102 protein-coding genes (1 of these 102 running past the window's edge) are annotated in these 113,487 nt (G+C 67.7%); 60 read left to right on the top strand and 42 right to left on the bottom strand.

Annotated elements, in window-relative coordinates:
- The 5 genes from J0J10_RS08400 to J0J10_RS08420 all read left to right on the top strand — a co-directional run.
- A protein-coding gene (locus tag J0J10_RS08400) for an anhydro-N-acetylmuramic acid kinase (protein ID WP_291646076.1) crosses the window boundary here: on the top strand, positions 1-612 show its 3' portion. It extends 510 nt beyond the left edge of the window; only the last 612 of its 1,122 coding nucleotides appear in the window; the start codon falls outside the window, past its left edge; the stop codon is at positions 610-612.
- Positions 613-643: 31 nt separating this feature from the next.
- Positions 644-1,222, top strand: a complete 579-nt coding sequence (gene rfbC, locus J0J10_RS08405) for a dTDP-4-dehydrorhamnose 3,5-epimerase (RefSeq protein WP_291646077.1) — start codon at positions 644-646, stop codon at positions 1,220-1,222.
- The gene (rfbB, locus tag J0J10_RS08410) at positions 1,219-2,274 is read left to right on the top strand and encodes a dTDP-glucose 4,6-dehydratase (protein ID WP_291646078.1); all 1,056 of its coding nucleotides are present in this window, start codon (positions 1,219-1,221) and stop codon (positions 2,272-2,274) included. Before rfbC ends, rfbB begins: the two co-directional genes overlap by 4 nt.
- Before the next feature lie 93 nt (positions 2,275-2,367).
- Positions 2,368-4,530, top strand: a complete 2,163-nt coding sequence (locus tag J0J10_RS08415; RefSeq protein WP_291646079.1) for a protein-disulfide reductase DsbD family protein — start codon at positions 2,368-2,370, stop codon at positions 4,528-4,530.
- A 50-nt stretch (positions 4,531-4,580) separates the two neighbouring features.
- On the top strand, positions 4,581-5,219 hold the full coding sequence (locus J0J10_RS08420; protein ID WP_291646080.1) for a redoxin domain-containing protein: 639 nt from the start codon (positions 4,581-4,583) through the stop codon (positions 5,217-5,219).
- Positions 5,220-5,260: 41 nt separating this feature from the next.
- Here J0J10_RS08420 and ubiB read toward each other — a convergent pair whose 3' ends face one another.
- On the bottom strand, positions 5,261-6,817 hold the full coding sequence (gene ubiB / locus J0J10_RS08425) for a 2-polyprenylphenol 6-hydroxylase (RefSeq protein WP_291635712.1): 1,557 nt from the start codon (positions 6,815-6,817) through the stop codon (positions 5,261-5,263).
- Between the two features lie 151 nt (positions 6,818-6,968).
- Complete coding sequence (ubiE, locus tag J0J10_RS08430) at positions 6,969-7,730, bottom strand: bifunctional demethylmenaquinone methyltransferase/2-methoxy-6-polyprenyl-1,4-benzoquinol methylase UbiE (protein ID WP_291646081.1); 762 nt, start codon at positions 7,728-7,730, stop codon at positions 6,969-6,971.
- A 96-nt stretch (positions 7,731-7,826) separates the two neighbouring features.
- Here ubiE and mutM point away from each other — a divergent pair, with 96 nt between their 5' ends.
- A complete protein-coding gene (mutM, locus tag J0J10_RS08435; RefSeq protein WP_291646082.1) occupies positions 7,827-8,717 on the top strand; it encodes a bifunctional DNA-formamidopyrimidine glycosylase/DNA-(apurinic or apyrimidinic site) lyase in 891 nt (296 codons plus the stop codon).
- Between the two features lie 28 nt (positions 8,718-8,745).
- Here mutM and J0J10_RS08440 read toward each other — a convergent pair whose 3' ends face one another.
- A complete protein-coding gene (locus J0J10_RS08440; protein ID WP_291635718.1) occupies positions 8,746-9,219 on the bottom strand; it encodes an SRPBCC domain-containing protein in 474 nt (157 codons plus the stop codon).
- A gap of 172 nt (positions 9,220-9,391) precedes the next feature.
- On the opposite strand from J0J10_RS08440, the gene J0J10_RS08445 reads away from it, so the two are divergent.
- The 8 genes from J0J10_RS08445 (at position 9,392) to J0J10_RS08480 (ending at position 17,673) form a co-directional block, all read left to right on the top strand.
- Complete coding sequence (locus J0J10_RS08445; protein WP_291635720.1) at positions 9,392-10,165, top strand: enoyl-CoA hydratase; 774 nt, start codon at positions 9,392-9,394, stop codon at positions 10,163-10,165.
- Between the two features lie 194 nt (positions 10,166-10,359).
- Positions 10,360-11,358, top strand: a complete 999-nt coding sequence (locus tag J0J10_RS08450; RefSeq protein WP_291635722.1) for a threo-3-hydroxy-L-aspartate ammonia-lyase — start codon at positions 10,360-10,362, stop codon at positions 11,356-11,358.
- Entirely contained in the window at positions 11,355-11,750 is a 396-nt protein-coding gene (locus tag J0J10_RS08455) for a RidA family protein (protein WP_291646083.1), read from the top strand. The genes J0J10_RS08450 and J0J10_RS08455 overlap by 4 nt, the downstream gene beginning before the upstream one ends.
- A gap of 175 nt (positions 11,751-11,925) precedes the next feature.
- On the top strand, positions 11,926-12,192 hold the full coding sequence (rpsT, locus tag J0J10_RS08460; RefSeq protein ID WP_066476640.1) for a 30S ribosomal protein S20: 267 nt from the start codon (positions 11,926-11,928) through the stop codon (positions 12,190-12,192).
- 782 nt (positions 12,193-12,974) lie between these two features.
- Positions 12,975-14,492, top strand: a complete 1,518-nt coding sequence (gene dnaA, locus J0J10_RS08465; protein ID WP_465247172.1) for a chromosomal replication initiator protein DnaA — start codon at positions 12,975-12,977, stop codon at positions 14,490-14,492.
- Between the two features lie 172 nt (positions 14,493-14,664).
- On the top strand, positions 14,665-15,783 hold the full coding sequence (gene dnaN, locus J0J10_RS08470; protein ID WP_291635731.1) for a DNA polymerase III subunit beta: 1,119 nt from the start codon (positions 14,665-14,667) through the stop codon (positions 15,781-15,783).
- Positions 15,784-15,794: 11 nt separating this feature from the next.
- Positions 15,795-16,922 carry a DNA replication/repair protein RecF gene (gene recF, locus J0J10_RS08475; RefSeq protein WP_291646085.1) on the top strand — a complete coding sequence of 376 codons (1,128 nt, stop codon included), beginning with the start codon at positions 15,795-15,797 and terminating at the stop codon, positions 16,920-16,922.
- A gap of 136 nt (positions 16,923-17,058) precedes the next feature.
- Entirely contained in the window at positions 17,059-17,673 is a 615-nt protein-coding gene (locus tag J0J10_RS08480; protein WP_291646086.1) for a LysE family translocator, read from the top strand.
- A gap of 20 nt (positions 17,674-17,693) precedes the next feature.
- Here J0J10_RS08480 and J0J10_RS08485 read toward each other — a convergent pair whose 3' ends face one another.
- Both J0J10_RS08485 and hrcA read right to left on the bottom strand, forming a co-directional pair.
- On the bottom strand, positions 17,694-18,302 hold the full coding sequence (locus tag J0J10_RS08485) for an ankyrin repeat domain-containing protein (protein ID WP_291646087.1): 609 nt from the start codon (positions 18,300-18,302) through the stop codon (positions 17,694-17,696).
- A gap of 47 nt (positions 18,303-18,349) precedes the next feature.
- On the bottom strand, positions 18,350-19,432 hold the full coding sequence (hrcA, locus tag J0J10_RS08490) for a heat-inducible transcriptional repressor HrcA (protein ID WP_291646230.1): 1,083 nt from the start codon (positions 19,430-19,432) through the stop codon (positions 18,350-18,352).
- A 141-nt stretch (positions 19,433-19,573) separates the two neighbouring features.
- Here hrcA and rph point away from each other — a divergent pair, with 141 nt between their 5' ends.
- From rph to J0J10_RS08510, 4 genes are all read left to right on the top strand, one after another.
- Positions 19,574-20,290 carry a ribonuclease PH gene (rph, locus tag J0J10_RS08495; RefSeq protein WP_291635741.1) on the top strand — a complete coding sequence of 239 codons (717 nt, stop codon included), beginning with the start codon at positions 19,574-19,576 and terminating at the stop codon, positions 20,288-20,290.
- 151 nt (positions 20,291-20,441) lie between these two features.
- The gene (gene rdgB / locus J0J10_RS08500) at positions 20,442-21,089 is read left to right on the top strand and encodes an RdgB/HAM1 family non-canonical purine NTP pyrophosphatase (RefSeq protein ID WP_291635743.1); all 648 of its coding nucleotides are present in this window, start codon (positions 20,442-20,444) and stop codon (positions 21,087-21,089) included.
- Positions 21,086-22,288 carry a radical SAM family heme chaperone HemW gene (gene hemW / locus J0J10_RS08505; RefSeq protein ID WP_465247173.1) on the top strand — a complete coding sequence of 401 codons (1,203 nt, stop codon included), beginning with the start codon at positions 21,086-21,088 and terminating at the stop codon, positions 22,286-22,288. The genes rdgB and hemW overlap by 4 nt, the downstream gene beginning before the upstream one ends.
- Before the next feature lie 170 nt (positions 22,289-22,458).
- Positions 22,459-23,685, top strand: coding sequence for an SMP-30/gluconolactonase/LRE family protein (locus J0J10_RS08510; protein ID WP_465247174.1), 1,227 nt, complete (start codon positions 22,459-22,461; stop codon positions 23,683-23,685).
- A 145-nt stretch (positions 23,686-23,830) separates the two neighbouring features.
- On the opposite strand, the gene J0J10_RS08515 is transcribed toward J0J10_RS08510, so the two are convergent.
- Positions 23,831-24,496, bottom strand: a complete 666-nt coding sequence (locus tag J0J10_RS08515) for a nitroreductase family protein (RefSeq protein ID WP_291646089.1) — start codon at positions 24,494-24,496, stop codon at positions 23,831-23,833.
- 81 nt (positions 24,497-24,577) lie between these two features.
- Here J0J10_RS08515 and polA point away from each other — a divergent pair, with 81 nt between their 5' ends.
- Entirely contained in the window at positions 24,578-27,610 is a 3,033-nt protein-coding gene (polA, locus tag J0J10_RS08520; RefSeq protein WP_291646090.1) for a DNA polymerase I, read from the top strand.
- A 61-nt stretch (positions 27,611-27,671) separates the two neighbouring features.
- Here the strand turns inward: polA and J0J10_RS08525 are convergent, their stop codons facing one another.
- Positions 27,672-29,723, bottom strand: coding sequence for an oxidoreductase (locus J0J10_RS08525; protein ID WP_291646091.1), 2,052 nt, complete (start codon positions 29,721-29,723; stop codon positions 27,672-27,674).
- A 127-nt stretch (positions 29,724-29,850) separates the two neighbouring features.
- Between J0J10_RS08525 and J0J10_RS08530 the strand changes: the two genes are divergently transcribed.
- The 4 genes from J0J10_RS08530 to J0J10_RS08545 all read left to right on the top strand — a co-directional run bounded on the left by J0J10_RS08530 (position 29,851) and on the right by J0J10_RS08545 (position 33,024).
- Complete coding sequence (locus tag J0J10_RS08530) at positions 29,851-30,483, top strand: TetR/AcrR family transcriptional regulator (protein ID WP_291646092.1); 633 nt, start codon at positions 29,851-29,853, stop codon at positions 30,481-30,483.
- A gap of 225 nt (positions 30,484-30,708) precedes the next feature.
- Complete coding sequence (locus tag J0J10_RS08535; RefSeq protein ID WP_291646093.1) at positions 30,709-31,071, top strand: glycine zipper domain-containing protein; 363 nt, start codon at positions 30,709-30,711, stop codon at positions 31,069-31,071.
- Between the two features lie 4 nt (positions 31,072-31,075).
- Positions 31,076-31,504 carry a hypothetical protein gene (locus J0J10_RS08540; RefSeq protein WP_291646094.1) on the top strand — a complete coding sequence of 143 codons (429 nt, stop codon included), beginning with the start codon at positions 31,076-31,078 and terminating at the stop codon, positions 31,502-31,504.
- A 137-nt stretch (positions 31,505-31,641) separates the two neighbouring features.
- The gene (locus tag J0J10_RS08545; RefSeq protein WP_291646095.1) at positions 31,642-33,024 is read left to right on the top strand and encodes a sensor histidine kinase; all 1,383 of its coding nucleotides are present in this window, start codon (positions 31,642-31,644) and stop codon (positions 33,022-33,024) included.
- Positions 33,025-33,054: 30 nt separating this feature from the next.
- Here the strand turns inward: J0J10_RS08545 and J0J10_RS08550 are convergent, their stop codons facing one another.
- From J0J10_RS08550 to J0J10_RS08565, 4 genes are all read right to left on the bottom strand, one after another.
- On the bottom strand, positions 33,055-33,414 hold the full coding sequence (locus J0J10_RS08550; protein ID WP_291635762.1) for a response regulator: 360 nt from the start codon (positions 33,412-33,414) through the stop codon (positions 33,055-33,057).
- Positions 33,415-33,593: 179 nt separating this feature from the next.
- Entirely contained in the window at positions 33,594-34,067 is a 474-nt protein-coding gene (locus tag J0J10_RS08555) for a DUF992 domain-containing protein (RefSeq protein ID WP_291635764.1), read from the bottom strand.
- Between the two features lie 363 nt (positions 34,068-34,430).
- The gene (locus J0J10_RS08560) at positions 34,431-35,258 is read right to left on the bottom strand and encodes an extensin-like domain-containing protein (protein WP_366825130.1); all 828 of its coding nucleotides are present in this window, start codon (positions 35,256-35,258) and stop codon (positions 34,431-34,433) included.
- A gap of 154 nt (positions 35,259-35,412) precedes the next feature.
- Positions 35,413-36,207: a response regulator gene (locus J0J10_RS08565; protein WP_291646096.1), complete on the bottom strand. Its 795-nt coding sequence runs from the start codon at positions 36,205-36,207 to the stop codon at positions 35,413-35,415.
- 211 nt (positions 36,208-36,418) lie between these two features.
- Between J0J10_RS08565 and J0J10_RS08570 the strand changes: the two genes are divergently transcribed.
- Genes J0J10_RS08570 through J0J10_RS08580 form a run of 3 tightly spaced genes read left to right on the top strand, consistent with a single transcriptional unit; the run spans position 36,419 to position 38,844 of the window.
- Positions 36,419-36,643, top strand: a complete 225-nt coding sequence (locus J0J10_RS08570; RefSeq protein ID WP_291646097.1) for a NepR family anti-sigma factor — start codon at positions 36,419-36,421, stop codon at positions 36,641-36,643.
- Positions 36,630-37,190, top strand: a complete 561-nt coding sequence (locus J0J10_RS08575; protein WP_291635773.1) for a sigma-70 family RNA polymerase sigma factor — start codon at positions 36,630-36,632, stop codon at positions 37,188-37,190. The genes J0J10_RS08570 and J0J10_RS08575 overlap by 14 nt, the downstream gene beginning before the upstream one ends.
- A 1-nt stretch (position 37,191) precedes the next feature.
- Positions 37,192-38,844: a histidine kinase dimerization/phosphoacceptor domain -containing protein gene (locus J0J10_RS08580; protein ID WP_291646098.1), complete on the top strand. Its 1,653-nt coding sequence runs from the start codon at positions 37,192-37,194 to the stop codon at positions 38,842-38,844.
- A 326-nt stretch (positions 38,845-39,170) separates the two neighbouring features.
- Here J0J10_RS08580 and J0J10_RS08585 read toward each other — a convergent pair whose 3' ends face one another.
- On the bottom strand, positions 39,171-39,446 hold the full coding sequence (locus tag J0J10_RS08585; protein ID WP_291646099.1) for a hypothetical protein: 276 nt from the start codon (positions 39,444-39,446) through the stop codon (positions 39,171-39,173).
- 108 nt (positions 39,447-39,554) lie between these two features.
- A complete protein-coding gene (locus J0J10_RS08590; protein WP_291646100.1) occupies positions 39,555-41,363 on the bottom strand; it encodes an ABC transporter ATP-binding protein/permease in 1,809 nt (602 codons plus the stop codon).
- 184 nt (positions 41,364-41,547) lie between these two features.
- Here J0J10_RS08590 and J0J10_RS08595 point away from each other — a divergent pair, with 184 nt between their 5' ends.
- The 3 genes from J0J10_RS08595 to J0J10_RS08605 all read left to right on the top strand — a co-directional run bounded on the left by J0J10_RS08595 (position 41,548) and on the right by J0J10_RS08605 (position 43,908).
- Positions 41,548-42,309: a Crp/Fnr family transcriptional regulator gene (locus J0J10_RS08595; protein ID WP_248310059.1), complete on the top strand. Its 762-nt coding sequence runs from the start codon at positions 41,548-41,550 to the stop codon at positions 42,307-42,309.
- 121 nt (positions 42,310-42,430) lie between these two features.
- The gene (locus tag J0J10_RS08600; protein WP_291635783.1) at positions 42,431-43,243 is read left to right on the top strand and encodes a class I SAM-dependent methyltransferase; all 813 of its coding nucleotides are present in this window, start codon (positions 42,431-42,433) and stop codon (positions 43,241-43,243) included.
- Between the two features lie 104 nt (positions 43,244-43,347).
- Entirely contained in the window at positions 43,348-43,908 is a 561-nt protein-coding gene (locus J0J10_RS08605) for an NADPH-dependent FMN reductase (protein WP_291646101.1), read from the top strand.
- 19 nt (positions 43,909-43,927) lie between these two features.
- Here J0J10_RS08605 and J0J10_RS08610 read toward each other — a convergent pair whose 3' ends face one another.
- Positions 43,928-44,443: a hypothetical protein gene (locus J0J10_RS08610; RefSeq protein ID WP_291646102.1), complete on the bottom strand. Its 516-nt coding sequence runs from the start codon at positions 44,441-44,443 to the stop codon at positions 43,928-43,930.
- Positions 44,444-44,582: 139 nt separating this feature from the next.
- Here J0J10_RS08610 and recQ point away from each other — a divergent pair, with 139 nt between their 5' ends.
- Both recQ and gyrB read left to right on the top strand, forming a co-directional pair.
- Complete coding sequence (gene recQ / locus J0J10_RS08615) at positions 44,583-46,421, top strand: DNA helicase RecQ (protein WP_291646233.1); 1,839 nt, start codon at positions 44,583-44,585, stop codon at positions 46,419-46,421.
- A gap of 118 nt (positions 46,422-46,539) precedes the next feature.
- Positions 46,540-48,963, top strand: a complete 2,424-nt coding sequence (gene gyrB, locus J0J10_RS08620; RefSeq protein ID WP_291646103.1) for a DNA topoisomerase (ATP-hydrolyzing) subunit B — start codon at positions 46,540-46,542, stop codon at positions 48,961-48,963.
- A gap of 144 nt (positions 48,964-49,107) precedes the next feature.
- Here the strand turns inward: gyrB and J0J10_RS08625 are convergent, their stop codons facing one another.
- Positions 49,108-49,605 carry an Lrp/AsnC family transcriptional regulator gene (locus J0J10_RS08625; RefSeq protein ID WP_291646104.1) on the bottom strand — a complete coding sequence of 166 codons (498 nt, stop codon included), beginning with the start codon at positions 49,603-49,605 and terminating at the stop codon, positions 49,108-49,110.
- A 104-nt stretch (positions 49,606-49,709) separates the two neighbouring features.
- On the opposite strand from J0J10_RS08625, the gene J0J10_RS08630 reads away from it, so the two are divergent.
- From J0J10_RS08630 to J0J10_RS08645, 4 genes are all read left to right on the top strand, one after another.
- A complete protein-coding gene (locus J0J10_RS08630) occupies positions 49,710-50,930 on the top strand; it encodes a diaminopropionate ammonia-lyase (protein WP_291646105.1) in 1,221 nt (406 codons plus the stop codon).
- Positions 50,930-52,093, top strand: a complete 1,164-nt coding sequence (locus J0J10_RS08635) for a M20 aminoacylase family protein (RefSeq protein ID WP_291646106.1) — start codon at positions 50,930-50,932, stop codon at positions 52,091-52,093. Before J0J10_RS08630 ends, J0J10_RS08635 begins: the two co-directional genes overlap by 1 nt.
- Before the next feature lie 136 nt (positions 52,094-52,229).
- Positions 52,230-53,237 carry an amino acid ABC transporter substrate-binding protein gene (locus J0J10_RS08640; RefSeq protein ID WP_291635797.1) on the top strand — a complete coding sequence of 336 codons (1,008 nt, stop codon included), beginning with the start codon at positions 52,230-52,232 and terminating at the stop codon, positions 53,235-53,237.
- A gap of 254 nt (positions 53,238-53,491) precedes the next feature.
- Positions 53,492-53,734 carry a DUF3297 family protein gene (locus J0J10_RS08645; protein ID WP_291635799.1) on the top strand — a complete coding sequence of 81 codons (243 nt, stop codon included), beginning with the start codon at positions 53,492-53,494 and terminating at the stop codon, positions 53,732-53,734.
- A gap of 19 nt (positions 53,735-53,753) precedes the next feature.
- Here J0J10_RS08645 and J0J10_RS08650 read toward each other — a convergent pair whose 3' ends face one another.
- On the bottom strand, positions 53,754-54,296 hold the full coding sequence (locus J0J10_RS08650; protein ID WP_291646107.1) for a GNAT family N-acetyltransferase: 543 nt from the start codon (positions 54,294-54,296) through the stop codon (positions 53,754-53,756).
- 250 nt (positions 54,297-54,546) lie between these two features.
- On the opposite strand from J0J10_RS08650, the gene J0J10_RS08655 reads away from it, so the two are divergent.
- From J0J10_RS08655 to J0J10_RS08665, 3 genes are all read left to right on the top strand, one after another.
- Positions 54,547-55,314, top strand: a complete 768-nt coding sequence (locus tag J0J10_RS08655) for a C40 family peptidase (RefSeq protein WP_291646108.1) — start codon at positions 54,547-54,549, stop codon at positions 55,312-55,314.
- Positions 55,315-55,410: 96 nt separating this feature from the next.
- Positions 55,411-57,216, top strand: coding sequence for a translation elongation factor 4 (lepA, locus tag J0J10_RS08660; RefSeq protein WP_291635806.1), 1,806 nt, complete (start codon positions 55,411-55,413; stop codon positions 57,214-57,216).
- 89 nt (positions 57,217-57,305) lie between these two features.
- A complete protein-coding gene (locus J0J10_RS08665; protein ID WP_291646109.1) occupies positions 57,306-57,641 on the top strand; it encodes a hypothetical protein in 336 nt (111 codons plus the stop codon).
- A 54-nt stretch (positions 57,642-57,695) separates the two neighbouring features.
- On the opposite strand, the gene J0J10_RS08670 is transcribed toward J0J10_RS08665, so the two are convergent.
- Positions 57,696-58,307 carry an HAD family hydrolase gene (locus J0J10_RS08670; RefSeq protein WP_291646110.1) on the bottom strand — a complete coding sequence of 204 codons (612 nt, stop codon included), beginning with the start codon at positions 58,305-58,307 and terminating at the stop codon, positions 57,696-57,698.
- Positions 58,308-58,513: 206 nt separating this feature from the next.
- On the opposite strand from J0J10_RS08670, the gene J0J10_RS08675 reads away from it, so the two are divergent.
- Positions 58,514-59,398, top strand: coding sequence for a protein-methionine-sulfoxide reductase heme-binding subunit MsrQ (locus tag J0J10_RS08675; protein ID WP_291646111.1), 885 nt, complete (start codon positions 58,514-58,516; stop codon positions 59,396-59,398).
- Positions 59,399-59,462: 64 nt separating this feature from the next.
- Here J0J10_RS08675 and J0J10_RS08680 read toward each other — a convergent pair whose 3' ends face one another.
- The 3 genes from J0J10_RS08680 to J0J10_RS08690 form a co-directional block, all read right to left on the bottom strand.
- Positions 59,463-60,722, bottom strand: coding sequence for an allantoate amidohydrolase (locus J0J10_RS08680; protein ID WP_291646112.1), 1,260 nt, complete (start codon positions 60,720-60,722; stop codon positions 59,463-59,465).
- Between the two features lie 78 nt (positions 60,723-60,800).
- Positions 60,801-61,547, bottom strand: a complete 747-nt coding sequence (locus J0J10_RS08685; RefSeq protein WP_291635815.1) for an SDR family NAD(P)-dependent oxidoreductase — start codon at positions 61,545-61,547, stop codon at positions 60,801-60,803.
- Between the two features lie 107 nt (positions 61,548-61,654).
- On the bottom strand, positions 61,655-63,109 hold the full coding sequence (locus tag J0J10_RS08690) for an undecaprenyl-phosphate glucose phosphotransferase (RefSeq protein WP_291646113.1): 1,455 nt from the start codon (positions 63,107-63,109) through the stop codon (positions 61,655-61,657).
- Between the two features lie 343 nt (positions 63,110-63,452).
- Between J0J10_RS08690 and J0J10_RS08695 the strand changes: the two genes are divergently transcribed.
- Positions 63,453-64,256 carry a WecB/TagA/CpsF family glycosyltransferase gene (locus J0J10_RS08695; protein WP_291646114.1) on the top strand — a complete coding sequence of 268 codons (804 nt, stop codon included), beginning with the start codon at positions 63,453-63,455 and terminating at the stop codon, positions 64,254-64,256.
- A complete protein-coding gene (locus J0J10_RS08700) occupies positions 64,253-65,158 on the top strand; it encodes a DUF6492 family protein (RefSeq protein WP_291646115.1) in 906 nt (301 codons plus the stop codon). The genes J0J10_RS08695 and J0J10_RS08700 overlap by 4 nt, the downstream gene beginning before the upstream one ends.
- Positions 65,159-65,171: 13 nt before the next feature.
- On the opposite strand, the gene J0J10_RS08705 is transcribed toward J0J10_RS08700, so the two are convergent.
- Positions 65,172-66,401: a lipopolysaccharide biosynthesis protein gene (locus tag J0J10_RS08705; RefSeq protein WP_291646116.1), complete on the bottom strand. Its 1,230-nt coding sequence runs from the start codon at positions 66,399-66,401 to the stop codon at positions 65,172-65,174.
- Positions 66,402-66,523: 122 nt separating this feature from the next.
- Here J0J10_RS08705 and J0J10_RS08710 point away from each other — a divergent pair, with 122 nt between their 5' ends.
- Positions 66,524-67,591, top strand: coding sequence for an endo-1,4-beta-xylanase (locus J0J10_RS08710; protein WP_291646117.1), 1,068 nt, complete (start codon positions 66,524-66,526; stop codon positions 67,589-67,591).
- A 56-nt stretch (positions 67,592-67,647) separates the two neighbouring features.
- Positions 67,648-70,035 carry an exopolysaccharide transport family protein gene (locus J0J10_RS08715; RefSeq protein WP_291646118.1) on the top strand — a complete coding sequence of 796 codons (2,388 nt, stop codon included), beginning with the start codon at positions 67,648-67,650 and terminating at the stop codon, positions 70,033-70,035.
- A gap of 21 nt (positions 70,036-70,056) precedes the next feature.
- Here J0J10_RS08715 and J0J10_RS08720 read toward each other — a convergent pair whose 3' ends face one another.
- Entirely contained in the window at positions 70,057-71,076 is a 1,020-nt protein-coding gene (locus J0J10_RS08720; RefSeq protein WP_291646119.1) for a glycosyltransferase family 2 protein, read from the bottom strand.
- Positions 71,077-71,280: 204 nt separating this feature from the next.
- Between J0J10_RS08720 and J0J10_RS08725 the strand changes: the two genes are divergently transcribed.
- Positions 71,281-72,465, top strand: a complete 1,185-nt coding sequence (locus tag J0J10_RS08725) for a glycosyltransferase (RefSeq protein ID WP_291646120.1) — start codon at positions 71,281-71,283, stop codon at positions 72,463-72,465.
- On the opposite strand, the gene J0J10_RS08730 is transcribed toward J0J10_RS08725, so the two are convergent.
- Positions 72,466-73,578: an AbrB family transcriptional regulator gene (locus tag J0J10_RS08730; protein ID WP_291646121.1), complete on the bottom strand. Its 1,113-nt coding sequence runs from the start codon at positions 73,576-73,578 to the stop codon at positions 72,466-72,468.
- Positions 73,579-73,819: 241 nt separating this feature from the next.
- Here J0J10_RS08730 and J0J10_RS08735 point away from each other — a divergent pair, with 241 nt between their 5' ends.
- Both J0J10_RS08735 and J0J10_RS08740 read left to right on the top strand, forming a co-directional pair.
- Positions 73,820-74,914, top strand: a complete 1,095-nt coding sequence (locus tag J0J10_RS08735; protein WP_291646122.1) for a DMT family transporter — start codon at positions 73,820-73,822, stop codon at positions 74,912-74,914.
- Positions 74,915-74,945: 31 nt separating this feature from the next.
- The gene (locus J0J10_RS08740; protein WP_291635840.1) at positions 74,946-75,881 is read left to right on the top strand and encodes an acetamidase/formamidase family protein; all 936 of its coding nucleotides are present in this window, start codon (positions 74,946-74,948) and stop codon (positions 75,879-75,881) included.
- 54 nt (positions 75,882-75,935) lie between these two features.
- On the opposite strand, the gene J0J10_RS08745 is transcribed toward J0J10_RS08740, so the two are convergent.
- The 11 genes from J0J10_RS08745 to J0J10_RS08795 form a co-directional block, all read right to left on the bottom strand.
- Positions 75,936-76,775 carry an aldo/keto reductase gene (locus tag J0J10_RS08745; RefSeq protein ID WP_291646123.1) on the bottom strand — a complete coding sequence of 280 codons (840 nt, stop codon included), beginning with the start codon at positions 76,773-76,775 and terminating at the stop codon, positions 75,936-75,938.
- Positions 76,776-76,895: 120 nt separating this feature from the next.
- The gene (locus tag J0J10_RS08750; protein WP_291646124.1) at positions 76,896-77,318 is read right to left on the bottom strand and encodes a hypothetical protein; all 423 of its coding nucleotides are present in this window, start codon (positions 77,316-77,318) and stop codon (positions 76,896-76,898) included.
- A 58-nt stretch (positions 77,319-77,376) separates the two neighbouring features.
- Positions 77,377-78,699 carry a bifunctional folylpolyglutamate synthase/dihydrofolate synthase gene (locus J0J10_RS08755; protein ID WP_291646125.1) on the bottom strand — a complete coding sequence of 441 codons (1,323 nt, stop codon included), beginning with the start codon at positions 78,697-78,699 and terminating at the stop codon, positions 77,377-77,379.
- A gap of 82 nt (positions 78,700-78,781) precedes the next feature.
- Entirely contained in the window at positions 78,782-79,684 is a 903-nt protein-coding gene (gene accD, locus J0J10_RS08760) for an acetyl-CoA carboxylase, carboxyltransferase subunit beta (RefSeq protein WP_291635849.1), read from the bottom strand.
- 35 nt (positions 79,685-79,719) lie between these two features.
- Positions 79,720-80,568, bottom strand: coding sequence for a tryptophan synthase subunit alpha (gene trpA / locus J0J10_RS08765; RefSeq protein ID WP_291646126.1), 849 nt, complete (start codon positions 80,566-80,568; stop codon positions 79,720-79,722).
- Positions 80,569-80,616: 48 nt separating this feature from the next.
- A complete protein-coding gene (locus J0J10_RS08770) occupies positions 80,617-81,558 on the bottom strand; it encodes a PLP-dependent cysteine synthase family protein (protein WP_291646127.1) in 942 nt (313 codons plus the stop codon).
- A gap of 159 nt (positions 81,559-81,717) precedes the next feature.
- Complete coding sequence (locus J0J10_RS08775) at positions 81,718-82,104, bottom strand: DUF488 domain-containing protein (RefSeq protein ID WP_291635855.1); 387 nt, start codon at positions 82,102-82,104, stop codon at positions 81,718-81,720.
- A complete protein-coding gene (locus tag J0J10_RS08780) occupies positions 82,101-82,784 on the bottom strand; it encodes a winged helix-turn-helix transcriptional regulator (RefSeq protein WP_291646128.1) in 684 nt (227 codons plus the stop codon). The genes J0J10_RS08775 and J0J10_RS08780 overlap by 4 nt, the downstream gene beginning before the upstream one ends.
- Positions 82,785-82,884: 100 nt before the next feature.
- Positions 82,885-83,628, bottom strand: coding sequence for an SIMPL domain-containing protein (locus J0J10_RS08785; protein WP_291646129.1), 744 nt, complete (start codon positions 83,626-83,628; stop codon positions 82,885-82,887).
- 193 nt (positions 83,629-83,821) lie between these two features.
- Positions 83,822-85,069 (bottom strand): tryptophan synthase subunit beta, encoded by a 1,248-nt coding sequence (gene trpB, locus J0J10_RS08790; RefSeq protein WP_291646130.1) that lies wholly within the window; start codon positions 85,067-85,069, stop codon positions 83,822-83,824.
- The gene (locus J0J10_RS08795; protein ID WP_465247175.1) at positions 85,066-85,767 is read right to left on the bottom strand and encodes a phosphoribosylanthranilate isomerase; all 702 of its coding nucleotides are present in this window, start codon (positions 85,765-85,767) and stop codon (positions 85,066-85,068) included. Before J0J10_RS08795 ends, trpB begins: the two co-directional genes overlap by 4 nt.
- Positions 85,768-85,952: 185 nt before the next feature.
- Here J0J10_RS08795 and J0J10_RS08800 point away from each other — a divergent pair, with 185 nt between their 5' ends.
- The 4 genes from J0J10_RS08800 (at position 85,953) to J0J10_RS08815 (ending at position 91,362) form a co-directional block, all read left to right on the top strand.
- On the top strand, positions 85,953-87,251 hold the full coding sequence (locus tag J0J10_RS08800) for an ABC transporter substrate-binding protein (protein ID WP_291646132.1): 1,299 nt from the start codon (positions 85,953-85,955) through the stop codon (positions 87,249-87,251).
- Between the two features lie 27 nt (positions 87,252-87,278).
- The gene (locus tag J0J10_RS08805) at positions 87,279-87,653 is read left to right on the top strand and encodes a hypothetical protein (protein ID WP_291646133.1); all 375 of its coding nucleotides are present in this window, start codon (positions 87,279-87,281) and stop codon (positions 87,651-87,653) included.
- 168 nt (positions 87,654-87,821) lie between these two features.
- Positions 87,822-89,645, top strand: coding sequence for a translational GTPase TypA (gene typA, locus J0J10_RS08810; RefSeq protein WP_291637957.1), 1,824 nt, complete (start codon positions 87,822-87,824; stop codon positions 89,643-89,645).
- Between the two features lie 151 nt (positions 89,646-89,796).
- The gene (locus J0J10_RS08815) at positions 89,797-91,362 is read left to right on the top strand and encodes a putative bifunctional diguanylate cyclase/phosphodiesterase (protein WP_291646134.1); all 1,566 of its coding nucleotides are present in this window, start codon (positions 89,797-89,799) and stop codon (positions 91,360-91,362) included.
- A gap of 143 nt (positions 91,363-91,505) precedes the next feature.
- Here the strand turns inward: J0J10_RS08815 and J0J10_RS08820 are convergent, their stop codons facing one another.
- Positions 91,506-92,345: a universal stress protein gene (locus J0J10_RS08820; RefSeq protein WP_291646135.1), complete on the bottom strand. Its 840-nt coding sequence runs from the start codon at positions 92,343-92,345 to the stop codon at positions 91,506-91,508.
- 199 nt (positions 92,346-92,544) lie between these two features.
- Here J0J10_RS08820 and J0J10_RS08825 point away from each other — a divergent pair, with 199 nt between their 5' ends.
- From J0J10_RS08825 to aspT, 3 genes are all read left to right on the top strand, one after another.
- A complete protein-coding gene (locus tag J0J10_RS08825; protein WP_291646136.1) occupies positions 92,545-93,483 on the top strand; it encodes an aldo/keto reductase in 939 nt (312 codons plus the stop codon).
- Positions 93,484-93,664: 181 nt separating this feature from the next.
- The gene (locus J0J10_RS08830) at positions 93,665-94,885 is read left to right on the top strand and encodes a COG3904 family protein (protein WP_291646137.1); all 1,221 of its coding nucleotides are present in this window, start codon (positions 93,665-93,667) and stop codon (positions 94,883-94,885) included.
- 139 nt (positions 94,886-95,024) lie between these two features.
- Positions 95,025-96,692 carry an aspartate-alanine antiporter gene (gene aspT, locus J0J10_RS08835; RefSeq protein ID WP_291646138.1) on the top strand — a complete coding sequence of 556 codons (1,668 nt, stop codon included), beginning with the start codon at positions 95,025-95,027 and terminating at the stop codon, positions 96,690-96,692.
- 48 nt (positions 96,693-96,740) lie between these two features.
- On the opposite strand, the gene J0J10_RS08840 is transcribed toward aspT, so the two are convergent.
- Both J0J10_RS08840 and J0J10_RS08845 read right to left on the bottom strand, forming a co-directional pair.
- Positions 96,741-98,111, bottom strand: a complete 1,371-nt coding sequence (locus J0J10_RS08840; protein WP_291646139.1) for an esterase-like activity of phytase family protein — start codon at positions 98,109-98,111, stop codon at positions 96,741-96,743.
- Positions 98,112-98,296: 185 nt separating this feature from the next.
- On the bottom strand, positions 98,297-101,737 hold the full coding sequence (locus J0J10_RS08845; RefSeq protein ID WP_291646140.1) for a class I SAM-dependent DNA methyltransferase: 3,441 nt from the start codon (positions 101,735-101,737) through the stop codon (positions 98,297-98,299).
- Between the two features lie 138 nt (positions 101,738-101,875).
- On the opposite strand from J0J10_RS08845, the gene uvrB reads away from it, so the two are divergent.
- The gene (gene uvrB / locus J0J10_RS08850; RefSeq protein ID WP_291646141.1) at positions 101,876-104,587 is read left to right on the top strand and encodes an excinuclease ABC subunit UvrB; all 2,712 of its coding nucleotides are present in this window, start codon (positions 101,876-101,878) and stop codon (positions 104,585-104,587) included.
- Positions 104,588-104,791: 204 nt separating this feature from the next.
- On the opposite strand, the gene J0J10_RS08855 is transcribed toward uvrB, so the two are convergent.
- The 5 genes from J0J10_RS08855 to J0J10_RS08875 form a co-directional block, all read right to left on the bottom strand.
- A complete protein-coding gene (locus J0J10_RS08855; RefSeq protein ID WP_291646142.1) occupies positions 104,792-105,391 on the bottom strand; it encodes a DUF7946 domain-containing protein in 600 nt (199 codons plus the stop codon).
- A gap of 737 nt (positions 105,392-106,128) precedes the next feature.
- Positions 106,129-106,422, bottom strand: coding sequence for a GIY-YIG nuclease family protein (locus J0J10_RS08860; protein ID WP_291646234.1), 294 nt, complete (start codon positions 106,420-106,422; stop codon positions 106,129-106,131).
- A 928-nt stretch (positions 106,423-107,350) separates the two neighbouring features.
- The gene (locus J0J10_RS08865; protein WP_291646143.1) at positions 107,351-107,650 is read right to left on the bottom strand and encodes a hypothetical protein; all 300 of its coding nucleotides are present in this window, start codon (positions 107,648-107,650) and stop codon (positions 107,351-107,353) included.
- Between the two features lie 130 nt (positions 107,651-107,780).
- On the bottom strand, positions 107,781-108,167 hold the full coding sequence (locus J0J10_RS08870; protein WP_291646144.1) for a SpoIIAA family protein: 387 nt from the start codon (positions 108,165-108,167) through the stop codon (positions 107,781-107,783).
- 57 nt (positions 108,168-108,224) lie between these two features.
- Entirely contained in the window at positions 108,225-108,968 is a 744-nt protein-coding gene (locus J0J10_RS08875; protein ID WP_291646145.1) for a hypothetical protein, read from the bottom strand.
- A gap of 441 nt (positions 108,969-109,409) precedes the next feature.
- Between J0J10_RS08875 and J0J10_RS08880 the strand changes: the two genes are divergently transcribed.
- From J0J10_RS08880 to J0J10_RS08905, 6 genes are read left to right on the top strand one after another with little or no spacing between them, the layout of a single operon-like run.
- Positions 109,410-109,682: a hypothetical protein gene (locus tag J0J10_RS08880; protein ID WP_365877478.1), complete on the top strand. Its 273-nt coding sequence runs from the start codon at positions 109,410-109,412 to the stop codon at positions 109,680-109,682.
- A gap of 8 nt (positions 109,683-109,690) precedes the next feature.
- Complete coding sequence (locus J0J10_RS08885) at positions 109,691-109,876, top strand: hypothetical protein (RefSeq protein ID WP_291646146.1); 186 nt, start codon at positions 109,691-109,693, stop codon at positions 109,874-109,876.
- Between the two features lie 7 nt (positions 109,877-109,883).
- Positions 109,884-110,990: a methionine ABC transporter ATP-binding protein gene (locus J0J10_RS08890; RefSeq protein ID WP_291646147.1), complete on the top strand. Its 1,107-nt coding sequence runs from the start codon at positions 109,884-109,886 to the stop codon at positions 110,988-110,990.
- Positions 110,980-111,645 (top strand): methionine ABC transporter permease, encoded by a 666-nt coding sequence (locus tag J0J10_RS08895; RefSeq protein WP_291646148.1) that lies wholly within the window; start codon positions 110,980-110,982, stop codon positions 111,643-111,645. Before J0J10_RS08890 ends, J0J10_RS08895 begins: the two co-directional genes overlap by 11 nt.
- A 37-nt stretch (positions 111,646-111,682) precedes the next feature.
- Positions 111,683-112,483, top strand: a complete 801-nt coding sequence (locus J0J10_RS08900) for a MetQ/NlpA family ABC transporter substrate-binding protein (RefSeq protein WP_291637989.1) — start codon at positions 111,683-111,685, stop codon at positions 112,481-112,483.
- Positions 112,484-112,525: 42 nt separating this feature from the next.
- Complete coding sequence (locus J0J10_RS08905) at positions 112,526-113,314, top strand: MetQ/NlpA family ABC transporter substrate-binding protein (RefSeq protein ID WP_291646149.1); 789 nt, start codon at positions 112,526-112,528, stop codon at positions 113,312-113,314.
- Positions 113,315-113,487 lie beyond the last annotated feature (173 nt).

Genomic DNA, 113,487 nt, shown 5'->3' on the forward strand with positions numbered 1-113,487 from the left:
GCGGGCAGCGAGACGGCCGTGCTCAATCTCGGCGGCGTCGGCAATCTCAGCGCCATCGACGGCTATGGACGGATCGTCGCCTTCGACACCGGGCCCGGCAATGCGCCGCTGAACGACTGGATCATCAGGCACGGCAAGGGCGAGATGGACCGCGACGGCGCCTTCGCGCTGGCCGGCGAGGTCGACGAGGCGAGGCTCGCGCGGCTGCTCGCGCACCCCTATCTGTTCGCGCCCTATCCGAAATCGCTCGACCGCCATGATTTCACCGCGGCGATGGCCGAAGGCCTCTCCTTCGCGGATGGCGCGGCGACGCTGACCGCCTTCACCGCCGGAGCCGTCGGGCGCGGGCTCGACCTGCTGCCGATCCGGCCGGAGCGACTGATCGTCTGTGGCGGCGGACGACGCAATCCGGCGATCATGGCCGCCCTGAATGTCCGTAGCGGCGCGCAGGCGATCCCCGCAGAGGCGGTGGGCTGGCGCGGCGATGCGATCGAGGCCGAGCTTTTCGCCTTTCTGGCGATGCGGGCCAAGGCCGGCCTGCCGATCAGCTTCCCGCTCACCACGGGCGTGCCGGAGCCGATGAGCGGCGGGCGGATCGCAAGCGGGCGTTGACAGCGGCGACGCGCCGGGGCTGAACGGCAGCATGAGCAAATTCGCCTTCGAGCCCCTCGCCATCCCGGCGGTCGTGCTGGTCCGCCCGAAGAAATTCGGCGATGCGCGCGGCTATTTCATGGAAACCTACAGCACTGCGGCCTTCGCGACGGCGGGTATCGACGCCGTTTTCGTGCAGGACAACCAGTCGCTCTCGGCGTTGCGCGGCGTAGTGCGCGGCCTGCATTTCCAGGCACCGCCGGTGCCGCAGGCCAAGCTGGTGCGGGTGCTGAAGGGGGCTATCTTCGACGTCGCGGTCGATCTGCGCCGGGGTTCGCCGAGCTATGGCAAATGGTGCGCGGCGACGCTGACCGCCGAGGGGGGCGAGCAGCTCTTCGTGCCGCATGGCTTCGCCCATGGCTTCTGCACGCTCGAGCCCGCGACCGAGGTCGCCTACAAGGTCGACGGCCCCTATGCGCCGGAATGCGAGGACGGCCTCGCCTGGAACGATCCGGCGCTCGCCATCGACTGGCCGGTCGCGCCCGGCGAAGCGCAGCTCTCGGGCAAGGATGCCGTGCTGCCGGGCCTTGCCGGCTTCGACAGCCCGTTCAGCTACGAGGCCGCCCGGTGAAGCGCTATCTGGTCACTGGCGGAGCCGGCTTCATCGGCTCGGCGGTCGTGCGCCATCTGATCGGGCAGACCCAGCATCAGGTGCTGGTCGTCGACAAGCTGACCTATGCCGGCAATCGCGACAATCTAAAGCCCGTCGCGGACGATCCGCGGCTCTCCTTCCTGCAGGCCGATATCGGCGACCAGGCGGCGATGCGGCGCGCCTTCGCCGAATTCGCGCCCGACATCGTCATGCATCTTGCCGCCGAGAGCCATGTCGACCGTTCGATCGACGGACCGGCCGCCTTCATCGAGACCAATATCGTCGGCTCCTTCGTGCTGCTGCAGGAGACGCTGCGGCATTATCGCTCGCTGCCGGCGGCGGCGCAGGCCGGCTTCCGCTTCCACCAGATCTCGACCGACGAGGTCTTCGGCTCGCTCGGCGCGGAGGGGTTGTTCACGGAAAGCTCGCCCTATCAGCCGAATTCGCCCTATTCGGCCTCGAAGGCGGCCTCCGACCATCTGGCGCGCGCCTGGCACCATACCTATGGGCTGCCGGTCGTGCTCTCCAACTGCTCGAACAATTACGGGCCCTATCACTTCCCCGAGAAGCTGATCCCGCTGATGATCCTCAACGCGCTCGAGGGCAAGGCGCTGCCGGTCTATGGCAGCGGTGCCAATGTCCGCGACTGGCTGCATGTCGAGGACCATGCGAGAGCGCTCGCGCTGATCGCGGAGAAGGGCAAGATCGGCGAAAGCTACAATGTCGGCGGCTCGGCCGAACGCAGCAATCTCCAGGTGGTCGAGGCGATCTGCGGGCTGATGGACGAGCTTGCGCCCGATGCCGGCATAGGACCGCGCAGGGGACTGATCGCCTTCGTCGCCGACCGGCCGGGGCATGATCAGCGCTATGCGATCGACGCCACCAAGATCGAGCGCGAGCTCGGCTGGCGCCCGCAGGAGAGTTTCGAGAGCGGGCTCAGGAAGACCGTCTCATGGTATCTTGCGAACCGCGACTGGTGGGACCGAATCCGCAGTGGCGTCTACCGAGGGGAGCGGCTGGGGGCGGGCTGAAAGGCGGGCGCAAGTCCGGGAGCCTGCGGCTTCCTGCCGCTCTCACCGGCTTGTCATTGGCAATCACGCGGGAAAGGGGGCATCAAAACCGCCATGTCTACGCTCGATATGCCTGCCCGTAACGGGTTCTCACTGCTCAAGCGCGCAGCGCTCGCCCTCGCCCTGCTGACCCCGGCCACCGCATGGGCGGCGGAGTCGACGGCGGTGACCTCGCCGCGCGTCGTCGCCACCTTGCTGTCGAGCCGCGACGCGGTCGCGCCCGGCGAGCGCTTTCACCTCGCGCTGGCGCACAAGATCACCGCCGGCTGGCACACCTATTGGCGCAATCCCGGCGATTCCGGCGAGCCGACCAAGATCGACTGGCAATTGCCGGAAGGCGCGACGGCCGGGCCGATCCAGTGGCCTGCGCCTAAGGCGATCGCCTTCGAGCCGCTGGTCAATTTCGGCTTCGACGGCACGGTGCTGCTGCCGGTCGAGATCAGCGTGCCGGCCGAGGCGAAACCGGGCGAGCGCTTCGCCATCACCGCCAAGGCGACCTGGCTGGTCTGCGAGAAGATCTGCATTCCCGAAGAGGGCGTGCTGAGCCTCGATCTGCCGATCGCGGCCGAGCCGGTCATCGACAGCGCCGCGCAGGCGCGCATCGCGCGGACGCTGGCGGGGTTGCCGCAGGAGGCGCCGTTCCGGGCGAAACTGACCGCGAACGGACCGGACAAGATGACGCTCGCCATCCCCGAGCTGCCGGCCGGAATCAGCGAGCTCCGCTATTTCCCGCTCTCCGACACGCTGATCGAGCACGCCGCTGCCCAGCAGGTCGAAGGCGGCACGCTGACCTTGGCACGCTCCAGCGCCTTCCGGATCGCCGAGCCGAGCGTCGAGGGCGTCATCACCTACAGCCAGGGCGGCACAAAGCGCGCCTTGTCGCTCAGCGCCGATGTCGCGCCCGATCTGCTGGCACAGGCCAGCGCCCCGCCTGCCCCGCCGCCTGTGGTCACGTTGCCGACCCTGCCGGCGCCGCCGGCCGAGGATCTGACGATCTGGGTCGCGCTGGCCTTCGCCTTTGCCGGCGGGCTGATCCTCAACCTGATGCCCTGCGTGCTGCCGGTGCTGTTCATCAAGGCGCTCGGCTTCGCCCAGGCCGCCCAGGCGAGCCGCAGCGAGGTGCGCGTGCACGGGCTGCTGTTCCTCGCCGGCGTGGTCGGCACCTTCATGGTGCTGGCCGGGTTGGCGATCGCGCTCGGCGCCGGCTGGGGCTTCCAGCTGCAATCGCCGCCGCTGGTCATCCTGCTCGCGGTGCTGATGAGCCTGATCGGCTTCAACCTGCTCGGCGCCTTCGAGATCGGCGGCAAGGTCCAGGGACTAGGCGACGGGCTCGCCAGCCGCGGCGGCCCGGTCGGCGCCTTCATGACCGGAGCCCTCGCGGTCGTGGTGGCGACGCCCTGCACCGCGCCCTTCATGGGCGCGGCGATGGGTTATGCCCTGACGCAGCCGCCCGCCGCGGCGCTCTCGATCTTCCTTGCACTCGCACTCGGTTTTGCCCTGCCGGTGGTGGCGCTCTCCTTCGCGCCCGGCCTGCAGCGGCTGCTGCCCAAGCCCGGGCCCTGGATGGTCGTGCTGAAGCAGGGCTTCGCCTTCCCGATGTTCGCGACCGCGATCTGGCTGGTCTGGGTCGCGACCATGCAGACCGGGGCCAACGGCGCGCTCGCCGCGCTGATCGCCATCCTGGTCGCAGGGTTCGCGGTCTGGCTGCTCGGCGTGACGCGCCGCCGCGGGGCCGCCCTGCGCGTCGTTGCGGCCGGCCTCGCAGCCCTGTTCGTCACCACCACGGCGGCCTTCGTGATCGAAAGTGCCGTGCCGCCCAAGCAGGCCCCGGCCAGCGCCGGCGCGAGCGATGTCTGGTCGCCGGAGCGCGTCGCCGAATTGCAGGCGCAAGGCAAGCCGGTCTTCGTCAACTTCACCGCGGCCTGGTGCATCACCTGCCTCGCCAATGAGCGCGTCGCGCTCTCGCGGCAGGACGTCAAGGACGCCTTCGCCGCGCTCGGCGTCACCTATCTCAAGGCCGACTGGACCAATCGCAATGCCGCGATCGCTGCCGCATTAGCCGAGCATGGCCGCGCCGGCGTGCCGCTCTATCTGGTCTATCCCGGCAGCAAGGGCGCGCAGGCCGAAGTCCTGCCGCAATTGCTCACCGTCGACATCATTGTCCGCGCAGCCGAGCGCGCCGCCGGCCGGGAGGTTCAGACCGCCAGGAATCCGTGAGGGCCATCCGGGACGACTGCCCTTCGATCGGGAAGATGGTGGAGACAGACATGAAAGCCGTGACCAGACAGACTTTCATCGCCGGCCTCGCCGTCACCGCGTTCTCGTTGGCCTCGGGCGCAGCGCTCGCGCAGGGCCCAGCCAAGCCGGGGAGCCCCGCCCCCGCCTTCTCTATCGTCGATGTCGACGGCAGGACCCAAAAACTGTCCGACTATGCCGGCAAGACGGTGATCCTCGAATGGACCAACCATGACTGTCCCTATGTCCGGAAGCACTACAACAGCGCGACCATGCAGACCCTGCAGAAGGATATGGCCAAGGAAGGCATCGTCTGGCTGTCAGTGATCTCCTCGCCCGCCGGCGAGCAGGGCCATGTCGACGCAGCCAAGGCCAAGGAGCTGACCAAGAGCCGCGACGCGGCCCCCGCCACCATCCTGCTCGATCCCAAGAGCGTCATGGCCCGCGCCTATGGCGCCCAGACCACGCCGCACATGTACATCATCGATCCGAAGGGCACTCTCGCCTATGCCGGGGCGATCGACGACAAGCCCTCGGCCAGCGCCTCCAGCCTCGCCGGCGCCAGGAGCTATGTCCGCCAGGCGGTAGCCGAGATGAAGGCCGGAAAGCCGGTCTCGGAGCCCGCCACCAAGGCCTATGGCTGCGCCGTCAAATATGCGCCGGTGAGCTGAGGCACCGGTGCTGTTATTGCTCCGTCAAGGCGCAGAAGACCCTACACCAGCACCGCATAGGCGAGCAGCGCCGCGATCAGCCAGAGCGCCCAATTGCCCCAGCGATTGCGCGCAGCCTCGGCCCGGCCGATCGCCTGGACGCTGGCCTCGTCGAGCGAGAAGCCGCTGCGCGAAGCGTCCTCGAGCTGGCCGAGCACCCGCTCCGCCCGGCCGACCGTCTCCGGCAGATTGGCGAGGCTCGAGGCCAGCGTATGCATGCCGCGCCCGACATCCTCGATCCTGCCGAGCGGGCCGAGATTGCGGGTGATCCATTCGCGCACCACCGGCTCAGCCGTGGTCCACATGTCGAGATGGGGATCGAGCGTGCGGGCAACGCCCTCGACCACCACCATGGTCTTCTGCAGCATGACGAGCTCGGTGCGCGTCGCCATGTCGAAGAGGCCGGTGATCTCGAAGAGCAGGGTCAGCACCTTCGCCATCGAGATCTCGTCGGCGCGCTTGTCGTGGATCGGCTCGCCGACGGCACGGATCGCCTGGGCGAAGTCGGCGACCGCGTGATGGCCGGGGACATAGCCGGCCTCGAAATGCACCTCGGCGACGCGCCGATAGTCGCGGGTGATGAAGCCGAGCAGGATCTCGGCGAGGAAGCGCCGCTCCTTGTGGCCGAGACGGCCCATGATGCCGCCATCGACGGCGACGAGCCGGCCCTGCGCATCGACAAACAGGTTCCCCGGATGCATGTCGGCATGGAAGAAGCCGTCGCGGATCGCGTGCCTGAGGAACGACTGGATGACGTTGCGGCCGAGCGCCGGAAGGTCGTGGCCGGCGGCGCGCAGAGCCTCGACATCGGAGAGCCGGATGCCGTCGATCCATTCGTCGACCAGCATTTCGCGCGCCGTGAGCTGCCAGTCCGGCGCCGGCACGCGGAAATCCGTGTCCTCCCTGGTGTTCTCGGCATATTCGGAGAGCGCCGCCGCCTCGAGGCGCAGGTCCATTTCCATGGTGACGGAGCGGGCCAGGGTCTCGACGATGGCGACGAAGCGCAGGCGCCGCGCCTCGGGCGAGCGCCGCTCGGCCAGTTCCGCACCGAAGCGCATGGCCGCGAGGTCGCGATGGAAGCGGTCGCGAATGCCGGGCCTGAGAATCTTGACCGCGACCTCGGAGCCGTCGCGCAGCCTTGCGCGATGGACCTGGGCGATCGAAGCTGCCGCGACCGGCTCGCCGAATTCGGCGAAGATCGCCTCGACCGGCTTGTTATGGGCCGCCTCGATCGCGGCGCGTGCCTGCGCCATCGGGAAAGGCGCCATCCGGTCCTGCAGGGCCGAGAGGTCCTCGGCGATCTTCATGCCGACGACGTCGGGGCGCGTCGCCAGGAACTGGCCGAACTTCACATAGGACGGGCCAAGCCGGGTCAGCGCGGCGGCGAGCCGCGTCGCCGAGGAGCCGGCGCCCTTGCGCTCGATCAGCCGGCCGAGACCGATCAACCCGCGCGCTGCCGGCGGCAGCACGGACGGATCGACCAGAGCGAGCGCGCCCTCGCGGGCCAGCACGAAACCGACCCGCGCCGAGCGGGCAAGATGGGCGATGGCCGAGATCATGCCGACAGCAAGGCGGGAAGCGCCTTCCTCGTCATGGTCGGGCTTGTCCCGACCATCCACGTCTTCCTGCGGGCAGCGCGGCGTTCAAGACGTGGATGCTCGCCACGAGGGCGAGCAGGACGGCGGTGGGCTGTCACGGCCGCGGTCTCGCTCACAGCTTCCAGCCGGAATGCAGCGCCACCACTCCGCCGGTCATCGGTGTGAACGAGGCGCGGCGGAAGCCGGCGGCCGCGATCATGTCGGCGAAGACCTGCGGACGCGGGAATTTGCGAATCGACTCGACGAGATACTGGTAGGGCTCGGCCTCGCCGGTCACCATCCTGCCCATCGGCGGGATGACGTTGAAGGAATAGGCCTCGTAGACCTTGTCGAGCAGCGGCACGTCGACATGGGAGAATTCGAGGCAGAGGAAGCGCCCGCCGCGCTTCAGGACGCGATAGGCCTCGCTCAGCGCCTTGTCGATGCGCGGCACGTTGCGGATGCCGAAGGCGATCGTATAGGCGTCGAAGGCATTGTCCGGCAGAGCGAGTTCCTCGGCATTGCCCTGGACGAAATGGATACGGTCGTCGCCGGGGAAGCGCTTCTGAGCGCGCTCGCGGCCGACGGCGAGCATCTCGGCATTGATGTCGAGCACCGTGACCTCGGTCCGCGGCCCGCCGGCCTCGAGCACCTTGAAGGCGACATCGCCGGTGCCGCCGGCCACGTCGAGATGGGCGAAGGCCCGGTCGCGCGGCGGTTTCAGCGCGGTCAGCAGCGCCTCCTTCCAGAGCCGGTGGAGGCCGGCCGACATCAAGTCGTTCATCAGGTCGTAGCGGCCTGCGACCTTGTGGAAGACGTCGTCGACCTTGGCCTGCTTCTCGGCAAGCGGCACGGTCTCGAAGCCGAAATGGGTTGAATCGGAAGCTGCTGTCACGGCCGGGCTGCTCTTGTGGTTCGCTGCGGCGATGAATAGCGAATGCGGCGGGGCTTGTCGCGGCCCGTCTCGACGCATGCTGAAAGGCGCAACGCCATGCCTGAACTTCCCGAGGTCGAAACCGTCAGACGCGGGCTCGAGCCGGCCATGCTCGGCGAGCGCTTCGCCCGGGTCGAGCAGAAGCGACCGGATCTGCGCTTTCCTCTGCCTGAGCGCTTCGCCGAGCGCCTGACCGCGCGGCGTGTCGAGGCGCTGTCGCGGCGCGCGAAATACCTGATCGCCGATCTCGACGACGGGCAGGCGCTGATCATGCATCTCGGCATGAGTGGGCGTTTCATCGTCGAGGCGCCCGGCACGCCCGCGACCGAGCCCGGCGCCTATTACAACGAGATCGGCCGGCATCTGAAACACGACCATGTCGTCTTCCATCTCGGCTCCGGCGCCCGGGTGACCTATAATGACGTGCGCCGCTTCGGCTTCATGGATCTTCTGCCGCGTAGCGAGCTCGCAACGTCGAAGCATTTTTCCGGCATGGGCATCGAGCCGCTCGGCAACGAACTCTCCGGCGAGCTGATCGCCAGGCTCTTTTCCGGCAAGGCGGCGCCGCTGAAGGCCGCCCTGCTCGACCAGCGCCTCATCGCCGGGCTCGGCAACATCTATGTCTGCGAGGCGCTGTTCCGCGCCGGTCTGCATCCGGAAGCGGAGGCCGGCTCGCTGGCGACCCCGACCGGCGGGCCGCGCGAGAAGGCGCATGCGCTGGCCCAGATCATCCGCGAGGTCCTGGAGGAGGCTGTCGCCGCCGGCGGCTCGACCCTGCGCGACTTCGCGCATGCCGACGGCTCGCTCGGCTATTTCCAGCACCGCTTCAAGGTCTATGACCGCGAGGGCGAGCCCTGCGTCACACCCGGCTGCGGAAAATTGGTGCAGCGACTGGTGCAGTCCGGCCGCTCGACCTTCTATTGCGAGAGCTGCCAGAAGCGGGGCTGAGGGCAGTCAAACGGCTCGCGGCCGCGGCTCAGGCCGCCTCGACGAAATGCGCGAGGTTCTCCAGCGTCGAGCGCAGGCCGGCATCGTGGTCCTCCTTGCCGATGCCGGCCGGAACGTTCTCGCAATGAATCGTCACTTCGGTGCCGCCCCTGACCTCGTCGAGCCGCCAGGCCATGGTCATCGTACCGGCGAAGGCGGGATCATCCGACGGGAAGGAAACCTCCCAGACGATACGCTCGCATGGGACGAGGTCGACGAACCGGCCCTCGGCGACATCGCTGTCCGCCGTCGCCTTGCCGGGCGCTCCGGCCGGATCGTCATAGCTCAGGACGATGCGGTAGCTCCCGCCGATGACGGGCTCGAAGTGTTCGATCCGCGCGTGCATCCCTTGCGGCGCCAGCCATCTGCCCAGAGAGGCTGCGTCGATGAAGGCGTGGTAGATCGCTCCGGGCGAGGCCCGGACAAGCCGCGAAGCCGTGTCAGTCCTGGTCCTGGCAGGCATGGGCGTGTTCCCGATGGACAATGAGGCTAGCACGCCGACAATGCGAGAATGCGGCAGGAGGTTCCCCTGCCCGCGCACGCCCCGCCCCATCCCGGCTTGCGCCGGCACGCATGGACTTGCGCCCCTCCCGCCCGCTAATGCTGGCCACAACAGCAGCACCCGGGAGGCCGCCATGGCTTATGAGACCATTCTCGTCGAGGTTAAGGGCAAGGTCGGCGTCATCACGCTGAACCGGCCGCAGGCGCTGAATGCGCTGAACGGCCAGCTGATCGGCGAGGTCAACGCGGCACTCGACGGCTTCGAGCGCGATCCCGGCATCGGCTGCACGGTCATCACCGGCTCGGAGAAGGCCTTCGCCGCCGGCGCCGACATCAAGGAGATGCAGGAGCGGACCTATCCCGGCACCTATCTCGACGACAAATTCGCCGACTGGGACCGGATCGGCCAGCGCCGCAAGCCGATCATCGCCGCGGTCGCGGGCTTTGCGCTCGGCGGCGGCTGCGAACTCGCGATGATGGCCGACTTCATCATCGCCGCCGACAATGCCCGCTTCGGCCAGCCCGAGATCAACCTCGCCGTCATCCCCGGGGCCGGCGGCACCCAGCGCCTGACCCATGCGATCGGCAAGGCCAAGGCGATGGATCTGTGCCTCACCGGCCGGATGATGGACGTGAACGAGGCCGAGCGTGCAGGGCTCGTCGCCCGCATCGTGCCGCTCGCCGATCTGATGACGGAAGCCCTGAAGGCGGCCGAGCAGATCGCCACGAAGTCGCTGCCTTCGGTGCTGACCGCCAAGGAAGCGGTGAACCGGGCCTTCGAGGTGACGCTGAACGAAGGGCTGCGCTTCGAGCGCCGCGTCTTCTCGGCGCTGTTCGCGACCCAGGACCAGAAGGAAGGCATGGCCGCCTTCGCCGAGAAGCGGAAGCCCGAGTTCAAGAACCTCTGACGGCCGCAACCACATGCCCGGGCGTGGCCCGGGCATCTCCGGCGCGTCTTTCCCGGCTCTTCGCTGCGCTCAGGCCGGGAAAGACGCACTGGACGATCCGCGCCGCGCATGACCGAGGCCAGTTTCTTTCACTTGAAAGGCCGGCCGCGCTGCTGACACCATGGCTGATCTCTCAAGCGCACGCAGGATTCGCCATGACCGCCGCAGCCAGCCCCCTCACCGACGGCATCACGCTGCCGACCTATGCCGATGTCGAGGCGGCGGCGGAACGCATCCGCGGCGCCGCGCATCGCACCCCGGCCCTGACCTCGCGCACGGCCAATGAGCGCACCGGCTCCAATCTCGTCTTCAAGGCCGAGAACCTGCAGCGCATGGGCGCCTTCAAGTTCCGCGGCGGCTACAACGCCATCGCCGCGCTCACGGCCGAGCAGCGCAAGGCCGGCGTCCTGACCTTTTCTTCCGGCAACCATGCCCAGGCCATCGCCTATGCCGGCAAGCTGCTCGGCACGCCGACGACGATCATCATGCCGCAGGACGCGCCCGCGGCGAAGGTCGCAGCGACCAGGGGCTATGGCGCCGAGGTCGTCTCCTATGACCGCTATACCCAGGACCGTCTGGCGCTGGCCGACGGCATCGCCAGAGAACGGGGCCTGACCCTGATCCCACCCTATGACGATCCCGCCGTGATCGCCGGCCAGGGCACGGCGACCAAGGAGCTGATCGAGGACGCCGGTCAGTTCGATATCATCCTGGCCTGCCTCGGCGGCGGCGGACTGCTCGCCGGCACGCTCCTGGCCGCCAAGGCGCTCAATCCCGGCTGCCGCGTCTATGGCGTCGAACCCGAAGCGGGCAATGACGGCCAGCTCTCGCTGCGCAAGGGCGAGATCGTCAGGATCGACGTGCCCAAGACCATTGCCGACGGCGCCCAGACCGCCTTCCTCGGTAACTACACCTTCCCGATCATCCGCGACCTCGTCGAAGACATCGTCACCGTGCCCGATACGGCCCTGATAGCGGCGATGCGCTTCTTCGCCGAGCGCATGAAGCTCGTGGTCGAGCCGACCGGCTGCCTCGCGGCGGCGGCCGCCTTCACCGGCGCCGTGCCCGTCGAAGGCAAGCGCGTCGGCATCATTCTCAGCGGCGGCAATGTCGATCTCGCCAGCTTCGCGCGCTTCATCGGCGAGGGCGCGTGAGCGCGATCGAGACGATCCTCTCGCCGGAGGTGCCGGCGCCGGCCGGGCATTATTCGCAAGCCGTCGCCTACAAGGACCTGGTCTTCGTCTCCGGCCAGCTCGCCCCGCACCCGGATGGCAGCCACACCGCGGGCGAGCCCTTCGCGGTGCAGGCGCGCCAGGCGCTGGCCAATCTTCTGGCGGTGCTCGCGGCGGCCGGCTCCGGCCCGGCCGATGTGCTCAAGGTCACCGCCTATCTGGTCGGCGGCGGACGCTGGCCGGAATTCAACGCGATCTATGCCGAGGTCTTCGGGGAACACCGACCGGCGCGGGCGGTGGTGCCGGTTCCGGAGCTGCATTATGGCTATCTGATCGAGGTCGAGGCGATCGCGATCCGGCGCGGCGAAAGCTGACCGGCGTCAGCCGGCATTTCCGCGTTGACGTGGCAGCCGGCAGCGCTTATAGGCTCACGGATCGCGACGGCCTGCGCCTGCAGGGCCGTCGCTCACGTTTTTCATGCAAGGGTTCGCGCTCAGCGTCACTTGGCAAGAAGCCTGGTGCCGGCCGCGACGAGGACGAGGACGAACGATGGCCAATACGACTTCGGCCAAGAAAGCCGCTCGCAAGATCGCGCGCCGCACCGAGGTGAACAAGTCTCGCCGCAGCCGTATGCGCACCTTCCTGCGCAAGGTCGAGGAGGCGATTGCCTCCGGCGACAAGGGCGCCGCCGCCGAGGCTTTCAAGGCCGCCCAGCCGGAGATCATGCGGGCCGCTCAGAAGGGCGTGGTCCACAAGAACACCGCTTCGCGCAAGGTTTCGCGTCTGGCCCATCGCATCGGCGCGCTGGCCTCCTGACCGTCCGTTCCGCAGCGCGGTTCTCGACCTGTTTCAACCCGGCCTCGCGGCCGGGTTTTTCTTTGTCCGGCAGGACCGTCGCAAGGCTGCGACAGGCGAATGAAAACATCCCCGGGCCGGCGATTCCGCAATCTTTCCATCGCTTTCCGGGCTTGACTCCACCGGTGTTTTCCGGGCGCGGAAACAGCCTGTAACGCATTTTTGACCGCACAAAATTAGGCCATATTTTTCATCACCTTAGCAGGCAAAGCAATCACCGCTCGGGATTCCCGAGGCTTCCCATGGCGGCTTTCGGGGGGCCGCGAAAAAAAGATTCGCGGCGCTCGCGAGGCCCCAGCTGTAAAGAAAAGCTTAACTTCCCCAACCTATTGCAGGCGGTCTGCCGGTGGGGCAACAGACGGGACTTCCCGGCTGAATCCCGATAGCCGGCAGAGGGGGATATTGCCCCCGTCCGAGGGCTCCCTATAAGGTCCTCTCATCGCCGGGCGGACAGAGATGTCGGACCGGGATTTCCAAAGATCGAAACTCGTTTTGGCTTGCAACCAGAGAGGTTGGAGGGATGCGGCTCTTTATCTTGTGACGTTATACTTGTTGAGATGAAGAGCGGTTTCGTCCTGCGACGAGCCCGCCACTCCTGAGCCGACGACGAACATTGGCACGATCCTAACCTTCGGCTTGTCCGGGGGACGTGGATTCTTTGCTTTCACCAAAATCAGCGCGGCCGACCGGCCTTGCCGGCCGGGTAACGCCGCGCGCAACCGACTGAACAGGGCGATAGAGACATGCTGGAGCAGATCGAGACTGGCGATTTTGTGGATGTTGCGTCGGGTCCGTCTGTTGCGAAACTGGGTTTGACCAAGGGCGGCTCCGCCGCCGCCGAGAAGGAAAGCTGGGATCGCGTCCGCCGCCGCCTGCGCGCGGAGCTCGGCGAGGACGTGTTCTCGAGCTGGTTCGCCCGCGTCGAGATCTGCGCCGTGGTCGAGGGCGTCGCCCATCTCACCGTTCCCACGCGCTTCCTGAAGAGCTGGCTCGAGGCGCATTATGCCGAACGCCTGCGGGCACATTGCATCGCCGAACTCAACGCGCCCCATGGCGTCTCGCTGAGCGTCCGCCAGGTGGCGCGCGAAGGCGCCGAGCCCCGTCCGGAAAGCCCGGCTCAGCGGAGCCGCACCAGCGCCGTGCGCGCGCCGAGCCCGGTCAATGCCGAAGCTGCGCCCGCAGCCACGGCGCTGCCGCCCTGCGAGCGCGACCTGGTGGACGCCTGCGGCACGCTGCTCGACCGCCGGATGAGCTTCCAGAACTTCGTCGTCGGCAAGTCGAACGCACTCGCCTTCGCCGCGGCCGAACGGATCGCGGCCGCGCCTGCCGGCGCAACGCCCTACAATCCGCTCTACATCCATGCCGGGGTCGGTCTCGGCAAGACGCATCTGATCCAGGCGATCGCCCAGGAGGCGCGCCAGCAGGGTAAGCGCGTCGCCTATTTCACCGCCGACCGCTTCATGTACGGCTTCGTCGCCGCGCTGAAGTCGCAGACCGCGCTCGCCTTCAAGGAGAAGCTGCGCGGCATCGACCTCTTGATCGTCGACGACGTCCAGTTCATCCAGGGCCGCTCGATTCAGCAGGAATTCGGCCACACGATCAATGCGCTGATCGATGCCGGCAAGCAGATCGTCGTCGCCGCCGACCGGCTGCCGACCGATCTGGAGAGCATGGAAGAGCGGATCCGCTCGCGCCTTGCCGGCGGTCTCGCGGTCGAGATCGGCGAGCTCGACGAAGGCCTGCGCGTCAAGATCCTGGGCAGCCGGCTCGAGGCGCTCAAGGCGGCGCATCCGAGCTTTCAGGTCAATCCCGATGTGGTGGCCTATGTCGCCCATGCGGTTGCCACCAATGGCCGCGACCTCGACGGCGCCGCCAACCGGATCCTGGCGCATGCGACGCTGACCGGAGCGACGGTGACCATGGAGACGGCGGAAGCCGCGATCCGCGACCTGGTCCGCACCCGCGAGCCGCGCCGGGTCAAGATCGAGGAGATCCAGAAGCTGGTGGCGACCCGCTACAATGTCAGCCGGGCCGACATCCTCTCGGAACGCCGCACCGCCGCCGTGGTCAAGCCGCGACAGATCGCGATGTATCTGGCGAAGGCGTTGACGCCGCGCTCGCTGCCGGAGATCGGCCGGCGCTTCGGCGGGCGCGACCACACCACGGTGCTGCATGCGGTGCGCAAGATCGAGAAGGCGATCGGCGAGGACCGGCTGCTGCATGACGAGGTCGACCTGCTGAAGCGCATGCTGCAGGAATGAGGCCGCACGCCGGCCGCGATCCGGCCCATGCAGCGCCGGCAGCGGCACTGCATGGCGCTAAGCTGTGGTTGCCGGCGCGCGCACCCTTGCGCCGGCGCAAGCGCTCCGGCAATGTCGCGGGCCATTCCGTCGCCCGCCGTCCGGCGGGCGCCAGCACATGCCAGAAGACGCCATGAAGGTTACGGTCGAACGCTCCACGCTCCTGAAGTCGCTTGGACATGTCCATCGGGTGGTGGAGCGCCGCAACACCATCCCGATCCTCTCCAACCTGCTGCTGCGCGGCAGCGAGGACGGGCTGAAGCTGAAGGCGACCGATCTCGACATCGAGGTGGTCGAGACGGTTCCCGCCGATATCGTCGAGCCCGGCGCGACGACCGTACCGGCCCACACCCTCTACGACATCGTCCGCAAGCTGCCGGACGGCGCCCAGGTCTCGCTGGAGACGACCGGCGACAGCGGCCAGATGGTGCTGCGCTCGGGTCGCTCGCGCTTCACCCTGCAGACCCTGCCCGAGAGCGATTTCCCGGACATCACCGCCGGCGAGATGGCGCATCGCTTCGTGCTGCCGGCCGGCGAGCTCAAGCGCCTGATCGACAAGACCCAGTTCGCGATCTCGACCGAGGAGACGCGCTACTATCTCAACGGCATCTATCTGCACGCAATCGATGTCGAAGGCCGCCCGGTGCTGCGCGCGGTCGCGACCGACGGGCACCGCCTCGCCCGCGTCGACACCGCCGCCCCGCAGGGCGCGCTCGGCATGCCAGGCGTTATCGTGCCGCGCAAGGCCGTGGCCGAGATCCAGAAGCTGCTCGAGGATGGCGAGAGCGAGGTCCAGGTCGAGCTCTCCGGCACCAAGATCCGGGTCGCCACCGCCGCGGTGGTGCTGACCTCGAAGCTGATTGACGGCACCTTCCCCGATTATCAGCGCGTCATCCCGAGCGGCAATGACAAGCTGCTCACCGTCGACAAGGGCGATTTCGCCGCTTCGGTGGACCGGGTCTCGACCATCTCCTCGGAGCGCGGGCGCGCCGTGAAGCTGTCGATGGCCGAGGGCCGGATGACGCTCTCGGTGACCAATCCCGATTCCGGCTCGGCGACCGAGGAGATCGAGGTCGACTATGATGCGAGCCCGCTCGATATCGGCTTCAACGCCCGCTATCTGATGGACATCGCAGCCCAGCTCGACGGCGACACCGCCCTGCTCAAGCTCGCCGATCCCGGCTCGCCGACGGTGATCCAGGACCGCGAGGGCGCCTCGGCACTCTATGTGCTGATGCCGATGCGGGTCTGACGCGACCAGCCTTGACCGCGGTCGCCCGCCTCACCCTGCAGAATTTCCGTTCCTACCCGGCCCTCGATCTTGCGATCGAGGGCCGGCTCGTTGCGCTGTGCGGCGAGAACGGCGCCGGCAAGACCAATCTGCTCGAAGCGCTCTCGCTGTTTGCGCCCGGACGCGGCCTGCGCCGGGCCGATCTCGCCGATATGGTGCGGGTGCCGGGCGATGGCGGCTTTGCGGTCTCGATCGCGCTCGCCGAGGACGGCGCAAGGCTCGGCATCGGTCTGGCGCCGCCCGATGGCGAGGGCCGGCGCGCCCGGCTTGCGCGGATCGACGGCGCCGCGGTCGGCTCGGCCACGGCCTTCAGCGAATATCTGCGCCTGGTCTGGCTGACGCCGGATCTCGACGGGCTGTTCCGCGGCTCGGCCGGCGAGCGCCGGCGCTTCCTCGACCGGCTGGTGCTCGCGGTCGACCCCTCCCATGGCACGCGCTCCAACGCGCTCGAAAAGGCGCTGCGCGCGCGCAACCGCATCCTCGAGGAGAGCCCCTCCGAACGGCGCTGGCTCGACTCGGTCGAGCGCGAGATCGCCGAGCTTGGCGTCGCTGTCGCCGCCGCCCGCGCCGAGACCGTGGCAAGGCTGTCGGCCATCATCGCGCAGAACCGCGACGAGAGCTCGCCCTTCCCGCATGCGCAGATCGCGCTGGAAGGCGAGATCGACGCATTGGTCGCAAGCCTGCCGGCGCTCGACGCCGAGGACCGCTATCGCGAATTGCTGGCGCAGATGCGCCCGCGCGACAAGGCGGCGGGCCGGACGCTCGCCGGGCCGCAGGCCTCGGACCTGCTCGTGCGCCATGCGCAGAAGGACATCCCGGCCGGCCAGGGCTCGACCGGCGAGCAGAAGGCGCTGCTGATCGGCCTCGTCCTGGCGCATGCCCGGCTGGTCGCGAGCATGAGCGATCTGCCGCCTTTGGTGCTGCTCGACGAGATCGCCGCCCATCTCGATCCGCGCCGGCGCGCCGCGCTCTATGCCGGGCTCGGCGAACTCGGCTGCCAGGTCTGGATGACCGGCGCTGACCCCGCGCTGTTCGACGACCTGCCGCCGCAGGCGCAGCGCTTCCTGGTCACGCCGGGCAACGTCGCCGCCCTGCCCTGACCGGCCGGCCGGTCGAGCGCGACGTCTCCACCAGCCCCGGCTTTCGCGGCGTTGATCCCGGCCATCACGCATGACGATGGGACAGCGACGCCGGCCGCTGCTAGGTTCCCCGGCAGGAGTACAGGGAACCGAACGCATGGACATCGCCGGATTCATGGTCTTCGCCGGGGTCTATTTCCTGGCGGTCGCCTCGCCGGGCCCCGGCATCGCGGCGCTGGTCGCGCGCTCGCTCTCGACCGGCTTTCGCCGCGCCGTGCCCTTCGTGCTCGGCATCGCCGCCGGCGATCTGGTCTGGCTGACCTTCTCGGCGCTCGGCCTGTCGCTGCTGATGCAGAGCTTCCACGGCGTCTTCGTCGCCATCAAATATGCCGGCTGCGCCTATCTGGTCTATCTCGCCTGGAAGCTCTGGACCACGCCGGTCGAGAGCAACAAGGCGCCCGAGGCGATTCCGGGCGAGGGCTGGCGCCTGTTCTTCGGCGGCATCGCGCTGACGCTCGGCAATCCCAAGGTGATGGTGTTCTTCGTCTCGATCCTGCCGCTGGTCGTTGATCTCAGCGCGATCACGCCGCTGCTCTTCGTCGAGATCGCAGTGCTGACCATGGTGATCATCAACACCACGCTGCTCGGCTACGCCTATGCGGCCGACCGGGCCCGGCGGCTGGTTTCCAGCCCACAGACGATGCGTCGGATCAACCGGTTCACCGGCGGCGTCATGGCCGGCGCAGCGACCGTGATCGCGACGCGCGGCTGAGCGGGGCGCTGCGGCCCGCGTCAGCGCCCGCCGGCCGCCGTAATCAGCTTCGCGACCTCGCTCTGGCCGCGCTTGCGAGCATGGGCGAGCGGGCTGACGCCGTCCTTGTCGGCGAGATTGGGATTGGCGCCGGCATCGAGCACGAGCTTGGCCACCTGCTGGTGCCGCGGCCCGCCATCGCCGAGGATCACGATCTCCAGCAGGCAGGTCCAGCCGAGATTGTTGACGTGGTTCACGTCGATGCCGCTGGTCAGGAGCAGCTTCACCGTCTCGACATGGGCGCGCTCGCAGGCCGGGATCAGCGCGTCGCCGCCATAGCGGTTGCGCAGCGAGAGATCGGGCTTCAGCGGCAGCATGGCCGCGATGATCTCGCTCCGCCCGCTGGCCCCTGCGAGCAGCCAGGGCGTATCCTGGTTGGCGGCCTGGGCATTGAGGCTGGCGCCGGCCGCGAGCAGGGCCTTGGCGACCGCGACATGATTGCCGGCGACGGCCCGCAGCAACGGGGTCTGTCCCTGCCCGTCACGCTGTTCGAGATCGGTGCCGGCCGCGATCAGCCGGCTGACCTCGGCAAGATCGCTGGAAGACACGGCGGCGAGCAGGTCCGCCGTTGCCGCACTGGCGCTCGTCATCAGCATCGCTCCCGCCAGAATACCGGCCCAAAGCCGCCCGGTCCGCCTCATCGTCCACCTTCGAGCAACCGCCCGACCACCCGTGCGGTATAGTCGACCATCGGCACGATCCGGGCATAGTTGAGCCGCGTCGGCCCGATGATACCGACCACGCCGACGATGCGCTGCTCGCCATCGCGGAAAGGCGCGGCGACGATCGAGGAGCCCGACATCGAGAACAGCTTGTTCTCCGAGCCGATGAAGATGCGCACCCCGTCGCCGGCCTCGGCCCTGGTCAGGAGGTCGATCAGCTCGGTCTGGGTTTCGAGATCGGCGAAGAGCAGGCGGATGCGCTCGAGATCCTCCTGCGCCTTGAGATCCTCGAGCAGATTGGCCTGGCCGCGCACGATCAGATGCCGGTCGCCGGAGGGACCGGAGGAGGTCGCGATGCCGCTTTCGACGAGACGCGCCGTCAGCCCGTCGAGCTCTCGCTCCATCTGGGCGCGGCTGTCGTCGATCTCGCGGCGGATCTCGGCCAGCGTCTTGCCGGCGATGCGGGCATTGAGGAAATTGCCGGCCTCGACCAGCGCCGAGGCCGGCAGGCCGGGCGGCAGCGCGAGCAAACGATTCTCGACCGTGCCGTCATCGGCGACCAGCACGACGAGAGCGCGATTGGCGTCGAGCCGGACGAATTCGATATGCTTCAGCCTTGCATTGGCCTTGGTGGTGACGACGACCCCGGCCCCGCGCGACAGACCCGACAGCAGCGCCGACGCCTCGGTCAGCGTGCCGTCGAGGGTGCGCCCGCTGGCCGCCGCCCGCATCTGCGCCTCGATCCGGGTCCGCTCCTCCGAAGTGAGATTGCCGACCTCCATCATCGCATCGACGAAGAAGCGCAGGCCTCGCTCGGTCGGCAGACGCCCGGCCGAGGTGTGGGGGGCGTAGATCAGCCCGGCCATTTCGAGATCGGTCATGACATTGCGCACGGTCGCCGGCGACAGCGTCATCGGAAGGAGGCGGGCGATGTTGCGCGAGCCGACCGGCTCGCCGGTGGCGAGGTAGCCATCGACGATATGGCGGAAGATTTCGCGCGAGCGCTGGTCGATCTCGACCAGACCGCCAGGCGATTCCGGGCGGGTATAGGCGCTCATCTGGCGGCAAGGAGCCTGTTGCACATGGCCCATTGTCCCTTTCCCGGCGCGGCGGATCAAGCGGCATATGACAGCCCTTGCCTTGCCGCCCTCCCTTGAAACGCCTACAAGCCGCCGATCCCTAAAAGCAGGACGATGATCATGAGACCCTCCAAGCGTGCCGCCGACGAGATGCGCAAGGTCACGCTCGAACGTGGCGTGGTCCGCTATGCCGAGGGCTCCTGCATGGTGAGCTTCGGCGAGACCCGGGTGCTCTGCGCCGCGACCGTCGAGGAAAAGGGGCCGCCCTGGCTGCGCGGCACCGGCAAGGGCTGGGTCACCGCCGAATATTCGATGCTGCCGCGTGCCACGCATGAGCGCACCCGCCGCGAGGTCACCTCGGGCAAGCCGTCGGGCCGAACCCAGGAAATCCAGCGTCTGGTCGGGCGCAGCTTGCGCGCCGTGGTCGACCTGACCGCGATCGGCGAGCGCCAGATCGTCGTTGATTGCGACGTGCTGCAGGCGGATGGCGGCACCCGCACCGCCTCGATCACCGGCGCCTGGGTCGCGCTGCACGACGCGCTTAAATGGATGGAAGGGCGGGGCATGCTCAAGGGCACCAACCCGCTGAAGGACCATGTCGCGGCGGTGTCCTGCGGCATCGTCGCCGGCAATCCCGTCATCGATCTCGATTATGTCGAGGATTCCGGCGCCCAGACCGACGCGAATTTCGTGATCACCGGCGCGGGCGGCCTCGTCGAGGTCCAGGGCACGGCCGAGGGCGCGCCCTTCTCCGAGGACGAGCTGATGGCGCTGCTCCGCCTCGCCAAGGGCGGCGTCGGCCAACTCGTCACGCTGCAAAAGGCGGCGGTAGCCTGACGCCAAGTTGATTTATCCCGGGAACCACGACGTCATCCCGGACGCAGCGAAGCGAAACTCCGGGATCCATCCTAGGTTTCCGAGCTTTACGATGGATCCCGGGTCAAGCCCGGGATGACGACGTGTTTCCGAGCCAGGAAAGGCAGGGACCTTGACCACCAACCGCCCCCTCTCCGGCAAGGTCGTGATCGCGACCCATAACCAGGGCAAATTGCGCGAGATGCGCGAATTGCTGGCGCCCTATGGCGTCGCGCTGGTCTCGGCCGGCGAGCTCAGCCTGCCGGAGCCGGAAGAAGACGGCCATATGTTCGCGGAGAACGCCGCGATCAAGGCGGTGGCGGCGGCGAACGCCTCCGGCCTGCCGGCGCTGGCCGATGATTCCGGCATCTGCATCGACGCGCTCGATGGCGCGCCCGGCCTGTTCTCGGCCAACTGGGCCGGGCCCGGCAAGGATTTCGCTCCGGCGCTGGCGCGCGTCCAGGCCGAACTCGCCAAGCGCGGCGCGACGACGCCGGAGCAGCGCAAGGCGCATTTCGTCTCGGCGCTGGTGATCGCCTGGCCGGACGGGCATCAGGAGCTGTTCGAGGGCCGGGTCTTCGGCACGGTGGTCGACGCCCCGCGCGGCGCCTCCGGCTTCGGCTACGACCCGATCTTCCAGCCCGCCGGCCATGCCAAGACCTTCGGCGAGATGACGGCGGAAGAGAAGCACGGCATTCCCGCCGATGGCTCGCCCGGCCTGTCGCATCGCGCCCGCGCCTTCCATGTTCTGGCCGCCGCCTGCCTGAGGAAGCCCGCTTGACGGGCAAGGCCGCCTTGGCGGGGCGGCAAGCCGTGCCGGCGCATCCGACCGCGCATGCCGGCTTCGCCGTCTATGTGCATTGGCCGTTCTGCCTGGCCAAATGCCCCTATTGCGACTTCAACAGCCATGTCCGGCACCAGCCGCCCGACCAGGCCCGCTATATCGCGGCCTTCCGGCGCGAGGTCGCCCATCGCGCGGCGCTCGCGCCCGGACGTACCGTCTCCTCGATCTTCTTCGGCGGCGGCACGCCCTCGCTGATGGAGGGCGCCACCGTCGGCGCCATCCTCGATGCGATCGGCGAGCACTGGGCCGTCGATCCCCATTGCGAGGTCTCGCTCGAAGCCAATCCGACCAGCGTCGAGGCCGGCCGCTTTCGCGATTTCCGCGCGGCGGGAGTCAACCGCGTCTCGCTCGGCGTGCAGGCGCTGAACGATGCCGACCTCAAATCGCTCGGCCGGATGCACTCGGCGCAGGAAGCCCTGGATGCGGTCGCGATCGCCCGGAAATATTTCGAGCGCTACTCCTTCGACCTGATCTATGCCCGCTCGCCCCAGCAGACGCCGGCGCTCTGGCGGGCCGAGCTCGAGCTCGCGATCAGCCATGCGGCCGAGCATCTCTCGCTCTACCAGCTGACGATCGAGGCCGGCACGGCTTTCGACCAGCTCTACCGGGCCGGCAAGCTCGCCCTGCCCGATCCCGATGCGGGCGCCGAGCTCTACGAGATCACGCAGGAGATCACGGCAAGGCACGGCCTGCCGGTCTACGAGATCTCGAACCATGCCCGCCCCGGCGCCGAATGCCGGCACAATCTGGTCTATTGGCGCTATGGCGAATATGCCGGCATCGGCCCCGGCGCCCATGGCCGGCTGGTGACGGCTGACGGCCGGATGGCGCAATCGACCGAGAAGCATCCGGAGACCTGGCTGCAACGGGTCGAGGCCGATGGCGACGCGCTGATCGAGAACGAGCAGCTCACCGCCGAGGCGCAGGGCGACGAGTACCTGTTGATGGGCCTGCGATTGGTCGACGGCATCGACCTTGCGGTGTTCGAGGCGCTGTCGGGCCGGAAGCTCAATTCGAACCGGATCGGCAGCCTGATCGCCGAAGGCTTCCTTGTCCGCAAGCCCGGCGGACGCCTCGCCGCGACGCCGGACGGCGCGCTGCTGCTCGACGCGCTGGTCGCCGATCTCGCCGCCTGAGCGGCCAGATGCGCGGAATCTTGAGCATTCAACCGATTTAGCCGGAAGGGAAGCCCCGATCGGCCGGGAGCGGCCATGACGTAGGGGCAGCCTCGCGTCACGCCGCCGCCGCAATCGGCGTTCCCGATGCATCCCGCAAGGACGGAACAGTCCAATCCAGGGAGGCCATGATGCATCAGCAGTCGATGGACGATGGATCGCGCCCGGCGCTTTCGCGCCGCAGGCTCCTGCAGGTCGCCGGGGCCGGCGCGCTGGCGGCGAGCGCCGCACCCGCATTCGCCCAGACCCCTTCGGGACCGGCGGCACCGCCGAGCACGGTGACCACGCCGCCGCGCGACTTCAGCCGCAACGGCGCTCCAACGACCTATTTCTGGGATCCCGACCTCATCGCCGTCGACCCCGCCTTCAACGGCCTCGCCCAGCCCAATGCCCCGATCCAGCGGCTCTGGACCGGCGCGCTCTGGAGCGAAGGCCCGGCCTGGAACGCGCAGGGGCGTTATCTCGTCTGGAGCGACATCCCCAACAACCGGCAATTGCGCTGGCTCGAGGATGACGGCCGGGTCAGCGTCTTCCGCACGCCCTCCGGCAACAGCAATGGCAACAGCTTCGACTATCAGGGCCGGCAGCTCTCCTGCGAGCACCTCAACCGCCGCGTCGTGCGCTACGAACTCGACGGTTCGGTGACGATCCTCGCCGACAAGTTCGACGGCAAGCGGCTGAACTCGCCCAACGACATCGTCGCCCATCCCGATGGCAGCTATTGGTTCACCGATCCGCCCTATGGCGGCCAGCTCTATGAGGGCGCGCCCGATGCCGCCGGCGGGCCGAGCAATGCCAATGGCAAGATCAATCCGCGCCTCGGCCAGCCGCCCGAGATCGGCTTCTTCAAGCGCGAACTGCCGACGAACTGCTACCGGATAGACCCGAGCGGCCGCGTCGACCTCGTGGTCAACGAAAGCCAGGTGCCGGACCCGAACGGGCTCTGCTTCTCGCCCGACCACAAGAAGCTCTACATCGCCTCGACCGGCAAGGGACCGGGCGATACCGGGCCGGGCGGCAAGGGCGACATCCATGTCTTCGATGTCGGCCCCGACAACAAGCTCTCCAACCAGAAGCTGTTCTCGGACTGCATGGTCGACGGCGTGAAATGCGGGCCCGACGGGCTGCGCTGCGATGTCGAGGGCAATCTCTGGACCTCGTCCAATGGCGGACGGGCCGTCGGCTATAGCGGCGTGCTCTGCTTCAACCCCGGCGGCAAGCTGATCGGCCGCATCCGCCTGCCGGAGATCTGCGGCAATATCTGCTTCGGCGGGCCGAAGCGGAACCGGCTGTTCATGGCGGCGAGCCAGTCGCTCTACGCGCTCTATCTCGGCACGCAGGGCGCGGCGCCGGCCTGAGCAGCGCGGCATCCGCCGTCATTGCGAGGAGCGAAGCGACGAAGCAATCCAGGGAACGCAGAGCGCTGCCACTCCTGGATTGCTTCGCTACGCTCGCAATGACGGCCCGCACGCGCCTAACCACGATCAATCGGAACCGCCCCCTTCACAGGAAACTGGCGATCTCCTCCAGCGGCTTCTTGCCGATGGCCGGGACGACGCACCCCTCGGCGGGATAGCCGACGACGAGGAGGATCACCGCCTTCTCGTTGTCGGGCCTGCCGCAAAGCTCGTTGAGGAAGTTCATTGGCGCCGGCGTGTGGGTGAGGGTCGCAAGCCCGGCCTGATGCAGCGAGGCGATCAGGAAGCCGGCGGCGATGCCGACCGATTCCGGTACGTAATAGTGCTTCACCTTGCGGCCTTGCGCGTCATAGCCCCAGCGCTGGGCGAAGATCGCGATCAGCCAGGGCGCGGTCTCGAGGAAGGGCTTGTGCTCGTCGGTGCCGAGATGGCTCAGCGCATCGAGCCATTCCTCGCCGGCGCGGCCGGCATAGAAGGCGCGTTCCTCCTCCTCGGCGCCCTCGCGGATCTTCTTCTTGATCTCGGGATCGGAAATGCAGACGAAACTCCAGGGCTGCTGGTTCGCGCCGGAAGGGGCGGTGCCGGCGGTCGCGACCGCAGCCTCGATCACCGCGCGCGGCACCGGCCGGTCGGCATAGTCGCGCACCGTGCGGCGCTTGCGCATCGTCGCCAGGAAGGCGTCAGCGCGCGCCTGCATCTCGTCCTCGGGACAGCCCTCGAAAGCGAGCGGCATGGTGGCGTAGGCGTTCATCGGTTTCCTCCTGACAGCTTCTTGCGCGTGAGCCTGCTTGCACAATAGACCATCCCGGCCCATCGCCCTATGGTCCCGCGCATGACGAACCCAGCCCCCTCGCTGAAGCCTGGCGACCACCTCTTCCTGGTCGACGGCTCGAACTTCATCTTCCGCGCCTATTTCCAGTCGATCAATCAGGACCGGAAATACAATGCCCGCTCGGACGGGCTGCCCTCCGGCGCGGTCAGGCTGTTCGCGACGAAGCTTTTCCAGTTCGTGCGCGAGGGCGTGCTCGGCGTCAGGCCGACCCATCTCGCCATCATCTTCGACAAGAGCGAGAACTCGTTCCGCAAGGAGATCTACCCGGCCTATAAGGGCAACCGCTCCGACCCGCCGCCGGATCTGATCCCGCAATTCCCGCTGATGCGCGAGGCGGTGCGGGCCTTCGGGCTGATCCCGGTCGAGCAGGATGTCTACGAGGCCGACGACCTGATCGCGACCTATGCGAAACAGGCGCGCGAGGCCGGCGCCGATGTGCTGATCGTCTCGGCCGACAAGGACCTGATGCAGCTCGTGCGCCCGGGCGTCGCCATGTACGATCCGGCCTCCGGCGACGCCAAGAAGGGCGCGGGCTTCCGCGCCGAGCGGCGGATCGGCGAGCCCGAGGTCGTCGAATATTTCGGCGTCACGCCGGACAAGGTCACCGATGTGCAGGCGCTCGCCGGCGACGCCACCGACAATGTCCCGGGCGCGCCCGGCATCGGCATCAAGACCGCCGCACAGCTGATCGGCGAATATGGCGATCTCGAAACCCTGCTGGCCCGGGCCGGCGAGATCAAGCAGCCCAAGCGACGCGAGACCCTGACCAATCCCGAGATCGTCGAGAAGGTCCGCATCTCCCACAAGCTGGTCACGCTCGTCGACGATGTCGCGGTCGAGACGCCGCTTTGCGACCTGACGCTGGCCCAGCCCGAACCCGCCAAGCTCATCTCCTTCCTCAAGGCGATGGAGTTCACCACCATCACCAAGCGCGTCGCCGAGGCCTATGAGGCCGATGTCGGCGCCGTCGATGCCGACCCCGAACTCGCGCCCGGCGGCTCGCGCGCCGCCGAGCTGCTGGCACGCTATGCCGGGGCCGATGCGAGCGCGCCTCCGCCAGCCGGCACCTCCGCCGCAGCATCCGCTCCGGCAGCAGCCGCGGCGGCGAGCGCGCAGCCTGGCGGCGATGGCTGGATGAAGCCAGCCGATCTCGCCGCGGCACGCAAGGACGAGGCGATCCAGCTCAAGGTCGACCATACGGCCTATGAATGCGTGCGCACCCTTGCCGATCTGACGCGCTGGATCGGCCTCGCCTATGAGGCCGGGCTGGTCGCGCTCGACACAGAGACCAATTCACTCGATGCCATGCAGGCCGATCTCGTCGGCTTCTCGCTGGCCGTCGCGCCGGGCAAGGCCTGCTATGTGCCGCTGCAGCATCGCGGTGGCGCCGATCTGTTCGGCGGCGGCATGGTCGAAGGCCAGATCCCGCTCGCCGAAGCGATCGAGGCGCTGAAGCCGCTGCTCGCCGATCCCGGCGTGCTGAAGATCGGCCAGAACCTGAAATACGACCTCCTCGTGCTCGCCCGCCACGGCCTCGCCGTCGCGCCGATCGAGGACACGATGCTGATCTCCTATGCGCTCGATGCCGGCCGCAACAATCACGGCATGGACCGGCTTTCCGAGCTGCATCTCGGCCATAAGACCATCCCCTATGCGGAGGTCGCCGGCACCGGCAAGGCGCAAATCACCTTCGACAAGGTCGATATCGAGAAGGCGACGGCCTATGCCGCCGAGGATGCCGACATCACGCTGCGGCTCTGGCGCACGCTGAAGCCGCGCCTCGCCGCCGAGGGCAGGACGTCCGTCTACGAGGTTCTGGAACGGCCGCTCGTCCAGGTTCTGGCCGCGATGGAGCAGCGCGGCATCGCCATCGACCGGCAGATCCTGTCGCGGCTATCGGGCGAGTTTGCGCAATCTTTGGCGCGGCTCGAGGACGAGATTCACACGCTCGCCGGCGAGAAATTCACCATCGGCAGCCCCAAGCAGCTCGGCGATATCCTGTTCGGCAAGATGGGGCTGCCAGGCGCCCAGAAGACCGCGACGGGGCAATGGGCGACCGGCGCCGGCGTGCTCGAGGACCTCGCCGAGCAGGGCCATGAACTGCCGGCCCGCATCCTTGACTGGCGCCAGCTCGCCAAGCTGAAATCGACCTATACCGACTCGCTGCCGACCTATGTGAATCCGCAAACCCACCGGGTCCATACGTCCTACGCCCTGGCCGCGACCACCACCGGCCGGCTCTCCTCGTCCGAGCCGAACCTGCAGAACATCCCGATCCGCACCGAGGCCGGTCGCAAGATCAGGACCGCCTTCGTCGCCGAGAAGGGCAACAGGCTGATCTCGGCCGACTACAGCCAGATCGAGCTGCGCATCCTCGCCCATATCGCCGACATCCCGCAGCTCAGGCAGGCCTTCGCCGACGGCGTCGACATCCATGCGATGACGGCGTCCGAAATGTTCGGCGTGCCGGTCGAAGGCATGCCGAGCGAGGTCCGGCGCCGCGCCAAGGCGATCAATTTCGGCATCATCTACGGCATCTCGGCCTTCGGCCTCGCCAACCAACTCGGCATCTCCCGCGAGGAGGCCAGCGCCTATATCCGCAAGTATTTCGAGCGCTTCCCCGGCATCCGCGACTATATGGACCAGGCCAAGACCACGGTCAGGGCGAGCGGCCAGGTCACCACCATCTTCGGCCGCGTCTGCCATTTCCCGGCGGTCGCCTCGAAAAACCCGTCGGAGCGCGCCTTCGTCGAGCGCCAGGCGATCAATGCGCCGATCCAGGGCTCGGCGGCCGACATCATCCGCCGGGCGATGATCCGCATGGACGATGCCCTCGCCGCGGCCAAGCTCGATGCCCGCATGCTGCTGCAGGTCCATGACGAACTGGTCTTCGAGGTGCCGGAGGCCCAGGTCGAGGCGGCGCTGCCGGTGATCCGCAAGGTCATGGTCGAGGCCCCGCAGCCGGCGGTGCAGCTCAAGGTGCCCCTGGTCGTCGATGCCAGGGCGGCGACGAACTGGGACGAGGCGCACTAGGCTCCAAACCCGATCGGGTTTCGAGCCTAGTGCGTAAAGTCATAAGCGCGGCGCCACGGGGCTACCGGAAGGCGTCGGCGCTCTCGGTTTCCGCCAGCGCCCCCAAGCTCCTGGCGAACCGGTGGCCGCTGTAATTGGCTGCGGCGATCGTGCCCGGCGCCAGGCAATCGCCGATCCTCTCGACGCGGGTCAGCCCGCTGTCCAGCCATTCCTCGCGCCGGGCCTGCAACGCCGTCCACAGCTCGCTTGAAGGGAGACGCGCGGTGACCGGCACCAGCACCTCGCAGGGGATGATCTCGGCGGCGCCCGAATAGACGCAGCGTATCGTCACGCTGTCGGCGGCGCGATCGGCGAGGGCGGAAAGCAGCCTGATCTTCACGCCCAGCTCCAGCAAGCGCCGATGAATCCGGGCCTGTTCGAGCGTGTTCACCGTCCAGGCCGCGACCAGCGGCGTCGGCGTGACATAGGTCGTGTCGATCCCTGCCGCAGCCAGCTGTTCGGCCAGGGCGCTGCCCATATAGTAGCGATCATCGTCATAGATCACCACGGGCCCCGGCCCAGCGGCGACGCTTCCCTGGTCCAGGAGCAGATCGACCCCGACGATCTTGCCGTTCTTCAGGAACGGCAGCGGCACCCGGTGGAAGCGACCGGCACCATCCTCGCGCCATCGGCCGCCCACGGCGATCGCGACATGCGCGATGCCATAAGCGAGGATGTCGTCCGCCGTCAGCGGGCTCGAAAGATACATCTCGACATTGGATGCGGTCCGAAGCTGGCCAAGGCGCCAATCCCGCACCCGGGCCCAGCTGGAAAGCCCCGGAAGCCGGCTCTCGCGCGATACGCGCCCGCCCCATTCGGTTCCGGCATCGGCGATGATCACCGAAGCACCACGCTGCGCCAAGGCGCGTGCGGCCTCGAGCCCGGCCGGCCCGCCGCCGACGACCAGAGCCGCCGCCGGACCTGCCAGTGCCGGAACCTTCTCTGGATGCCAGCCCTTGCGCCATTCCTCGCCGATCGTCGGGTTCTGGGTGCAGCGCATCGGCGCCACGATATTGTCGCCCGCGACGCAGATATTGCAGCCGATGCATTCCCTGATGTCGTCGATCCGGCCCTCCTGAATCTTGCGGGGCAGGAACGGGTCGGCGATGGACGGCCGTGCGGCGCCGATCAGGTCGAGATGGCCCTGCCGGATCACACGAACCATCGTATCGGGCGAGGTGTAACGGCCGACCCCGACGACCGGCTTGGTCGTGACCTGCTTGACGAAGCGGGTGTAGTCCTCCTGATAGCCCTCCTGCGAGAAGCGGGCGGACTGGCTGTCATTGGACCAGTCGGACAGGTTCACGTCCCAGAGGTCCGGCTCCTCGGCGAGCGCCGCGACGATGTCCCGCCCTTCGCCGTCGCGCTCGACGCCGGCCGAGCCCATCAGCTCGTCGACGGCAAAACGGATCGCCAGTGCGCAGCGATCGCCGATCGCATCACGGGTATCGGCCAGCACCTCGCGGAACAGCCGCAGACGGTTCTCCAGCGATCCGCCGTATTCGTCGGTGCGATGGTTGTGACGCGACAGGAGGAAATGCATCAGCAGCGTCATGTCGTGGCCGGCATAGACGTAGACGATGTCAAAACCCGCCTCGCGGGCCCGGATCGCGGCATCGCGGTGCCAGCGCCTGAACTCGCGGATATCCGCCTTGTCCATGCCGCGCGCCTGGACGGGATCATCGATGTCGACGACGGCATCGGAGGGGGCGTAGGGGGCGATGCGCGAGAGCCGATTGGCAGTGTGCAGGCCGTTATGTGCGAGCTGCACCGCCGCCAGGCTGCCGCGCTCATGGATGAGGTCCGTCATCTCCCTGAAGACGCCGACATCGGCGCCGTCCCAGATCCGGCCCTGATTGGACGGCGTCAGGTCGGAGGAAGGGTGGATCTCGGTTTCCTGCGTCGAGACCACGCCCCAGCCGCCCTCGGCCTTCATCGCGCGCATGTGCGCATCCGAGCGGGCGTAGCGGTGCCCCATGCCGGAGCAATGCGGGACCTGATAGAATCGGTTGCGGGTCGTGACGGGGCCGATCGTGACCGGCTCGAAAAGAATGTCGTAACGGGGGTCGCGCATGTAGTTTCGCCGATGTGATGGGGATGGCAGAGGCGATAGCCGGGTGGTCGGCCGGCCGTCACTATGCGATCGTATAGTCACTATGCAAGCGCATAGTCTGGCATTGGTGTAGTTCGGACAAGGCGACGTGACGACTTCCTTCAGGCGAGCCCCCGATTTCGACAGGCGCACCGACCTGATCGAAGCCACGATGGACTGCATCGTCGAGCTCGGCATCCAGGGGACGAGCGTGCGCGCGGTCGCGACCAAAGCCGGCGTCAGCAACGGCCTCATCCGGCATCACTTCGCCTCGAAGGAGAACTTGATCGCGGAAGCCTATGGCCGGACCATCGCGATCATCACCGGCCCGCCGCTGGCGATCGCGGCCGGCGACGGCTCCCCCCGCGAGAAGCTGCGGCGTTTCATCATCGCCAGCATCAGCGGTCCGGTCGCGGAGCCCCGCATCCTCTCGCTCTGGGCGACCTTCATCAGCCAGGTGCACATCAACGACCGCTTCCGGGAGATCCACCGGACGCAATATGTCGCCTATCGCGCCGCATGCCGCAGCCTCATTCAAGGCGTAGTCGAGGAGAACCGGGTCCGCATTTCCGCGGATGAGCTTCACCATCTGAGCATCGCCCTGAACGCCATCATGGACGGGCTTTGGCTGGAAGGCTGTCTGAGTGCCGAGGAGATCGACGCGGCTCTCCAGATCGAGATCGGTCTTGGCGCGGTCGAACGCCTGCTGGGCATCAAGCTCGGCCGGGAGGTCCCGGCATAGCCTTACAAAGGCACCGACCCGACGGGGATGCCCGCCATGGAGTAACGCCGGGCGCGTGGCGCGCGATGCATTCGTGCGCTACCGTAAGGCCGATCGCGAGGGCACGCCGGCGCCCCCGCCGAGGACGCCGAGGTTCATGCCACAGGAACCGAGGCCGCGCTGGCGCGTTGAACGTCGGAGCTGTGCCACAGGCACGGCAGTACCCCGCAGCGAAGGAGCTATTTGATGCCCGCCACCACCACTTCCGCCAAGCGCCAGGCCGCCGCCTCGGTGCGGCGCGCCAAGGAGGACGTCGCCGAGGCGGCCGACGAGGTCGCCGGTCGCGCCAAGGCGAGCGGCCGCCGTCTGCGCGACGAGGCCGACGAGATCGAGCAAAGCCTGGCGCGCGGCGCCGAGGATCTGGCGGCGACCGTCAGCAGCAAGCTCAAATCCGTCGGCGTCGACACCGACAAGATGGCCGATGTCGCGCGGGAGCAGGCGGGCGACCTGCAGGATCTCATCATCCGTGAGATCCAGGAGCGGCCATTGCGCGCGCTCGGCCTCGCCGCCGCAGTCGGCCTCTTCGTCGGCTTCCTGTCGGCGCGTTGAGGCCATGCTGGGGGGAATTCCGGCTCTGCTCGCCCGTGAGCTCGCCACGACCGTACGCCGGAACGCGGCGGTCTTCGGCCTTTACCTCGTCGCCGCAGTGCTCGTCATCTGCGCCGCCGGCTATGGGCTGAATGCACTGCACACGGTTCTCAGCGAGCTCTATGGCAGCGTCGCGGCGAGCCTCTGGATCGCCGGCGGCCTGCTGCTTGCCGCCGTGGTCGCAGTCGGCATCGCAGCCTATGTCAAGAGCCGCCGCCCGCCGAGCCGGCGGCTGGAGGCGGCGCTGGCCGCAGCGCCCGTCGCGGCAACGCTGGTCGGCAAGGGCAAGATCGGCTGGAAGGCCGGGCTCGTCGGCGGCGTCATCCTGCTCGGCCTCGTGCTCGGCCGGCAACTGGCCAAGGGCCGTGATGGCGGTGACGAGGCCGAAAAATAGCCCTGACGATGCAGGTTCCTGCGTCCACGCCGTGTGCCGTCCCTCCGATCGGCAGTGGCAGGCGCATGGACGCGACCTGTCTTTTTACATAGGGCTGTGACAGGCTTGCAGCTATTCAAGGCTCGATGAACGCCCAGGTGCCCCCTCGTCCACGCTGGCTGACGCCGGATTGGCCCGCTTTCGTGGCAAGGCTGCGGACGTCCTCGTCGACAGCGATCGCGATCGGCGTCGTGGCGATCGCCGTCGTGATCGCCGCCTGGATCAACTTCCAGGCCAACGAGGCCTCGCGGCTGGTGTCGAAGGCGATCGATGTGCGTGAGCGCAGCGAGGGCTTCCTCAGTAACCTGCTCGATGCCGAGACCGGGCAGCGCGGCTTCCTGCTGACCGGCGACGAGGCCTATCTCGCGCCCTACAATGAATCGCGCTTCAAGATTCTGCCCGAGCTCGACGTGCTCGAGGGGCTGGTCACCGATAATCCGTCTCAGGTCGAGCGCATCCGCCAGGCACGCGAGCTCGCCCGGCACAAGCTGGTCGAGATGAACGCGACCATCGCGCTGATGCGCGCCGGCAAGCGCGAAGAGGCCGTGGCGGCACTGCGTCAGGGCGACGGCAACCGCTTGATGCAGGAACTGCGCGACATGGCGGGCGCGATCCAGGCCGAGGAGAACCGCCTGCTCCACGAGCGCAGCAGGCGCGAGACCCGCCGACGGATCTTCGCCAGCATCGGCATCCTCATCGCCCTCGCCGGGCTGAGCTTCGTCGCCTGGCTGCAGTTCCGCAGCCGCGGGCGGCGCAACATCTTCCTCTCCAGCTCGAATCTCGAACTCGAGCAGCGCGTCGCCGAGCGCACCCAGCAGCTCGAGAACGAACGCCTGCGGATCGAGGCCCTGCTGCGCGACGTCAATCACCGGGTCGGCAACAATCTCGCCATGGTTTCGGCGCTGCTCAGCGTGCAGAGCCGGCAGGCGCGCGAGCCGGTGGTGAAGCAGGCGCTCGCCCAGGCGCAGTCGCGCATCCAGGCGATCGCCGCGGGCCAGCGCCGCCTGCGCCTCGACATCGAAGCCGACGAGATCGACGCCCGCCCCTATATGGAGGATCTGCTGGCGGAAATCGGCAAGCAGGCCGAGGGCCGACCGATCACCATCGAGCTGGCGATGGAGCCGATCCGGCTGCCCGGGCGCGACGCCGTCTCCTTCGTCGTCATCATCAACGAGCTCGTCACCAACGCAATCAAGCACGCCTTCCCGAACGGACTGGCCGGCAAGATCGTCATCCGCCTCGCCGATGTCCCCGAGAAACCCGGAGATCTCGTTCTGGCGGTCGAGGATGACGGCGTCGGCATGCCGGAGGAGGAAACCACCGCCGGCCTCGGCAAATCGGTGCTCAAGAGCCTGCTGCGCAGCATGCGTGCGACCATGGAAACCGGGCCGCTGAATGCCGGGGCGGCGCGCCCCGGGACGCGCATCGCGCTGACATTCCCGAAGCGGAACGAACTCGCCGAAGAGACGCCGAAGCAATAGAGCGCGACGCGCGGCAGCCGCGCCGTCGCCTCAAACCACCTTCACGGCATTGCAGACGAAGCGGACGATCTCTCCGGTCGAGAAGGGCTTGCGCACGAAGCGGACATCGCGCAGCTCGGCCGGGACCTCGCTCGGCGCCGAACCCGAGACGAAGGCGAGCGGAGTGCCCTTGGCGCGCAGGCTGGCCGCAATGCCGAAGGTCTTGCCACCGACCACATCGATATCGAGCAGCGCGCAGGAGACCGGCTTGTCCGTGGCGGCCCTCGCCTGCGAGAGCGACTCGACGACGATGAGCTCGGCGCGATCGCCCAGCTGCTCGCTGACGGCACTTTCCAGGTCCATCGCAATGAAGGGGTCGTCCTCGACGATGAGGATCCGGATATCAGACATGATCTCCAGGGTACCTTCCAACTTCACGCCGCTGCTCCACGCAGTTTCTGCCTGTGAGCTGAAAGAACGCCCCCTCGAACCCTCTTGTTCCGATCTGGGCGGCTTTCCGTACAGAAACGCGCAGAATTAGACTCAAATTGCCCGCGCAAAGTTAGCAAAAGGTAAGCACCGCGCGGCGTTCAGCGGCGGCGCGGAGTCTTGGTCAGGGTGAGCTCGAACTCGGTCACGCCGAGCGCGACATTGGCGCCGCGCTGCATCGACAGCGCCCGCGGCTCCAGCCGCACATCATTGTCGATGCTGCCGACCAGGGAGGGGCCGCTATTGGCCGGCCGGGCATAGCGGCCGTTGAGGGCACCGAGCGGAGCCCTGGCATAGGGGCCGTAGACGCGCCAGGCGATCAGGCTGCGGCCGACTGATTTGGGGTCGAGCGCGAAGCCGCGGATGACGCCGGCATAGGTCTGCAACGGCCCGCGACGCGGGCGGAAACGGCATTCGAGCGGACGCTGCGTCGCCACCGCCTGCGCAAGGCCGGTGCCGATCGTACAGGTCAGCCGGCCCGCCGGGGCACGGCTCTGCGCCGCTGCCGGGGTCGCGGCGAACGACAGTCCCGCGGCGGCGGCCAGCGCCGCGATGGCGCCGATCAATTGTCCCATTCGCGCTCTCCCATGCTTCGAAACGTCGCCTGAACGCCCCAATCGCTCCACAGTTCCCGAATAAACCGGAACCTCAATCCGGTGCTCGCGTTATGGGAACTGAGCAGTGGAAGCGCAAATGCCAAACCCTGACAATACGGATCGGGCTCCGATCTTTCCCGTGCCGCGCCTCCCGCGCGATCTTCCGCCATTCTGGGAGCTCGAACAACTTCTGAGCGCCGGTTATGCGCTGGAAAGCGCGCTCGCCGAGCTCGGGCGCCGCCGGGAGGCACTGAGCGCCGGGCAGTCGCGACCGGCTCTGGGCGGGCAGAGCGATGTCCAGGGGGATGTCTCGGGGCATCACGATCGCGTCATTGGCGGGGCTTACTGACAGAAGCGCGAGGATTTTGCACGGCGCTGCTGGATGTCGACATGCAGGTGATTGGCATGAGCTGCGTCGGCCCCCGGCCCCAGCACGGTCATGAAGGCGCCACAGGCCGATTGCCTGGCCGCGTCGACGAAGCGGCTCTGAACCAGCCCATCCGGCTTCTCAACTGACACCACCGGCCCGCCCTGCCGCTCCTCGCCGAGCTGGAAGGCGAAGATATCGAGCGCACGGCCGGTGGCATGCTCGCTCATCGGCGTCTGAGTCTGCCGGTTGCGGCGACGGCACTCATGTCCGCCTCCGACGCGCAGCTGCGTCAACTCCGTGCCGAATGCTCCACGCGCCAACGGCACCAGCGCCGTGTCGAACCAGACCGAGAGCGCGCGCGCCATCTCGCAGCTCAGCGTCGGCGGCGGGGTGAGGACGAGCGCGCCCGGCCCCTCCGGCCGCCGGACCGCGACCGCCTCGACGATCACCGGCTCGATGACCTGGCAGCCTTCGGCGGCCAGCGCCGCTGCGGGCGGCGCAGCGCGAATCCGGCTCCCGGCGACGCGTGTCAGCTCGGCGAGGCACGCTACGGCTTCAGGAGCCGAAGACGGTGGAACACCGGTGGGAGCAGCCCGCGGCTGCAGCGAAACGGATGGGGCAGCCGCAGGCGCGGGAGGCGTGTTCAGCTCTGCCGGGCGCGGCGGAGGCAGGCGAGCCGGCACCGGGCGCCCGGACGGCCCCTCACGCGGGACGGCAGTCGTGACGCCAGGGAAAAGCAAGGTCGCTGCGGCGGCCAGCGCCAGAGCGGCACGGGCCTGCCGCAAGGGCAGACCCTTCACGCGCCGAGAACCGCGTAGAACAGCGATGCCAGCGAAACCAGGGTTATCAGCGCTGCGAGCAGGGCCATGGCCATGCCGGTTCTCCTTCGCGTCGTCCGGACCTGGATAACGCGAAGCGGAGCCGGCTGGTTCCCGGCCCCGTCGACGGGCCGCTTCAAGCCGCCTTGCGGCCGGCGCGACGATCGAAGAACAGTGCCTGGCTGATCGCCGCCTTCACCGCCTCGGGCTGGAACGGCTTGGTGATCAGGAAGGCGGGCTCGGGCCGATCGCCGGTGAGCAGGCGTTCGGGATAAGCGGTGATGAAGATCACCGGCACATCGATAGAGCCGAGGATCTCGTTGACCGCGTCAAGGCCCGAGCTGCCATCGGCGAGCTGGATATCGGCAAGCACCAGGCCGGGGCGCTTCTTGGCGACGAGGGCGATCGCTTCGCGATGCGTGCGGGCGACGCCGGTGACGCGATGACCGAGCTCTTCGACCATCGTCTCGATGTCGAGGGCGATAATCGGCTCGTCCTCGATGATCAGGACATCAGTGGCGACCTGCTCGGCGATTTCCTGACCGGCCGACTGGACGAGGCCGGCCGCTTCCGCGCTCGATATCATCATGATCTCGCCAACCTCCTCGATCGAGAAGCCCTCGACGGTGCGCAGCAGGAAGGCCTGGCGCGGCCGCGGCGTCAGCGCATCGAGATTGCGCTCGACGGCAGAACGCTCGACATCCGCAGATGGTGCCATCTCGTTGAGCCCGACCGAGGACCAGAGCTGCAGAAAGACGCGGTACAGCCCGGGCTTGGGCGGGACGTCGCGCGGGAACGAGGCGGGATCGGCGACGAGCGCCTCCAGCGTCGCCACCACATAGGCGTCACCGCTCGCCTGCGTTCCGCTCAGAGCCCGTGCGAACCGGCGCAGATAGGGCAGGTGCGGTGCGATTTCCTTGGCGATGGACATAGTTCGACCCCCGTGAAAATTTGCCGGAAGAGAGCACCCAAGCTACTGTTCTGACAAGAAAATTATTTTTCTCATGAATTGGAACCTTTTCAATTCCGGTTCGTTATTGGGCCGAATAAGTGTCTTATCGGGGGCTGCCGTGCGTGAACCGAAATTTCACGCGCGGAGCGTGTGGGCGCAGCCGGCAGCGCGCCATAGGAGTAGAAAAACGATGCATACCATGAACTCCGATCTGCCGGAGAGAGACGAGGCCGACGCCGAATTCGAGACCGTGCTCGATCCGAAGGTGCAGGAATCGATCGGCCGCTCGCTCAAGGCCCATTACGACGACCTGATCAACGCGCCGATCCCCGACAAGTTTCTCGTGCTGCTGGCCCAGCTCGAAGCCACGGAACGCCGCCTGCCGACCGAGGGCGAGTCCGATGAGCGCCGATGATTTCAAGGACGGCCTGATCGCCGAAATTCCGAATCTGCGCGCTTTCGCGGCGTCGCTCTCCGGCTCGATGCAGCTCGCCGACGACCTGGTCCAGGACACCCTGCTCAAGGCCTGGGGCAATGCCGAGAAGTTCCAGCCGGGCACCAGCCTCAGGGCCTGGCTCTTCACCATCCTGCGCAACACCTATTACTCGCTCTACCGCAAGCGCGGCCGCGAGGTGCAGGACAGTGACGGCACCTATGCCGACCGGCTGGCGACCCATGGCAACCAGGAAAGCCATCTCGACCTCGCCGACTTCCGCAAGGCGCTGGCCAAGCTGCCGGAGGAGCAGCGCGAGGTTCTGATCATGGTCGGCGCCACCGGCCTGTCCTATGAGGAGACCGCGGAGATCTGCGGCGTCGCGATCGGTACGATCAAGAGCCGGGTCAATCGCGCCCGATCGAGGCTGGCGGAGCTTCTCTCGATCGGCGGCGTCGACGATCTCGGCCCGGATCACAGGATCACCGCTGCGGTGCAGCGGGCCGGCCCGGAAATCGTCAACGGGTGAAATGGCTCTCTCCCTGTTCAGGACTGTCCGGGGCCGCCTTCTGGCGCTGATGGTCGCGATCGCCCTGCCCATCGCCGCTTTGACGGCGGCGGCGGCGGTCTCGACCTACCGAACCGTGCTGGACGCGATCCAGATCTCGCAGGCGCGCGCAGCGGACGACTACGCCGTGCGGGCGCGCATCTGGTTTCGGGGCGCCCTGCGCGCCCTGCTCTCGACGAGCGCGACCGTCGCCGCGCTTCCGCCCGAATCGGCTTTCGACTGCCGGACGCTGGACGGCGTGCTGCGCAGCTCAGCCGGCTATCTGGCCCTGCATTTCACGATCCCTGGGCGGGGTGCCTGCTCGGTGTCGATCACGCCACAAATCAGCGCGGACGACCTCGCCCGGGTTTCGGCCGATATGCTGCGCAAGCCACGGGTGCCGATCTGGGGCGGTGTCGAGCTGTCCGAAGCGCGCTATGGCCGGGTCGAGCTGCACGGCCAGTCCTATCTCGCCATTCACACCCGCCGCCCCCCCGGAAGCGGTCCGGAAGAGGCCGCGCTGCTGCTGACCAGCACGGAATTGCTCAACAGCGCTTTCGAGCTCGGCACCGCCGATGCGGGATTGATCGTCGGCATGATCAGCCGCGGCAGCGGCGTGGTGATCCAGCGTGGCGGCAGCGATGGCGACGAGAGCTGGCTGCCGGAGGACGAGATCGTCCCCGACCAGATTCAACGCTGGCGCGGGACAAGCCGGGCCGGCGAGGCGCGCTCCTATGCCGCCAGGATGGTGGCGGCGCCGGACCTCTATGTCATCGCCAGCTTCGACCAGAGGGCGGAAAAAGCTGCGGCGACGCAATTCTACGGGCTGCTGCTGGCGCCGCTGCTGACGCTCGCCCTGCTCTGCATCGTCTATCTCAAGGCCGTCGACCAGCATTGCGTGCGCTGGCTGCGCGGCATCGAGACGGCGGCACGGGCGCGGCGCGCGGATGCCAGTGCCCGCGCTGTGATATCGAACGAGATGCCCGGCGACATTCGCAGCGTCGCCGAGGCCTTCAACACCATGGTCGACGAGCAGGAGGTCCGGCAGCGCAAGCTGCAGGCGGCGCTCGACGACAACCGCTTCCTGGTCCGCGAACTGCATCACCGCGTCAAGAACAGCCTGCAGGTGGTGCAGAGCTATATCGGCCTGACCAAGCGCGACCATCAGGGCGAGGCCAGGATCGCGCTCTCCGACGCCGAATGCCGCGTCCATGTGCTCTCCGCCGCCTACCGCTTCACGCTCGCCGATGGCGAGATGCAGCCGGTGCGCATCGACCTGTTCCTGGACGATGTCGTCGCCATGATCGCCAGCCTTGTGCGCTCCCGCTCGCAATCGGTTGTCGGCACGGTCGAGACCGAGGCCGCGCTGCCGATCGACCGCATCATTCCGCTCGGCTTCCTGATCGTCGACGTCGTCTCGCGGACCCTGCGTGCGGTGCCGGGGATCGGCATCGCCATCATGGTGACCGATCACGACGCGGAGACGATCGAGGTCGCGATCACGGCCGACCGGGAGACACCGCCGATCGCGCCGCCCCGGCTCTTCGCGGGGCTGCTGACCCAGGTCGAGGCGACCGAAATCGGTGCCGCGCAGGGCGCCAGCCTCGGCGTCTGGCGCATCCGCCACCGCAATTGATGGCGCGCAGCGCCCGCCCTTCCGCCGCCGGCGCAGGCCCGGCGACGGGCGCGATCGCGGTGGCCGCGCAGTGTCCATGACGCGCAGATCGGAGCAATCAGGCGGGCGGAGCAGCAGCTGCGGCCAGAAGGAAACCGAGTGCGCATGAAGCGATAGGGCCTGGCGGATGCGCGGATACATGCCCCGGGCAGCACTCTCCGGGCCGCCTGGATAGCGGACCCGGAGCGAACCGCATGACGCCATGGAAAAAGCCGCCTTGCGGCGGCTTCATGTTTCGGCGCTCGCTGCTACTACGCGCCAAGGAGACTGTGGTTCCCTCCGCCCGCTCAGCGCAGGACGGTGTCGCCCGACAGGCGGGCTTCCTGCTGCGACGTCGGAACCACGCGATGGGCGAGGTCACGGCGCGTCTCGGCCGGGTTCACGGCGGCGAGCTGGATGTCCGAGGGGATGCCGCGCTGGATCTTGGCCTCGGCGACCGCCTGCGAGCTCTCGCCGACACCGTTCTGAAGCGCGGCGCCGGTGGTCAGCGCGGTCACAACCAGCGCCATGGCGCCGAAGAAGGTGGCAGCGCGCTTGAGAGGGGCAAGGCTGGCGGTCGTCATCTTCGCTCTCCCGATTCGCATGGACCGCTCGCGGCGGCTTCGGTCTGTCAACCAGTTCGGGAGGGTTTTGTTCCAGGAAGAAGCGGAATCGCGCCCGCTTCAAATTTTTCAAGAGGTGCGGTCATTGGCGGCGATGCGCCCGCGGAAAAGGCGCCAGAGCGATTTTCCGAGGCGCTTCGAGGTCAGCTGCGCACCGGCCTGGCGCTTCTCCAGGGTGATCTTGCGGTCGTGGAAGTCCTCGAGGCCCGGCCTGTGGCCGACGCTGATGACGGTGGCCTCAGCGAGCTCCTCGTCGAGGAGGCCGAGCAACGAATTCTGGCTGTCCTCGTCGAGAGCGGACGTCGCCTCGTCCATGATGATGATGTCGGGCTTCTGGATCAGCAGACGCGCGAAGGCGACGCGCTGACGCTCGCCACCGGAAAGCGTCTGGTCCCAGCGCTCCTCCTCGTCGAGCCGCTTGGCGAGATAGGACAGGCCGCAGCGCTTCAAGGCGGCGACGACGACTTCGTCCGAGACCCTGCCCTCGGCCTCGGGATAGAGCAGCACGTCGCGCAAGGTGCCCATCGGCAGATAGGGCTTCTGCGGCACGAAGGCGAGGCGCTTGCCACGCGGCAGACCAATCGAGCCGGAACCCCAGGGCCAGAGCCCGGCGAGTGCCCGGATCAGCGTGCTCTTCCCCGAGCCGCTCTCGCCGGTGATCAGCACCTTCTCGCCGGGTTCGACCACCCCTGAGGTATCGGCGATGACGATGCGGCCATTGCTATGGGCGATCGAGAGGTTGTCGATATGGATGGCGCCGTCGGCGCTCTCGCCGAGCGTGATCTGCGTTTCGCCCTCCATGATCGTGCCGACATCCAGCGCCTCGAGCGCTTCAGCCAGTTCGTCGACGCGGGTGACGGAGGCGAACCATTCGGCGAGGCGGACGAAATTGTCGACGAACCAGATCAGCGCCGCCTGCACCGCGCTGAAGGCGGCCACAACCTGCATCACGGCGCCCAGCGTGATTTCGCCCGAGAGATATTTCGGCGCGATGAGGAGCAGCGGCACGATCGGGAAGAGCGCGCCATTGGTGTTGAGCACGATCGCGATGACGCCCTGCTGGCGGATGACGTTGAGCCAGGCGGCGACGACGCGGCCATAATTCTCGCCGACGGAGTCGCGCTCGTCGGCATCGCCCTTGATCAGGGCTATGCTCTCGGCATTCTCGCGCAGACGCGTCATCTCGGCCCGGAACTGCGCCTCCGCCTCGTTCTTGGCGGCGATGCGCGGGACCAGCGGCCGGCCGGCGAAATAGGCGGCGAGCGAGGCGATCACCGCATAGAGCACCGCCGCGAGCGCCATGTAGCTGGGGATTACGATCTCCGTGCCACCCAGGCTGAAGCGCGCCGAACCGGCGACCTGCCAGAGGATCGCCGCGAAGGTCGCGGCCGTCACCGCCGCGCTGATCAGCCCGATTGCGAACTCGACCAGGGGCTCGATGGCGAGCCTGACATCATCGGCGATGCGGTATTCGGGAACCGACTGCTCGCGCGTGATGAACTGCAGCCGGTAATAGCGCTGATCGGCAATCCACCAGCCGGCGATGTGACGGGTGAGCCATTCGCGCCAGCGTACCTGCAGGAGCATGCGGCCGACCACCAGGCAGGACAGGCTCAGGGCCGAGCCGAGGATGAGCAGCGGCAGCCAGGAGACCGCATACCAGACGCCGGCGAGATCGCGCTTTTCGAGCGCGTCGAAGAACAGCCGGTTCCAGCCGTTGACGCCGACCGCGGCTCCGAGCTGGGCCGCGACGAAGAACAGGACCAGTAGGGTCAGGGTCCAGGCGCGCAGGCGGCTCTCGCCCGTCCAGAACCGCAACGCGACGCGGAAGAACTGCCGCATGCGCGAACGCCGCGTCACGGTGGAGGTGTCGTTCATGCGGCCGGGCTCCAGATCGCCGCCAGCCCCCCCTACGACATTGCTAAGAGATGGCTTTCGCGGCAGAGAGGAAAACGCGAAGCCAGAGCGAGAGTTCCGGTCGCAGGCCGACGATATTGCGATGCACAAGCGCGATCGGCCACTTCGGCGAGATCGCAGACTGGAAGGCAGGGAAGCGAACCGCATGGTCATGGTCTCGACGACCAATCGAAACCGGACGGGCGTGCCCTGTCTCGCCTGCCCCTTGCGCCTCAAGCCCGCCTTCAAGGACAAGCCGGACGAGGAGGTCCGCTTCATCCAGACGATGAAGCTCGACCATCGCCAGTTGCCGGCCGGAACCGATATCATCCATCCCGGCCAGGAGGATGCCGAGCTCTACACGCTCTTCTCGGGCTGGGCCTTCCGCTATAAGTCGCTGCCGGACGGCCGCCGCCAGATCCTCAACTTCCTCTTGCCGGGCGATCTCGTCGGCCTGCAGGCCTCGCTCCTCAGCGCCGCGCAGCACGGCATCGAGTCGCTGACCGAGGTCGAGCTCTGCGTCTTCCCGCGCCGGCGCACCTATGAGCTGTTCGCCCGCATGCCCGCGCTCGCCTATGAGCTCGCCTGGCTCGGCTCGCGCGAGGAATCGCTGATCGACGAGAACCTGACCTCGGTCGGCCAGCGCAACGCCCAGGAGCGGATCGCCGCCTTGCTGATCTCGCTCTATCGCCGGGCCGATGCTCTCGGCCTCGTCAGCGAGGACAGTTTCGCCTTCCCGCTGACCCAGCAGCATCTCGCCGATGCGCTCGGCCTGTCGCTGGTCCACACCAGCAAGACCTGGTCGCGGCTGCGCCGGGCCGGGCTGTTCAGCCTTTCGGGAGGGCGCCTGAAGCTCCTCAACCCACGCCTGACCGAGCGTATCGCCCTGCTTTTCGAGAGCGAGCGCCGGCCGCGACCGCTGATCTGACGCGGCCGTCGGAAAAACCGCTGGATTCGTCGGACGCTTGACCCCATATGACAGCGGCGTAACGTCACAGCACTGTCGCGATCCCGGACGACCGGGGCCGCGACGCGCGCTCAGAGGTCCTATGGTCCACCCCGCTCCCGGCTCGCGGCCGCGCAACGCTTCTCTTGCCACGCGGCTCGGTCAGTCCTCGGTCGCAGCCCGGCTCGAGGACGAGATGCGCCTGACTGCCGCCGAACTGGCCGACAGCGTCGCCCAGGCCAGGCTGCGCGTGGCCGCGGCCCGCTACAAGGTCGAGGACGAGGTCCGCAACACCGCCGGCAAGCTGAAGACCCGCGTCCGCAAGGCTGCCGACGAAGCGCGCGCCAAGTTCGGCGACGATGCCCGCTTCCTGAAGTCCTGGATCGATTCGCCCGGCCGGACCGGCGCCGTCGCACCCTCGAGCCCCTTCCTCGCCAAGCGCATGGCTTCCTATGTCGACCCGCAGGTCGAAGGGCCGGTGGTCGAGATCGGCCCCGGCACCGGGCCGGTCACCGAGGCGCTGATCGCCCGCGGCATCGACGAATCCCGCCTGGTTCTGGTCGAGTTTGCTCCCGAATTCTGCGAGCTGCTGCGCAAGCGCTTCCCACGCGCCACCATCGTCGAGGGCGACGCCTATGCGCTGTCGACGACGCTGCAGGGCCATCTCGGCGAGAAGGCGAGCGCAGTGGTCTCCAGCCTGCCGCTGTTCAACCGTCCGCCGGTGGAACGCTCGGCGCTGGTCAACGACGCCTTCGACAATGTGCTCCAGCCCGGCGCGCCCTTCATCCAGTTCACCTATGCGATGGTCTCACCGATCACCCGCAAGGGCTCCGGGCTGAAGTCCCAGGTTTCCGACTGGGTGCTGCGCAACATTCCGCCGGCGCGCGTCTGGGTCTATCGCCGCGCCAAGCCCTGATGTTTGACGGGCCCTGAGTCTTCCTTCCTTCGCATCGCGAGGGCAAGCTGACGGCAAACGCGCCGCTCAGCGCGCCTGCCCTTTCGCCTCTGCCGGAGCCCATCATGCCAAGAATCCTCGTCTTCGCCGGTTCCTGGCGGCCGGGCTCGATGAACACGCGGCTCGCGACCCTGGTGGCCAAGAAGCTCGCCGCGGCCGGCGCCGAGGTGACGCAGATCTCGCTCGGCGATTATCCCCTGCCGCTGATCGACGCCCGTGCCTTCGACAACGACCCGCCGGCCGAGGCGAAAGCGCTCGCCGCGCTGGTCGAGGCGCATGACGGACTCTTCATCGTCAGCCCGGAATACAATGCCGGCTACCCACCGGCGCTGAAGAACGCGCTCGACTGGATCAGCATCGTCCGCTCGGGCGGGCCGGGCCTGCGCGGCAAGGTCGTGGCGCTGGGCGGCGCCTCCGCCGGGTCGCTCGGGACCTATCGCTGCCTGACTCAGCTGCGCACCGTGCTCGAACTCGGCTTCGGCGCGCTGCTCGTGCCGGAAATGCTCGCCGTCGCCGGCGCCGACAAGGCCTATGGCGAGGATGGCGAGCTCAGCGACCGTCGTACCGCCGGCTTCCTCGACAAGGTCATCGCACGGCTGATCAAGGTCGCCGCGATGCATCCCTGACCGACAGGCGGGCGGCGAGCTATTCCAGCCGGCACGGTCCGGCGGCCGGCGAAAGCCGCCAGACGCCGTCATCGGGCTTCGCCGGAATCCGGACCGCCCCGTCGGCGATCTCCTCGGCATCGTAGGGATCGGGATTGGCGGTGATCCCGGCATTGCGGATGTCGAGCGCCCCGTTCGGGCCGCGCTCGATTCGCCAGCTGCCTGCATCCCATTCCGGCCGGCAGAGCAGGCCCTGCCCGGCAGCCTTGCAAAAGCCGCCGAGCTGATAGTCGAAGCCCTGGTCCGGCTTCACGCGCTCGCGCAGATTGATGTGGAGCATGACATAGACGCTGCCGCCCTCTCCCGGCTGCCAATTCTCCGCCGCATGCAGCAGGCGGATCCTCGCGACCTTCTGGCGCGGATGCTTGGCGAGATGGGCCGCATCATAGCTGCGCTCCCAGCAGGCATTCACTTTCGGTGGCAATTCGCGCTCCAGCGGGCGGGCCTGGACGGCAGGTGCAGCGAGCAGAAGAAGGAAGGCGAAGGCAAGGCGCATGGCTGGCTCTCCCGGCATGGCTCGCAGCGGCCGCCAGCGTCGCGCGCGGCCGCCCGGCGATCAAGCGGGCTTTGCCGTCGTCGGGGATGATTTCGCGCCACGGCTGGCCTTCCGGCCGCAAATCCGGCACATCCGGGCGATGTCGTCGCCCAGCGAATCAAAAGCCCGCGCGATCCTGAAGTCGGTCTTCGGCTATGATGATTTCCGCCCTGGACAATGGGAGGTCATCGAAGCCGCTTTGTCCGGCCGCGACGTCTTCGCGGTGATGCCGACCGGCTCGGGCAAGTCGATGTGCTACCAGCTGCCGGCGCTGGTCGCAGGCGGGCTGACCCTGGTCGTCTCGCCGCTGATCGCACTGATGCGCGACCAGGTCGGGCAACTCGTCCGCGCCGGCGTGCCGGCCGCCTCGCTCAACTCGATGAACAGCGAGGAGGAGGCGGCGGCCGCCTGGGACCGGCTCAATGCCGGCGAACTGCGCCTGCTCTTCGTCTCGCCGGAACGCCTCGCCGGAGAGGGGCTGGTCGGGCGCCTGCGCCGGCTCGGCGTGACCCGGCTCGCCATCGACGAGGCGCATTGCGTCTCGCAATGGGGCCACGACTTCCGGCCGGAGTACCGTCTGCTCTCCAAGGTCCGCGAGGCGCTCGGCAATGTCCCGGTAACGGCCCTGACCGCCACGGCAGACCGCCAGACCCAGGCCGACATCGCCCAGCAGCTCTTCCCGCAGCCGCCGCATATGGTGGTGCACTCCTTCGACCGGCCGAACCTCAAGCTCGCCTTCGCGCCGAAGGACCAGCCGCGCCGGCAGATCGCCGATTTCCTCAAGGTTCATCGCGGCGGCTCGGGCATCGTCTACTGCTCATCGCGCGGCCGCACCGAGCGCCTAGCGGAAGGCCTGCGCGAGAAGGGCTACAAGGCCTACGCCTACCATGCCGGGCTGGAACAGGCCGAGCGCAACCGCAACCAGGACATCTTCCTGCAGGAGGACGGCGTCGTCGTCTGCGCCACCATCGCCTTCGGCATGGGCATCAACAAGCCCGATGTCCGCTTCGTCGTCCATGCCGACATGCCGGGCTCGATCGAGGGCTATTATCAGGAGATCGGCCGCGCCGGGCGCGACGGCCTGCCAGCCGACACGCTGACCCTCTACGGCGTCGACGACATGGCGCTGCGCCGCCGCCAGATCGAGGAGAAGGCGATCGACGAGGAGCGCCGCCGGATCGAGCACAAGCGCCTCAACGCCATGATCGATCTGTGCGAATCGGCGCTCTGCCGGCGCAGCGCGCTGCTCTCCTATTTCGGCGAGGACACCCCGCCCTGCCGCCACGGGAATGCGCCGTTCCGCTGCGACCTCTGCGGCCCGGAGGCGCCGGAACTCGCCGATGCGACGCTCGATTCGCGAAAACTGCTCTCGGCGGTGGCGCGCTCCGGCCAGCGCTACGGCGCCGGCCATCTCGCCGACATCCTGACCGGCACGGCGACCGAGGCGATCCGCCGCCAGAACCATGACGGGCTGAAGACCTTCGGAGTCGGCTCCGACAAGCCGAAGAGCGCCTGGACGGCGCTGACCCGAAAGCTCTTCGCCGCCGGCGCGCTGGCCGAGGCCAGCACCGAACATGGCGGCTTCTGCCTGACGGAGAAGGGCGAGGACATCCTGTTCGGACGCGAGCCGATCGCACTCAGGATCGACCCGCATGCCGAGCGGCGGGCACGGCGCGGCGCGCGCGAGGCGGCCCGGGCCGACGGGCTCGACGGCGACACCGCCGCGCTGTTCGAGCATCTGCGCCAGCTGCGCCTGACGCTCGCCCGCGAGGAAGGCGTCGCCGCCTATATCATCTTCACCGACCGGACGCTGATCGCCATGGCGCGCGAGCGGCCGCTCGGGCTCGAGGAGATGCGCGGCATCGAGGGCGTCGGCGAGCGCAAGCTCAGCCAGTATGGCGAGGCTTTCCTCGACGCGATCTCGACATTCTCTGGCTAATGCGGCGCTTCCCGCGTACGTACGCACGCGCACGTGAAAAAGCCATCCTGAACCCCTATATTCTCCAGACGAATCAAGATCATCGCGGGCGCGTGCTCGCCCGCCGAAGGACCCCGACATGAGCGATGCCGCCCGCGACCTCGAGGACGCCGCCTATGGCGCCGATTCCATCAAGGTTCTCAAAGGCCTGGATGCGGTGCGCAAGCGCCCCGGCATGTATATCGGCGACACCGATGACGGTTCCGGCCTGCACCACATGGTCTACGAGGTCGTCGACAACGCCATCGACGAGGCGCTGGCAGGGCATGCCGACCTCGTCACGGTGACGCTGAACGCCGATGGCTCGGTAACCGTCAGCGACAATGGCCGCGGCATCCCGACCGATATCCACAGCGAGGAAGGCATCTCGGCGGCCGAGGTCATCATGACCCAGCTCCATGCCGGCGGTAAGTTCGACCAGAACTCCTACAAGGTCTCGGGCGGCCTGCACGGCGTCGGCGTTTCCGTGGTCAACGCGCTTTCGGTCTCGCTCAAGCTCAGGATCTGGCGCGGCGGGAACGAGCATTTCATCGAGTTCCGCCATGGCGAAGCGGTCGCGCCGCTCGCCGTCGTCGGCCCGGCCGGCGACAAGCGCGGCACGGAGGTGACCTTCCTGCCGTCGCAGGAGACCTTCACCATGGTGGAGTTCGACTTCAAGACGCTGGAACACCGGCTGCGCGAGCTCGCCTTCCTGAACTCCGGCGTGCGCATCGTGCTGACCGATGCACGCCATGCCGAGGTCGTGCGCGAAGAGCTGATGTATGAGGGCGGCGTCGAGGCCTTCGTGCGCTATCTCGACCGGGCCAAGTCGCCGGTGATCGACAAGCCGATCATGCTCACCTCGGAGAGGGACGGGATCACGGTCGATGTCGCGCTCTGGTGGAACGACAGCTACCACGAGAACGTGCTCTGCTTCACCAACAACATCCCGCAGCGCGACGGCGGCACGCATCTCGCCGGCTTCCGCGCCGCGCTGACGCGCCAGGTCACCGGCTATGCCGAGAGCTCCGGCATCTCGAAGAAGGAGAAGGTCTCGCTCACCGGCGATGATTGCCGCGAAGGCCTGACCGCGATCGTCTCGGTCAAGGTTCCCGATCCGAAATTCTCCTCGCAGACCAAGGACAAGCTGGTCTCCTCGGAAGTCCGTCCGGTGGTCGAGAACGTCGTCAACCAGGCGCTGGCGACCTGGCTGGAGGAGCATCCGAACGAGGCCAAGACCATCGTCGGCAAGGTCGCCGAGGCCGCAGCCGCACGCGAAGCCGCACGCAAGGCCCGCGACCTCACCCGCCGCAAGGGCGCACTCGATATCGCGTCTCTCCCAGGCAAACTAGCTGATTGCCAAGAGAGGGACCCCGCCAAATCCGAGCTCTTCATCGTCGAGGGTGACTCGGCCGGCGGCTCAGCCAAGCAGGGCCGCGCCCGCGAATACCAGGCGGTCCTGCCGCTCCGCGGCAAGATCTTGAACGTCGAGCGGGCGCGCTTCGACAAGATGCTCTCCTCCGACCAGGTCGGGACGCTGATCACGGCGCTCGGCGCCGGCATCGGCCGCGAGGAGTTCAACATCGAGAAGCTGCGCTACCACAAGATCATCATCATGACGGACGCCGACGTCGACGGCGCCCATATCCGTACGCTGCTCCTGACCTTCTTCTACCGGCAAATGCCGGAGGTGATCGAGCGCGGCCATCTCTTCATCGCCCAGCCGCCGCTCTACAAGGCGGCGCGCGGCAAGTCGCAGACCTATCTCAAGGACGAGCGCGCGCTCGAGGACTACCTCGTCGACTCCGCGCTCGACGGCGCCGTCTTCCGCACGGGCGACGGCAGCGAACGCGCCGGCCCCGATCTGCGCGCCCTGATCGAGGAAGCGCGCAGCGTGCGCCACACCCTGTCGCAATTGCATTCGCGCTATGACCGCCGCGTCGTCGAGCAGACCGCGATCGCCGGCGTGCTGCGCCCGCAGGACGGCCAGAGCGAGGCCGAGCTCGAGGAGGCCGCAGCCTATGTCGCGCGCCGGCTCGACGCGATCTCGGACGAGATCGAGCGCGGCTGGGAGGGCAAGGTTGCCGATGGCGGCTTCGTCTTCTCGCGGCTGGTGCGCGGCGTTAAGCAGGTCGCGACGCTCGATGCCGGCCTGCTCGCCAGCGCCGAGGCGCGCCGGCTCGATGCCGCCGGCGCCTCGCTGCAGGAAGCCTATGCCAAGCCGGGCGTGCTCAGCCGCAAGGGCGACGACCACATCGTCAACGGTCCGAGCGACCTGTTCGACGCGGTCAACGCCATCGGCAAGAAGGGCGTTTCGCTGCAGCGCTACAAAGGTCTCGGCGAAATGAACCCGGACCAGCTCTGGGAGACGACGCTCGACCGCGACGTACGCTCGCTGCTGCGCGTCAAGAACGACCAGAACGACGAGGCCGACGATCTTTTCGTCAAGTTGATGGGCGACGTGGTCGAGCCGCGCCGCGAGTTCATCCAGACCAACGCGCTCAACGCCACGGTCGACACCTGAGCCACCGAAAACTGCCCGCCACCTCGCTGGATCGCGCCGCATTCGGACAGCACCGTCCAAATGCGGCGTGATCGCTTTCAATAGCGTCGGGCATGCCCGGCGCACAAAACCTCCAGGCTTCGATCAAGGCACGAGGTCGCGCGGTCACGCCGGATGCGCCAGCGGAACCGTCAGGCCGACCTTCACGCGGTCCATCGCGACGAAGGTGCGGAACTTGCGGACATTGTTGTTCTCGAAGAACAGGTTGCGCGTCAGCGCTTCGTAAGCGGCCATGCTGGGCACGACGACCACCAGGATAAAATCGGCCTCGCCGGTGACATAGTAGCATTGCTGCACCGCTTCTGCGGCCGTGAATTCGCGCTTAGCCGCGTCGATATCCTGAGCCGTCTCGCTGACGAGCTCGACTTCCACGAAGAGCGTTATCGCCTGGCCGACAGCCGCCGGTTCGATGACCGCGACATTCGCCCGGATCACACCGGCCTGCTCCAGCCGCTTGATCCGGCGCTGGACGGCCGGAGCCGACAGGTTGACCGCCTCCCCGATCACCCGTTGCGGCGTCGTGTTGTCGCGCTGCAGGATGCGCAGGATGGCGATGTCGAAGCTGTCGAGGGTCAGCGAGGCGGACGATACGAGCCTGGTCAATCGGCGCTCCGATGAAACAAACTTGCATTTGAAGCGCGCGATTGCAGCGCTCCTTGCGCGCCCGATTTAATATCTTTGCGCCGTCATCAAAGGCAAGGACGGCGATGTTCCTTCTCAACCAGCACCCTGATCATGGCGGGCAGCTCGCCCCTGTCGACGCGGAAACGCTTGGCGTCGCCGCTGCGGACGAGGTCGAGCGCTTCCTGTCCCACCGGCAAAATCACGCGATCACGCCGCTCCATCTCCTCCCCGGACTCGCTGCCGAGCTCGGCATCGGCGAGCTCGCGGTGAAGGATGAGGGTCAGCGGCTCGGCCTCGGCAGCTTCAAGGCGCTGGGCGGTGCCTATGCCGTCATACGGCTCGTGCTCGAAGAGGCGACGAAGCGCCTCGGCCGCCCCGTCGATGTCGCGGAACTGCATGCGCCCGAGGTCGCGGCGGTCGCGGCCAGCATGAGTTTCGCCTGCGCGACGGACGGCAATCACGGACGCTCGGTGGCGCAGGGTGCGGCGCTCGTCGGCGCAAGAGCGGTGATCTTCGTGCATGGCGGGGTCAGCGACGAGCGCGTCGCGGCGATCGCCCGTTTCGGCGCCGAGATGCGCCGGGTGGCCGGGACCTATGACGATTCGGTTCTGGAAGCCTCGCGCGTGGCGAAGAAGCAGGGCTGGACCGTCGTCTCGGACACCTCCTGGCCGGGCTATGAGCGGATTCCCGGTCTCGTGATGCAGGGCTACACGGTGATCGTGCGCGAGGCCCTGAAACAGCTCGACCATCCTCCGACGCATGTCTTCGTCCAGGCCGGGGTCGGCGGGATCGCCGCGGCGCTCGCGGCCCATCTCGCCCTCGCTCTCGGCGACCGGCGGCCGATCTTCGTCGTCGTCGACCCGGCCCGCGCCGCCTGCATCGTCGAGACCGCGAAGGCCGGCCAACCGGTCAAGGTCGCGCACGGCGAACCGACGGTGATGGCGATGCTCGAATGCTATGAGCCGTCTCCCATCGCCTGGCGCGTGCTGTCGCGCGTCGCCGACGCGTTCATGACGGTCGAGGATGCCGACGCGGTCGCCGTGATGAATCGCTTGGCCCGCCCCTCGGCCGGCGACCCGGCGATTGTCGCCGGCGAGAGCGGCGGGGCCGGCCTCGCCGGGCTTCGCCGCGCCGCGGCCGATCCGGCGATACGCGCCGCGCTGCGGCTCGACGCCTCGTCGCGCGTCCTCGTCGTCAACACCGAAGGCGCGACCGATCCCGGCCGCTACGAAGTCCTCGTCGGACTTTCGCCGGGTGCGGTAGGCTCATCCAACCCGATGTCAGCGCGACAAGGCGGCTTCTGATGGCCAAGCTCGATCACGGCATCCTCCAGGGTGAAATGACGGGCTGGCGCCGCCAGCTGCATGCCAATCCCGAATTCGGCTTCGAGGAGAAGCGGACCGCGGCTTTCGTCGCCGCCAAGCTGCGCGAATTCGGCCTCGACGATGTCACTGAGGGCATCGGCGGGACCGGCGTGGTCGGGACTCTGAAGCGCGGCAGCGGCAACCGCTCGATCGCCTTGCGGGCCGATATGGACGCGCTGCGCATCACCGAGCAGGGCGACCATGCCCATCGCTCGCGCTCGCCCGGAATCATGCATGCCTGCGGCCATGACGGCCATACGACGATGCTTCTGGGGGCCGCCAAGCTGCTCGCCGAGGAAGGCGGCTTCGACGGCACGGTGCGCTTCCTGTTCCAGCCGGCCGAGGAATGGGGCAAGGGCGCGCTCGCCATGCTGGCCGACGGGCTGCTCGAACGCTTCCCCTTCGAGGAGATCTACGGGCTGCACAATGCCCCGGGCCTCGCGATCGGGCGGTTCCAGACGCGGGCCGGCCCGTTCATGTCGGCCGAGGACAATTTCGAGATCGTGCTCAGGGGCGTCGGCGGCCATGCCGCGCGCCCGCATTCGGGCAATGAGGTCCTGGTCGCAGCCTGCGCGCTCGTCACCAATCTCCAGACCATCGTCGCGCGCCGTCTGAGCCCGACGGATATCGGCGTCGTCTCGGTGACCGAACTGCTGACGGACGGAACGCGCAACGCCCTGCCCGGTCTGGCGCGCATTCTCGGCGATGCCCGCAGCTTCCGCCCCGAGATCAGCGCGGCGATCGAGAAACAGATGGGCGTGATCGTCGCGGGCACGGCGCTGGCCTACAATGTCACCGCCGAGCTGAGCTATACGCGCGAATTCGTGCCGCTGGTGAATGACGAGGCGCTGGTGCAGGAGGCACTCACCGCCGCCCGCACGGTGTTCGGGGATGACGGCGTCGCCGTCGCGCGCGAGCCGATGACCGGCTCGGAGGACTTCGCGCGCTTTCTCGAGCATGTCCCGGGCTGTTTTGCCTATGTCGGCAATGGCGAAGCGTCCTCGCCGCTGCACAACCCGACCTATGATTTCGACGATGAGGGCCTGATCCACGGCGCGCGCTTCCACGCCGCGATCACGCGCCAGCGCCTTCGTCCGGCATAGGCCACCAGCCGTCCGCCGATGCCGCACGCTGCCGCCTCGCCGGAGGCGCCGGCGCGGCAGCGTGCGGGCGGTAGCGCCACGCTTTGCGCAGATGACCCCATAGAAAAACAAGCAACGACAATCGGAGGATCGAACGATGAGAGCTATTACAGCCGCAGCAATTCTTGTGGCGACGATGTCCGGTGCCGCGAACGCCAGCACCCTCGAGAACGTAACCAAGCGCGGCACGCTCAAATGCAGCTCGTCGGTCGGCACGCCCGGCTTCGCCATCCCCGACAAGAGCGGCAAATATGTCGGCCTCGACATCGATTTCTGCCGGGCCATCGCCTCGGCGATCTTCGGCGACCCCGACAAGATCTCGATCGTCCCGCTGAGCCCCGCAGCGCGTTTCACAGCGCTTCAGACCGGCGAGGTCGATGTGCTGTTCAACACGACCACCTGGACCCTGGGCCGGGAAGCAACCAACGGCATCCTGTTCGCAGGCGTGAACTATTATGACGGTCAGGGCATCATGGTGCGTTCCGGGGAAGTCCAGAGCGCCAAGGAACTCAACGGCGCGACGATCTGCACCAATCAGGGCTCGACCACCGAACTGAACCTGACCGACTTCTTTCGCATCAATAAGCTCAAGAACGAGATCGTCGCCTATTCCTCGCAGGAAGAGGCCGCCCAGGCCTACCAGGCCGGCCGCTGCGATGCGTTCAGCTCCGACCGTTCGGTCCTCTATGCGTTCCGGACCAAGCTCACCGAGCCCGAGAAGCACACGATCCTGAACGAGACGCTCTCCAAGGAGCCGCTCGGCCTAGCCGTCCGGCAGGGCGACGACCAATGGTACAACATCGTCAAATGGGCCGCCCATGCCCTGCATGCCGCCGAGGAATTCGGCCTGACCTCGGCCAATATCGCGGAAACCGCGAGCACCACGGCCAATCCGAACATCCTCCGACTCATCGGCAAGGAAGGAAAGCTCGGCGACGCGCTCGGCCTGCCGAATGAGTGGGCCTACAATATCGTCCTGAAGGTCGGCTCCTATGCCGAGGTCTTCGAGCGGAACATCGGCAAGGACAGCCCGCTCAAGATCAAGCGCGGCATCAACGCATCATGGAAGGACGGCGGTCTGCACTACGCCCCGCCGATCCGCTGACACCCAAGCTCACAGCGCGGCGAGGAAGCGACTGCTTCAGCCGTAACGATCTCGCCGGCGGCTCGCCGCCGGCGAGATTTGCTTTCGTCTGGCGTCGAGCGCCAGCCTGGTTGCTGCGGCCACGATGACGATCCCCCGGAGCGAGCCGAACGGGCGAATTTGTTGAGCGCGCGATCTGAGGGTATGGGAGGCGGGACCAGGCGCCCGATCGGCGCCGGACGATCTCGCAAAGACCCAGACGAAGGCCCGACACGATGACCGACACCCTGCCCGACCGGCTCTCCTCGAACCCGAACAGCCCCTACTATAATGAGGAGCTGCTCGCGCGTGACATCGGCGTGCGCTTCAAGGGCGTCGAGAAGACCAATGTCGAGGAGTACTGCATCAGCGAGGGCTGGGTGCGCCTGACCGCCGGCAACGCCAAGGACCGCCACGGCAACCCGATGACGGTCAAGCTCAAGGGCGAGGTCGAGCCTTATTTCCGCAAGGCCGAGTGACAATCCGCCGTCGCCCGCCTCAGGCCGGCGACGGCAATGCCTTGTAGAAGAAGGTCGAGCCGCAGTCTCGGCCGTCCGGCATCAGCGCATAGCGCGGGATCGTGCCGGCTTCCGTCCAGCCCAGCCGGTTGTAGAGACGCCGCGCCGCGCCGGCCTCGTCAGTGTCGAGCACCAGCAGATCGCGGCCCATGGCGAGCGCCTGTGCCTCGGCTGCCCGCATCAGCGCCTCGCCGATGCCGCGACGCCGGGCCCGCGAATGCACCAGAACCTTGGCGATCTCGGCCCGGTGCGGCTGGTTCGGCTTGCCGACCGGATGCAATTGCGCCGTGCCGACGATGCCCTCGGCGCCGCGCGCGACGAACAGCAGGACGGCCCCGGTCTCGACCTGCTCGGCGGTGCCCTGCCAGAAGCGCTCGAAATCGGCCGATGTGTTGAAGTCCATGAAGCCGACCGAGGCGCCGTTCGCCACGGCATCGCGCAATATCTCGGTCAGCGCCGGAACCGCGGCAGCGGCGCCCGCCCCGTCCAGCCTCTCGATCGCGATTTCAGCGTCTTCCTGCATTTTTCCTCCGGCCTTCGTACAAGATCGGCATCTCGTCCATCAAGCAAGATTTATTCCATTATGATGGACGCGCATGGCGAGATGCCTGCTCGTCGGCCGAGGCGGACCAAGTCTCAACCCGGACTTTACGATGTTCGGCGATTCCGGTTCTCTCGCGGCCAAGCCAGTCAGGTGCTTACCGAAAAGTCACTCCGCGCCGCTTTGCTGGCGGGGAAGACGCCGGGGACGGCGCCGACGCAGGGAGGCGTCGATGAACAGAGGGCTGGAGTTGATCGGGCGCTCGCTGGTGCGCTTCATCACCCGCGGCAAGCCGCAGGCCGGACCGGTCGACGCCAAGGCGCTGGCGCGGATGCGGACGGCACTGCGGCCCGGAGACGTGCTCCTGGTCGAAGGCAGCATGAAGGTCTCGGCCGCGATCAAATATCTGACGCAGTCGACCTGGTCGCATGCCGCGCTCTATGTCGGCGATACCGGAAAATTCAGCCCCGAGGGCGAGCCGCTGGAGCTCGCCGAGGTCGAGATGGATGTCGGCTGCGTGCTCTCGCCGCTGGCGAAATACGGTGCTTTCGGCACGCGGATCTGCCGGCCGCAGGCGCTCGACCGCGAGGGCCGCCGGATCGCCGTCGACTACGTGCTCGACCGGCTGGGAATGCAATATGACCTGAAGAACATCCTCGATCTCGCGCGCTGGCTCTTCCCGCTGCCCTGGGCGCCGGCCAGCTGGCGCCGGCGGATGATCGCGCTCGGCTCGGGCGACCCGACGCGGGCGATCTGCTCGACGCTGATCGCGCAGGCTTTCGAGGCGGCGCGTTATCCGGTTCTGCCGACGATCGAATACGCCCAGGCCATGGGCGAGGAGGACTATCGCGAGATCCTGCACATCCGGCATCACTCGCTCTACATGCCGCGCGACTTCGACATTTCGCCCTATTTTGCCGTGGTGAAGCCGACGCTGGAGGCGGGCTTCGACTACAAGGCGCTGAACTGGGCGCAGGAACGCCTGCTGGCGGCACAATAGCGCCGGGCACGCCGCTGGCCCTGCCCCTGCAAGGATCATTGCGCAGAGCCATCGCAAACCCTTGGCGCAACCCGCGCGCACTGCTATCTGCGGCCGATGAGCACCCGCAGCTTCGACAACATCCGCAACTTCTCGATCGTGGCCCATATCGACCACGGGAAGTCGACCCTCGCCGACCGGCTGATCCAGCAGACCGGCACGGTCGCCGCACGCGACATGAGCGAGCAGATCCTCGACTCGATGGACATCGAGAAGGAGCGCGGCATCACCATCAAGGCGCAGACCGTCCGGCTGGATTACAAGGCCAAGAACGGCAAGGATTACATCCTGAACCTGATGGATACGCCCGGGCACGTCGACTTCGCCTATGAGGTCTCGCGCTCGCTGGCCGCCTGCGAGGGCTCGCTGCTGGTCGTCGACGCCTCGCAGGGCGTCGAGGCGCAGACGCTGGCGAATGTCTATCAGGCACTCGACGCCAATCACGAGATCGTCACCGTCCTCAACAAGATCGACCTGCCGGCCGCCGATCCCGAGCGGATCAAGGAGCAGATCGAGGATGTGATCGGCCTCGACGCCTCGGACGCCGTGCCGATCTCGGCCAAGACCGGCCTCAACATCGAGGGCGTGCTCGAAGCGATCGTCGAGAAGTTGCCGGCGCCGAAGGGCGACCCGGACGCCTCGCTCAAGGCGATGCTGGTCGATTCCTGGTATGACGCCTATCTCGGCGTCGTCGTCCTGGTGCGCATCATCGACGGCGTGCTGAAGAAGGGCATGTCGATCCGGATGATGCGGGCCAATGCCAGCTATGGCGTCGACCGCGTCGGCGTGTTCAAGCCGAAGATGACCGAGGTCAAGGAGCTCGGCCCCGGCGAGGTCGGCTTCTTCACCGCCTCGATCAAGGAGGTCGCGGACACCGCGGTCGGCGACACCATCACCGATGACCGCAAGCCGGTCGCCGAGCCGCTGCCGGGCTTCAAGCCGGTGCAGCCGGTGGTGTTCTGCGGCATCTTCCCGGTCGACGCCGCCGATTTCGAATTGCTGCGCGGCGCCATGTCGAAGCTGCGCCTGAACGATGCCTCCTTCTCCTATGAGATGGAGACCTCGGCGGCGCTCGGCTTCGGCTTCCGCTGCGGCTTCCTCGGGCTCCTGCATCTGGAGATCATCCAGGAGCGGCTCGAACGCGAGTTCAACCTCGACCTGATCTCGACCGCGCCCTCGGTCGTCTATCATCTCAAGCTGCGCGACGGCACGGTGCTGGAGCTGCACAACCCGGCCGACATGCCGGATGTGATGAAGATCGAGGCGATCGAGGAGCCCTGGATCCGGGCGACGATCTTCACCCCCGACGAATATCTCGGCTCGGTGCTGAAGCTCTGCCAGGATCGGCGCGGCCTTCAGATCGATCTCGGCTATGTCGGCAGCCGCGCCAAGGTGGTCTACGACCTGCCGCTGAACGAGGTGGTGTTCGATTTCTACGACCGGCTGAAGTCGATCTCGAAGGGCTATGCCTCCTTCGACTACCAGATCACCGATTATCGCGAGGGCGACCTCGTGCGCATGTCGATCCTGGTCAATGCCGAGCCGGTCGACGCGCTCTCCATGCTGGTGCACCGTACCAGGGCCGAATCCCGCGGCCGCGCCATGTGCGAGAAGCTCAAGGAACTGATCCCGCCGCATATGTTCCAGATCCCGGTGCAGGCGGCGATCGGCGGCAAGATCATCGCCCGCGAGACGATCCGGGCGCTGCGCAAGGACGTGACTGCGAAGTGCTATGGCGGCGACGCCTCGCGCAAGCGCAAGCTCCTCGACAAGCAGAAGGAAGGCAAGAAGCGGATGCGGCAGTTCGGCCGCGTCGAGATTCCGCAGGAAGCCTTCATCGCCGCCCTCAAGATGGACGACTGAGAACCGCAGGCCGCGCGCGAAAGCACGCGGCCTGGAACCAAAAGCCCTCCTCGACGTTGATTCTCGCCCTTGGAAGGGAGGACAGCATCGTGGACAGACGCTCTTTCCTCGGAAGCCTGATCGGTGCCCTGGCGGCAGCGGGCTTCGCATCGGCAGGTCTGGCGGCCCAGCCGCAGAAAGCCGCGCCGGCAACGCCGCGCCGGCCGGAAGCCGCACCCGAGATCGACGCCGAAGCGCTCGACAAGACCGAGGCCGACTACGCCCAGTACTATTATTACGGCCCCCGACGCCGCTATTGGCGGAGACCGTATTATGGCTATGGCCCGCGCTTTTACGGGCCACGCTACTACCGGCCCTACCCCTATTACCGACCCTATGGCTATCGGCCCTATCGCCGCTATTACGGCCCACGCTACTACTGGTAGCCGCCCCGTCCGAAGCCATGCCCCGGCGCTGCGAGACGCGGCGCCGGGCTTGCCTCAGAGCGCGGCGCCGAGCGCGCGCAACTCGCCTCTGAGGTCGATTGGCTCGCGGAAATGCACCGCCTGCATGCCGACCGAACGCGCGCCCGCGACATTCTTCTCGCTGTCGTCGATGAAGATGCAGTCGGAGACATCGAGCCCATAACGCTCGATCAGCACATGGTAGATGGCGGGGTCGGGCTTGAGCAGCCGTTCATGGGCGGAAACGATCGCGCCGTCGAAGCTGCGCAGAAAGGGGAAGCGGACCAGGCATTCCGCCCATTTCTCGCGCGAGAAATTGGTGATGGCGTAGACCTGCTCGCCTTTGGCCTTGAGCTCGGCCAGCACCGCGACGCTGTCCTCGATCACGCCCGGCACGGTCTCGTGCCAACGCTCGTCGAAAGCCCGGATCTCACGCTCCCATTCCGGATGCTCGGCAACGAGGAGGGCGACGGCATCCGTCCAGGACCGACCGCGATCCTGCTCGATGTTCCAGGCGGCCGTGCAGACATTCTTCAGGAACCAGTCGCGATTGGCGTCGTCCGGGATCACGTCCCGGTAAAGATGGAACGGGTCCCAGCGCAGCAGGACGTTACCGACATCGAAAACCACCTTGGGACTGCGCGACATCGAGCTTCTCCGTTCCGGTGCGGCGAATCGCGGCTGCACATGCGGCCCGAATCGAAACGCAAAGCGTGATCTATGGGAAGCTCAATCGGCATGCGCCGATGCAGGACCGGCTCACGGCCACTCACGCGCTTGTGCGCAGAGATGCATGACGCCCGTGGCGAATCTGGCGTATCCGGGTTGCGACCCCGAGGGCAAAGGGAGCGAGCATGGCTCTGATCGAGGCAAGTGACTGGCCGTGGACCGACAGGAAGGGGCGCTTCGATGCGCTCCGCGCCGGCTGCTTCGCGCTGGTGCTGATGCCGGCCGCCTACCTCGCCTATCAGGCCTTCGCCCATCAGCTCGGCTCGAAGCCGTGGACACAGGCGGTGCACGATACCGGTACCTGGAGCCTGCGCATCCTCGTCATCACCCTCGCGGTGACGCCGCTGCGTCGCATCCTCGACTGGAACCGGCTGATCGGCATCCGCCGCATGCTCGGCCTCTCCGCTCTCGCCTATGCGCTCGGGCACCTGACGCTCTACTGCATCGATCTTAGCTTCGACTGGGGGCTGATCGCCTCCGAGATCGTCAAGCGCTTCTATCTCGTGGTCGGCATCACCGCGCTGACCGGCCTCGTCGCGCTCGGGGCGACCTCGACCGACGGCATGATCCGCCGGCTCGGTTCAGCACGCTGGCAGCGTCTGCACAGCCTCGTCTACCCGATCGCCATGCTCGGCCTGTTCCATTTCGCTCTGCAATCGAAGATCGACGTGACCCAGCCGGTGCTGCTCGCCGGGCTCTTCGCGCTGCTGATGGCGTATCGCGGCCTCAATCGCCTCGGCATTCCGCTGAGCTTTACTTCGCTCGCCCTGACCGCGCTCGCAACCGGCCTCGCCACGGCACTGGCCGAAACCGCCTGGTACGCCTTCGCCACCGGCGCCTCGGCCTGGCTGATCTTCCAGGCCAATGCCGACATCATCGTCTACCAGGACTGGACGGCGCTGCGTCCCGGCCATTGGGTGGCGCTGGTCGGGCTTTGCCTAGCGCTGCTGCATCTCTGGCGCAAGCCGGCGCCGAAGCAGGCGCCGATCCGCCGTCCTGCCCGAGCTTGACCCGAGCATCTCCTGAAAGAGTTTCTCGGATCCTCGCGACGCCTCGCCCGAAAATGACGACTCGTCAGCCCTCGCGGCGGGCCAGTTCCAGCAGGGTCTCGATCAGCACGCGGATGGCGATGCCGGCGTCGAGCTCGGTCATGTTCTCCAGCGGCGAATGGCTGATGCCCTTCTCGCAGCGCACGAACAGCATCGCCGCCGGGCAGAAGGCCGCCATCGCCATGGCGTCGTGACCGGCACCGGAAGGCAGGCGCCGCGCCGTCAGATTGGTGCCGGTGCGGGCGATGCCGGTGGCGAAGGCCTCCTGAAGGCCCTCGTCCATCGGCACGGCCTGCGACTGCGAATAGGGCGCGATATCCAGCCCGACGCCGCGCCGCGTCGCGATCTCGGCGAAGCGCATCTGCACGGCGGCATCCATGCTCGCAAGCGTCTGATTGGCCGGGGCGCGGAAGTCGATGGTAAAATCGACGGCGCCCGGCACGACATTGGTCGCGCCCGGGTCCGGCCGGAAGACGCCGACCGTGCCGACCGCCTGATCATGGCCGCGGGCGATCTCCTCCAGCGCCAGCGCCATCTCGGCGGCGGCGGCGAGCGCGTCCTTGCGCAGCGCCATCGGCACGGTGCCGGCATGGCCGGCCTCGCCGGTGACCCGGACGCGGGCCCGCTTCTGCGCGGCAATGGCGGTGACGATGCCGACCGCCTCGCCAGCGGCCTCGAGCACCGGCCCCTGCTCGATATGGACCTCGAGATAGGCCTTGAGCGAACCCGGCTTGCGGGCGAGGCCGGCAATGCCGGCCGGATCGCCGCCGAACTTCACGAGGGCATCGCGCAGCTTGACGCCGTCGGCATCGGTGCCGTCGAGCCAGTCCTGCCGGTACTCGCCGATCAGGGCGTGCGAGGTCGAAAGATCGGTCGGAAAGCGCACCGTCTCCTCATCGCCGAAAGCGACGACCTCGAGTGCGAAGGGCAGGACGATGCCGGCATCGCGCAGGGCCTGCGCCGCCAGTATGCCGGCGACGACGCCGAGATTGCCGTCGAAGCAACCGCCATCCTTGACCGTGTCGATATGCGAGCCGATCAGCACCGCCGGCAGGCCGGGCCTTGCGCCCTCGCGCCGACCCTGCACCGAGCCCGCGCCATCGATGAAGGCGGTGAGGCCCGCAACCTCCATCGCCCCCTTGGTCCATTCCGCCGCCTGGCGATGCGCCGGCGAAAGATAGAGCCGGGTCAGCTTGCCCGGCTCGTCGGTAAAGCGATTGAGGCCGGCGAGCGCCGCGAAGGCGCGGGCGCCGAGCACGGCGGCGGAAGGAAGGGTCGCGGTCATGGCACCATATTAGGAGCGGCACCGGCCGCGTGGCCAGCACCGTTTGCATTGCGGAAAGGCCTCTGGCCGTGGCCCCGCTCAGTAGGTGGCGCGGCCGCCCGAAAGGTCGAAGACGCCGCCGGTGGTGAAGCTGTTCTCGGCCGAGGCGAGGAAGGCGACCATGGCGGCGACCTCGTCGACCTCAAGGAAGCGCCCGCGCGGGATCTTCGAGAGCATGTAGTCGATATGCTCCTGGGTGATCTGGTCGAAGATCCGGGTCTTGGCCGCGGCGGGGGTGATGCAGTTGACCGCGATGTCCTGCGTCGCCAGCTCCTTGCCGAGCGATTTGGTCAGCGCGATCACCGCCGCCTTCGAGGCCGAATACGCCGAAGCCGTCGGATTGCCTTCCTTGCCGGCGATCGAGGCGACCAGCACGAGCCTTCCGTAATTGCGCTTGATCATGCCGGGGACCACCGCCTGGCAGCAATGCAGCGTGCCGTCGACATTGAGCCGCATCACCTTGGCCCATTCGTCGAGCGGGTATTCCCAGGTCTTACGGTTGGGGCCGGCGATGCCGGCGCTGGTGACCAGGATATCGACGCTGCCGAGGCGCTTCTCGAGGTCGGCGGCGGCCTCGTTCACGGCGGCGGCATCGGTGACGTCGATGCCGAGCCCGCTGGCCTCGGCCCCGATCGCAGCCGCCGTCTCCTTGGCCAGCTTGCCGTCCAGATCCCAGATAGCGACCTTGGCGCCGCTCTTGGCGAAACGCTCGGCGACGGCCCGGCCAATACCCTGCGCGCCACCGGTGACGATAGCGACCCGGCCGTTCAAATCGATTTGATTCATGAAAACAACGCCCCTCCCTGATGAAGCCGGGGCAATCTAGCGCAAAGCCGGCGGACGCGAAGGGCTGTTTTCAGGGGAGAGGGTTGCAGCGCCGCGATGCCGGCGGCTCAGCCGGCATTGCGGAAGGCGCGCGGGCTGAACAGCGTGCGCAGCAGGATGGCCAGATCGAGCCAGAACGACCAGTTGTCGATGTACCAATGGTCATACGCCACGCGGCGCGCCATCTTCTCGTCGGTATCGGTTTCGCCGCGCAGGCCGTTGACCTGGGCCCAACCGGTGATGCCCGGCTTGACGTTGTGGCGGCGGGCATAGAGCGCGATCTTGCGCTGGTATTCGCGATCATGGGCGAGCGCGTGCGGGCGCGGGCCGACCAGCGACATCTGCCCGGCGATGACATTGATGAGCTGCGGCAGCTCGTCGAGATTATAGCGCCGCAGATGGCGCCCGACCCGTGTGATGCGCGGATCACCGCGGGTCGCCTGGCGGATCACCGCGCCGTCATCGGTGGTGGTCATCGTCCGGAACTTGAAGATCCGGAACGGCTCCTGGTTGAAGCCATAGCGCCGCTGCAGGAACAGGACCGGCCCCTTCGAGTCGATCCTGATCGCCAGCGCGATCAGCAGCAGCAGCGGCAGGCTCGCCACCAGGATCGCGCTCGCCGCGCAGATGTCGAAGACACGCTTGAACGTGACCTGGGTGAAGGACAGCGCCGGGCGCGTCAGGCGCAGCGAGGCGAGCGAGCCGACGCGCACGATATGCGGATTCTCGAAACGGTCCATGATCGGCTCGGGCGTCATATGGATCGCCACCGGCAGGTTCATGAAGGCGTCGACGCAGGCGTCGATCGTCTCCTGATCGGACCAGGGCAGCGCGATGAAGACCGCATCGGGCTTGAGGTCGCGCGCCCGGGCGGAGGCCGCGGCGAGATCGGCCGTCAGGGCCGCAGCGGGATCGTTGATGCGGCGCGCGTCGCTGCTGCGCAGGAAGGCGACGTCGACGATCGAGAAGCCGATATTCCAGGGCTGATGGCGCGAGACGAAGGACATCACCTCGCTCTCGCGGCCGATCAGGAAAACCCTTTCCGAGGTGATCCGGCCGGTCTTGCTCGCCATCGACACCGCCCGCACGATCCCCGAGCGGGCGAGCGCCACCAGCGGAATGCCGGCGAGATAGGTCACGATCACCACCACGCGCGAATAATGGTCGACGATCTTGGCGAGGAAGACGAAGGCGATGAAGGCGACCATCGCCATGTTCCAGACGGTGAAGGCCGAGGCGATCTGGCCCTTGGTCGAGAGGTAGTTGGCGAGCTGGTAGCGCCCGCGCAGCGCGTTGATGAAGACGAAGATCGCCGCGATCATCGAGGCGAGCTCGAGCGTGATCTTGCCGTTGCCGAAATCAGCGTAGGCATAGAGGTGATAGGCGAAGGAGGTGCCGATCACGATCGCCAGCACCATGACCACGTCGACGAGCGCCGTGATCATGCCGATCCAGTGGCGCAGCGAGTTGGCACGTTCATCGGCAGCAGAGGCAGCGGCATAGTTCAGTTCGTTGACGGTCATCATCCAGCGCCTCGCTCCCGAGCGGCCCGGATCGGAACAATTGTCCCGACCGGCGCCACTCGCGGGGGCTGGGTGGCAAGCGCGATGCCGACCTGCCGGCACGCAAGAAGGCCTCAAAACCTGCCGTTACGGCACGTTTCCGGCATGGTGAGCCTGGAAGCCGGGAACAGGCGTGTCATTTCGGAACACGCCAGGCCCGAACCGGAACGGGGCCAGCCCCGGGCCGGCTGAAGATTCGATTTACTTTGGGAACGGGTTCGCCTTGACCGACCTTGCAAATCCCCCAAGACATGCGCCGCTGGCGTCACCATGGCGACGCATGCTTGCCCGGGCCGAATCCGCGATGAACGCCTTCTCCGCTCCCTACGCACAGCCCCTGGTCGGGCGCATGCCCGCGATCGAGGCGCCGCGGCGGGACATCGTCGGGGTGCAAGTCGCGGCCCTGACGCGCGATCAGGCGCTGGCTCTGATCGCACGCGCCTTCGACCGGAAGCGGCATTTGCGGCTGGCCTATTGCAATGCCCATCTCGCCAATTTCGCTGCGAACGATGCGGCCCTGCGGGCCGCTCTCTCCAGCTTCCTCATTCTGCCCGACGGAATCGGCGTCGATGTCGCCTCGCAGCTTCTGCACGGGGCCCATTTCCCGGCGAATCTCAACGGCACCGATTTCACGCCGGCCCTGCTGGCGGCGCAGCGCGAGCCGCTGCGCGTGATGCTGCTCGGCGGCAAGCCGGGCATCGCCGAGCGCGCCGCGGCACGGCTGCAGAACGAGCATCCCCAACATGACTTCGCCGTTCTCAGCCATGGATATTTCTCGGCGGAAGAAGAGGCGGCCCTGCTGGCAAGGCTGGAGTATGAGCGGCCCGATCTCCTGCTCGTCGCCTTCGGCAATCCGCGCCAGGAAAAATGGATCGCCGAGAAGCTCGGGCCGCGCCATTGCAGCGTCGCCGCCGGAATCGGCGCCTTCTTCGATTTCCTGGCCGGCGAGGTGACACGGGCGCCGCTCTGGATCCGGCGGCTGCGGATGGAATGGCTTTACCGACTCTGGCTCGAGCCCGGCCGGCTCTGGCGGCGCTATGTCGTGGGCAATCCGATCTTCCTGCTGCGCGTGCTGCGGCAGAGGCTCACGGGACGCAAGGTCGCGTGACGAATCCCAGTATCGCGATCGCGACCCCGAGCTATGCCGACGATCTCGAGCGTTGCCGGCTGCTCTGCGCCAGCATCGACCGTTTCGTCAGTGGCCACACCATGCATTATCTGCTGGTCGAGGACCGCGACCTTCCCCTGTTCGCATCGCTTGCCGGGCCGCGGCGGCAGGTCCTTCCGGAATCGGCACTGCTGCCGCGCTGGCTCTCCTCCTGGCCCGATCCGCTCAGCCTCGGGCGCCGCCGGGTCTGGACCGGCCCCGGAGCACTGGCGCGCGGCATCCCGCCGCTGCGCGGCTGGCACGCCCAGCAACTGCGCAAGCTCGCCTTGCCGCTGAAGAGCCACGAGGACATCGTGCTCTTCGCCGATTCCGACATGATCTTCTTGCGGCCCTTCGACGTCACCAGCCTAAGCACGGCGGACGGCGTTCGGCTCTATCGCAAGCCAGGCGGCATCACCCAGGAGATGGAGCGCCATCGCGGCTGGTGCGAGGTCGCGAGCCGGCTGCTCGGCCTGCCGCAACCGGCCTTCCCGAGCGCCGACTACATCAACAATCTGGTGAGCTGGCGGCGCGACAACATCGTCGCGATGATGGCGCGCATCGAGCAGGTGACCGGCCGCGACTGGGTCTCGGCCATCGCCGCCAACCGGCAGTTTTCCGAGTACATGATCTACGGCTACTTCGTCGAAGGCGTGCGCGGCCTCGCCGAGGCCGGCCACTGGCCCGATGCCCACGAGCCCTGCAAGGTCTTCTGGTTCGACGAGGATGTCGCCGATCTCGAAGGGCTGCGTTCCTTCGAGGAGGTGCTCGGGCCCGGCCAGGTCGCCGTCGGCGTGCAATCCTTCACCGGTGTGCCGCTGGCTCGGCTTCGGGCCCTGGCCGAAGCCGAGCCAGGGCGGTGAGGCGAGAAGCCGATCAGCCCGCCTTGCCGAGCAGCCGATAGGTGAAGACCGTCGAGAGCAGGTAGAGCGCGCCGAAGACGCCGTTGAGCCAGAGCGCCCAGCTGCCATCGGCGCCGTGCCGCGTCATCACCCAGGCGATCAGCACCGCCTTGAGCGCCGCAACGGCGCAGAGCAGCAGCACGCGCGAGCCGGTGCGCTCGCGGGCGTAGAGCAATTCGGCCTGGTACTCGACGAGATTGCGGAAGGCCGGCACCAGCAGCATCGGCAGGAAGAGATAAGAGGCGAGCGCGACATTGCCGCCGAGCGCGCGCGGGAACAGCGCCAGCAGCAGGATGATCGCGACCAGCCCGCCGATCGAGACGACAGCGATGGCGAGTTCGACCAGGACCTGATGCCGGGCGCCGCCGCGCAGGCCGCGCTCCTGCATGATCTTCTGCACCAGCATCTGGTTGAAGCTGCGCACCGGCATGGCGGTGAGGTCGATGACGCGCATGGCGATGGCGTAGAGCCCGGCGACGCGGTCGCCGGCGAAAGCCAGCATCAGGAGCTTGTCGAGCTCGGCTTGCAGGTAGAACAGGATGTCGGCAGTACCGGCCGAGAGCGCATCGGCCATCCGCCGCGGATAGAGCGCCGGGACGAAGGCCAGGCGCATTCTGGGCAGGAAGACGAGGAAGCCGATCAGGGCACTCAGCGCCGTCGCCCCGAAATAGGCGAAGGCCCAGCCCTCCAGCGTCGGCTGCGCCTGGAGATAGAAGCCGATCGCGGCCAGCGTGCGCAGGCCCGAGCCGATGACCACCAGAAGCGCCGCCTCGCGGAAGCGGCGCATGCCGTTGTTGACGATGGCGACGAGCTCCACTAGCCGCCAGCCCAGCACCTCGGCGAGGATGATCGTCGCGAAAGGCAGAAGCGCGACCTTGCCGGCGAACAGCAGCGCATAGGCGCCCCAGCTCGCCAGCGCGATCAGCGGCAGCGACAGTAGCCCGAGCACCACGAAGCCGGCGAGATAGGCGCCGAGCAGACGCGGCTTGACGGTGGCGACCCGGTAGACCGGCGAGACGAAGCCGAAGGCGAGCAGACGCGAAAGGATGACGCCGGTGGCGGAGGCGGTGGCAAAAATGCCGAACTCGCCCAGGGTCAACGTATTCGCAACGATGAGGAAGTAGACAAGGGAGATGACGAGCCGGCCGGCGGAGCCGCTCAGGATGGTGAGGTAGGCGGCGATGGTGGCGCGGTCGGGCGACATGAAGTCCGTTTCGACAGATCGGCTGGCCCGTTCCGTGCCTCTGGCAGGGCGGAGATCGCCCCGTGTCTAGCGCAGACGCGTTGAGCGACCCTAAACGAAACGAGGCTATGCCCGGCCACGACATGAAAGCCATTTCGCGCAGGGATGTACTGGGCGGGGCCGCCGGCATCGCCGCGGCCGCTCTCGCCGGCGACGGCGCCGCCGCGGCACCGGGCCGGGCGCCGATCCCCTATGGCTCGGCGGCTCAGATCGAGACCTTCCGCGCCGATGCGCGCTATCGCGACGCGCTGGTCCGGCTCTGCGACGTCATCGTGCCGATGAACGACCTGAAATGGGAGGCACTGCGCCATGACCGCGCCCGCTTCGATTTTTCCGGGGCGGACGAACTGGTCGGCTTCGCGCTGAAACACGGCAAGGCGCTGCGCGGCCATGCGCTGCTCTGGGGCATGGCCTTGCCGCCCTGGGCCAGGCAGATGGCGAGCCGAGCCGAGGCCGAGCGCGAGCTGACGCGCCATATCGAGGTCGTGGTCGACCGCTACAAGGGCAAGATCGCGACCTGGGACGTGGTCAACGAGGTCATCGCCTTCGAGCCCAAGCCCGGCGAGCCATATCGCGACACGATCTGGCAGCGCCTGCTCGGACCCGATCACATCGAGATCGCCTTCCGCACCGCGGCGCGGGTCGACCCCAAGGCGCGCCTCGTGCTCAACGACTTCAATTTCGAGGAGGCCGGGCCGGGCATCGTCGCGCGCCGCAGGATCGCGATCGATATCGTGCGCCGCCTGCAGGACAAGGGCATCCCGATCCACGGCGTCGGCATGCAAGCCCATCTCTATGCCGAGAACGCGATCGACAGCGAAGGCGTGCAGGGCTTCGTCGCCGATCTCGGCAAGCTCGGCGTCGGGGTCGAGGTCACCGAGCTCGACGTGATCGACTGGAAGCTGCCGCCCGATACCGGACTGCGCGACCAGGCTGCCGCCAAGCTGGTCACGACCTATCTCGAAGCCGTGGTCGCAGGTGGCAGGCCGAAGGCGATCGTCACCTGGGGGCTGAGCGATCGCCATAGCTGGGTCCACGAGACCTTTCCGCGCAAGGACCCGGCCAGGGCACGGCCCTTGCCGCTCGACGAGGACTACCGCCCCAAACCGATGATGCAGGTGCTCGAACGCTATCGCAGCGGCCGGGCCTGAGTGAATGACCCGGCACCCCGTCCCGAACCAGCCGGACGCCGACCAGAACGAAACGAGTGAAGCGTAGCCTAATGTTCACCACCGAGACCGCACCCGGCGAGATCGACCGGGCCGCGACGCCGCCGCAGCAGGCGGCCGTCGCGGCACCGGACGCTGCCGGCCGGCCGTCGCTCTCGGTGCTGGCCAATCCGCTCTGGCTGATCGGCACGCTCTGGCGGCGCAAGGGCCTGATCCTGCTCTGCGCCCTGGCCGGCATGATGCTGGCGGCATTGGCGAGCCTGCTGGTCACGCCGAAATATGTCTCGACCGCCCAGCTCTTCATCGATCCGCGCGATCTTCGCGTGCTCCAGAACGAGGTCTCGCCGACCACGGTCGGCAGCGACCCGACCTCGATCACCGCCTATCTCGAAAGCCAGGCGCGGATCATCGCCTCGGACAGCATCAAGGCGCGCGTCGTCGAGAGCGAGCATCTCGACAAGGACCCGGAATTCGGCGGCGAAGCCAGCCCCGGCCTGCTGTCGCGCCTGTTCGGCGGGACGACGAGCAAGCGCGACGGGATGCTCTACGCCCTCGCCGAACTCGACCGCCGCATCTCGGTACGGCGTGGCGAACGCACCTTCGTGATCGACATCTCGGTGACCTCGCGCGATCCCGAAAAGGCCGCGCGCCTCGCCAACGCCCTCGCCAACGCTTATCTCGAGGATCAGGCGGCGGTGCGCGACGCCGCCGCCAGACGCGCCACGGAATCGCTGACCGGCCGGCTCGAGGAATTGCGCTCGCGCCTGCGCGATGCCGAGAACAAGGCCGAGCGCTTCAAGGAAGCCAACAATCTCGCCGCCGCCGGCGGCAAGTCGATCGGCGAAGAGCAGCTCGCGCTCAGCAACGCCCAGCTCGTCGCGGCACGGACCCGGGTCACCGAGGCCAGGGCGAAATACGAGCAGATTGCCCGCACCCGCGCCGCCTCGCTCGAGGCCGGTGCCATTCCAGAGGCCCTCGCCTCCAACACGATGACCGCGCTGCGGGCCCAGCTCGGCGCCGCGCTGAGCCGCGAAGCCGATCTGACCGCCTCGCTCGGAGCCCGGCATCCCGCGCTCTTTGCGGCACAGGCCCAGGTGCGGGACGCCCGCCGCCAGATCGCCGAGGAACTCGGCCGGATCGCACGCGCCGCCAGAAGCGAATATGACCGCGCACTCGCCGCCGAGCAGCAGACCGCAAGCGGCGTCGACGCGCTGAAATCCGGCCAATTCGCCGCCGGACGGGCCGGGGTCGAGCTGCGCGAGCTCGAACGCGAGGTCGAATCCTCGCGCGTCATCTATGAGGGGTTCCTGAAGCGCGCCCGCGAGACCAGCGAGCTTTCCGGCATCGACACCACCAATGCCCGCATCATCTCGCAGGCGATGCCGCCCTTGCAGAAATCCGGGATGTCGCGGCGGACGATCGCCCTGCTCGGTGGCATCGGCGGTGTGGGGCTCGGTGCCGCATTGGCAGTCGGGCTCGCCTTCCTCGGAGGAGCGGCGCCGACACGGCCCGCCCAGCCCACCGGCAGCGCGCACGGCGCCGCGACGCCGCGCGACGACGGGCCGAAGGCAGCGGCACCCGCTGCGGCGCTGCCCGCCATCCGTCCCATCGAAGCGGAACCGCCCGCTCCGCCGCCGGCGGCAGCGGCGAAGCCCGCCAAGGCCGGCTGGCGGCGCCTGGCGGGGAAGCCCGAAGCCAAGCGCCTGCCCGAGATCCTGGCGACCTCGGCGGCACCCCTGCTCGCGACGCTCCCGGCCGTGCGCCACCGGCGCTGGCGCCGCGAGCTGGAGGAAACCCGCTCGGTCTTCCAGGGCAAGGGGCCGCTCGTCGACACGCTCGACAAGCCGCAGGCGCGCTTTGCCCGCAGCATCGGCGAGCTGCGGCAGACGCTCGAAGCCGCCGCCGATGGCGATGGCGGCCGCCGCATCCTGATCGTCGGCCTGCGTCCCGGGGCCGGCGCCTCGACGCTGGCCCTGAACCTGGCGCTCGACGCGGCGCTCGCCGGCAAGGCGGCGATCCTGGTCGATTCCGGGCTCGGCACGGCCAGCCTGACCAAGAGCTTCGCCGAGGAGGCGCAGCTCGGTCTCGCCGACATCGTCTCCGGCGCCGCCGGCGTGGTGCGGGCCGCCCTGCAGGACGAGGGGACCGGGCTGTTCTTCCTGCCGCGCCGGGGCCCGACCAGCGCGATCACCGGGGCGAAGATCAGAGAGGACTTCTTCGGCGCCGCCCGGCGCTTCGGGCCGATCATCGTCGATGGCGCAGCGATCGGCAGCGACGAGCTCACCCTGCAATTCGCCGAAGCGGTCGACGATATCGTGCTGGTGCTGCGCGAGGGCGCTGTCGGCCGCGAGGATATGGAGCGCGCCGCCGCGACGCTCGGCGCCCATGCCGGCAAGATCCGCGGCTTCGTCGTCAACGAGGCCTGAAGCGGCGGCGCCCGAAGCGGCTCAGTTCTTCTCGGGCACGCGATACTGCTCGTCGGCGACGCCGAATTCGGTGCCGAGGCGGCCGAGCGCGACCTGGGCATGGTAGAGGCCGATGGTCAGCGAACGGGTGTCGAGGCCGAGCATCAGCCCGCGCAGAGGCGAGGCGGCGAGCAATGCGAGGCTCTTGGCGAGGACGCGCAGCCGCCCGGCCGTGCCGGGCCGGCTGCGCCGCTCGATCCGTGCCGAGATCGCGCCATTGCGGTAGCCGCGCGCCCGAACCCAGTCGGCTTCGGTGCGCCTGGCCGGCATGGTCTCGCGCTGCACCGCTTCCTGCACCCACCAGAAGCGGAAGCCGGCGGCCATCGCCCGCCTGAAGAAATCGCTGTCGCCGCCGCCGGTGAAGTCGAAGCTCTCGTCGAGATAGGGAAAGCCCAGCGTCTCCAGGACCTCGCGCCGGATCAGGTAGTTGGCGCTGGAATAGAGCATCGGGATCGGCCCCGAGGCGCTGTAATGCGAGCGGAAAATCGGATGCGCGCCGAGCCAGGCGCGGGTCGGATCCTCGAAGCGCGGCGTCACCGAACCTCCGAACAGCTCGGCCGGCGCGCTCGCCGCGGCCTGCAGGAAGGCGGCGAGCCAGCCGGGCTCGGCCTCCTCGTCATCGTCGATGCCGGCGATCTGGCGCAGCGCCGGCAGGCGCGTCAAAGCGCAGCGCCAGGCGGCATTGTAGGCCTTGCAGTTGCCCTGGCGCGGCTCGACGATGACCAGCCCCTCAAACAGCCCCTCGGCGAACAGCGCGCAGGCCCGCTCGGCCCCGGCGCGCTCCTTGCCCTCATTCTCGACGACGATCACCGCGAACGGCCCGGCGCCGCGCTGCGCCGCCAGCGAGCGCAAGGTGCGCTCCAGCATGTCGGGCCGCCGGAAGGTCGGGACGCAGACCACGGTCTCGACATGGGCCAGGATCTCGGGCGCCGACTGCGCCACGATCTCGAAGCTTTCGGGGGCGCCGAAACCTGGCCTCTCCGTCAGTGCCTGCTGTGTCATGCGATCGTCCTCGCCCGGCAGGAAACCGGTGAACAACTCCCGGGACTTCCATTGTCGTCACAGCATCGCAGCCGATTCGCTTAAGGTTCCGTATGCATGGCACCGCCGTGCCCGGCCTCCTCGATCACATGCCGTTGAGGTTACCGCCCGAGCAGGCTTGACCCGGCGGCCGGCGTGCGCCCTGTTCTCGGCCACGATCCCAGGATGCGGAACACCGTGCGCCTTGCCTTCCTCACCACGCTGATCCCCGTCGCCCGGCCCGATACCGGCTTCGAGATCGCCAATGCCGCCATCCTCGATGCGCTGCGCGCCGCCGGCCATGAGGTCACCGCCTTCGGCTTCTTGCGGCCCGGCGAGGTGCCGGCGGACCCCGGCGGGGCGGTGGTGATCGACGCGGTCGATGTCGAGAACGCCGTCGTCTCAAAGGCGCGCAAGCTGCAATGGCTGGGCAGCGCGCTCGCTGCCGCGCTGCCGGTCGCCTGCGCCAAGCTCAGGCTGGCGGGGCGCGGACGCTTCGTCGAGGCGGTCAGGGCGCGCGGCCCGTTCGACGCCATCGTGCTGAATTCCGTAATGCTGCCCGGCGCCTTTCCCGAGCTGACCGGGCTCGGCCCCTGCGTGCTGGTCGAGCACAATATCGAGCATGTCTCGGCGCAGCAGAACGCCGATCACGCCCGCAGCCCGCTGATGCGGGCGCTGTTCGCGCGCGAGGCGCATCTGCTCGAGAAGGTCGAGCGACAGCTTTGGCAGGAGGCGCGCTTCGTCTGGACCTTGGCCGAGGAGGACCGCGCCGCGCTCGGCCCGGAGATGGCCGGAAAATCGGCGGTGCTGCCGCTGGTCTCGGGAGCCGAGGTCGAGCTCTTGAGCCTCCAGCCGGTCGCGGCGACCCATGATATCGGCCTGATCGGCACATGGACCTGGGTACCGAACTTCACCGGGCTCGACTGGTTCCTGCGTGAGGTCTGCCCGCTGCTGCCGCGCGATTTCGAGATCGCGGTCGCCGGACGCCTGCCGCCCGACATGCCGCCCGTAGCGGACAATGTGAAGCTGGTCGGACGCGTGCCGGATGCGCGCGAATTCCTGCTCTCCTGCCGGACCCTGGCCCTGGCGAGCCGGGCCGGCACCGGCGTGCAGCTCAAGACGATCGAGGCGATGCAGCTCGGCGCAGCAGCGGTGGCGACGCCACTCTCCTGCCGCGGCTTCACCGAGATCCCCGCGAATTTCCGGATCGCTGACGAGCCGCGGGCCTTCGCCTCGGCGCTGATCGATCTGGTCGGCGCGGCGCGGGCCGGAACCAGCTTGCATCTCGACGGCGCCGCCTTCATGGCGCGCCAGCGCGCCGCACTCGCCTCGGCCTTGGAGCGCGGGCTCGCGGCTGCGGTCGGGCGCTGACTAGTTCGGCTTGCTCGCGCTTTTGGCCTTGCCACCGAGCAGGCCGAAAAGGGGCCCGGCGCCGATCATCACCAGGAAGACCCGGATGATGTGGTGGGCGGCGACGAAGGCGACCTCCGTGTGCAAAGCGAGCGCGATCAGGCTCATCTCGGCGAGCCCGCCCGGCGAATAGGCCAGGATCAGCGGAACCGGCTGGTAGCGCGAGATATGGGCGACCGCGAAGGCGAAGGCCAGCGTCAGCGCAAGCAGGATCAGCGTCGAGCCGGCCGAGATCACGAGGATACGCAGGATCGCCTGCGGCGGCGTCCCGACGAAGCGGCAGCCGATGGTGACGCCGAGGACGAGCTGCGCGAGGTTGACGATCTCGAAGGGCGGCACCGAGTCGCTGAGGCCCGCGACATGCACCGCCGCCGAGACCAGCATCGGCCCGAGCAGCTGCTTCGCCGGCAGGCGCAGGGCATGGGCGAGCATGACGCCGAGAACGCCGCAGGCGATCAGCCAGAACCAGCCGAGCGCCGAGGTCTGCATCATCGAGGGGCCGGAGGTGCGGTTGATGCCGAGCGAGACGCCCTCGAGCCATTGCACGATGAAGGGCAGCGTCATCACCACGAGCAGGATGCGGGCGGAGTGGATCAGCGCGATGGTGCGCGCATCGCCGCCCTTCTCCTCGCCGGTGATCACCATCTCGACGAGGCCGCCGGGCATGCCGGCGAAGAAGGCGGTGACCGGGTCATAGCCGGCGACGCGGCGAAAATAGCCGACGCAGAAGAAGGCGCAGGCCGCCATGAAGAGCACGAGCCCGGCGAGCGTCGGCAGCCAGTTCGGCAATTGCGCGATCAGATCGGGCCGAAAGCCGGAGCCGAGCATGACGCCGATCACCGCCGACATCGGCGGGCGGATCACCGGCGGGGCCGCGACCGGCGCGCGCGAGATCGCGGCGGCGGTGCAGAACACCATCGAGCCGAGCATCCAGGGCAAGGGCAGGCGCAGATAGGAAAACAGCCAGCCGCCGAGAATGCCGAGCGAAAGAGCAAGCAGGAAGCGCCGCCAGGGAAAGCGCCGCGGCGACAATTCGCGCACGCCGTTCGCCATATCGGCCAGCAGATCCCGCATCGTCCCGCGTCACCTTGTCCGATCGCCGCCCGAATGCGCGATCCGCGCTGCTATACGCCACAATGGCGGCGCAGGCAGCCGCCCAGCCGAATGACGCCCCTGTCCTGAAGGCGGAGCGGCCGGACGCCAGAACAACCCTGCCATGTGCGCAAGCCCCCTGCTCCGAAACCGGCAAATCGGCGAGAGTTCCAGGACGAGACCAATAATAAGCCGCTGGCGCTGAGCCCGGCTCCGGGCTGCCATGAGCGACGACCGTCTTTCGGATCAGGAGGCCCGCGGCAGCGAGAGCGCCGGGATCGGCGAGCCCACGCCGCCAGCATCCGAGGAAGACGGCTGTCCGAGCGGCAGCGCCGCTTCCCCCGACATTCCGCTGTCACCAGATCCCGCCGGCATCACCCCGGCCGGCCCCGGCTGGCTGGCGACACGCCGCTCACGCATCGGCCTATGGTGGCGCGGCGCCAGCCCGAACCTGCGCGGCTCGGTCTATATGATCTCGGCGCTGCTAGTCTATGCGGTGATGGTCGGGCTGTTCAAGCACCTCGGTAGCGCGATCCCGCTGGTCGAGACGCTGATGATCCGCCAGCTGATCATGAGCCTCGTAATCCTCGCCGTCGTCGGCCGGGCGCTGCCTTCGATGCTGCGCACCCGCCATCCCGGCCTGCAGATCTTTCGCGGGGTGGTGACGCTGGCCTCGATGCTCTGCGGCTTCAGCGCGCTGATCCACATCCCGCTGGCGCAGGCGACCTCGATCAGCTTCAGCCAGGTGCTGTTCGTCACCATCGCGGCGGTGCTGGTGCTCAAGGAGAAGGTCGATAGCCGGCGCTGGGCTGCGACGGTCATCGGCTTTATCGGCATCCTGATCATGCTGAACCCCTCGACCGAGGGTCTGAACTTCTGGGCGCTGATGGCGGTCGGCGGTGCGGTATTCGGCGCCTGCATCACTGTCAGCGTGCGCCTGCTCGGAACCTCGGAGCGCACCGAGACCATCCTGATCTATCAGGGGCTGGTATTGATCGTCGCCCTGGCCTGGCCGGCCTGGGCCTATTGGGTCTGGCCGAGCGCCGAGCAATGGCTCGCGCTCGTACTGCTCAGCCTGTTCGGCACCGCCGGGCAATGGCTGATCACCAAGGCCTACCAGGTCGGCGAGGCGGCGGCGCTCGCCCCGCTCGATTTCAGCCGGCTGCTGCTGGCGAGCTTCACCGGCTTCGTCTTCTTCGCCGAGATCCCCTCGCTCTCGACCTTCATCGGCTCGGCCATCGTCATCGGCGCGACGCTGTACACGATCCGCCGCAATGCCCGCAGCCGGGCCGAAGCCGGGCTCGCGCCCCCCGCCTGACAATCGCCCCGCCGCCGAACGAGGCCATGCCATGACCCATCACCAGCTCGATTCCAGCCTCGCCACCTGCCATTGGGGCTATTTCGACGCGAAGCTGAAGCCGGTCCTGGAGATCGAGAGCGGCGACAGCGTCACCATCCGCACCTTGACCGGTGGGCCCGCCCATCTGCCGGAAGGCAATGCGACGATCCCGCCGGAGATTCACGAGATCCATGAAAAGGCCGAGCGCATGGTGCCCGGCCACATCCTCACCGGGCCGATCGCGGTGAAGGGCGCGCGGCCCGGCCAGGTGCTGGAGGTGCAGATCCGGAGCGTGAAGCCGCGCACCGATTTCGGCTACACCATGTTCCGCCCGCTCGGCGGCACGCTGCCGGACGAGTTCGATTACCACGCCTTCCGCTACATCCATCTCGATCGCGAGCGGAACGTCGCGAACCTGCCCTGGGGCATGGAATTGCCACTTGCGCCGTTCTTCGGCGTGATGGGCACGGCGCCGCCGGCGCATTGGGGGCGGGTGACCTCGCTGATCCCGCGCGCCTTCGGCGGCAATATAGACAACAAGGAACTCGTCGCCGGCGCGACGCTCTACCTGCCCGTCTTCGTCGAGGGCGCGCTGTTCTCCTGCGGTGACGGCCATGGCGCGCAGGGCGACGGCGAAGTCTGCATCACCGCGATCGAGACGGCGCTGGAAGGCACTTTCGAATTCCACTTACGCGAGGACCTGTCCTTCGCCATGCCCCGGGCGGAAACCCGGACCCACCACATCACCATGGGCATCGATCCCGATCTCGACATCTGCGCGAAAGACGCGCTGCGCGAGATGATCGGCCTGATCACCGAGCGGACGAAGCTCTCGCGCGAGGAGGCCTATATGCTGTGCAGCCTCGCCGCCGATCTGCGCGTCACCCAGACCGTCAACGGCAACAAGGGCATCCACTGCATGCTGCCGAAGACGCTGGTCGCGTAGCCCCGATCGCGCCCTCCGGTCGCCCGGGACGACGTCGCAATTGCCGAAAGAGTGCTACAGCATCGGCAGCGAGCGCGGCCTGCCACGCGGAAAGGCTGCATCGATCCCGGCGATATCGGCCTCGTCCAGCCGCAGCGACAGCGCCCCGGCATTGTCCTCGGCATGAGCGGCCCTCGCCGCCTTCGGGATTGCGAAGACCTGATCGCGCCGGGTCAGGAAGGCGAGCGCGACCTGGCGCGGGCCCGCGCCATGCTTCGCCGCGATCTGCGCCAGCACCCGCCCCTGCGCCGAGCCGGGCTCGGGAAAATCGTCCTGTCCGAACGGGCTATAGGCGGTGACCGCGACGCCGTTCTTCTCGCACCAGGGGATGACGGCATGCTCGATCGCCCGCTCGCGCAGATGGTAGAGCACCTGATTGCAGGCGATCCTGCCCGGCCCGACCAGTTCCAGCGCCTCATCGAGATCGTCGACGTCGAAATTGCTGACGCCCCAGGAGCGGATCTTGCCCTCCTCGCGCAGCGCCTCGAAGGCGGCGAAGGTCTCTTCCAGCGGGTAGGAGCCGCGCCAGTGCAGCAGGTAGCAATCGAGCCGGTCGGTGCCGAGCCGCTGCAGCGAGCGCTCGCAGGCGGCGCGCGTGCCGGCCCGCGAGGCGTTGTGCGGCAACACCTTGGAGACCAGAAAGACCTCGTCGCGCCGGCCCGAGATCGCCTCGCCGACGATCTCCTCGGAACGCCCATCGCCATACATCTCGGCGGTGTCGATATGCGTCAGCCCGAGATCGAGCCCGCGCCGCAGCGCCGCGACCGCCGCCTTGCGCTCGGAGAGCTCGATGTTCCAGCTGCCCTGGCCGATCACGGAAGCCCGCTTGCCGCCCTGCCCGAAAGCTCTCTCCATAGGCCCGGCTCCCTTCGATCGCCGGGCATCCATCGGACACACTCTGGCGATCTCATTCCTTGTTGAAGCATCGGATTCGCCCGAAAAATGGGTTCCACTTTTCGGCCCGATGCTCTGGGCTCAGCGAACCTCGATCTCGAAGCGGCCATGGCGGACCTCGCCATCGGCATAACGCACCTTGACCTCGAAGCTATCGCGCCCGCGGTAATCCGGCCGCGAGGTGTATTCGAAGGCGAGCGAGTTGCCGACCCGCCCATCGCAATGAGCATAGGGGCCGGGGCCGTAGACCGCCTCGGCCTTGCGCGTCGCCATCCTGACCTTGCCATGCTCGGGGTCACGGGTCAGGACGGCGGTCGGCCGCTTCACCTGCCGGCAACTTTTGTCCATGGTCATGTAGGTCTGCTGCAGGAAGGTCGGCTCGCCGGCGCGCACCCGGTCGACGCCTTCGGCCGTCGGGACCGCCTCGCCGCCGGAGGTCACGCAGCCACCGAACATGCTGCACAGGAGGACGATGCCGAGGGTGGTCAATCCGGCAACTGGCATGGTTCTCCTCGGCGCAGCTGGCAGGCGGAACAGGACGATAGAGCCGTTCGCCCCGGCCTCAAACCGGCGGCGTACCATTGGCCTGGAGCACCTCGCCGGCAAGATAGAGCGAACCGCAGATCAGGATGCGTGGCGGCACCGGCCAGTGGCGCGCGGCGATCTCGCGCAGCGCCTGCTCGACCGAGCCGGAGGCCTCCGCCTTGAGCCCGGCGGCGCGGGCGAGCTCCGCCACCTCCTCGGCCGGGCGGGCGGCGAGCTGGTTCTGCATCGGCACGGCGAAGAGCGCGTGCGCCAGCCCCTTGAAATGGCCGAGCGTGGCGCGGCCATCCTTGGTCGAGAGCAGGCCGGTGATCATCACCAGCGGCGCCGGGTTCTTCTCCTCGAGATCGGCCATGGCCTGGGCGAGCACGCGGCCGCCATCGGGATTATGGCCGCCATCGAGCCAGAGCTCGGCACCGGCGGGCACGAGCTCGGCGAGGCGCCCCCGCGACAGCCTTTGCAACCGCGCCGGCCATTCGGCCTCGGTCATGCCGCGCTCGAAAGCGGCGACCGGCAGGCCGCCATAGCCGGCGGCGCGCAGCGCCGCGATCGCCGTGCCGGCATTGACGTGCTGGTGGCGCCCGGTAAGGCGCGGCAGCGGCAGGTCGAGCAGGCCGTCGCCATCCTCATAGACCAGCCGCCCGCCATCCTCATGGACGTTGAAATCCTGTGCGCCGATCAGGATCTTCGCAGCGCCGGCGCGCTCGGCGGCGGCCTCCAGCACGGCGGTCGGCTCCGGGCCCTGCGGCGCGATCACGGCCGGCGCGCCGCGCTTGAAGATGCCGGCCTTCTCGCCGGCGATCTTGGCGACGGTATCGCCGAGATATTCGGAATGGTCGAGCGAGACCGGGGTGACCACGGTGCAGGCCGGGTGGTCGATGACGTTTGTCGTGTCGTAGCGCCCGCCGAGCCCGACCTCGAGCAGCACGACATCGGCCTTGTGCTCGGAAAACAGCAGCAATGCCGCCGAGGTGGTAATCTCGAAGAAGGTGATGGAATCGCCGGCATTGGCGCGCTCGCAGCGTTCCAGCGCCTCGACCAACACGCCCTCATCGACGAAGCGGCCGCCACCCGGCCGGCCGAGCCTTATGCGCTCATGGAAACGCACCAGATGCGGCGAGGTGTAGACGTGGACGCTGAGGCCGGCGGCCTCGAGGATCGCCCGCATGAAGGCGATGGTCGAGCCCTTGCCATTGGTACCGGCGACATGGATCACCGGCGGCAGCTTCTTCTGGGGATCGCCGAGGCGCTCGAGCAGGCGCAGGATGCGGCCGAGCGAAAGATCGATCAGCTTGGGGTGGAGCGCCAGGAAGCGCGCCAGCAGCAGGTCGGATGTGCTCATGCGGGTCCGGCCCCCCGGCCGGCGAAAGCATCGCGCCGGTGCGGAGCGGCGGCCGGCGATCCCCGATGCGTCGTGCGAGAGTTCAGTTGGCCTCGAGCGGAAGCGGCTCGGCCTCCGCCTCGGCGTTCGCGTCCGGGGCAGGCTGCCGGGTCAGCAGCCGGCCCAGCCGTGCCAGCGTCGCCGGCAGCTCGTGGCGGTGCACGACCATGTCGACCATGCCGTGATCCTTGAGATATTCCGAGCGCTGGAAGCCCTCGGGCAGCTTCTCGCGGATGGTCTGCTCGATCACGCGCGGACCGGCGAAGCCGATCAGCGCACCCGGCTCGGCGATATGGACGTCGCCGAGCATGGCATAGGAGGCGGTGACACCACCGGTGGTCGGGTTGGTCAGGACGACGAAATAGGGCAGGCCGGCCTTGCGCAGGCGCCGGACCGCGACCGTGCTGCGCGGCAGCTGCATCAGCGAGAGGATGCCTTCCTGCATGCGCGCCCCGCCCGAAGCCGCGAACACGACATAGGGCGTCTTCTTCTCGAGCGCGGTCTCGGCGCCCTTGATGAAGGCTTCACCCGCCGCCATGCCGAGCGAGCCGCCCATGAAGTGGAAGTCCTGCACCGCGATGGTCATCGGCAGCCCCTGGACGCGGCCATAGCCGACCTTGAAGGCGTCGCTCGCACCGGTCTTGGCCCGGGCATCCTTGAGCCGGTCGACATAGCGCTTCTCGTCGCGGAACTTGAGCGGGTCGACGGCGGCCTCGGGCAGCGCCACATCGAGCCATTTGCCCTCGTCGAAGGTCAGGCGCAGCCGATCGGGCGCCTTGACGCGCAGATGATGTTCCGAGCCGGGAATGACGAAGCCATTGGCCTCGACATCCTTGTGGAAGACCATCTGCCCGGAATCCGGGCACTTGATCCAGAGGTTCTCCGGGCTCTCGCGCTTGAACAGCGTCTTGATGCGCGGGCGAACGACTTCGGAAATCCAGTTCATCGGACCATCCTCGAATTACGTGAGCTGCTAGCAGCTCAGGCCGCAGCTTTTGCGACCGAACGGACGCCGGCGGCAAGCTCGGCGACCAGCGAGGTGACAGCCGAAACCGTCTTTTCCGTGGCCTTGCCCTCGCCATCGAGCGAAAGCCTGACGCGCTCGACCAGGGCCGAGCCGACGACGACGCCATCGGCGCCGCGCGCGATCGCAGCCGCATCGGCGGCGGTCTTGACGCCGAAGCCGACGGCGACCGGCAGCCTGGTGTGCTGCTTGATCCGGCCGACCGCATCGCCGACCGCGTCGTAATTGGCGATGGTGCCGCCGGTGACGCCGGTCATCGAGACATAATAGACGAAGCCCGAGGTGTTCTGCAGCACGCGCGGCAGGCGCTTGTCGTCGGTGGTCGGCGTCGCCAGGCGGATGAAGCTCAGCCCGGCGGCGAGCGCCGGCAGGCAGAGCTCGGCATCCTCTTCCGGCGGCAGGTCGACGACGATCAGCCCGTCGACGCCGGCAGCGCGCGCATCGGCCAGGAAGCGCTCGACGCCATAGGCCCAGATCGGGTTGTAATAGCCCATCAGCACGATCGGCGTGTCGTTTCCGGCCTTGCGGAAGCCCTCGACCAGCGCCAGCGTCTTCTTCAGCGTCTGGCCGCCCTTGAGCGCGCGCTGCCCGGCGAGCTGGACCGGGATGCCGTCCGCCATCGGGTCGGTGAAGGGCACGCCGAGCTCAATGATGTCGGCGCCTGCCGCGGGCAGGGCGTGCAGGATCGCGTTCGCCGTGTCGAAATCCGGGTCGCCGGCCGTGACGAAAGTCACGAGCGCGGCCCGGCCTTCCTTGGCGCAAGCGGAAAAGCGGTTCTCGATACGGGTCTGGCCAGTCTGTGTCATGCGGCTGCGGTTAGCATGGCCGGGCCCGGCTGGCGAGAGGGCGCAGGCTCAGCCCTGCTCTGCAAGGGCGGTGCGCCAGCTGCCGAAATACTTCAGGCCGGTGTCGCACATCAGGCTGACGATCGTCGCGCCCTCGCCGAGCCGCTCGGCGAGCCGCAACGAGGCGAGCACGTTCGCGCCGGTCGAGAGCCCGGCGAACAGCCCCTCCTCGCGGGCGAGCCGCAGCGCCATCGCCCGCGCTTCCTGCGTCGAGACACGCTCGACCGCATCGGACATGCCCTCCTGCCAGAGCGGCACGACGAAGCCGGCGCCGATGCCGTCGATCTTGTGCGCGCCGGGGGCGCCGCCCGAAAGCACCGGCGATTCCGCCGGCTCGACCGCGACCACCCTGATCCCCATGTCATGGCGTCGCAGCCCTGCCCCGAGGCCGCGCAGCGAGGCGGCGGTACCGACGCTTTGAACGAAACCGTCGATCCTGCCCTCGGCCTGGTTCCAGATCTCGTCCGCCATCGCATCATAGGCGGAAAGCTGATCGCGGTTCTTCATCTGGTCGGTCCAGAAGGCGCCGGTCTCCTCCGCGATCACACCGGCGGCGGCGATCATGTCGCGGGTGAGCTTTTCGGTCATGCCGCCGCCCTCGCTGGCGATGACCGTCAGCTTCGCCCCGAGGATCGCCATGTGGTCGAGCTTTTCACGGGCGAAGGCGTCGGAGGTGACGATGTGGAGGGGGTGACGCTTCACCGCGCAGACCAGAGCGAGCGAAACCCCGGTGCTCCCGCCGGTATATTCGACGACCGCACCGCCCGGCTTCAGCCGCCCGTCGGATTCGGCCGCCTCGATCATGGCGAGCGCCATCCGGTCCTTCATGCTGCCGGTCGGGTTCTCGCTTTCGAGCTTCAGCAGGATGCGCGCGCCATTGGCCGCCACGATCCGGCGCAGCGGGATGAGCGCCGTCTTGCCGATGCGGTCGAGAATGGTCGGCTGGGTCACGTGACGCTCCTTGCATGGGGCATGTTGCATGAGGCATGCCCTTGTCGCCCGAAAGCGCCGCCCCGTCAGGTCCGGAATCCGGACCTCGCAAAGGCGAGCTTCGCGACGCGCGGCGCCTCCGGGTGAGGGCTGCGGGCAAGAGGGCCGTCGATACTGTCTTCAGCCGAGCCTCGCCCCGCGCTCCTCGAGCAGCGCACGCAGCACCGAGCGATGGCAATGCGCCTCGACCTCGCAATAGCAACCGACCGAGAAATCGCTGCCATGCGACAAGGTCGCCAGCAGGTCGAGCGCGTGGCGCGGCGCCGGTTCGGCCATTTCGGCCCTGAAGGCGCGGGTGAAGCCGGCCCAGTCCTTCTCGGTTTCGGCCGACTTGGCCTGCGCCATCAGCTCGGGCGTCGGCGACAGGACCGGGAACCAGACGTCGAACCAGTTCTCGCTGGCATAGCGCTCCTTCGGCACGCCGCGCGGCACGCGCCGGACCGTACCGATGCGCGTGCCTTCTCCGGCAGCGCGCGGCGTTCCCAGCCGAACGATACGGACAGTCATGGGCTCGTCCTTTCGGTGTCCCGCGCCGGGCGGATCCCGGCGAAGGCATAGAGCTGAAACCAATCGGGAAAGGCTGCCGCCAGCGGGCGCGGGCCTGCGATCGACAGGCCGAGCCGCCGGCTCTCCGCGAAGCCGACATCGCCGCGCCACCAGGCGACCAGCGCCGAGAGCGGTCCACGGACGCAGAGCACTTCGGGGAAACCGGGATTCTGGCTGCAGAGCGAGGCCTCGCCCGGCCGCAGCAGCAGGAAGCGCGGCCCATGGCCGGCGATCTCGAAGCGGACGACCAGCGGCTCATGCGGCAGGGTCTCGAAGCGGACCCGCCTTTGCATGTCGACCAGAACGGGCCCCAGGTCGAGATCCTCGCCTTCTGCGTGACGCGGCAGCCAGCGCTGGCCCCAGGCCCCCATCGCCCTGACGAGTTCGGCGAGCTCCAGGCCAGCCTGCGTCAGCACGTATTCTGGGCCCTGCCCGTCATCCCGGCGCGAAAGCGCGCCGGCGAGCACGAGCGCCTGCAGGCGCCCTGCGAGCATGGTCTTCGAAATGCGTGGAATGGCGCGCCGGATCTCGCCGAAGCGGCTGCTGCCGCACAGGATCTCGCGCACCACGAGCAACGTCCAGCGCCCGCCCAGCGCCTCATGGGCGCGCGCCATCGAACAGAACTGGCCATAGCTCGTCATGCGCCGAGCCTAGCATGAAGACGGAACCGAGGCGGTACGGAATGCGGACCGCCCCGGCCAGCGCGCCCGCTATGGGCGGGAAGGCAAAAAGCGTCGAGGATTACTGCTTTTCGATGCGCCAGACCGTGCGCAGCGTCGCGCTCACGGTGATCTCGCCGGGCTCGACCGCCATCGGCGCGCCCCCCGCAGCGGCCATGCGATAGGCCCGCATCTCGCCCATCGGACGGGACGGCGCCTCGGCCTCGGCTTCGACGATCGAGACGAGCTCGCCGACCTTGACGCCGAGCTTCTCGGCATAGAGCGAGGCGCGGGCCCGCGCCGCCTCGGCGGCCTTCTGGCGCGCCGCGTCCTTGGCGGTGTCCTCATCGGCGAGGCCGAACATGATCCCCGACATCTCGTTGGCGCCGGCGGCGGCGAGCGCATCGATCAGCGGACCGGCCTTGGTGATGTCACGCACGATGACGGTGAGCCCGGTGCGGGCCTCGTAGCCGTCGATCTTCGGCGCGCGCGGCTGCGGCGAGGAGGAAGCGGAAGGCTGGGTCATGCGGGGAATCAGCATGACCTGCGAGGTCCTGACGTCGCCGCCGGCGATGCCGGCCGCCTTCACCGCTTCGACCAGCTTCGCCAGCGCCGGGGTGTTCTTCGCCAGCGCCTCGGCGGCGGTCTTGCCTTCGCTGACGATGCCGGCCTGGATCGTGGCGAGATCCGGCTTCACCCTGACCTCCCCCTCGGTGCGGATGACGATGCCTTCCGCCGGTGCAAGCGGGCCGGGGCTCTGAGCCTGAACGGGAGCGGCGAGCGCCGCGAGCGCGGCGATGAGCAGGGCCTTCTTGGTCTTAGACATGATCGTCCTTCGCTGGCATGGTCCGCAGAAACGGTGCCGCTTCTGCGCCCCGACCATGCGCAAGCCAATGGGGCAGCATCAGGACGGTGCAAGGCATTTCCACGCTTCTCCGAAGCGCGAAATGCTCTAGCTTTTTGTTTTATCGCATTTTCTTCACGCGAACCGGTGTCCACTTCGCTCGAAAATGCTCAGGTCACCGCGCCGCCAGAATCTCCGCCACCTGCGGGATATCCTTGTCGCCACGGCCGGAGAGATTGACCACCATCAGATGGTCCTGCGGCTTTTGCGGCGCGAGCTCGGCGACCTTGGCGAGGGCATGCGCCGATTCCAGCGCCGGGATGATGCCCTCAAGCTTGGAGATCAGCTGGAAGGCTGCGAGCGCCTCCTCGTCCGTCGCCGAGAGATAGGTGGCGCGGCCGACATCATGCAGCCAGGAATGCTCCGGGCCGATGCCGGGATAGTCGAGCCCGGCCGAGATCGAATGGGCGTCGTTGATCTGCCCGTCCTCGTTCATCAGCAGATAGGTGCGGTTGCCGTGCAGCACGCCGGGGCGCCCGCCGGTGAGCGAGGCCGCATGCAGGCCGGAAGCGATGCCGTGGCCGGCCGCCTCGACGCCATAGATCTCGACGCTCTTATCGTCGAGGAATGGATGGAACAGGCCCATCGCATTCGAGCCGCCGCCGATGCAGGCGACGAGCGAATCCGGCAGACGGCCTTCCAGCTCCTGCATCTGCTCGCGTGTCTCCTTGCCGATGATCGACTGGAAGTCGCGCACCATCGCGGGATAGGGATGCGGGCCGGCGACGGTGCCGATGCAGTAGAACGTCGTCGCGACATTGGTCACCCAGTCGCGCAGCGCCTCGTTCATCGCGTCCTTGAGCGTCTTGGTGCCGGATTCGACCGGCACGACGGTGGCGCCCAGCATCTGCATGCGGAAGACGTTCGGCGCCTGCCGGGCGACATCGACCGCGCCCATATAGACGATGCATTCGAGACCGTAGCGGGCGCAGAGCGTCGCGGTGGCGACGCCGTGCTGGCCGGCGCCGGTCTCGGCGATGATGCGCTTCTTGCCCATGCGCCGGGCCAGCAGGATCTGGCCGAGGACGTTGTTCACCTTGTGGGAGCCGGTGTGGTTCAGCTCCTCGCGCTTCAGATAGATCTTGGCGCCGCCCGACAGGCCGGAGGCCGTCGCCACACCACGAAAGTGCTCGGTGAGGCGCTCGGCGAAATAGAGCGGCGAGGGGCGACCGACATAGTGCTTCAGCCCGTCGGCGGTCTCGGCATGATAGGCCGGATCGGCCTTGGCGGCGATGTAGGCGGCCTCCAGCTCGAGGATCAGCGGCATCAGCGTCTCGGCGACGAAGCGGCCGCCGAACTGGCCGAAGCGGCCGTTCTCGTCCGGGCCGTTCCGGAAGCTGTTGCGTGCGTGCGGCGCGTTCATGCCTGGCCTGCCTTCTTCAAGATATCGTCGCTCAGTGCCTTGGCCGCCCTGCGGGCGGCCCTGACGAATTCCGCGATCCGGTCGACGTCCTTGACGCCCGGCGCGCTTTCGACCCCGGAGGAGACGTCGACGCCGGACGGCCTCGCGATGCGGATCGCCTCCGCGACATTCGCCGGATCGAGCCCGCCCGATAGCATGAAGCGGAAAGCCGGGTCGAGGCCGGCGAGCAGCGTCCAGTCGAAGGGCCGGCCATGGCCGCCGGGATAGGCCGCGTCCTTGGGCGGCTTGGCGTCGAGCAGGATCATGTCGGCGCTGTCGGCATAGGCCGCGATCCGGTCGAGATCCGCCGCGCCGGCGATGCCCAGCGCCTTCAACGCGGGCAGCCCGGTCGCGGCCTTGATCGCCCTCACGGCTTCCGGCGTCTCGCTGCCGTGGAGCTGCAGCCAGTCGGGCCGCACGAGCTGCGCGAGCTCGATCGCCCTGGCGGGCTCGAGATCGACCGTCAGCGCCACGATCTCGGCCTTGCCGCGGGCCTGCCCCGCGAGCCGCGAGGCCTGGTCCGGCATCACGAAGCGCGGGCTTCGCGGATGGAAGACGAGGCCGATCATATCGGCGCCCGCGGCGAGCGCAGCCTCGAGCGTCTCAGGCGTGGAGAGCCCGCAGATCTTGATCGGGAAGCTGGGTTCGGGGCGCATCATCGGGGCGCTGTAGCACGATTGCACATACTCCCGCATCCTTGCCGTTGCTGTCGCCGGCCGAGACTTGCGAACTCTTCTTGCAGACTCTTGTCGCAGGCGCTTGCCGTCACGCGCCCGCCGCCGCACTTGTGACATGATGCCGGTCGAGAGCGATCGGCACGAAGCGGGGCGAAAGCGGGCGAGGCATGGGGCGGCGCGGATTTGCGGTTCTGGCGGGGCTGCTGCTGACGGCCGGGCTCGTGGCGCTCGGGGTCTACCTCTGGAGCCAGCCGAAGACGCTGAAGCTCGCCGTCGGGCCGCTCGGCTCCGACGATGCGCGCATGGCCGCGGCCTTCGTCCAGGGCCTCAGCCGCGAGAAGAAGCCGATCCGCCTGCGCCTCGTCCTGACCGAAGGCTCGGCCGAGAGCGCCCGGAAGATCGATGCCGGCGAGGTCGACCTCGCCATCGTACGGCCCGACATCGCCCTGCCGGCCAAGGCCGACACCGCCCTGATCACGCGCCGCTCCTTCCCTTTCTTCATCACCGCCAAGGAACTCGCGATCGACCGCGTCGCCGGCCTGCGCGGCAAGCGCATCGGCGTGATCCGCAATCCCGCCGAGAATATCGACCTCCTGAAGCTGGTGCTGTCGCAATATGGCGTCCAGCCCGAAGAGGTCGAGATTGTCGGGTTGGCCCGCGACATGGTGATCGGCGCCGCCCGCGAGGGGCGGATCGACGCCTTCTTCGCCGTCGGCGCGATCAGCGCCCGCACGGCCAACGACGCCGCCCAGCGCCTGCGCGCCGCCTTCGGGGATGAACCCGGCATCATCCCGATCCGCGAAGCCGACGCGCTCGCGGCCCGCAACCGGGCGGTCGAGGCCGGCGAGATCGTCCGCGGCGCGCTCGGCGGCGATCCGCCGCTGCCGGCGGAAAACCTGCCGACGATCTCGATCACTTCGCGCCTGATGGCGGCGCAGTCGCTCGACGACAGCCGCGTCGCCGATCTGGTCAGCGCGATCCTGTCGCTGCGGGTCGCGCTCGCCGGCGAGTTGCCGGCGATCCAGGGGCTCGAAACCCCGGCGACCGACAAGGACGCGCCGCTCGCGGTCCATAGTGGCGCCGCCGCCTTCATCGATGGCGAGCAGGAGACCTTCTTCGAGCTCTATGGCGACTGGTTCTATCTCGGCGTCATGGCGCTCTCGTTGCTCGGCTCCGGCGCCGCCGGCCTGCTCGGCGTCGAGAGCGCGGCACGCCGCAAGCGAGCCATGGCCGGGCTCGGCGAGATGGTCGAGCTGCTCGGCGCGATCCGCGTCGCCCCCAACGAGGCGGCCCTCGCCCGGCTCGAGCGTCAGGCCGATGCGGTGCTCGCCGAAGTGCTGGCGAGCTATTCGCGGGGCGACATCGACGCCGGCGGCGTCAGCGCCTACCGGCTCGCCATGGACCAGCTCGGCCGGGCCGTCGCCGAGCGCAGGCTGGCCCATGGCGAGCCGCCATCGGCCAGTTGAGTCCTCCCCCGACAGGAAAGCGCCACCATGCCCCCAATTCTCTCCCGGCGCGCCGGGCTCGCCCTGGCGCTTTCGCTGCCGCTCGCCCTGCCCGTCACCGGCGGGTCGTGGCCCGGCACCGCAGCCGCGCAGGCCCAGATGCGCAGCGGCGAGAACTGGCCGGCGGTGAAATGCGAGCGCTATCGCAAGGCCTATGACGAGGCGATCCGCCGCTTCGGCAGCAAGGGGCTCGGCCCGAACTTCCTCGTCCGCCACGATGCCTTCATAGAATCCGGCTGCCAGACGCCGCCCGATGTCTGCCCGCGCAGCGCCGAGGAGCTCAACCTCGCCAACATCATGGTGATGGCCGGGATGAATGCCGGCCTGTCCAGCACCTTCATGCCCTTCGCCTGCCGGAAATGAGCCGGCAACCCGCAGGGTGCGTGGCGGGACTTCGCGGCTTGCCGGTTGCCCAAACGGCGCCAAGCGTCTATGTGCAGCGCAACTAACCCCATTGTCCATTCACGCTCAGGCTGCGCCGGCCGGGAAATCCCAGTCGGCTCGCGGTCGTCAACCGAGGCCGCTTTCCGCATGTCCATGCGCAACATCGCCATCATCGCCCACGTCGACCACGGCAAGACCACGCTGGTCGACAAGCTGCTGCAGCAGTCCGGCGCCTTCCGCGAGAACCAGCGCGTCGCCGAGCGGGTGATGGATTCCAACGACATCGAGAAGGAGCGCGGGATCACCATCCTAGCCAAGGCCACCTCGGTGGTCTGGAAGGACACCCGCATCAACATCGTCGACACCCCCGGCCACGCCGATTTCGGCGGCGAGGTCGAGCGCATCCTCAACATGGTCGATTCCGCGATCGTGCTGGTCGACGCCGCCGAAGGCCCGATGCCGCAGACCAAGTTCGTGGTCTCCAAGGCGCTGAAGCTCGGCCTCCGCCCGATCGTCGCGATCAATAAGGTCGACAAGCCCGACGCCCGCGTCCAGGAAGTGATCAACGAGGTCTTCGACCTGTTCGCCGCGCTCGACGCCAATGACGAGCAGCTCGATTTCCCGATCCTCTACGGGTCGGGCAAGCAGGGCTGGATGGCGCATTCGCCGGAAGGCCCGCAGGATCAGGGCCTCGCCCCGATGTACGACCTGATCCTGAAGCACGTGCCGGCGCCGAAGGTCGAGGAAGGCCCGTTCCGGATGCTCGGCACGCTGCTCGAGGCCAACCCCTATCTCGGCCGCATCATCACCGGCCGCGTCACCTCGGGCACGGCCAAGCCGAACCAGACGATCAAGGTGCTTTCGGGCGACGGCACGACCGTCGAGACCGGGCGCATCTCGAAGATCCTCGCCTTCCGCGGCCTCGAGCGCCAGCCGATCGAGGAAGCCGTCGCCGGCGACATCGTCTCGATCGCCGGCCTGGTGAAGGGCACCGTCGCCGACACCTTCTGCGATCCCAGCGTCGAGACGCCGATCGCCGCCCAGCCGATCGACCCGCCGACCGTCTCGATGACCTTCGCGGTCAACGATTCCCCGCTCGCCGGCACGGAGGGCGACAAGGTCACCAGCCGCATGATCCGCGACCGGCTGTTCAAGGAGGCCGAGGGCAATGTCGCGCTCAAGGTCGAGGAATCCGGCGACAAGGACTCGTTCATCGTCTCGGGCCGCGGCGAATTGCTGCTCGCCATCCTGATCGAGACTATGCGCCGCGAGGGCTTCGAGCTCGGCGTCTCGCGTCCGCGCGTCGTGCTGGAGCGTGACGAGAACGGACAATTGCTTGAGCCGGTCGAGGAAGTCGTCATCGACGTCGACGAGGAGCATTCGGGCGTCGTGGTGCAGAAGATGAGCGAGCGCAAGGCCGACATGCTGGAGATGCGGCCCTCGGGCGGCAACCGGCTGCGCCTCGTCTTCCACGCCCCGACCCGCGGCCTGATCGGCTATCAAGGCGAGTTGCTCACCGATACGCGCGGCACGGCGATCATGAACCGGCTGTTCCATGCCTATCTGCCCTATAAGGGCGAGATCCCCGGCCGCCGCAACGGCGTGCTGATCGCCATGGAGACCGGCGAGGCCGTGGCCTATGCGCTGTGGAACCTCGAGGATCGCGGCCCGATGATGATCGAGCCGGGCTGGAAGGTCTATCAGGGCATGATCGTCGGCGAGCACACCCGCGAGAACGATCTCGAGGTCAACGTGCTCAAGGGCAAGAAGCTGACCAATATCCGCACCACCTCGAAGGACGAGGCGGTACGCCTGACCCCGCCGATCCGGATGACGCTGGAGCGTTCGCTGGCCTGGATCGACGAGGACGAACTGGTCGAGGTGACGCCGAAGTCGATCCGCCTGCGCAAGGCGATCCTCGACCCGAACGAGCGCAAGCGTTCGCAGAAGCAGAAGGCCGAAGTGGCCTGACGGGCTCGCGCCCATATGACAGCATCGGCGGCCCGGGCACTCGTCCGGGCCGCATTTTTTTGGCCCTGGCTCCGGCTTGTGCGTAAACGGTTCTACAACAGCGTTCTCGCGCCGCCGGAACCGGGCCGGCGCGCGGTTTCGGGAGGCCTGCTTGTCCAGGGTCTGGAAGTACATCCTGCGGCACCGCATCAGCATCCAGGATCTGGGCATGGTCCTGGCCGTGGTGCTCGTGCTCACCTATGTCGCCTATGCGGTCGATATCTTCGTGACGCAGGGCGGCGCAGCGACGGGGCAGAGGGCGATCGAGCTCGACGAGGCGCTGCTGATCGGCGCCGTTCTGGCGGTGGGTCTGCTGATCTTCGCGGCGCGCCGATATCGCGAACAGAAGCGCGAGATGGCCCGGCGCATCGCGGCCGAGGGCCGGGCGCGCGCGCTCGCCTATCAGGATCCGCTCACCGGGCTGGCGAACCGCCGGCAGTTCGAGGAGGCGCTGGCGAGGGCGGCCGCCTCGCCGCCGGCACAGGGGCAGGTGCACGCGGTCTATCTGCTCGACCTGAACGGCTTCAAGCAGATCAACGACACCTATGGCCACGGCACCGGAGACGAGCTGTTGCTGATCGTGGCGGAACGCCTGCTGCGCTCGGTCCGCGAAGGCGACTTGGTGGCGCGTCTCGGCGGCGACGAGTTCGTGCTGCTGGCGCAGCACCTGATGGGGCTGGAATCCAGCGCCAATATCGCGCTGCGCGTCATCGACAACCTGGCCGAGCCGATCGTGATCGGCAGGGTCGAGCACCGCGTCGCGACCGGAATCGGCATCGCGTTCCTGCCGGACGACGCGCAGACGGCGCCCGAGGTGCTGCGCAAGGCCGATCTCGCCCTCTATCGTGCCAAGGGCGAACGCCGCTCCGCCTTCCGCTTCTTCGAGGAAGACATGGACCGGCTGGTGCGCCAGCGGCAGCAGATCGAACGGGAACTGCGCGAGGCGCTGCAGCAGGACCAGATCCGGCCCCGCTTCCGCCCATCGATCGATCTCGCCAGCGGCAGGGTGACCGGGTTCGAAGCGGTGCCGAGCTGGGTGGTTGCGGGCAGCGAGCGTTTCTCACCCGAGCGCTTCCTGCCGGTCGCCGAGGAAACCGGGCTGATCCACCAGCTTGCCGGGCGCGTCCTCGCCATCGCCTGCCAGGCTGCGCGCGAATGGCCCGACGACATCGTCCTTTCGGTCGACATCCTGCCGGCCCAGCTCAAGAACCGCACATTGAGCGACAATGTCCTTGCGGCGATCCGGGCTGCGGGGCTGCCGCCATCGCGACTGGAGGTCGACATCTCGGAAAGCGCGATCGTGCATGACCTGCATGCCGCGAAAGCGGCCCTGGGTGCGCTGCGGCAGGCAGGCGTGCGGGTCGCGCTCGACAATTTCGGCACGGGCTACTCGAACCTCTACCACATCCGGGAGTTCGGCTTCGACAAGGTGAAGATCGACCGCCGCCTGATCTCCAACATGCAGGACAAGGAGGCGGCGAGCATGGTGCGGGCGCTCGCCGGCTTGGGGCAAGGCCTCGGCGTGGTGGTGAGCGCCGGTGGGGTCTCGGGTGCGGCGGGCGATGCTGCGCTGCTTGCGTCCGGCATCCGGGAAGGGCAGAGCGCCTCGCCATTGCTGTCGGCCGACGCCGCGCGCGTGCTGGCGCAGCAGGAGCCGTCTCCGGCCAGCGCGCTGTGACCGGTGCCGTCATCCTCGCGTTCCGGCTGATCGCCAAACCCGCTATCGCGCTAGCTGGCCGCGCGCCACATTGGCGGCGCGCGGGGTTTTCGACATGGCTCGGTCAGGCGAGACCCGGCTGACCGGGGCGCCGCCGCGCGGGCTCAGTGGCTCATCAGCAGCGGCCGCGAGCTGGACTTCAGCAGCGACTGGGTGACGCCACCGAGAATCCATTCGCGCAGCCGCGAATGCTTGTAGGCGCCGCAGACGATCAGATCGGCGTCGAACTCCGCGGCGGCCATGCGGATCGCCTCGGCGACGTCCTGGCCGGCCGACAGGGCGACATTGCGGACACTGACAGCGGCGCCGTGCCGTGACAGATGCGGCGCCAATTCCGCCCCGGCGACGTATTTCGACAGGTCCTTCTCGCCGGTGACCGAGAGGATCTCGACCTCCGCCCCGGCCAGGAATGGGCGAACCTCCGCCACCGTCCGGGCAGCGGTCGCGCTGCCGTCCCAGGCGATCAGGATGCGACCGCAGGCGAAGCGCTCGACCTCCGGCGGCACGATGATCACCGGCCGGCCCGAGTCGAACAGGGCGGCTTCGATCAGGCCGCGATCGCGCTCGGCGGCGTCCTTCTCGAGGTCGAGCACGCTGAGATCATGGACACGGGCCTGGCCGACCAGGCGCCCGCCGAGCTCGGCATAGATTAGTTCCGGCGTCTCGACCGTACTGGTCACGCCGGCGAGCCCGGCGCTGGTCCGGGCGAGCTCCGCGAAACGCTTCGCCAGCGAGGTGATCCGGCGGTTCTCGGCGGCGACGAAGGCCGTGCCGAAATCGCCGATCAGCGTGCCGGGGACATTGTAGCGCATCGCCGCCGCCTGGACGGTCAGATGCGCGCCGGCCTGCTGCGCGAGCGACAGAGCATAGCCGAGCGCCGCCTCGCGCTCGCCCTCGCCTTCTTCCGTATAGGCGGTGAAGACGCTCTTGATCATCGGGGCCATGGGATCTCCGGCTGTATCAGGGTTTGGTAAGCTTGTTCTAGCCGATCATTTGGTCATTGCTTTGCGTTTGGTCAATTGCGCGCGCATCGGTGGATCGCAGCGACCTGCGCCTGGCGCGTCACCCCGTCCGCGCCGAACACGCTTGCCGCTTGCGCGCAGCTCTGGTCCTCTATGCGCAGCTATAAGGAGAGGAACCGCCATGCTTACCCGCAATCTCGGCCGCTCGGGCCTGCGCGTCTCGCTCGTCGGGCTCGGCTGCAACAATTTCGGCGGGCGGATCGACCTTGAAGCGACGCGCAAGGTCGTCGATGCCGCCATCGAACACGGCATCACCCTGTTCGACACCGCCGACATCTACGGCAATCGCGGCGGCTCCGAGACCGCGCTCGGCGAGGTGCTCGGCGCCCGCCGCAAGCAGATCGTGCTCGCGACCAAGTTCGGCATGAACATGGATGAGGAGGGCCTCAAGAAGGGCGGCTCGCGCGCCTACATCATGAATGCGGTCGAGGATTCGCTGCGCCGGCTCAGGACCGACTGGATCGACCTCTACCAGATTCACCGTCCCGATCCGCTGACGCCGATCGACGAGACCCTGCGCACGCTCGAGGATCTGATCCGCCAGGGCAAGGTGCGCTATATCGGCTGCTCGAACCTGCCGAGCTGGCAGGTCGCCGACGCTCATTGGACGGCGAAGACCCATGGCATCGAGGGCTTCGCCTCCTGCCAGGACGAGTACAGCCTGCTGGTGCGCGGCGCCGAGAAGGAGCTGATCCCGGCCGCCCGTCATTTCGGCATGGGCCTCCTGCCCTATTTCCCGCTCGCCAACGGCCTGCTCACCGGCAAGTACAGGCGCAACCAGCCGATGCCGGAAGGCGCCCGCATGACCCGTGAGGCACAGCGCGCCGGCGAGGTGCTGACCGAGGAGAACTGGCGCAAGACCGAGAAGCTCTCCGCCTTCTGCGAGAAGCACGGCAAGACCCTGGTCGAGCTCGCCTTCTCCTGGCTCGCCGGGCAGCCGGTGGTCTCCAGCGTGATCGCCGGCGCGACCCGGCCCGAGCAGATCGCCGCCAATGTGAAGGCGGCCGAATGGAAGCTCTCGGCCGAAGAGCTGGCGGAGATCGACCAGATCACCGCCTGAGCGCGAAGCCATCGCCGCGTCGCGAGAGCGCCTCAAAGCCGCCCAATCGGGGGTGTGAAGCGTCAGCCCGTCGCCGCAGCAGCCGCCATGGCGCCGGAACCCGTTGACCGGCGCAAGCGGTTGTCAAATCGGTGCGCCTGGGCTTCCCTTGCGCGGCCTCTTCATGGAGTCTCCTGCTCTCGTGTCCCGCATCGCCTCCTGCTTGGCGCTCGCCGTCTCGCTGCTCGCCTTGCCGGCAGTGGCGCAGGACAAGCCTGCGCCGGCACCGGAACCCATGCGGATCATGGCGGTCCGCAGCGCCGAACCGGGCTGCGAGCCGCATTGCCGCGAATGGCTCGCCGCCCAGGGCGCGATCACCAATGGCACGCTGGAAGAGCTGCGCCGCGCCCTCGCCGGGCTCGGCGGCCGCAAGCTGCCGATCCTGATCTATTCGACCGGCGGCACGGTCGAGGTCGCGATCGCCATGGGCGAGCTGATCCGCCAGCAAGGACTCGACATCGCGGTGGCGCGGACCGTGCTGAGCCAGCGCGGTCCGGCACTGGGCACCATCGACGAGCGCAGCCCGCTCTGCTCCTCGGCCTGCACCTTCGTCCTCGCCGGCGGCGTCAGGCGGATCATCCCGCCGCAATCGCGCATCGGCGTGCATCAGCAGACCATCGTCGAGACCGAGACGACGACGGTGCGCGACTACCAGATCGTGCGCCGTCGCGAGGGCGACCGCATCATCGAGACACGCGAGCTGGTCAAGGAGACCAAGGAACAGCGCACGGTCAAGCAGGAGCAGGCGACCGGCGAGATCGACGCCAAGATCGCCCGCCATCTCGATGCGATGGGGCTCGACCGCTCCTTCCTGAAACTGACCGTGTCGACCCCGGCCGACACGATGCGCTATCTGCGCCCCGAAGAGATGCGCTCGACCACGATCGCGACGCAGATCGCACCGGCGACCGCGGTCTTCGCCGAGCAGCGTTCGGATGCCGCGCCCGGCCCGGCCGATCGCCGGATTGCCTCGGCGATCCTCGGCAATATCGGCTTCGGCCAGCATCGCGGCCGGGAGATCAGGCTGGAGTTCGCGGTCCGCGAGGGCAGCCGGCCCGGCGATGTCGGCCTCCGGATGCGGTTGCTCTCCGGCAATGCCCCGATCGCGACGCGGCTGCGCACCGTCACGATCGGCCTGCCCGACAGCGCGCCGATCGTCGCCAGCAACGAGGACAGCGCGCAGCCGGAAGGGCCGATGACCACCGAGATTTCGCGCGAGCGCCTCTGCCGCCTCGGCGATCTCGAGCAGATCGTGCTGCGGATCGACCCGCGCGAGGAGGACGCCTCGGCGAAGAGCTGGATCCAGACCGGCTCCGCCGCGGAGCTGTTGCTGGCGCCGGCGCTGCGCAACGCGATCTGCTGAGCTGGACGCCAAGCCAGCAAGCGCGGACCAATAGGCCGCGACCCATTAAGCCGCGATCATTGGCCCTGCGTCCAACTTGCACGCGCAGAAGACGCCGCCGATAGTCAGCTGGTCGCTGGCACCATGGCGGGGCTTCATCGTGTCGTTCATCGCGCAACCGGTCGTCGCCCTGTTCGTGTCGCTGGCGCTCGGCCATCTCATCGGCAAGATCAGGATCGGCTCGGTGGAAATCGGCGGCGTCTGCGGCACGTTGTTCGTCGCGCTGGCGATCGGGCAGCTCGGCGTCACCATCAGCCCCGACCTGAAGAACGTCGCCTTCGCGCTGTTCATCTTCGCGCTCGGCTTCACGGCCGGGCCGCAATTCTTCAACAATATCCGCGGCGGCTGGCGCTACGGCATCCTGTCCTTCGTCGAGGTGGGCACGGTGCTGCTGCTGCTCGCAGCGGCGATCCTGGTGTTCGGCCTCGATGCCGGCACGACCTCGGGGCTCTTCGCCGGCTCGGCCACCGAATCCGCCGTGCTCGGCACCGCCTCGGAGGCCATGACGCGCCTTGCCCTGCCTGTCGCCGAAATCGAGCGCCTGCAGGGCAATATGGCGACCGCCTACAGCATCACCTATCTGTTCGGACTCGTCGCCATCGTCGTCTTCACCACGCAGATCGGCCCGCTCCTGCTCGGGATCAATGTGCGCGAGGCTTCGGCTGCGCTTGCCCGCGAGCTCGGCGCCGATGACGATACCGCGAAGGAAAACGGCGTGCCGGAGATCGTCTCGCGCGGTTTCCGCGCCGGCGCGATCGGCGGAAGCAGCGTCGGCGCCTTCGAGAACACTGTCAACGGGGTCGTCACCATCACGCAGGTCGGGCGCAGCGGCAGCTTCGACAAGGCGACCACCGATACGATGCTGGAAGCCGACGACATCGTGCTGGTGGTCGGCCGGCGGCGCGCCGTGATCGCGATCAGCGAGCGGCTCGGAGCCGAGGTGCCAATGCCGCCCGGCGCCAATGCTCCGCTGGTCGAGCGCGAGGTGGTTCTGACCCGGCAAGAGGTCCGCGGCCGCAGGATCCGCGACCTGCGCCGGCTTGCCAGTGCCGAATTGCGGCGCGGCGTCTTCATCTCGCGGATCCGCCGGCTCGGCCAGAACATCCCCGCCTTGCCGGGCACCATCCTGGAACAGGGCGACATCCTGACCCTGTACGGTACGGAGGATGCGATCGCCCGCGCCGGCCCGGAACTCGGCCATCTGCTCTCGCCCAGCGCGGCGACCGATTTCGTCATGCTCGGGCTCGGCATCGTCGCCGGGCTCCTGCTCGGCGAGCTCAGCCTGAAGATCGGGGCGCTCGACCTCACCCTCGGCACGGGCGGCGGGGCGCTGGTCTCCGGCCTGGTCTTCGGCTGGCTGCACATGCACCGGCCGCAGAGCGGCGCGATCCCGTCCGAGGCCGCCGCCTTCATGAAGGATTTCGGGCTGGCGACCTTCATCGCCGCGGTCGGGCTTTCGGTCGGGCCGGACGCCTTCGCCCTGCTCAAGCAATACGGGCTCGTCCTGCCGGTGCTCTCCGTCCTGGTCTCGGCCCTGCCGGCGGTGGCCTCGCTCTATATCGGCCATTATCTGCTCAGGATCGAGGGGCCGATCCTGCTCGGCGCCATTGCCGGCCAGCATTGCAGCACGCCCTCGATCAGCGCCCTGGTCTCGCTCGCCGGCAACTCGATCCCGGTGATCGGCTACACCGTGACCTATGCGATCTCGAACGTGCTGCTACCGCTGATGGGGCCTGTCGTGGTCGCCATGGCCGGGCTGATCGGCTGAGCAGCCCGGCGACGGCTTTGCGGCGCGCTCAGCGCCTCGTTTGGCGCCTCACTTGGCGGCGAGCAGTTCCTTGACCTCGATCAGCACCAGCTCGTTGTCGTCGGCCTTCTTCGGGTCGCGCGACGAGGAGAAGGGCAGGTTGTTGTCGTTGCCGACGACGATGATGCCCTTGGCGAGATCGACCACGTCGACATTCTCGATGGTGAAGAAGGGGAAGGGCAGCACGCCGTCGATGGCGCCCAGCTTCGCCTTCTTGTCGGGATCGGCAATCTTCATCAGGTCGACATGGCCGATCTTGCGCACGGCCTTGCCGACATTGGCGTCGTTCATCTCGATCTTGACGATGCGCTTGAACTTGGCGAGGTCGTGGAAGCAGTCCGGGCCCTTCTGGCCGGCAGCGCAGGCCTTGTCGGCGCTGCCTTCGCCGTTATCCCTTTCGATGATCAGCGCTGTAGTGCTGTCGATCATGTTGAAGTCGCCGATGGCGAGGCCCTTCTGCTCGAGCGGGAAGAACCAGGACCGGCCGGTCCACTTCTCGTTCTGCACGTCGAATTCGAGGATGCGCAGCACTTCCTTGCCGTCGAGCTCCTCATTGCCCTTGGTCTCGGCGTTCCAGAGCGGGCCTTCGAGCAGCGGATAGAGGAAACGACCATCCGGCGACTGCGCCATGCCCTCATAGCCCTTGGAGCGGCGGACATTGAACGCGACCGGCAGGTTCGGGGCAGCCGGCGTGGTGACGGCGAAATGGTCGGGCGAGCGGGCCGGCTTGCCGTCGATGAGCGTCTCGAACACCGCCTCGACCTTGCCGCTCTGGTCGACGCGGATGAGATAGGGGCCGAACTCCTCGGCGATCCAGATCTTGTCGCCGATCGGCTGGATCGATTCCGGATCGAAATCGGCGCCGGTCAGGTAGCGCTTCTCGGTGCCCTCATTGGCGATGCGGAACGGCACCTTCTTGTCGGAGTCGTGCAGGAAGGTGGTGGCGCTGCGCTCGATCTTGCCGCCCTCGAAATCGGCCTTGAGGCGGTGGAAGAACAGCATCGCGTCCGGTGAGTTCGCCTTGGCGCCGAAGCCGTTATCGGTCAGCACCAGGAACTCGCCATTGCCCAGCGAGCGGATGCCGGAGAAGCCCTGCACCGGCTGGCCGGCGAAGGGGGTGGAGAGGCCGGTCGGGCGTCCGCCCGAGGTGCCCATCACCGAGCCGACCTGCTCGACGCGCTTGCCGGGCGTGACGAACTTGCCGGAGACCTTGAGATCGGCCGGCGCATCGGCCGGGGCCGGGATGATGGTGTTGGCCGGCAGCAGGGCATGGCCGACCAGCTTGGCCGGGAACTCCTTCGAGCCTCCCTGGGACGCATCCTGAGCGCCGGCGAGCATGGTGGACGAGAGAAGCAGGACGGCAGCGAGGCGCAGACGCATGGAGGACTCCGGGTTGGGAAGAGCGGAAGGCCCCCGCTTCGCGCCCGGAGTTTGCAGCCGCGCGACAGCGGCGTGACGCTGGCGCGACAGTTTTTGAGCATTTCCCTGAAACACGGAAATGCTCGATCTCTTTTCAGATCGCATTTTCTTCACGCGAACCGGTGTCCACTTCGCTCGAAAATGCTCTAACCCTGCGCCGCGAAACGGCGGCCGAAGCGCCTGCCGCCATCGGCCGTCGAGACTTCGCCGACCCGCGCCAGCGAAACGAGGACGGCGCGAATGGCCGGGCGGACCTTGAGCCCCTGCCGGAATTGCATGGCGATCGCCTCGGCATCGAGCGGCGCACCGCCCCTGGCCAGGACGGCGAGCACGGCAGCGACCCGCTCGACCGGCTGGGTTGGAAAGGCAGGCAGGCCGGCCGCGGCGGTAGGCAGCGACAAGAGTTCGGCCGCCTCGACCTGCTCGCCCATGCCGCCGCCTTCCCCGAAGCGCGGGCGCTGATAGTCGGGCCGTAGCCAGCGCACCGTGCCGCGCGCCTCCTCGCTCCAGCGCTCACGGTTGAGGGCGACCAGGCGGGAAAGCACGTCCTCCGCACCGGCATCGACCGGCCAGCCATAGGCCGCGGCGACAGCGGCATCGATGGCGTCGTGATGCTCCCCGAGGATCAGGACGAGACCGCGGTCGCGGAGATTCTCCTCGCCGGGCGTCAGCGGCAAACCCGCCCGGATCTTGTCATGGACATTGTAGAGCCCGGTCAGCGTCAGCCCGGGATGCGCCGCCAGCACCTGCTTGCGCAAGGCGTCGAGCGCCTCGGCCGGCCCGCGGATCACCTGCTTCTGGCTCTCCGTGGCGTCGGGGAAGGGAAAAGGGTCGAAGCAGCGCGATTTGGAATAGCGCGGCCGGTCCTCCAAGGTCCCGCCTTGCTGCAGGCTCCAGATCGCGTGGAAGTGCGAGGACAGCACGCCGAGATGGAAGGCGTCGGAGAGCGCGACCGCGATGACCATGTTGTCCGGCAGGATCGCCTGGTCGAGGAACTGGAAGACGCGATGCTTGGCGGTTTCGACCGTTGCGATGTAGCGCTGCAGGCCGGAAAGCGCCGGGCGCAATTCGCGGCGCGGTTCCCCGAAGACCCACCAGAGATCGCGATAGGACTGCCGGTTGTTGGCATCGCGGCCAACAAGCCTGCCGGTCGCATCCTTGGCCTCCTTCACCGTCAACTTGACGTGCTGGTAGACCTCCGGGAAGCGCTCGCGGACTTCGCCGGCATCGAGCCCGAACAGATCGATCACCAGGGCGCCGCGAAGGCGGGCGGTGAGATCGCGCCCGTTCCGATAGGGCCGGATATGGGCTTCGAGCCCGGGCCGCCGGCCGAGGCCGAGCGCCTGCGCGGCGTCCGGCGAGACGATGAAGCCCGCCCCGTGCAGCTTGACGCCAGGCGAGCACAGGGCCTCGTTTGCAAGCAATGGCCGGGCCCGCGAGGCGTCGGCACCGATGGTGAGGTCGGCATTGATCCGGCCCGCCCGCTCGGCAAAGCCGATCTGCGGCTGATCGCTGTCGAGGCCCGTCTCCGCGGTGACTTCGAGCAGCCGTCCCTCATGCTGGCCAGCGGCGGCCACCGTCATGGCGATGCGTACCGCGGCGGCGTCCTTGCCGGCCTTGGTCCAGGGATGGTCGGCGACCGCCAGCAGCAGCGAGACCGGGCTCCGCGCATCGAGATGCCGCTCGACCGTGCGGCGCTGGAAGAGCTGGGTGATCGAATTGGTGGTGACGAAACCGAAGCGTCGCAGCGCCGTGCCCGGTGCGGTGAGCAGCGCGGCGGCCCGATCCCACCAGTACATGACGAGGTCGGCGCTCTCGTTCATCTGCGGCCAGGCCAGCCGCAGCGCCGCGACATAGCCGTCGCCGAGGCGCCGGCGCAGGTCCTTGCCGCCGATGAAGGGCGGGTTGCCGACGATGAACTCCGCCTCCGGCCAGGGCGGCGGACGCGGATTGGCCGGCGCGACCTCGCGGCCGGCCTCCACCGAAGGCACCGGCCAATCATCCCAGGTCAGCAGCGCGTCGCCCGGCACGATCTGCGCGAGCTTCCGTAAGATCGGCTCGCGCGGCGCGTAGGCCCGCGTCCGCAGATGCCATTGCAGATAGCCGATCCAGAGCATCAGATCGGCGATCGCCACCGCCCGGCGATTGGCGTCGATGCCGAAGAACTGGCCCGGCCCGACGCCGCGTTCGGCAAAACCGCCGAAATGCTCGACCGCGCCGAGCTCCGCGGCGGTCTCCAGCACCTCGCCCTCGAGCCGCTTCATCAGGTCCTGGGCGACATGCAGGAAATTGCCGGTGCCGCAGGCAGGGTCGAGCACCCGCGTCTTGCAGAGTTTCATGTGGAAGGCCTCGACCAGCGCCAGCGCGGTGCGCGCACTGCCGCCATCGCGCGCCTGCTGGGCGGCGCCGAGCACCGCCCGCCAATCGTCGCGCAGCGGCGCGATCACGGTCTCGACGACCAGGCGCTCGACATAGGCGCGCGGCGTGTAATGCGCGCCGAGCCTTGCCCGCTCGGCCGGCTCCAGCGCCTGTTCGAGCAGGGCGCCGAAGATCGCCGGTTCGACCAGGCTCCAATCATGCTCGGCCGCCGCCAGCAATTCGGCGATGCCGTCGCGGCCGAGCGCGAAGACCTGCGGCTCGGCGAACATCCGGCCGTTGAACTGCTTGATCTGGGCCCGCACCGCCGAGGAATAGTCGCCACGATCCATCGCCCGCCAGAGATCCTCGACCAGCGGCTTGAAGCTCCTCGGGGACTCCTGGCATTCGCGCAGCAAGCGCTTGAAGCTGTCGCGCGGGATCAGGCCGACATCCTCGGCGAACATGGTGAAGAGGCAGCGCATCAGGAAGAGCGCGACATCCTCGGCATCGTAGCGACGCTCCAGCGCCTTCGAGACGGCGGCGAGCCGCGTTGCGATCTGGCGCGTCGCCAGCGCGGCATGGCGGGCCGGGTCGAGTGCGGCGGGATCGGACCAAATCCGGGCGATCCGGGCCCGGATCGCCGGGTCGCGGAGATCGTCGAGATAGACGCGGAAGCGGTGCCGGTCGGGGAACTGGGCGTAGTTCTTCCCCTGGCCGGAAAAGTCGGCATAGAACTCGAAGCAGTGCCCGACATCACAGAGGATGATGAAGGGCGGCCAGCCATGCGAAGCCGGCAAAGCGCGGGCATAATGCTCGGCCTGGCGCTTGGCGTGCAGCATCTTGACGTCGAGGGCGCGGTCGGCGCCGCGGCGACCGCGCGGTGCGGCCGAGGGTTCTTCCGCACCCGCCTCGGCCAGCAGGATCTCCTTGCGCTGGCCCTTGAGGCGGCTCTGCTTGGCTTCGAGCACGAAGCAGGACTTCTTGTAGAGATCGATGCGGCCGGTGCCGCTCGTACCGGCGGCATCGTGGAACGCCACCGGATATTCGAAGCGATAGGTCACCGCCTCGGCATCGCTGGTCGGGGGCAGCGGCGTCCCGGCGCCGATCAGCCGGCAGAACTCGGTCAGGAACTGCGCGTAGGCAGCCCGTTCCGCGCCCTCCGAGACACGCCATTTCGCGATGAAGGCGTCGACAGCCGCCGCATCGGTCCCAGCCCCGCCCCCCGGCATGGCCGCTCCCATTGATTGCATCATATAGATATGCAACTAATGCGAGCATATCATCTCCTGTCAACTCCTGTCATCAATCGAGAGGGAGCGCGTCCCTGCCCTCTCGCATCGGCGGCGATCTGCGCCCATATTGCGACAATGCCAAAGCGCCCCGATGCCAGCTCCGACACCGCCTCGCCCGAGGCGGAACGCCCCGCCGCCGAGGCCGCAAAGGCCGCGACCAAGAAGCCCGCGAAGAAGCCGGCGAGCGCCCGCACGCCCAATTCCAAGGCGACCAAGCCTGATCTGAAGCCTTTGGAAGGCTATCTCGCCGACCTGCTCAACCCGGCGATCAACCGGGGTACGGCAGTGCCGGGCGGCGCCTCCGGCTTCAAGGACACGCCGCAGGCGGGCTACGAGGCGCGGCCGGGCGATGCCGGCGAGACCAGGAAGCGCAAGCTCTCCAAGAAGGCCGATGCCGCCTTCGCCGGCTCGGATGGCGAGACCGCGGCCTCGCTGACGGCGCAGTCGCTGCAGGCGCTGCTGGAGACCGGCAGCCCGTTCATCGAGCCTGGCAAGGCCTGGGTGCCGCACCGCCCCGCCCGCCCCGAGAAATCGGAAGGCGGCGTGCGTTTTCAGATGAAGAGCGATTTCTCTCCATCAGGTGACCAGCCGACCGCGATCGCCGATCTCGTCGACGGCATCAGCCGGCAGGAGCGCGATCAGGTGCTGCTCGGCGTCACCGGCTCCGGCAAGACCTTCACCATGGCCAAGGTGATCGAGGAGACGCAGCGCCCGGCGCTGATCCTCGCGCCGAACAAGACATTGGCCGCCCAGTTGTACGGGGAGTTCAAGAGCTTCTTCCCCGACAATGCGGTCGAGTACTTCGTCTCCTATTACGACTACTACCAGCCCGAGGCCTATGTGCCGCGCTCGGACACCTATATCGAGAAGGAATCCTCGATCAACGAGCAGATCGACCGGATGCGCCATTCGGCGACGCGCTCGCTGCTCGAACGCGACGACGTGATCATCGTAGCCAGCGTCTCCTGCATCTACGGTATCGGCTCGGTCGAGACCTATACGGCGATGACCTTCTCGCTGAAGCTCGGCGAGCGCATCGAGCAGCGCCAATTGATCGCCGACCTCGTGGCCCTGCAATACAAGCGCGTCCAGCACGATTTTGCGCGCGGCACCTTTCGGGTCCGGGGCGACACGGTCGAGCTCTACCCGGCCCACTATGAGGACCGCGCCTGGCGCATCGGCCTGTTCGGCGACGAGATCGAGAGCATCTCCGAATTCGATCCGCTGACCGGCCAGAAGACCGGCGAGCTCGAATTCATCAAGGTCTACGGCAATTCGCACTACACCACGCCGCGGCCGACGCTGAACCAGGCGGTCAAGTCGATCAAGGAGGAGCTGAAAGGCCGGCTCGACGAGCTCAACCGCATGGGGCGCTATCTCGAGGCGCAGCGGCTCGACCAGCGCTGCACCTTCGACATCGAGATGATCGAGGCGACCGGCTCCTGCAACGGCATCGAGAACTATTCGCGCTATCTCACCGGCCGCAAGCCGGGTGAGCCGCCGCCGACCCTGTTCGAATATTTGCCCGACAACGCCCTCGTCTTCACCGACGAAAGCCATGTCACGGTCCCGCAGATCGGCGCGATGTACAAGGGCGACTTCCGCCGCAAGGCGACATTGGCCGAATATGGCTTCCGCCTGCCCTCCTGCATGGACAACCGGCCGCTGCGCTTCGAGGAATGGGACGCGATGCGCCCCGCCTCGGTGCATGTTTCGGCCACACCCGGCTCATGGGAGATGGAGCAGACCGGCGGCGTCTTCACCGAGCAGGTCATCCGCCCGACCGGGCTGATCGACCCGCCGGTCGAGATCAGGCCGGCCAAGCACCAGGTCGCCGACCTCTTGGACGAGGTCAAGGAGGTCACCGAGAAGGGCTACCGCACCCTCGTCACCGTGCTGACCAAGCGCATGGCCGAGGACCTGACCGAGTACCTGCACGAGAACGGCGTGCGCGTGCGCTACATGCACTCCGACATCGACACGATCGAGCGCATCGAGATCCTCCGTGATCTGCGCCTCGGGACGTTCGATGTCCTCGTCGGCATCAACCTGCTGCGCGAGGGCCTCGACATTCCCGAATGCGGCTTCGTCGCCATTCTCGATGCCGACAAGGAAGGTTTCCTGCGCTCGGAGACCTCGCTGATCCAGACCATCGGCCGCGCCGCGCGAAACGTCGACGGCAAGGTCGTGCTCTATGCCGACCACATCACCGGCTCGATGGAGCGGGCGATGGCCGAGACCAATCGCCGGCGCGAGAAGCAGCTCGCCTACAATGAAGAGCACGGCATCACGCCGCAGACGGTGAAAAAGAACATCGGCGACATTCTGGGCTCGGTCTATGAGCGCGACCATGTCACCGTCGATCGCGGGCTGGTCGAGGCGCCGGTCGCCGGCCACAACCTGAAAGCTGCGATCGCCGATCTCGAAAAGCGCATGCGCGAGGCTGCCGCCGACCTCGAATTCGAGACCGCCGCGCGCCTGCGCGACGAGATCAAGCGCCTGCAGGCGACCGAGCTCGCCATCGCCGACGATCCCCTCGCCCGCCAGAGCGATGTCGAGGGCAGCGCGGGCAAATACCAGGGCGAACGCAGCTACGGGGCGAGTGCCAACCTTCCGACCCGCGCCCGCAAGCCGACCGACGCCGATATGGGCCCGCACAATTGGGGCGGGGGCGAGGGCCGACCGAAGGCGAGCGTGGCGCGACCGCGGAAGCCCGGGCTCGACGAGATGGGCCCGGTGCCGGAGTCGCGACCCAAGGGAGCGGGGGAGAAAAGGCGGCGGAGGTAACTAATGAGCGTCGAGGACCCTGTGCAGACGATAGCGTTTCAGACGACCTGATCCATCAGTTATGGGAGATACAAGGAGTTCTATCTCTGTAAATTCATCCCGCGCCAGCAGCGCTAGATTGTCTGCTAAGCGCGAAGTTGATGGTTTGCTCAGTGGTGATGCTGGAAAAAAGGGAACTGAAATTGAGTCAATATCCGATATAACTCAGCCGTTGCCAGTTCGCGTATTAAATCGGTTGACCGCGCAGCGAATAATCTCCGTTTCGTCGCTTATGAATTCGGTTTCAATGAACTGAAGAGTCATGTCGTCAAAAGTGACGAGATTGGTCCTTCCACTCATTATTTGTATGTTGAGTCCCTGATGTTTGACGGGCGAGTGGGCACGTTTGAGAGCGTCATCAAGTTTTTCATGTAGATCGTCGTTTTCTCGCTCAAGCTCCCTCATTCTTTTTCTTGATTTTCGATAGTGCAAGGCTGCGGGCAATCCGACACCCCCCGCTAGAATGTACTTTAATAGGTCATAGAGAGCATTTTTGCCGAGATCAGCGATGAGAGCTTGAGTGTTCGGATCGGTCACTACAAGTTGAATTAATTGCTCCCAGCTGCCTTTTTTGCTGGCTCCGAGCACCAATCGGAATCCTTTTGCGGACGGAGCTTGTGTAATAATCTCACGGTTCAGAAAGGCATTCAAAGAGATCATCAGTGCTTGAGATATCCCAAACAGGGATTGAGATCCGTAGTATTGATCAAGGCCGTTGAAATCACTCGACCCAGAATCGTATTTTATTGTAAAATTAAGCGTCAATTTAAGCTCCCCAGCGTGTTTGAAATTTCAATGAAATTCGATTCGCACGGAGAGCGCAACATGCTGATTCCAACTATAAAATGTGCAACAAGGAGCGTCGATTAGCAGCGCGGCGCGCGGCCAAATACACGTCCTCATCCGGCGCTTCGGTTCCGTTACCCTTTCGTCATGGTCGCCCTTGTGGCGACCATCTACGTCTTGCGGCGCTGCTGGCAGGGGGGTCGCTAGGAAGGCTGTCGCCGGCTTCAGCGGGCGAAGGCGTGGATGGTCGCCACAAGGGCGACCATGACGGACCGGCGCGGGGAACCCCTCTCCCGGATGGTAGAGTGGCAAGGGTGCCCCCCGCAGCTGATCATCTGAACGCAACGGAGCCGCTGCGGCCTTCTGCACCGAGGGCAGGCCCTCATCCGGGAGAAGGCAGGGTCGAGATTCCTGCGCCACCACCGTCATGCTCGGCCTTGTGCCGAGCATCCACGTCTCGCGACGCTGACGGCGCGCTCTTCGCTGCGGGTATTGAGGCTGGTCGTCACCGCGCACGGACGTGGATGGTCGGGACAGACCCTACCATGACGCGGTGCTGACGGCGGCCTAGCCAAGCGTAACTGGTGCAAGACGTGGATGGTCGGGACGAGCCCGACCATGACGGAGCCCCAGCGTGAAGCCGTTTCGCCGAGTCCCGCTGCCGCAAGCCACCAGGGCGACCATGACGGGTGAGCGCGGGATAGCGCCCGGCGCGGTCACGCCAACTCGTCGTAGAGGTCGTTCCAGTCCGGATTGCGCGCCATGATCGTCCGGGTCTTCCAGGCGCGGTACCAGCGCTTCATCGAGGTCTCGCGCTGGATCGCGGCCCCGATCTCGTCATGCCATTCGTACCAGACGAGCCGCTTGAGGCCGTGTGTCCTGGTGAAGCCGGCGAGCAGCCCCTCGCGATGCTCGTGGACGCGTCGCGGCAGATCGCTCGTCACGCCGAGATAGAGCGTGCCGTTCGGCCGGTTGGTCATGATGTAGACCCAGCCACCCTTGCGCTTCATGTCGGCAGGATGGCGGGCGGCTCGGCCAGCGGCAAGAGCGCCGACGCTTCGCCCGTCATGGTCGCCCTTGTGGCGACCATCCACGTCTTTGCGGCGCTGATGACATGCTCGCCAATGCAGTGCCCGTACGCTCGGGTGCAAAGACGTGGATGGTCGCCACAAGGGCGACCATGACGGGGAGGGGGAATGCGGGGATAGACACTTGAACAATCCCCGCCCTCCCAACCTCCCGTATGATCGCCCGCATCCCATCCCCGAGGGGCGGCCGACCGGAGGCATGTCGTTTGGCGGGGTGGGTGCGGCGCCTGCGGCCGGGCTTGCAACCCGGTCCCAAGAGGCTTCGGGAACCGACCTGGGGGTACTACGGCCCCTGCGCGAGGAGCTCGCTAGCTGGACCTGCCGCCGATCGTAAGCCGTCCGAGCGCCGACGCGACGCCCCGATGAGGGGAACTGGCGAAGGCAGCGGGCGGGATCGGGGCAAAGTCCGAATGAAGCGCGGCCCGGAGTTTTCAAATCGCCGCCGGCGGAGCGCCACGGGGCGTGCGGGTGGTGGCTCAACCCATCCGCGCCGCTTCCTGGCTCAATGGAAGCGGATACCAAACCGCGCCTCGCGGCGCTCCGCTGCCCCTCAGATGCGACAACGCCCGCAGGCGAGCCTGCGGGCGGGGAAGACGCCTGCGCGTGGGAAGCGCGGGGAACCCCTCTCCTGGAAGGAGAGGGGCAGGGGTGAGGTGTTCGGACTGAAAGCGGGCTTGAACCCGACCGCGCGGTGAGCGCTCGCGGAGCTGGTTCGACCGCCTACACCTCACCCTGCCCTCTCCTTTCAGGAGAGGGTTCTCTGTTGTGGTTCCCGGTGCTTTCCTGAAGAACTCCCGCGCCCTTCGCTTGTGGGGAACAGGGGCACGAAGGGCGCGGGGGACGGACCGCCTTACCAGCGGTCGTAGGCGTCGCGGTGGCGGCGGCCATGGGCCGGAGCCCAGGGCGGCGGGCCGCCATGGCGGCGGCCATAGCCATAGCCGTAGCCGTCGCGATAGCGATGGCGGCGCTCATAGCGGTGCTGGCGCTCCATATTGCGCTGGATCTCCCACATCCGGTGCTCGCGGTTGTGGCGGACATAGGTCGCCTCGAGCTTGTCGAGGCCGGCCGCGCCGCCAAAGGCCTCGCCGGCAGCGGCCGGCGTGGCGGCGGCGCCCAGTGCGATGGCCGCGGCGATGAGAATGTGACGCATGACTGGTCTCCTTCGTCTGCTGATGGGCATTTGACCAGCGGGCTGCGGAACTCCGCCTGAACGGCTCGGTCGGCTGCCGTTCATTTTGGAGCCGGCGCGTTTCCCGCCGGCTCGGGGTGAAAACGGGGAATCAGGCGTCGGGACCGCCCTCGATCTCGCTCGCCCAGGCGAGCGCCGCGTCGAAGGCGCCCGGCTTGAAGCTCCTGACCTCGACGAAGGGCACGAGCGGGCTCGCAATCGCGACCAGGGTCTCGATCCAGCCCTTGTCGGTGACGACAGCCTCACGCGGGAAACGGTGCCATTGCAGGATCTTGCCGAAGCCGTAGCGGGCATCCTTGAGGCCGGCGCGGAAGGTCATGTCCTCGAAGCCGGTAAGATCGGCGAGGATGCCGAGCTTCTCATGCCGTTCGAGCTTGGCCTCGATCTCGGCGATCAGCCGGTCGAAATCCGGCTCGGTCAGCGTGCCGCTGATGCGGAAGGCGGCGACATGGTCGGCTGCGGGGAGAATGTCGAGCATGGCCCTCTGTCCCTGGCTTGTCCCGAAGCAACGCCGGCAGGGCAGGAAGGTTCGGCGCTATTTCAGCGCAATGATCAACATCAGGAAGGCGAGCACGATCAGGACCTGCTTCAGGCTCCAATTGATCCGCCTGAGCTGCTCGGACACCGGATCCTCCGGCTCCTCTTCGGGATCGGCCTCGGCGGCCGCATCGGCTTGGGCCTGCTGGGCCGGGCTGGCGGTGGCGGCCCTGCCCCATTCGATCGCTTCGACCCGGCCATGGCCGCTGGCGCTGCGGCCGCTGGCGGCCTCGAGCCCGAGATGGAAGGCGAGCGGGCGGCCGGGCAATGCCTCGGGCTCGGCCTCGCGCAGCCATAGATCGGTCGCGGCGCTGAGCGACAAATGCAGGGGCGCCTTCTCGACGAGATCGCGGCCGAGCTCGGCGAAGAGCGGCTGCGGCAGGAAGAGGTCGGCGCGGTAGTTCTGGTCGAACCCGGCCTCCTGCGCATCGCCGGCAAGGCCGAGCCGCAGCAATGGCGCCTGCGCGCCTTCGGTCGGAAAGGGCCGGATCGTCAGGGCGATGTCATGGGCCTCGCCAGGATGACCGGCCCGGTGCAGGCTCGCCTCGCGCGGCCGAGCCCGTCCCTCGATGCGGTTGGCCTCGTGCCGCACACCCTCGCGCCAGACATGGCCGCGCACCAGAGCGAGCCCGTCCGCCTCCAGAGCGAGCGGGCGGCCGACGGCCTGGATGAAGGCGCCGGCGACGCCGTCGATCGTCATCCGCCCGTCGGCGATGCTGACGCCGCGCACCGCCTGGTTCATGCGAGGTCCGAATCGCGAATAGCCATGCCGGGACGATAGCAGGTCAGAATGGCGGCGCACCAGAACAGGCGCTGCGATGCGCCATTCAAGGCTCCGCGCGCAGTTTCGGCCGGCTCGACGTCCGGAGAAAATTCTTCTCCGGGAACATGTCTCTTTAAAAGAACGATTGGATTGACACGAAGAACGACACTGCCTAGATTAGGCCTGTCACCGGCTCAGCCCCGTGGCCGCGGAGATTTGAGCGAGCAGCTTGCGCCGCGTCACCAAACGCTAAAGCGGAGAGCAACATGACCGAGCATTTCCTTCCTCCGATCGAACCGACCCTTCGTTCGATGATGTTCTGTTGTCGGCGCTGAGCCAGCGCTGAGACCGCCCGTGCGGCGGATTTTCTTCCGAACAGATTCATCATTCGAGACGCCGCATCGCGGCGGAGGTCACGTCATGTCGCAGTTCACTTCCCTTGCATCCGATCAGACCGTCGTCGCCCAGCCGACGCTCGCCCAGTCCACACTCGCCTATGTCATCGAGGTCGGCGAGACCCAGGCCGGGCTGGTGGCGCGCCGCGCCGGCGAGCGCTTCTTCACCTTCATCTCGGCGGCTTCGGCCTTCGACCGGCTCGAGGGCGAGCGCTTCGCGACGCCAGGCGCGGCCGAACGCGCCGCCCGTTTGCTCGTCGCGCCGCGCCGTCAGGGCCAGACGCGGCTGGCGGCCTGAGGCGAGTGATGTCCGGGCTCGAAACCCTGCGCCGGCGCCTCGCGCTCTGGCTCGGCGAGGCTCTGCCCGCCGCGCCACGCCGGCTCGACCAACCCTCCTTTTCGGTCGACGACGAGGCGCAGCGCCGATCGGTCCGGCAGGTGACGCTCGAGCAGATCAGCATCACCCACTGGTCCTGCCACACGCTATACTGAGGTCATGATGAACGCCCCCCTGAAACCCGACGCCTTCCGCGTCGCGGCCGAGATCGCGCCATTGGCCGAGCCGGTCATCCGCTTCGAGCGGGTCGGCAAGGTCTTCGCCGGCCGGCGCGGCCAGAAGCCGGTCACGGCGCTGGAAGGCATCGACCTCGATGTGCCGCGCGGCGCGATCGTCGGCGTGATCGGCCGCTCCGGCGCCGGCAAGTCGACTCTGATCCGCCTGGTCAACGGGCTGGAGCGCGCCAGCTCCGGCCGCATCCTGATCGAGGGCGACGATGTCACCGATCTGACCGAGGCCGGCTGGCGGACGCGCCGCCGCTCGACCGGCATGATCTTCCAGCATTTCAACCTGCTCTCCTCGCGCACGGTGTTCGACAATGTCGCGCTGCCGCTCGAGATCGACGGCACGCCGAAGAGCGAGATCGCTGCGCGGGTCGAGAAACTGCTCGACCTCGTCGGTCTCGCCGACAAGCGCGAGCGCTATCCGGCCGAGCTCTCGGGCGGGCAGAAGCAGCGTGTCGGTATCGCAAGGGCGCTGGCGACCGACCCGAAGGTCCTGCTCTGCGACGAGGCGACCTCGGCACTCGACCCCGAGACGACGCAGTCGATCCTGGCGCTGCTCAAGCAGGTCAACCGCGAGCTCGGCGTCACCATCCTTCTGATCACCCACGAGATCCCGGTGATCAAGGAGATCTGCGACCGCGTCGCGGTGATCGAGGGCGGGCGCATCGTCGAGGAAGGCGAGACCTTCGAGGTCTTTACCCGGCCGCAGCACCCGACGACCGCCCGCTTCGTCGAAACGGTGACCGGCGTCGAATTGCCGGCCCATCTTGCCGGGCGGCTGCGCGAGACGCCGCTGGCCGGCGGCAGCGCCGTGCTGCGCGTCACCTTCTCCGGCGCCAACGCCACCGCGCCGGTGATCAGCCGGCTCGGCTCCACGATCGGCATCGACGTCAACATCCTGGCGGGGCGAATCGACGCCATCGCCGGCAAACCCTTCGGCAGCCTGCTCGTCTCGGTTCCCTCCGAAGAACCCGGCCTCGGTGCCGTGCTCGGCGCGCTGAAGGGCCTCGAACTCAAGGCAGAGGTTATCGGTCATGTCGCCTGAACTCATCCGCCTGATCATCCAGGCCACCGGCGACACGCTGCTGATGGTCGCGATCGCCGCCGGGCTCGGCACCTTGCTCGGCCTGCCGCTCGGCGTCTTCCTGGCGACGAGCAAGCGTGGCGAGCTTTTCGCCGCCCCGGCCGTCAACGCCATCCTCGGCACGCTGGTCAACGCCACGCGCTCGACGCCCTTCATCATTCTCGTCGTCGCGATCATCCCGTTCACAAGGCTGATCGCCGGCACCTCGATCGGCACCACGGCGGCGACCGTGCCGCTGACGGTCGCGGCGACGCCGTTCATCGCCCGCCTCATCGAGGGCGCGATCCGCGAGGTCGACCAGGGCTTGGTCGAGGCTGCCCGCTCGATGGGCGCGACGCCGGTGCAGATCGTGTGCAAGGTCCTCGTCCCCGAGGCGCTGCCGGCGATCACGCTCGGCCTGACGCTCGCTTTGGTCAGCCTGATCGGCTTCTCGGCCATGGTCGGCGCCGTCGGCGGTGGTGGCCTCGGCGATCTCGGCATCCGCTATGGCTATCAGCGCTTCATGCCGGAAGTGATGGCAGCCGTCGTCGCCGTCCTGATCGTCCTCGTCCAGGCCGTGCAGAGCCTCGGCGACCGCCTCGCCCGCCATCTCAACAAACGCCTGCGCCACGCCTGAGCGCCACGCGAACCTTCTTCTTCAGCCGGAGCCTACCATGTCGACCTTGCTTTCCCGGCGCAGCCTGCTGGCTGCCGCCGCCGCCCTCTCCTTGCCCGCTTCGGGCGCCCTCGCCCAGCAGAACCAGGTGATCCGCATCGGCGTCACCCCCGGCCCGCATGCCGAGATCGTCGAGCAGATCAAGCCGATCATCGCCAAGAAGGGCTATGAGCTCAAAATCTTCGAGTTCTCGGATTTCGTCATCCCGAACCAGGCGCTCGACACCGGCGACCTCGAAGCCAATGCCTTCCAGCACCAGCCCTATCTCGACAACCAGGTGAAGGATCGCGGCTTCAAGATCGCGAGCGTCGCGACCACCGTCAATTTCCCGATGGGGATCTACTCGGCGAAGTACAAGAGCTGGGCCGAGGTGCCGGACGGCGCCACCGTCTCGATCCAGAACGACCCGACCAATGGCGGCCGCGCCCTGCTGCTGCTGCAGGACAAGGGCGTGATCAAGCTGAAGGACGGCACCGGCTTCAAGCCGACCGTGCTCGACATCACCGACAACCCGAAGAAGCTGAAGATCGTCGAGATCGAAGCCGGGCAGACGGTGCGCTCGCTCGCCGACGTCGCTGCCGCGGCGATCAATACGAGCTATGCTGTCGACGCCAAGCTCGACCCGAACTCGGCGATCCTGCGCGAGGCGCCCAAGGGCCCCTACACCAACCTGATCGCGGTGCGCAGCGTCGACAAGGACAAGCCCTGGGTGCAGGCGCTGGTCGACAGCTACCGCTCGCCCGAGATCAAGGCCTTCGTCGCCGAGCGCTTCAAGGGCTCGATCCTACCTACCTGGTGAAGCCGTCGCCTCCCGCAATCCTAGAAGAACGGAGTCCGTTCCATGACCACCCGCAGGACCATACTCGCCGCCGCTTTCGCAGTCGCCGTCGCCGGCCCGGCGCTCGCCCAGCAGAACCAGGTGCTCCGCATCGGCGTCTCGCCCGGCCCGCATGCCGAGATCCTCGAGAAGGTGAAGCCGCTCGCCGCCCAGAAGGGGCTCGACATCAAGATCATCGAGTTCTCCGACTATGTCGTGCCGAACCAGGCGCTCGACGCCGGCGAGCTCGAGGCCAACTCCTTCCAGCACCAGCCCTATCTCGACAACCAGGTGAAGGACCGGAATTTCAAGCTGACCAGCGTCGGCCTGACCGTGAACTTCCCGCTCGGCATCTACTCGTCGAAGTACAAGAGCTGGGCCGAAATTCCGGACGGGGCCACGGTCGCGATCCAGAACGATCCGACCAATGGCGGGCGCGCCCTGCTGCTGCTGCAGGACAAGGGCGTGATCAAGCTCAAGGACGGCACCGGCTTCAAGCCGACGGTCGCCGACATCACCTCGAACCCGAAGAAGCTGAAGATCATCGAGATCGAGGCCGCCCAGACGCCGCGCTCGCTGGCCGACGTCGCCGCCGCCGCGATCAACACCAACTATGCCGTCGACGCCAAGATCGATCCGACCTCCGCGATCCTGCGCGAGGACGCCAAGGGTCCCTATGTCAACGTCATCGCGGTGCGCACCGCCGACAAGGACAAGCCCTGGGTCAAGACGCTGCTTGAGACCTATCACACGCCCGAGGTGAAGGCCTTCGTCGCCGAGCGCTTCAAGGGCCAGGTCTTGGCCGGCTGGTAAGCTTCCTCCCACCTGGCATCGTCACTGCCGGGCACCTGCCCCGGAAGCGCAAGCTTCCGGGGTTTTTCGTTTGCGGGCCAGATCGGATGCAACGCTGCCATTTCGTCATGCTCGCCCTTGTGGCGAGCATCCACATCTTGAACTCAGGTCTCGACCAGCAAAGACGTGGATGG

Origin of the sequence: Allobosea sp. (genome assembly GCF_017308075.1) — a bacterium.
Classification (GTDB): Bacteria; Pseudomonadota; Alphaproteobacteria; order Rhizobiales; family Beijerinckiaceae; genus Allobosea.

Bases quoted from the DNA above. Each gene is read 5' to 3' on its own strand.
- rfbC (WP_291646077.1), top strand. From the start codon at position 644: ATGAGCAAATTCGCCTTCGAGCCCCTCGCCATCCCGGCGGTCGTGCTG.
- J0J10_RS08415 (WP_291646079.1), top strand. From the start codon at position 2,368: ATGTCTACGCTCGATATGCCTGCCCGTAACGGGTTCTCACTGCTCAAG.
- J0J10_RS08420 (WP_291646080.1), top strand. From the start codon at position 4,581: ATGAAAGCCGTGACCAGACAGACTTTCATCGCCGGCCTCGCCGTCACC.
- ubiB (WP_291635712.1), bottom strand. From the start codon at position 6,817: ATGATCTCGGCCATCGCCCATCTTGCCCGCTCGGCGCGGGTCGGTTTC.
- mutM (WP_291646082.1), top strand. From the start codon at position 7,827: ATGCCTGAACTTCCCGAGGTCGAAACCGTCAGACGCGGGCTCGAGCCG.
- J0J10_RS08440 (WP_291635718.1), bottom strand. From the start codon at position 9,219: ATGCCTGCCAGGACCAGGACTGACACGGCTTCGCGGCTTGTCCGGGCC.
- J0J10_RS08445 (WP_291635720.1), top strand. From the start codon at position 9,392: ATGGCTTATGAGACCATTCTCGTCGAGGTTAAGGGCAAGGTCGGCGTC.
- J0J10_RS08450 (WP_291635722.1), top strand. From the start codon at position 10,360: ATGACCGCCGCAGCCAGCCCCCTCACCGACGGCATCACGCTGCCGACC.
- rpsT (WP_066476640.1), top strand. From the start codon at position 11,926: ATGGCCAATACGACTTCGGCCAAGAAAGCCGCTCGCAAGATCGCGCGC.
- dnaA (WP_465247172.1), top strand. From the start codon at position 12,975: ATGCTGGAGCAGATCGAGACTGGCGATTTTGTGGATGTTGCGTCGGGT.
- dnaN (WP_291635731.1), top strand. From the start codon at position 14,665: ATGAAGGTTACGGTCGAACGCTCCACGCTCCTGAAGTCGCTTGGACAT.
- J0J10_RS08480 (WP_291646086.1), top strand. From the start codon at position 17,059: ATGGACATCGCCGGATTCATGGTCTTCGCCGGGGTCTATTTCCTGGCG.
- J0J10_RS08485 (WP_291646087.1), bottom strand. From the start codon at position 18,302: ATGACGAGCGCCAGTGCGGCAACGGCGGACCTGCTCGCCGCCGTGTCT.
- hrcA (WP_291646230.1), bottom strand. From the start codon at position 19,432: ATGAGCGCCTATACCCGCCCGGAATCGCCTGGCGGTCTGGTCGAGATC.
- rph (WP_291635741.1), top strand. From the start codon at position 19,574: ATGAGACCCTCCAAGCGTGCCGCCGACGAGATGCGCAAGGTCACGCTC.
- J0J10_RS08510 (WP_465247174.1), top strand. From the start codon at position 22,459: ATGCATCAGCAGTCGATGGACGATGGATCGCGCCCGGCGCTTTCGCGC.
- J0J10_RS08515 (WP_291646089.1), bottom strand. From the start codon at position 24,496: ATGAACGCCTACGCCACCATGCCGCTCGCTTTCGAGGGCTGTCCCGAG.
- polA (WP_291646090.1), top strand. From the start codon at position 24,578: ATGACGAACCCAGCCCCCTCGCTGAAGCCTGGCGACCACCTCTTCCTG.
- J0J10_RS08525 (WP_291646091.1), bottom strand. From the start codon at position 29,723: ATGCGCGACCCCCGTTACGACATTCTTTTCGAGCCGGTCACGATCGGC.
- J0J10_RS08535 (WP_291646093.1), top strand. From the start codon at position 30,709: ATGCCCGCCACCACCACTTCCGCCAAGCGCCAGGCCGCCGCCTCGGTG.
- J0J10_RS08540 (WP_291646094.1), top strand. From the start codon at position 31,076: ATGCTGGGGGGAATTCCGGCTCTGCTCGCCCGTGAGCTCGCCACGACC.
- J0J10_RS08550 (WP_291635762.1), bottom strand. From the start codon at position 33,414: ATGTCTGATATCCGGATCCTCATCGTCGAGGACGACCCCTTCATTGCG.
- J0J10_RS08555 (WP_291635764.1), bottom strand. From the start codon at position 34,067: ATGGGACAATTGATCGGCGCCATCGCGGCGCTGGCCGCCGCCGCGGGA.
- J0J10_RS08565 (WP_291646096.1), bottom strand. From the start codon at position 36,207: ATGTCCATCGCCAAGGAAATCGCACCGCACCTGCCCTATCTGCGCCGG.
- J0J10_RS08570 (WP_291646097.1), top strand. From the start codon at position 36,419: ATGCATACCATGAACTCCGATCTGCCGGAGAGAGACGAGGCCGACGCC.
- J0J10_RS08575 (WP_291635773.1), top strand. From the start codon at position 36,630: ATGAGCGCCGATGATTTCAAGGACGGCCTGATCGCCGAAATTCCGAAT.
- J0J10_RS08580 (WP_291646098.1), top strand. From the start codon at position 37,192: ATGGCTCTCTCCCTGTTCAGGACTGTCCGGGGCCGCCTTCTGGCGCTG.
- J0J10_RS08585 (WP_291646099.1), bottom strand. From the start codon at position 39,446: ATGACGACCGCCAGCCTTGCCCCTCTCAAGCGCGCTGCCACCTTCTTC.
- J0J10_RS08590 (WP_291646100.1), bottom strand. From the start codon at position 41,363: ATGAACGACACCTCCACCGTGACGCGGCGTTCGCGCATGCGGCAGTTC.
- J0J10_RS08595 (WP_248310059.1), top strand. From the start codon at position 41,548: ATGGTCATGGTCTCGACGACCAATCGAAACCGGACGGGCGTGCCCTGT.
- J0J10_RS08600 (WP_291635783.1), top strand. From the start codon at position 42,431: ATGGTCCACCCCGCTCCCGGCTCGCGGCCGCGCAACGCTTCTCTTGCC.
- J0J10_RS08605 (WP_291646101.1), top strand. From the start codon at position 43,348: ATGCCAAGAATCCTCGTCTTCGCCGGTTCCTGGCGGCCGGGCTCGATG.
- J0J10_RS08610 (WP_291646102.1), bottom strand. From the start codon at position 44,443: ATGCGCCTTGCCTTCGCCTTCCTTCTTCTGCTCGCTGCACCTGCCGTC.
- recQ (WP_291646233.1), top strand. From the start codon at position 44,583: ATGTCGTCGCCCAGCGAATCAAAAGCCCGCGCGATCCTGAAGTCGGTC.
- gyrB (WP_291646103.1), top strand. From the start codon at position 46,540: ATGAGCGATGCCGCCCGCGACCTCGAGGACGCCGCCTATGGCGCCGAT.
- J0J10_RS08630 (WP_291646105.1), top strand. From the start codon at position 49,710: ATGTTCCTTCTCAACCAGCACCCTGATCATGGCGGGCAGCTCGCCCCT.
- J0J10_RS08635 (WP_291646106.1), top strand. From the start codon at position 50,930: ATGGCCAAGCTCGATCACGGCATCCTCCAGGGTGAAATGACGGGCTGG.
- J0J10_RS08640 (WP_291635797.1), top strand. From the start codon at position 52,230: ATGAGAGCTATTACAGCCGCAGCAATTCTTGTGGCGACGATGTCCGGT.
- J0J10_RS08645 (WP_291635799.1), top strand. From the start codon at position 53,492: ATGACCGACACCCTGCCCGACCGGCTCTCCTCGAACCCGAACAGCCCC.
- J0J10_RS08650 (WP_291646107.1), bottom strand. From the start codon at position 54,296: ATGCAGGAAGACGCTGAAATCGCGATCGAGAGGCTGGACGGGGCGGGC.
- J0J10_RS08655 (WP_291646108.1), top strand. From the start codon at position 54,547: ATGAACAGAGGGCTGGAGTTGATCGGGCGCTCGCTGGTGCGCTTCATC.
- lepA (WP_291635806.1), top strand. From the start codon at position 55,411: ATGAGCACCCGCAGCTTCGACAACATCCGCAACTTCTCGATCGTGGCC.
- J0J10_RS08670 (WP_291646110.1), bottom strand. From the start codon at position 58,307: ATGTCGCGCAGTCCCAAGGTGGTTTTCGATGTCGGTAACGTCCTGCTG.
- J0J10_RS08675 (WP_291646111.1), top strand. From the start codon at position 58,514: ATGGCTCTGATCGAGGCAAGTGACTGGCCGTGGACCGACAGGAAGGGG.
- J0J10_RS08680 (WP_291646112.1), bottom strand. From the start codon at position 60,722: ATGACCGCGACCCTTCCTTCCGCCGCCGTGCTCGGCGCCCGCGCCTTC.
- J0J10_RS08685 (WP_291635815.1), bottom strand. From the start codon at position 61,547: ATGAATCAAATCGATTTGAACGGCCGGGTCGCTATCGTCACCGGTGGC.
- J0J10_RS08690 (WP_291646113.1), bottom strand. From the start codon at position 63,109: ATGACCGTCAACGAACTGAACTATGCCGCTGCCTCTGCTGCCGATGAA.
- J0J10_RS08695 (WP_291646114.1), top strand. From the start codon at position 63,453: ATGAACGCCTTCTCCGCTCCCTACGCACAGCCCCTGGTCGGGCGCATG.
- J0J10_RS08705 (WP_291646116.1), bottom strand. From the start codon at position 66,401: ATGTCGCCCGACCGCGCCACCATCGCCGCCTACCTCACCATCCTGAGC.
- J0J10_RS08710 (WP_291646117.1), top strand. From the start codon at position 66,524: ATGAAAGCCATTTCGCGCAGGGATGTACTGGGCGGGGCCGCCGGCATC.
- J0J10_RS08720 (WP_291646119.1), bottom strand. From the start codon at position 71,076: ATGACACAGCAGGCACTGACGGAGAGGCCAGGTTTCGGCGCCCCCGAA.
- J0J10_RS08725 (WP_291646120.1), top strand. From the start codon at position 71,281: ATGCGGAACACCGTGCGCCTTGCCTTCCTCACCACGCTGATCCCCGTC.
- J0J10_RS08730 (WP_291646121.1), bottom strand. From the start codon at position 73,578: ATGCGGGATCTGCTGGCCGATATGGCGAACGGCGTGCGCGAATTGTCG.
- J0J10_RS08735 (WP_291646122.1), top strand. From the start codon at position 73,820: ATGAGCGACGACCGTCTTTCGGATCAGGAGGCCCGCGGCAGCGAGAGC.
- J0J10_RS08740 (WP_291635840.1), top strand. From the start codon at position 74,946: ATGACCCATCACCAGCTCGATTCCAGCCTCGCCACCTGCCATTGGGGC.
- J0J10_RS08745 (WP_291646123.1), bottom strand. From the start codon at position 76,775: ATGGAGAGAGCTTTCGGGCAGGGCGGCAAGCGGGCTTCCGTGATCGGC.
- J0J10_RS08750 (WP_291646124.1), bottom strand. From the start codon at position 77,318: ATGCCAGTTGCCGGATTGACCACCCTCGGCATCGTCCTCCTGTGCAGC.
- J0J10_RS08755 (WP_291646125.1), bottom strand. From the start codon at position 78,699: ATGAGCACATCCGACCTGCTGCTGGCGCGCTTCCTGGCGCTCCACCCC.
- accD (WP_291635849.1), bottom strand. From the start codon at position 79,684: ATGAACTGGATTTCCGAAGTCGTTCGCCCGCGCATCAAGACGCTGTTC.
- trpA (WP_291646126.1), bottom strand. From the start codon at position 80,568: ATGACACAGACTGGCCAGACCCGTATCGAGAACCGCTTTTCCGCTTGC.
- J0J10_RS08775 (WP_291635855.1), bottom strand. From the start codon at position 82,104: ATGACTGTCCGTATCGTTCGGCTGGGAACGCCGCGCGCTGCCGGAGAA.
- J0J10_RS08780 (WP_291646128.1), bottom strand. From the start codon at position 82,784: ATGACGAGCTATGGCCAGTTCTGTTCGATGGCGCGCGCCCATGAGGCG.
- J0J10_RS08785 (WP_291646129.1), bottom strand. From the start codon at position 83,628: ATGTCTAAGACCAAGAAGGCCCTGCTCATCGCCGCGCTCGCGGCGCTC.
- trpB (WP_291646130.1), bottom strand. From the start codon at position 85,069: ATGAACGCGCCGCACGCACGCAACAGCTTCCGGAACGGCCCGGACGAG.
- J0J10_RS08795 (WP_465247175.1), bottom strand. From the start codon at position 85,767: ATGATGCGCCCCGAACCCAGCTTCCCGATCAAGATCTGCGGGCTCTCC.
- J0J10_RS08800 (WP_291646132.1), top strand. From the start codon at position 85,953: ATGGGGCGGCGCGGATTTGCGGTTCTGGCGGGGCTGCTGCTGACGGCC.
- J0J10_RS08805 (WP_291646133.1), top strand. From the start codon at position 87,279: ATGCCCCCAATTCTCTCCCGGCGCGCCGGGCTCGCCCTGGCGCTTTCG.
- typA (WP_291637957.1), top strand. From the start codon at position 87,822: ATGTCCATGCGCAACATCGCCATCATCGCCCACGTCGACCACGGCAAG.
- J0J10_RS08820 (WP_291646135.1), bottom strand. From the start codon at position 92,345: ATGGCCCCGATGATCAAGAGCGTCTTCACCGCCTATACGGAAGAAGGC.
- J0J10_RS08825 (WP_291646136.1), top strand. From the start codon at position 92,545: ATGCTTACCCGCAATCTCGGCCGCTCGGGCCTGCGCGTCTCGCTCGTC.
- J0J10_RS08840 (WP_291646139.1), bottom strand. From the start codon at position 98,111: ATGCGTCTGCGCCTCGCTGCCGTCCTGCTTCTCTCGTCCACCATGCTC.
- J0J10_RS08845 (WP_291646140.1), bottom strand. From the start codon at position 101,737: ATGCCGGGGGGCGGGGCTGGGACCGATGCGGCGGCTGTCGACGCCTTC.
- uvrB (WP_291646141.1), top strand. From the start codon at position 101,876: ATGCCAAAGCGCCCCGATGCCAGCTCCGACACCGCCTCGCCCGAGGCG.
- J0J10_RS08860 (WP_291646234.1), bottom strand. From the start codon at position 106,422: ATGAAGCGCAAGGGTGGCTGGGTCTACATCATGACCAACCGGCCGAAC.
- J0J10_RS08865 (WP_291646143.1), bottom strand. From the start codon at position 107,650: ATGCGTCACATTCTCATCGCCGCGGCCATCGCACTGGGCGCCGCCGCC.
- J0J10_RS08870 (WP_291646144.1), bottom strand. From the start codon at position 108,167: ATGCTCGACATTCTCCCCGCAGCCGACCATGTCGCCGCCTTCCGCATC.
- J0J10_RS08875 (WP_291646145.1), bottom strand. From the start codon at position 108,968: ATGAACCAGGCGGTGCGCGGCGTCAGCATCGCCGACGGGCGGATGACG.
- J0J10_RS08880 (WP_365877478.1), top strand. From the start codon at position 109,410: ATGTCGCAGTTCACTTCCCTTGCATCCGATCAGACCGTCGTCGCCCAG.
- J0J10_RS08885 (WP_291646146.1), top strand. From the start codon at position 109,691: ATGTCCGGGCTCGAAACCCTGCGCCGGCGCCTCGCGCTCTGGCTCGGC.
- J0J10_RS08890 (WP_291646147.1), top strand. From the start codon at position 109,884: ATGAACGCCCCCCTGAAACCCGACGCCTTCCGCGTCGCGGCCGAGATC.
- J0J10_RS08895 (WP_291646148.1), top strand. From the start codon at position 110,980: ATGTCGCCTGAACTCATCCGCCTGATCATCCAGGCCACCGGCGACACG.
- J0J10_RS08900 (WP_291637989.1), top strand. From the start codon at position 111,683: ATGTCGACCTTGCTTTCCCGGCGCAGCCTGCTGGCTGCCGCCGCCGCC.
- J0J10_RS08905 (WP_291646149.1), top strand. From the start codon at position 112,526: ATGACCACCCGCAGGACCATACTCGCCGCCGCTTTCGCAGTCGCCGTC.